At 68.2% G+C, this 111067-nt stretch carries 109 protein-coding genes (2 of these 109 cut by a window edge); 59 read left to right on the plus strand and 50 right to left on the minus strand.

What is annotated here, in order from left to right; all coding sequences use genetic code 11:
* Window positions 1–241 carry the 3' end of a Crp/Fnr family transcriptional regulator gene (locus BM436_RS12735; protein ID WP_093555900.1) on the plus strand. It extends 506 nt beyond the left edge of the window, so 241 of the gene's 747 nt are visible here — the last part of the coding sequence; its start codon lies off the left edge, out of view; the stop codon is at window positions 239–241.
* A 63-nt stretch (window positions 242–304) separates the two neighbouring features.
* On the opposite strand, the gene BM436_RS12740 is transcribed toward BM436_RS12735, so the two are convergent.
* The 3 genes from BM436_RS12740 to BM436_RS12750 form a co-directional block, all read right to left on the minus strand.
* Window positions 305–517, minus strand: a complete 213-nt coding sequence (locus BM436_RS12740; RefSeq protein ID WP_093555901.1) for a YMGG-like glycine zipper-containing protein — start codon at window positions 515–517, stop codon at window positions 305–307.
* Window positions 518–538: 21 nt separating this feature from the next.
* Window positions 539–850: a BON domain-containing protein gene (locus tag BM436_RS12745; protein ID WP_093555902.1), complete on the minus strand. Its 312-nt coding sequence runs from the start codon at window positions 848–850 to the stop codon at window positions 539–541.
* A gap of 106 nt (window positions 851–956) precedes the next feature.
* A complete protein-coding gene (locus tag BM436_RS12750; RefSeq protein WP_093555903.1) occupies window positions 957–3008 on the minus strand; it encodes an AsmA family protein in 2052 nt (683 codons plus the stop codon).
* A gap of 190 nt (window positions 3009–3198) precedes the next feature.
* Between BM436_RS12750 and BM436_RS12755 the strand changes: the two genes are divergently transcribed.
* From BM436_RS12755 to BM436_RS12780, 6 genes are read left to right on the plus strand one after another with little or no spacing between them, the layout of a single operon-like run.
* The gene (locus BM436_RS12755) at window positions 3199–3573 is read left to right on the plus strand and encodes a DUF4398 domain-containing protein (protein ID WP_093555904.1); all 375 of its coding nucleotides are present in this window, start codon (window positions 3199–3201) and stop codon (window positions 3571–3573) included.
* A 12-nt stretch (window positions 3574–3585) separates the two neighbouring features.
* Window positions 3586–4497, plus strand: a complete 912-nt coding sequence (locus BM436_RS12760) for an OmpA family protein (protein ID WP_093555905.1) — start codon at window positions 3586–3588, stop codon at window positions 4495–4497.
* Window positions 4498–4519: 22 nt separating this feature from the next.
* Window positions 4520–5056 (plus strand): ferritin-like domain-containing protein, encoded by a 537-nt coding sequence (locus BM436_RS12765; protein WP_093555906.1) that lies wholly within the window; start codon window positions 4520–4522, stop codon window positions 5054–5056.
* 56 nt (window positions 5057–5112) lie between these two features.
* Window positions 5113–5415 carry an ElaB/YgaM/YqjD family protein gene (locus BM436_RS12770; protein ID WP_093555907.1) on the plus strand — a complete coding sequence of 101 codons (303 nt, stop codon included), beginning with the start codon at window positions 5113–5115 and terminating at the stop codon, window positions 5413–5415.
* A 21-nt stretch (window positions 5416–5436) separates the two neighbouring features.
* Window positions 5437–5817: a phage holin family protein gene (locus tag BM436_RS12775; protein ID WP_093555908.1), complete on the plus strand. Its 381-nt coding sequence runs from the start codon at window positions 5437–5439 to the stop codon at window positions 5815–5817.
* A 12-nt stretch (window positions 5818–5829) separates the two neighbouring features.
* Window positions 5830–6219 carry a hypothetical protein gene (locus BM436_RS12780; protein WP_093555909.1) on the plus strand — a complete coding sequence of 130 codons (390 nt, stop codon included), beginning with the start codon at window positions 5830–5832 and terminating at the stop codon, window positions 6217–6219.
* A gap of 124 nt (window positions 6220–6343) precedes the next feature.
* Here the strand turns inward: BM436_RS12780 and BM436_RS12785 are convergent, their stop codons facing one another.
* The 3 genes from BM436_RS12785 to BM436_RS12795 are packed head-to-tail and all read right to left on the minus strand — an operon-like array spanning window position 6344 to window position 7345.
* The gene (locus BM436_RS12785; protein ID WP_093555910.1) at window positions 6344–6688 is read right to left on the minus strand and encodes a hypothetical protein; all 345 of its coding nucleotides are present in this window, start codon (window positions 6686–6688) and stop codon (window positions 6344–6346) included.
* 12 nt (window positions 6689–6700) lie between these two features.
* Window positions 6701–6853: a DUF3309 family protein gene (locus tag BM436_RS12790; RefSeq protein ID WP_093555911.1), complete on the minus strand. Its 153-nt coding sequence runs from the start codon at window positions 6851–6853 to the stop codon at window positions 6701–6703.
* A gap of 48 nt (window positions 6854–6901) precedes the next feature.
* Window positions 6902–7345 (minus strand): outer membrane lipoprotein, encoded by a 444-nt coding sequence (locus tag BM436_RS12795; protein WP_093555912.1) that lies wholly within the window; start codon window positions 7343–7345, stop codon window positions 6902–6904.
* A 269-nt stretch (window positions 7346–7614) separates the two neighbouring features.
* Here BM436_RS12795 and BM436_RS12800 point away from each other — a divergent pair, with 269 nt between their 5' ends.
* Window positions 7615–7929 carry a BON domain-containing protein gene (locus tag BM436_RS12800; RefSeq protein ID WP_093555913.1) on the plus strand — a complete coding sequence of 105 codons (315 nt, stop codon included), beginning with the start codon at window positions 7615–7617 and terminating at the stop codon, window positions 7927–7929.
* A gap of 62 nt (window positions 7930–7991) precedes the next feature.
* Complete coding sequence (locus tag BM436_RS12805; protein WP_093555914.1) at window positions 7992–9230, plus strand: AI-2E family transporter; 1239 nt, start codon at window positions 7992–7994, stop codon at window positions 9228–9230.
* 76 nt (window positions 9231–9306) lie between these two features.
* Here the strand turns inward: BM436_RS12805 and BM436_RS12810 are convergent, their stop codons facing one another.
* The 3 genes from BM436_RS12810 to BM436_RS12820 form a co-directional block, all read right to left on the minus strand.
* The gene (locus BM436_RS12810) at window positions 9307–10194 is read right to left on the minus strand and encodes a YihY/virulence factor BrkB family protein (protein ID WP_093555915.1); all 888 of its coding nucleotides are present in this window, start codon (window positions 10192–10194) and stop codon (window positions 9307–9309) included.
* Window positions 10195–10263: 69 nt separating this feature from the next.
* Entirely contained in the window at window positions 10264–11304 is a 1041-nt protein-coding gene (locus BM436_RS12815) for an OmpA family protein (RefSeq protein WP_093555916.1), read from the minus strand.
* Window positions 11305–11569: 265 nt separating this feature from the next.
* Complete coding sequence (locus BM436_RS12820; RefSeq protein WP_093555917.1) at window positions 11570–11815, minus strand: hypothetical protein; 246 nt, start codon at window positions 11813–11815, stop codon at window positions 11570–11572.
* A 333-nt stretch (window positions 11816–12148) separates the two neighbouring features.
* Between BM436_RS12820 and BM436_RS12825 the strand changes: the two genes are divergently transcribed.
* The 3 genes from BM436_RS12825 to BM436_RS12835 all read left to right on the plus strand — a co-directional run bounded on the left by BM436_RS12825 (window position 12149) and on the right by BM436_RS12835 (window position 15073).
* Window positions 12149–12664 (plus strand): winged helix-turn-helix domain-containing protein, encoded by a 516-nt coding sequence (locus BM436_RS12825; protein WP_093555918.1) that lies wholly within the window; start codon window positions 12149–12151, stop codon window positions 12662–12664.
* Between the two features lie 143 nt (window positions 12665–12807).
* Window positions 12808–13704, plus strand: a complete 897-nt coding sequence (locus BM436_RS12830; protein WP_093556037.1) for a M90 family metallopeptidase — start codon at window positions 12808–12810, stop codon at window positions 13702–13704.
* 55 nt (window positions 13705–13759) lie between these two features.
* A complete protein-coding gene (locus tag BM436_RS12835; RefSeq protein WP_093555919.1) occupies window positions 13760–15073 on the plus strand; it encodes an ATP-binding protein in 1314 nt (437 codons plus the stop codon).
* On the opposite strand, the gene BM436_RS12840 is transcribed toward BM436_RS12835, so the two are convergent.
* Genes BM436_RS12840 through BM436_RS12865 form a run of 6 tightly spaced genes read right to left on the minus strand, consistent with a single transcriptional unit; the run spans window position 15063 to window position 22180 of the window.
* Window positions 15063–15572, minus strand: coding sequence for a response regulator (locus BM436_RS12840; protein ID WP_093555920.1), 510 nt, complete (start codon window positions 15570–15572; stop codon window positions 15063–15065). The two genes, BM436_RS12835 and BM436_RS12840, sit on opposite strands and share 11 nt — an antisense overlap.
* Before the next feature lie 19 nt (window positions 15573–15591).
* The gene (nosR, locus tag BM436_RS12845; RefSeq protein WP_229490203.1) at window positions 15592–16944 is read right to left on the minus strand and encodes a response regulator c-di-GMP phosphodiesterase, NosR family; all 1353 of its coding nucleotides are present in this window, start codon (window positions 16942–16944) and stop codon (window positions 15592–15594) included.
* A gap of 8 nt (window positions 16945–16952) precedes the next feature.
* A complete protein-coding gene (locus BM436_RS12850; RefSeq protein ID WP_093555921.1) occupies window positions 16953–18407 on the minus strand; it encodes a PAS domain-containing sensor histidine kinase in 1455 nt (484 codons plus the stop codon).
* Window positions 18408–18417: 10 nt separating this feature from the next.
* Window positions 18418–19260 (minus strand): HDOD domain-containing protein, encoded by an 843-nt coding sequence (locus BM436_RS12855; RefSeq protein WP_093555922.1) that lies wholly within the window; start codon window positions 19258–19260, stop codon window positions 18418–18420.
* Window positions 19239–19562, minus strand: a complete 324-nt coding sequence (locus BM436_RS12860) for a hypothetical protein (protein ID WP_093555923.1) — start codon at window positions 19560–19562, stop codon at window positions 19239–19241. The genes BM436_RS12855 and BM436_RS12860 overlap by 22 nt, the downstream gene beginning before the upstream one ends.
* The gene (locus BM436_RS12865; RefSeq protein ID WP_093555924.1) at window positions 19559–22180 is read right to left on the minus strand and encodes an EAL domain-containing protein; all 2622 of its coding nucleotides are present in this window, start codon (window positions 22178–22180) and stop codon (window positions 19559–19561) included. The genes BM436_RS12860 and BM436_RS12865 overlap by 4 nt, the downstream gene beginning before the upstream one ends.
* 145 nt (window positions 22181–22325) lie before the next feature.
* Here BM436_RS12865 and BM436_RS12870 point away from each other — a divergent pair, with 145 nt between their 5' ends.
* Both BM436_RS12870 and BM436_RS12875 read left to right on the plus strand, forming a co-directional pair.
* Window positions 22326–22880: a glycine zipper domain-containing protein gene (locus tag BM436_RS12870; protein ID WP_093555925.1), complete on the plus strand. Its 555-nt coding sequence runs from the start codon at window positions 22326–22328 to the stop codon at window positions 22878–22880.
* A gap of 177 nt (window positions 22881–23057) precedes the next feature.
* Window positions 23058–23420 carry a hypothetical protein gene (locus BM436_RS12875; protein ID WP_093555926.1) on the plus strand — a complete coding sequence of 121 codons (363 nt, stop codon included), beginning with the start codon at window positions 23058–23060 and terminating at the stop codon, window positions 23418–23420.
* A 14-nt stretch (window positions 23421–23434) separates the two neighbouring features.
* On the opposite strand, the gene BM436_RS12880 is transcribed toward BM436_RS12875, so the two are convergent.
* The 7 genes from BM436_RS12880 to BM436_RS12910 all read right to left on the minus strand — a co-directional run bounded on the left by BM436_RS12880 (window position 23435) and on the right by BM436_RS12910 (window position 29696).
* Window positions 23435–24316, minus strand: coding sequence for a universal stress protein (locus BM436_RS12880; RefSeq protein ID WP_093555927.1), 882 nt, complete (start codon window positions 24314–24316; stop codon window positions 23435–23437).
* Between the two features lie 92 nt (window positions 24317–24408).
* Window positions 24409–24774, minus strand: a complete 366-nt coding sequence (locus tag BM436_RS12885; protein ID WP_093555928.1) for a TraR/DksA family transcriptional regulator — start codon at window positions 24772–24774, stop codon at window positions 24409–24411.
* Window positions 24775–24829: 55 nt separating this feature from the next.
* Window positions 24830–25273, minus strand: a complete 444-nt coding sequence (locus BM436_RS12890) for a hypothetical protein (RefSeq protein WP_093555929.1) — start codon at window positions 25271–25273, stop codon at window positions 24830–24832.
* Window positions 25270–26133: a hypothetical protein gene (locus BM436_RS12895; RefSeq protein ID WP_143133103.1), complete on the minus strand. Its 864-nt coding sequence runs from the start codon at window positions 26131–26133 to the stop codon at window positions 25270–25272. Before BM436_RS12895 ends, BM436_RS12890 begins: the two co-directional genes overlap by 4 nt.
* A gap of 71 nt (window positions 26134–26204) precedes the next feature.
* Window positions 26205–26975, minus strand: a complete 771-nt coding sequence (otnI, locus tag BM436_RS12900) for a 2-oxo-tetronate isomerase (RefSeq protein WP_093555931.1) — start codon at window positions 26973–26975, stop codon at window positions 26205–26207.
* Between the two features lie 282 nt (window positions 26976–27257).
* A complete protein-coding gene (locus BM436_RS12905) occupies window positions 27258–28694 on the minus strand; it encodes a DEAD/DEAH box helicase (protein WP_093555932.1) in 1437 nt (478 codons plus the stop codon).
* A 219-nt stretch (window positions 28695–28913) separates the two neighbouring features.
* Window positions 28914–29696, minus strand: coding sequence for an inositol monophosphatase family protein (locus BM436_RS12910; RefSeq protein ID WP_093555933.1), 783 nt, complete (start codon window positions 29694–29696; stop codon window positions 28914–28916).
* 186 nt (window positions 29697–29882) lie between these two features.
* Between BM436_RS12910 and BM436_RS12915 the strand changes: the two genes are divergently transcribed.
* Complete coding sequence (locus tag BM436_RS12915) at window positions 29883–30635, plus strand: RNA methyltransferase (RefSeq protein ID WP_093555934.1); 753 nt, start codon at window positions 29883–29885, stop codon at window positions 30633–30635.
* Here the strand turns inward: BM436_RS12915 and BM436_RS12920 are convergent, their stop codons facing one another.
* A complete protein-coding gene (locus BM436_RS12920) occupies window positions 30636–31334 on the minus strand; it encodes a DUF8198 family protein (protein WP_093555935.1) in 699 nt (232 codons plus the stop codon).
* Window positions 31335–31471: 137 nt separating this feature from the next.
* Here BM436_RS12920 and BM436_RS12925 point away from each other — a divergent pair, with 137 nt between their 5' ends.
* The 5 genes from BM436_RS12925 (at window position 31472) to BM436_RS12945 (ending at window position 39882) form a co-directional block, all read left to right on the plus strand.
* Window positions 31472–31975 carry a hypothetical protein gene (locus BM436_RS12925; protein WP_307665338.1) on the plus strand — a complete coding sequence of 168 codons (504 nt, stop codon included), beginning with the start codon at window positions 31472–31474 and terminating at the stop codon, window positions 31973–31975.
* A complete protein-coding gene (locus BM436_RS12930; protein ID WP_093555937.1) occupies window positions 31972–33633 on the plus strand; it encodes a GMC family oxidoreductase in 1662 nt (553 codons plus the stop codon). Before BM436_RS12925 ends, BM436_RS12930 begins: the two co-directional genes overlap by 4 nt.
* Window positions 33634–33644: 11 nt before the next feature.
* Complete coding sequence (locus BM436_RS12935) at window positions 33645–34559, plus strand: alpha/beta hydrolase (RefSeq protein WP_093555938.1); 915 nt, start codon at window positions 33645–33647, stop codon at window positions 34557–34559.
* Between the two features lie 165 nt (window positions 34560–34724).
* Window positions 34725–36221 carry a PAS domain-containing sensor histidine kinase gene (locus BM436_RS12940; protein ID WP_307665340.1) on the plus strand — a complete coding sequence of 499 codons (1497 nt, stop codon included), beginning with the start codon at window positions 34725–34727 and terminating at the stop codon, window positions 36219–36221.
* Window positions 36222–36234: 13 nt separating this feature from the next.
* Complete coding sequence (locus tag BM436_RS12945; protein ID WP_093555939.1) at window positions 36235–39882, plus strand: EAL domain-containing protein; 3648 nt, start codon at window positions 36235–36237, stop codon at window positions 39880–39882.
* A 13-nt stretch (window positions 39883–39895) separates the two neighbouring features.
* Here the strand turns inward: BM436_RS12945 and BM436_RS12950 are convergent, their stop codons facing one another.
* Complete coding sequence (locus BM436_RS12950; RefSeq protein ID WP_093555940.1) at window positions 39896–41794, minus strand: SagB/ThcOx family dehydrogenase; 1899 nt, start codon at window positions 41792–41794, stop codon at window positions 39896–39898.
* 144 nt (window positions 41795–41938) lie between these two features.
* Between BM436_RS12950 and BM436_RS12955 the strand changes: the two genes are divergently transcribed.
* Window positions 41939–42685 (plus strand): substrate-binding periplasmic protein, encoded by a 747-nt coding sequence (locus tag BM436_RS12955; RefSeq protein WP_093555941.1) that lies wholly within the window; start codon window positions 41939–41941, stop codon window positions 42683–42685.
* 105 nt (window positions 42686–42790) lie between these two features.
* Here BM436_RS12955 and BM436_RS12960 read toward each other — a convergent pair whose 3' ends face one another.
* Window positions 42791–44779, minus strand: a complete 1989-nt coding sequence (locus tag BM436_RS12960; RefSeq protein WP_093555942.1) for an SDR family oxidoreductase — start codon at window positions 44777–44779, stop codon at window positions 42791–42793.
* Window positions 44780–44977: 198 nt separating this feature from the next.
* Here BM436_RS12960 and BM436_RS12965 point away from each other — a divergent pair, with 198 nt between their 5' ends.
* From BM436_RS12965 to BM436_RS12985, 5 genes are all read left to right on the plus strand, one after another.
* Complete coding sequence (locus BM436_RS12965) at window positions 44978–45655, plus strand: phasin family protein (RefSeq protein WP_093555943.1); 678 nt, start codon at window positions 44978–44980, stop codon at window positions 45653–45655.
* 126 nt (window positions 45656–45781) lie between these two features.
* A complete protein-coding gene (locus BM436_RS12970) occupies window positions 45782–46996 on the plus strand; it encodes a patatin-like phospholipase family protein (RefSeq protein WP_218164848.1) in 1215 nt (404 codons plus the stop codon).
* Window positions 46997–47066: 70 nt separating this feature from the next.
* Window positions 47067–47732: a TetR/AcrR family transcriptional regulator gene (locus tag BM436_RS12975; RefSeq protein ID WP_093555945.1), complete on the plus strand. Its 666-nt coding sequence runs from the start codon at window positions 47067–47069 to the stop codon at window positions 47730–47732.
* Between the two features lie 12 nt (window positions 47733–47744).
* Complete coding sequence (locus BM436_RS12980) at window positions 47745–48518, plus strand: tetratricopeptide repeat protein (RefSeq protein WP_093555946.1); 774 nt, start codon at window positions 47745–47747, stop codon at window positions 48516–48518.
* Between the two features lie 6 nt (window positions 48519–48524).
* Window positions 48525–49064 carry an LOG family protein gene (locus BM436_RS12985; RefSeq protein WP_093555947.1) on the plus strand — a complete coding sequence of 180 codons (540 nt, stop codon included), beginning with the start codon at window positions 48525–48527 and terminating at the stop codon, window positions 49062–49064.
* 72 nt (window positions 49065–49136) lie between these two features.
* On the opposite strand, the gene BM436_RS12990 is transcribed toward BM436_RS12985, so the two are convergent.
* Window positions 49137–49643: a YgjP-like metallopeptidase domain-containing protein gene (locus tag BM436_RS12990; protein WP_093555948.1), complete on the minus strand. Its 507-nt coding sequence runs from the start codon at window positions 49641–49643 to the stop codon at window positions 49137–49139.
* Window positions 49644–49738: 95 nt separating this feature from the next.
* On the opposite strand from BM436_RS12990, the gene BM436_RS12995 reads away from it, so the two are divergent.
* The 5 genes from BM436_RS12995 (at window position 49739) to BM436_RS13015 (ending at window position 53587) form a co-directional block, all read left to right on the plus strand.
* On the plus strand, window positions 49739–50605 hold the full coding sequence (locus tag BM436_RS12995) for a GIY-YIG nuclease family protein (protein ID WP_093555949.1): 867 nt from the start codon (window positions 49739–49741) through the stop codon (window positions 50603–50605).
* 79 nt (window positions 50606–50684) lie between these two features.
* On the plus strand, window positions 50685–51431 hold the full coding sequence (gene modA, locus BM436_RS13000; protein WP_093555950.1) for a molybdate ABC transporter substrate-binding protein: 747 nt from the start codon (window positions 50685–50687) through the stop codon (window positions 51429–51431).
* Complete coding sequence (gene modB / locus BM436_RS13005) at window positions 51431–52105, plus strand: molybdate ABC transporter permease subunit (RefSeq protein ID WP_093555951.1); 675 nt, start codon at window positions 51431–51433, stop codon at window positions 52103–52105. Before modA ends, modB begins: the two co-directional genes overlap by 1 nt.
* Window positions 52102–52785: an ABC transporter ATP-binding protein gene (locus tag BM436_RS13010; RefSeq protein ID WP_093555952.1), complete on the plus strand. Its 684-nt coding sequence runs from the start codon at window positions 52102–52104 to the stop codon at window positions 52783–52785. Before modB ends, BM436_RS13010 begins: the two co-directional genes overlap by 4 nt.
* A complete protein-coding gene (locus BM436_RS13015; protein ID WP_093555953.1) occupies window positions 52775–53587 on the plus strand; it encodes a TOBE domain-containing protein in 813 nt (270 codons plus the stop codon). The genes BM436_RS13010 and BM436_RS13015 overlap by 11 nt, the downstream gene beginning before the upstream one ends.
* 172 nt (window positions 53588–53759) lie before the next feature.
* On the opposite strand, the gene BM436_RS13020 is transcribed toward BM436_RS13015, so the two are convergent.
* Both BM436_RS13020 and BM436_RS13025 read right to left on the minus strand, forming a co-directional pair.
* Window positions 53760–54041 carry a KGG domain-containing protein gene (locus BM436_RS13020; protein ID WP_093555954.1) on the minus strand — a complete coding sequence of 94 codons (282 nt, stop codon included), beginning with the start codon at window positions 54039–54041 and terminating at the stop codon, window positions 53760–53762.
* 97 nt (window positions 54042–54138) lie between these two features.
* A complete protein-coding gene (locus BM436_RS13025; RefSeq protein ID WP_093555955.1) occupies window positions 54139–55164 on the minus strand; it encodes an NADP-dependent oxidoreductase in 1026 nt (341 codons plus the stop codon).
* 132 nt (window positions 55165–55296) lie between these two features.
* On the opposite strand from BM436_RS13025, the gene purU reads away from it, so the two are divergent.
* From purU to BM436_RS13060, 7 genes are all read left to right on the plus strand, one after another.
* Window positions 55297–56166, plus strand: a complete 870-nt coding sequence (gene purU / locus BM436_RS13030; protein WP_093555956.1) for a formyltetrahydrofolate deformylase — start codon at window positions 55297–55299, stop codon at window positions 56164–56166.
* Window positions 56166–56702: a YaeQ family protein gene (locus tag BM436_RS13035; protein WP_093555957.1), complete on the plus strand. Its 537-nt coding sequence runs from the start codon at window positions 56166–56168 to the stop codon at window positions 56700–56702. The genes purU and BM436_RS13035 overlap by 1 nt, the downstream gene beginning before the upstream one ends.
* Before the next feature lie 15 nt (window positions 56703–56717).
* Window positions 56718–57440 carry a M48 family metalloprotease gene (locus BM436_RS13040; protein ID WP_093555958.1) on the plus strand — a complete coding sequence of 241 codons (723 nt, stop codon included), beginning with the start codon at window positions 56718–56720 and terminating at the stop codon, window positions 57438–57440.
* A gap of 22 nt (window positions 57441–57462) precedes the next feature.
* Window positions 57463–57852 carry a DUF2946 domain-containing protein gene (locus BM436_RS13045; protein WP_259741431.1) on the plus strand — a complete coding sequence of 130 codons (390 nt, stop codon included), beginning with the start codon at window positions 57463–57465 and terminating at the stop codon, window positions 57850–57852.
* A 70-nt stretch (window positions 57853–57922) separates the two neighbouring features.
* On the plus strand, window positions 57923–58381 hold the full coding sequence (locus BM436_RS13050; RefSeq protein ID WP_093555960.1) for a copper chaperone PCu(A)C: 459 nt from the start codon (window positions 57923–57925) through the stop codon (window positions 58379–58381).
* A 16-nt stretch (window positions 58382–58397) separates the two neighbouring features.
* The gene (locus BM436_RS13055) at window positions 58398–58910 is read left to right on the plus strand and encodes a YcnI family copper-binding membrane protein (RefSeq protein ID WP_093555961.1); all 513 of its coding nucleotides are present in this window, start codon (window positions 58398–58400) and stop codon (window positions 58908–58910) included.
* 8 nt (window positions 58911–58918) lie between these two features.
* Window positions 58919–61186 carry a TonB-dependent receptor gene (locus BM436_RS13060; protein ID WP_229490213.1) on the plus strand — a complete coding sequence of 756 codons (2268 nt, stop codon included), beginning with the start codon at window positions 58919–58921 and terminating at the stop codon, window positions 61184–61186.
* Between the two features lie 91 nt (window positions 61187–61277).
* Here BM436_RS13060 and BM436_RS13065 read toward each other — a convergent pair whose 3' ends face one another.
* Window positions 61278–62063 carry a head GIN domain-containing protein gene (locus BM436_RS13065; RefSeq protein WP_093555963.1) on the minus strand — a complete coding sequence of 262 codons (786 nt, stop codon included), beginning with the start codon at window positions 62061–62063 and terminating at the stop codon, window positions 61278–61280.
* Window positions 62064–62243: 180 nt separating this feature from the next.
* Between BM436_RS13065 and BM436_RS13070 the strand changes: the two genes are divergently transcribed.
* Together BM436_RS13070 and BM436_RS13075 are read left to right on the plus strand one after the other, a co-directional pair.
* Window positions 62244–62891, plus strand: a complete 648-nt coding sequence (locus BM436_RS13070; RefSeq protein ID WP_093555964.1) for a class I SAM-dependent rRNA methyltransferase — start codon at window positions 62244–62246, stop codon at window positions 62889–62891.
* Window positions 62892–62929: 38 nt separating this feature from the next.
* Window positions 62930–64051: a type IV pilus twitching motility protein PilT gene (locus tag BM436_RS13075; RefSeq protein WP_093555965.1), complete on the plus strand. Its 1122-nt coding sequence runs from the start codon at window positions 62930–62932 to the stop codon at window positions 64049–64051.
* Window positions 64052–64154: 103 nt separating this feature from the next.
* Here the strand turns inward: BM436_RS13075 and BM436_RS13080 are convergent, their stop codons facing one another.
* Together BM436_RS13080 and BM436_RS13085 are read right to left on the minus strand one after the other, a co-directional pair.
* The gene (locus BM436_RS13080) at window positions 64155–65438 is read right to left on the minus strand and encodes a c-type cytochrome (protein WP_093555966.1); all 1284 of its coding nucleotides are present in this window, start codon (window positions 65436–65438) and stop codon (window positions 64155–64157) included.
* On the minus strand, window positions 65435–66160 hold the full coding sequence (locus BM436_RS13085) for a c-type cytochrome (protein ID WP_229490224.1): 726 nt from the start codon (window positions 66158–66160) through the stop codon (window positions 65435–65437). Before BM436_RS13085 ends, BM436_RS13080 begins: the two co-directional genes overlap by 4 nt.
* Window positions 66161–66252: 92 nt before the next feature.
* Between BM436_RS13085 and BM436_RS13090 the strand changes: the two genes are divergently transcribed.
* Complete coding sequence (locus BM436_RS13090) at window positions 66253–67695, plus strand: aminotransferase-like domain-containing protein (RefSeq protein ID WP_093555967.1); 1443 nt, start codon at window positions 66253–66255, stop codon at window positions 67693–67695.
* A 152-nt stretch (window positions 67696–67847) separates the two neighbouring features.
* On the opposite strand, the gene BM436_RS13095 is transcribed toward BM436_RS13090, so the two are convergent.
* Both BM436_RS13095 and BM436_RS13100 read right to left on the minus strand, forming a co-directional pair.
* A complete protein-coding gene (locus BM436_RS13095) occupies window positions 67848–68510 on the minus strand; it encodes a 3'-5' exonuclease (protein ID WP_093555968.1) in 663 nt (220 codons plus the stop codon).
* Complete coding sequence (locus tag BM436_RS13100; RefSeq protein ID WP_093556041.1) at window positions 68510–68965, minus strand: ProQ/FINO family protein; 456 nt, start codon at window positions 68963–68965, stop codon at window positions 68510–68512. Before BM436_RS13100 ends, BM436_RS13095 begins: the two co-directional genes overlap by 1 nt.
* A 341-nt stretch (window positions 68966–69306) precedes the next feature.
* Here BM436_RS13100 and rpoD point away from each other — a divergent pair, with 341 nt between their 5' ends.
* Window positions 69307–71841 carry an RNA polymerase sigma factor RpoD gene (gene rpoD, locus BM436_RS13105; RefSeq protein ID WP_093555969.1) on the plus strand — a complete coding sequence of 845 codons (2535 nt, stop codon included), beginning with the start codon at window positions 69307–69309 and terminating at the stop codon, window positions 71839–71841.
* Window positions 71842–71845: 4 nt separating this feature from the next.
* Here the strand turns inward: rpoD and BM436_RS13110 are convergent, their stop codons facing one another.
* Window positions 71846–73093: a PAS domain-containing sensor histidine kinase gene (locus tag BM436_RS13110; RefSeq protein ID WP_177307162.1), complete on the minus strand. Its 1248-nt coding sequence runs from the start codon at window positions 73091–73093 to the stop codon at window positions 71846–71848.
* Window positions 73094–73354: 261 nt separating this feature from the next.
* Here BM436_RS13110 and BM436_RS13115 point away from each other — a divergent pair, with 261 nt between their 5' ends.
* The 4 genes from BM436_RS13115 to BM436_RS13135 all read left to right on the plus strand — a co-directional run bounded on the left by BM436_RS13115 (window position 73355) and on the right by BM436_RS13135 (window position 78585).
* Window positions 73355–76180, plus strand: coding sequence for a xanthine dehydrogenase family protein molybdopterin-binding subunit (locus tag BM436_RS13115; protein WP_093555971.1), 2826 nt, complete (start codon window positions 73355–73357; stop codon window positions 76178–76180).
* Entirely contained in the window at window positions 76177–76728 is a 552-nt protein-coding gene (locus BM436_RS13120) for a (2Fe-2S)-binding protein (protein ID WP_093555972.1), read from the plus strand. The genes BM436_RS13115 and BM436_RS13120 overlap by 4 nt, the downstream gene beginning before the upstream one ends.
* Window positions 76728–77990 carry a cytochrome c gene (locus BM436_RS13125; RefSeq protein ID WP_093556042.1) on the plus strand — a complete coding sequence of 421 codons (1263 nt, stop codon included), beginning with the start codon at window positions 76728–76730 and terminating at the stop codon, window positions 77988–77990. The genes BM436_RS13120 and BM436_RS13125 overlap by 1 nt, the downstream gene beginning before the upstream one ends.
* A 304-nt stretch (window positions 77991–78294) precedes the next feature.
* A complete protein-coding gene (locus BM436_RS13135) occupies window positions 78295–78585 on the plus strand; it encodes a nucleotidyltransferase family protein (protein ID WP_093555974.1) in 291 nt (96 codons plus the stop codon).
* An 82-nt stretch (window positions 78586–78667) separates the two neighbouring features.
* On the opposite strand, the gene ppc is transcribed toward BM436_RS13135, so the two are convergent.
* Window positions 78668–81493, minus strand: a complete 2826-nt coding sequence (ppc, locus tag BM436_RS13140) for a phosphoenolpyruvate carboxylase (protein WP_093555975.1) — start codon at window positions 81491–81493, stop codon at window positions 78668–78670.
* Between the two features lie 144 nt (window positions 81494–81637).
* Between ppc and hemC the strand changes: the two genes are divergently transcribed.
* From hemC to BM436_RS13160, 4 genes are read left to right on the plus strand one after another with little or no spacing between them, the layout of a single operon-like run.
* Entirely contained in the window at window positions 81638–82696 is a 1059-nt protein-coding gene (gene hemC, locus BM436_RS13145; RefSeq protein ID WP_371859637.1) for a hydroxymethylbilane synthase, read from the plus strand.
* A gap of 29 nt (window positions 82697–82725) precedes the next feature.
* Window positions 82726–83493 (plus strand): uroporphyrinogen-III synthase, encoded by a 768-nt coding sequence (locus BM436_RS13150; protein WP_093555977.1) that lies wholly within the window; start codon window positions 82726–82728, stop codon window positions 83491–83493.
* On the plus strand, window positions 83490–84662 hold the full coding sequence (locus BM436_RS13155) for a uroporphyrinogen-III C-methyltransferase (protein ID WP_093555978.1): 1173 nt from the start codon (window positions 83490–83492) through the stop codon (window positions 84660–84662). Before BM436_RS13150 ends, BM436_RS13155 begins: the two co-directional genes overlap by 4 nt.
* A 4-nt stretch (window positions 84663–84666) precedes the next feature.
* Complete coding sequence (locus BM436_RS13160; protein ID WP_093555979.1) at window positions 84667–85863, plus strand: heme biosynthesis protein HemY; 1197 nt, start codon at window positions 84667–84669, stop codon at window positions 85861–85863.
* A gap of 69 nt (window positions 85864–85932) precedes the next feature.
* Here BM436_RS13160 and BM436_RS13165 read toward each other — a convergent pair whose 3' ends face one another.
* Window positions 85933–87864, minus strand: coding sequence for a TOL_0244 family TonB-dependent receptor (locus tag BM436_RS13165; RefSeq protein ID WP_093555980.1), 1932 nt, complete (start codon window positions 87862–87864; stop codon window positions 85933–85935).
* 242 nt (window positions 87865–88106) lie between these two features.
* Here BM436_RS13165 and ppa point away from each other — a divergent pair, with 242 nt between their 5' ends.
* Window positions 88107–88649, plus strand: coding sequence for an inorganic diphosphatase (gene ppa, locus BM436_RS13170; protein WP_093555981.1), 543 nt, complete (start codon window positions 88107–88109; stop codon window positions 88647–88649).
* A gap of 88 nt (window positions 88650–88737) precedes the next feature.
* On the opposite strand, the gene pcaD is transcribed toward ppa, so the two are convergent.
* From pcaD to BM436_RS13215, 9 genes are all read right to left on the minus strand, one after another.
* Complete coding sequence (gene pcaD / locus BM436_RS13175) at window positions 88738–89514, minus strand: 3-oxoadipate enol-lactonase (RefSeq protein WP_093555982.1); 777 nt, start codon at window positions 89512–89514, stop codon at window positions 88738–88740.
* A gap of 2 nt (window positions 89515–89516) precedes the next feature.
* Entirely contained in the window at window positions 89517–90755 is a 1239-nt protein-coding gene (locus tag BM436_RS13180) for a benzoate/H(+) symporter BenE family transporter (RefSeq protein ID WP_371859638.1), read from the minus strand.
* Between the two features lie 52 nt (window positions 90756–90807).
* Complete coding sequence (locus BM436_RS13185; protein WP_093555984.1) at window positions 90808–91590, minus strand: 1,6-dihydroxycyclohexa-2,4-diene-1-carboxylate dehydrogenase; 783 nt, start codon at window positions 91588–91590, stop codon at window positions 90808–90810.
* A 2-nt stretch (window positions 91591–91592) separates the two neighbouring features.
* Window positions 91593–92612, minus strand: a complete 1020-nt coding sequence (gene benC / locus BM436_RS13190; protein WP_093555985.1) for a benzoate 1,2-dioxygenase electron transfer component BenC — start codon at window positions 92610–92612, stop codon at window positions 91593–91595.
* 16 nt (window positions 92613–92628) lie between these two features.
* Window positions 92629–93126, minus strand: a complete 498-nt coding sequence (gene benB, locus BM436_RS13195; protein WP_093555986.1) for a benzoate 1,2-dioxygenase small subunit — start codon at window positions 93124–93126, stop codon at window positions 92629–92631.
* Window positions 93123–94514: a benzoate 1,2-dioxygenase large subunit gene (gene benA / locus BM436_RS13200; RefSeq protein WP_093555987.1), complete on the minus strand. Its 1392-nt coding sequence runs from the start codon at window positions 94512–94514 to the stop codon at window positions 93123–93125. Before benA ends, benB begins: the two co-directional genes overlap by 4 nt.
* A gap of 26 nt (window positions 94515–94540) precedes the next feature.
* Window positions 94541–95461: a catechol 1,2-dioxygenase gene (catA, locus tag BM436_RS13205; protein ID WP_093555988.1), complete on the minus strand. Its 921-nt coding sequence runs from the start codon at window positions 95459–95461 to the stop codon at window positions 94541–94543.
* A gap of 27 nt (window positions 95462–95488) precedes the next feature.
* A complete protein-coding gene (gene catC / locus BM436_RS13210) occupies window positions 95489–95779 on the minus strand; it encodes a muconolactone Delta-isomerase (protein WP_093555989.1) in 291 nt (96 codons plus the stop codon).
* Window positions 95780–95869: 90 nt separating this feature from the next.
* Window positions 95870–96979: a muconate/chloromuconate family cycloisomerase gene (locus BM436_RS13215; protein ID WP_093555990.1), complete on the minus strand. Its 1110-nt coding sequence runs from the start codon at window positions 96977–96979 to the stop codon at window positions 95870–95872.
* A 111-nt stretch (window positions 96980–97090) separates the two neighbouring features.
* On the opposite strand from BM436_RS13215, the gene BM436_RS13220 reads away from it, so the two are divergent.
* A complete protein-coding gene (locus BM436_RS13220; RefSeq protein ID WP_093556043.1) occupies window positions 97091–98005 on the plus strand; it encodes a LysR family transcriptional regulator in 915 nt (304 codons plus the stop codon).
* A gap of 76 nt (window positions 98006–98081) precedes the next feature.
* Complete coding sequence (locus tag BM436_RS13225; RefSeq protein WP_229490226.1) at window positions 98082–98693, plus strand: HdeD family acid-resistance protein; 612 nt, start codon at window positions 98082–98084, stop codon at window positions 98691–98693.
* Here BM436_RS13225 and BM436_RS13230 read toward each other — a convergent pair whose 3' ends face one another.
* Window positions 98694–99827: a GNAT family N-acetyltransferase gene (locus BM436_RS13230; RefSeq protein WP_093555992.1), complete on the minus strand. Its 1134-nt coding sequence runs from the start codon at window positions 99825–99827 to the stop codon at window positions 98694–98696.
* 104 nt (window positions 99828–99931) lie between these two features.
* Between BM436_RS13230 and BM436_RS13235 the strand changes: the two genes are divergently transcribed.
* On the plus strand, window positions 99932–101986 hold the full coding sequence (locus BM436_RS13235; RefSeq protein ID WP_093555993.1) for an NAD(+) synthase: 2055 nt from the start codon (window positions 99932–99934) through the stop codon (window positions 101984–101986).
* 59 nt (window positions 101987–102045) lie between these two features.
* Window positions 102046–102384, plus strand: a complete 339-nt coding sequence (locus BM436_RS13240; RefSeq protein WP_019922031.1) for a P-II family nitrogen regulator — start codon at window positions 102046–102048, stop codon at window positions 102382–102384.
* An 18-nt stretch (window positions 102385–102402) separates the two neighbouring features.
* Here BM436_RS13240 and BM436_RS13245 read toward each other — a convergent pair whose 3' ends face one another.
* Window positions 102403–103029: a trimeric intracellular cation channel family protein gene (locus BM436_RS13245; RefSeq protein WP_093556044.1), complete on the minus strand. Its 627-nt coding sequence runs from the start codon at window positions 103027–103029 to the stop codon at window positions 102403–102405.
* A gap of 181 nt (window positions 103030–103210) precedes the next feature.
* On the opposite strand from BM436_RS13245, the gene BM436_RS13250 reads away from it, so the two are divergent.
* Complete coding sequence (locus tag BM436_RS13250) at window positions 103211–104884, plus strand: methyl-accepting chemotaxis protein (protein ID WP_093555994.1); 1674 nt, start codon at window positions 103211–103213, stop codon at window positions 104882–104884.
* Between the two features lie 213 nt (window positions 104885–105097).
* On the opposite strand, the gene BM436_RS13255 is transcribed toward BM436_RS13250, so the two are convergent.
* From BM436_RS13255 to trxB, 3 genes are all read right to left on the minus strand, one after another.
* The gene (locus BM436_RS13255) at window positions 105098–105682 is read right to left on the minus strand and encodes a hypothetical protein (RefSeq protein ID WP_093555995.1); all 585 of its coding nucleotides are present in this window, start codon (window positions 105680–105682) and stop codon (window positions 105098–105100) included.
* A gap of 93 nt (window positions 105683–105775) precedes the next feature.
* Window positions 105776–106474, minus strand: coding sequence for a Smr/MutS family protein (locus tag BM436_RS13260; RefSeq protein WP_093556045.1), 699 nt, complete (start codon window positions 106472–106474; stop codon window positions 105776–105778).
* 21 nt (window positions 106475–106495) lie between these two features.
* On the minus strand, window positions 106496–107446 hold the full coding sequence (trxB, locus tag BM436_RS13265; protein WP_093555996.1) for a thioredoxin-disulfide reductase: 951 nt from the start codon (window positions 107444–107446) through the stop codon (window positions 106496–106498).
* Between the two features lie 199 nt (window positions 107447–107645).
* Between trxB and BM436_RS13270 the strand changes: the two genes are divergently transcribed.
* The 3 genes from BM436_RS13270 to BM436_RS13280 all read left to right on the plus strand — a co-directional run.
* Window positions 107646–110132, plus strand: a complete 2487-nt coding sequence (locus BM436_RS13270) for a DNA translocase FtsK (RefSeq protein ID WP_093555997.1) — start codon at window positions 107646–107648, stop codon at window positions 110130–110132.
* 10 nt (window positions 110133–110142) lie between these two features.
* Entirely contained in the window at window positions 110143–110775 is a 633-nt protein-coding gene (lolA, locus tag BM436_RS13275; protein ID WP_093555998.1) for an outer membrane lipoprotein chaperone LolA, read from the plus strand.
* An 85-nt stretch (window positions 110776–110860) separates the two neighbouring features.
* Window positions 110861–111067: the start of a replication-associated recombination protein A gene (locus BM436_RS13280; RefSeq protein WP_093556046.1), read on the plus strand. 1101 nt of this gene lie beyond the right edge of the window; only the first 207 of its 1308 coding nucleotides appear in the window; it begins with the start codon at window positions 110861–110863; its stop codon lies beyond the right edge, outside the window.

Here is a 111067-nt window from a genome sequence, read left to right on the forward strand (position 1 = left end):
GCGCGACCGCCTGCAGTCCGAGAAGTTCCACCTCACCCACGAGTTCCTGGCGCACGCGCTGGGCGTGCGGCGCGTGGGCGTGACCAAGGCCGCCAGCGCGCTGCAGAACCAGAAGCTGATCACCTACAGCCGCGGCAACATCGAGATCCTCGATTCGGCCGGGCTGGAGGCCGTGTCCTGCCGCTGCTACGAGATGGTGAAGGACACCGGCAGCATCGGCATGGCCAACGTGTTCCTGTGAAAAAAAAGGAAGGCCCAAAAGACAACGGACCCGCGGGTCCGTTGTCTTTTGGGACGGGGACGATCAACGCGGCGGCTTGTTGACCTGGTTGCCGATCACGCCGCCGACGGCCGCGCCGCCCACTGCGCCGGCGGTGCTGCCGCCGGTCAGCACGGAGCCGGCCACGCCGCCCACGGCGGCGCCGATGGCGGTGTTCTTGTCTTGCTGCGACATGCTGGAGCAGGCGCCCAGCGACAGGATGGCGGCGATGGCCGCGAGGTGTTTAATGGTTTGCATGGTGGTTCTCCTTGGGGTTGATTACTTCAGACGCATGTCGTTGGTCACGCTCTTGACGCCGTTGATGCTGCGCGCCGCGGCCACCGCCTTGTCGATGTCCTCCTGCGAGGACACGAAGCCGCTCAACTGCACGGCGCCCTTGTAGGTCTCGACATTGATCTCCGAGGCCTTCAATTCGGGCTGCAGCACCATCGCGGCCTTGACGTTGGCGGTGACGACGCTGTCGTCGATGTATTCGCCGGTGCTCTCGGTCGTCGGGGTCGACGCGCAGGCCGCGAGGGCGCTGAGCGTCAGGGCGGACAGCAGGGCGGGAAGGGATTTCACAATCTTCATGGCATGCTCCTGTTCTCGGAAAACGCGCCCGCGGGGAGCGCGGTACTGACAGGATCAGCTTACGTGCGCGGCGGCAAATGATCTGTTCGCCAGCGCACGGTGCGCCTTATTTGCGTTTGGCCGCCTGGCCGGGCGGCGGCGCCACCGGCTTGACGCGCGCCTGCCTGAGCAGCGCGGCGCATTCGCTGTTCTCGCCGGGGCCGGTGTTGATCAGGGGCAGCAGCGCCGCCGCCGGCGCCGCCACCACCGCCAGCGCCACCGCGCCGCCCGCCTTGAGCGCCAGCACGCCCTTGTCGACGCTGATGTCCGGGTCCTTGAACGTGCCCTTCACGTAGATCGGCGCGCGCAGCGAGATGATGCGCAGGCCCTTGCTGTCGGGCTTGAGCGTGAGGTCCAGCCGCTCGCTGGCGAGGTTGACGGCGCCGTCGACGTGGATGGTGGCGTCGTCGGTGTCGACCACGAACTGGCGCGTGCGCGCCAGGCCCTTGTCGACGGCGAAGTCGGCCGCCATGCAGTTGAGCTTGACCTGCTTGTCGCCGATCAGCTTGGTCAACACCACGCTGCCCAGGTTCAGGCCCATCTGCTCCAGCAGCAGCTTGCTGATGCTGCCCTGGTTGATCAGCGCCTTCAGTTCGCCGTTCGACGCGGCCAGCAGGGTCGCCACCGAATTGCCGGTCGCGCTGAGCGAGGTGTCGGCGTTGATCTCGCCGACGCTGGCCTTCAGGCCGTCGAGCGAGGGGAACAGTTCCTTCAGTTTCAGGTGGCGCGCGCTGGCCTTGAGCTCGGCCCGGATCGCGTTCTTGCTGACATTGCCGCTGCCGTCCAGCTTGACGTTGGAGGCGAGCTTGCCGCCGGCCCAGTCGAAGTTCAGCGGCGTCAGCGCCAGCACGCCGTTCTTCAGGTGGAACTCGGTGTACAGGTTGGCGATCGGCAGCTGCTTTTCGCGCACGATGCGGTCGGCCTTGTAGCTGACGTCGGCGTCGATGCTGGTCCAGCGCTCGGTCTTGAAGGTCTCCACCGGCAGCAGCTTGTCGCCCGGCTGCACCGCCGGCAGGCCGCGCGCCCGCTTGCTGGCGTTGGAGTCGGCGCCCACCAGCGGCGCCAGGTCGGCGAACTGCAGCAGGCGCGAGCGCATCGCGCCGCCCAGGTGGTTGCGCGGTTGCTGTTGCTTGTATTCGAGCTTGCCGCCGATGTCGCTGGAACCGACCTTGCCGGTGAAACGGTCGTACACGTAGTGGCCGCCGTCCTTGCCCAGCGTGGCCGTCAGGTGGCCCTCGGTGCTGAACGGCGGCGTTTCCGGCAGCACGATGCCGGTCAGGCCGTACAAGCGCGCCATGCTGGGCGCGGACACCTTGAGTTTCATGTCCAGCGCGGCCAGCGCGGTGGGCTTGGTCAGCGTGCCCTCGACCGCGATGCGGGTGCCGCCCACGTTGACGTCGGCGGCGATGGGGAAGGGCGTGGTCTGCTGCCGCAGCGACAGCACGGCGCCGGCCTTGCCGCCGCCGGTGACGGGCGCGCCGTGCCAGTCGCCCTTGAGTTTCCAGGACACGCCGTAGGTCGGGTCGGCGTTGATGGTCTCGAGCTCGGCGGTGATGTCGGCCCTGCTCACCGCGTCGATGTATTGCACCGTGCCCTGGGTGAACACCACGCGCTGCAGGTCCAGCGTCCACGGCGAGCGCTTGTCCTTCTTCTCGAAGGTCCAGTTGTTGGCGCCGTCGGCGGTGCGCTGCAGCAGCACGCTGGGCGACTCGAAGCGCAGCACCGGGATCGAGATCTCCTTGCCCAGCAGGGCGAAGGGGTTCAGCGAGAACGAGAACTCGTCGACGCTGGCCATCTCGGGCGCCACCGGCGGCTCGGCCTTGGCGGCCAGCACGCTGTCCGGATTGCCGACGTGGACGTCGCGCGCCACCAGGTGCGGCCAGGGCAGGCGGTCGCGCCAGCCGCGCTGGGCCTCCGGCACGATCTGCTTTTCCCAGGTCAGCGACAGGTCGCCGCGGATGGCGAACGGGCGGCCGATGGCCTCGCTGGTCTTGGCGTTGAGCCAGGGCCGGGCACGGTTCCAGTCGTAATTGAGCAGCACGATCAGCGCGACGGCGGGGATGGCGAGCAGGGCGGCGCCCGCCCCGAGGGCGATGCGGGTTTTGCGTGACAAGGTCATGGCTTGGCCTTTCGGTATCTTCTTACTTGCAGTTTAGATGACAGCCTACACCAGCGCGTGGCGCCGCTATGTGCGCCCGCGCACCATGCCGGCGGACGATCGCCCGCCTATGTGCGGCACCGTACTGAACCTCCGGCCCTTCGCGCCTATAACGTCACTACACCTTCCAAACCGTATGAGGAGAAGAACAATGAACTCACGTATCTATGCACTTGGGCTGGTGGCCGCGTTGGCTGCCGGCTGCGCCAGCCAGAAGGCGCCCGCCACCGCCGACGTCGCGGTGTCGCGCGCGGCGGTCGACAGCGCCACCTCGGCGGGCGGCGCCGAACTGGCGCCGGCCGAGATGACGGCGGCCCGCGAGAAGATGCTGCGCGCCAACCAGGCGCTGGCGGCCAAGGATTATCCGCTGGCGCGCGACCTGGCGTCGCAGGCCCAGGCCGACGCCAAGCTGGCGCAGAGCAAGGCCGGCTCGGCCAAGGCCAGCGCCGCGGCCGACGCGCTGCAGGACAACATCCGCGTGCTGCGCGAAGAGCTGGACCGCGCCAACACCACCATCGTCAAATAAGGAGCCCGCATCATGAAGAACCTGTTCAAACCCGCCGCGCTGGCGCTGGCCATCGCGCTGTCCGCCTGCAGCTCGGCGCCCACCACCACCAGCCTGCTGGACCAGGCGCGCGGCGACTACATGGCCGCCCAGAGCAACCCGTCGGTGGCGCAGTACGCGCCGGTCGAACTGCGCCAGGCCACCGCCGCGCTGGACCGCGCCAACGAGGCGGCCTCGCGCCAGGATAGCGCGGCCGAGGTGGACAAGCTGGCCTACCTGGCCAAGCAGCGCATCGGCGTGGCGCAGGAAGTGGCCAAGCAGAAGGCGGCCGAGGCCGCCGTGGCCGACTCGGCCCGCCAGCGCGACCAGATCCGCCTGGAGGCGCGCACCGTCGAGGCCGACCAGGCCAAGCGCAGCGCCGAGCAGGCCAAGGCCGACGCCGACGCGGCGCGCGGCCAGGCCGACGCGGCCCGCATGGCGGCCGAGAGCCAGCTGGCCGCCACGCGCGACGCGCAGGCCAAGGCCGACGCGCTGGCCGCCCAACTGGCCGACCTGCAGGCCAAGCAGACCGAGCGCGGCATCGTCATGACCATGGGCGACGTGCTGTTCAACGTCGACCAGGCCGTGCTGACCGAGGGCGGCCAGCACACGCTGCGCAAGCTGGCCGACGTGATGCGCCAGAACCCGGACCGCAGCGTGATGGTCGAGGGCTTCACCGACAGCACCGGCAGCGCCGACCACAACCTGAGCCTGTCGCAACGCCGCGCCGAGGCCGTGCGTGGCGCGCTGATGGGCATGGGCATCGAGGGCACGCGCATCGCCACCCGCGGCTACGGCGAGGCCTATCCGGTGGCCGGCAACGACACCGCCGGCAACCGCCAGCTGAACCGCCGCGTGGAGATCGTGCTGTCCGACGCGGGCCGCCAGATCAACGCGCGCCGCTGATTTACTTTGAAAAGGAAGCATCATGGCTGAATCCACACTGTCACCACCCGCCGGCATCGATACGGCAGCCATCCGCGCGGCCGCGCAAAACCTCGCCGACGGTCCCGTCACGGTCGGCTACAAGGGCGACCGCGAGGCGGTCATCAAGCTGCTCAACGGCGCCCTGGCCACCGAACTGGTCTGCATCCTGCGCTACAAGCGCCACTATTACACGGTGACCGGCGCCCAGAACGCCGGCGTCAAGGCCGAATTCCTCGAGCATGCACTGGAGGAACAGGAACACGCGGATTGGCTGGCTGAGCGTATCATTCAGTTGAATGGCGAACCCGATTTTAATCCGGCAACATTGCTCGAGCGTAGCCATGCCGAGTATGATGAGTCAGGGGAGGTGCAATCGATGATACGCGCCAACCTGATCGCGGAAAGGGTGGCCATCGAGTCCTACCGCCAGATGATCGAGCAGATCGGCGACACCGATCCGACGACCCGCCAGTTGTTGATCAAAATCATGGCGGTGGAAGAGGAACACGCCGACGATATGCGCGACCTGCTGGCTTAGTTTTTCCCCGCGGTAACGGTTTCACCCACAACTCATCACAACGACAGGAGTCAATCATGCTGGAAAATAATATCAGTACCGTGAACAATGACGTGAAAACTCTGGTCAAGGACGCGCAGGCCCTGTTCACCGCGGCCACCGCGCTGACGGGCGAAAAGGCCGAGGAGCTGCGCGGCCGCGGCATGCGCGCGCTGGACACGGCACTGGCCAAGGCCCACGAGGCGCAGCAAAGCGCGGTCGCCGCCGGCAAACAGGTGGCGCAATCGACCGACGCCTACGTCAAGGAAAACCCGTGGCGTTCGATCGCGCTGGCGGCCGGCGTCGGCCTGCTGGTGGGCGTGATTGTGGGCCGCAAGTAATCCGGCGTGGCAGGAGCTGACATGGAACAATCCGCGCCACCCCACCCCGGTCTGATCGGCTCCCTGGCCGGGGTCGCCCGCAACACCGCGCGGCTGGTCTTGTCGCGCATCGAACTGGCCGCGCTGGAATTGTCCGAGGCGCGCGGGCACTTGGGCGAGCTGGCCCTGGTGTGCGCGCTGGCGCTGCTGGCCGGCTGGTTCGCCATCGCCTTCACCACCGCCACCATCATTTTCCTCGCCTGGGAAGCCATGGGCTGGAAGATCCTGCTGGTGCTGGCGGGCGTGTTCATCGCCATCACGATCGCGCTGGTGATGTCCGCGCGCGGCATGCTCAAGCAGGGCAAGCTGGCGTTGCCGGTCACGATGTCGGAGCTCAAGGCCGACCGCGACATGTTGCTCTAACCGGGAGAGTCCATGAGCAAGGAAAACGACGGCGCGGCCTTGTCCGCCGCCAAGGAAAAGCTGGTGCGCGAAGGCGAGCTGTACCGCGTCAGCGTGCTGCACGCCCGGCACCAGGTGGCGCACGCGCTGCGCCCGGACCAGCTGGTGCACGGCGCGCTGGACCACGCGATCGGCGTGGTCCAGCACCGGCTGGCCGGTTTGCTGGGCAAGGGCGACGGCGCCCCCGCCGTCGGTGGCTTGGCGGGCATCGCCGGGCTGGCCGGTGGGCTGAGCCTGCCGAAGGTGCTGCCCTACGCGATCCGCATCGGCTCGTTCATCGTGCGGCGCCGGCTGATCAAGCCGGCGCTGGCGGTGGCCGCGGTGGCCGCGATCGGCGGCGCCTGGCTGATGCGGCGCAAATAGCGGCGCCCGCGCGCGAGACTAGCCCTCCAGGCATGGCCTGGAGGGCTTTTTTCCTTTGGGGAAGGAAGGAAAAAGGGGTCAGGTTCGGTATTTTTAAATACCGAACCTGACCCCTTTTTTTTGCTCAGCGGCCGCTGGTTTCGTAGCGTTGCATGTTGTTGGCGTCGGCGTGCAGCTGGCGCATATTGCCCATGTCGGCCTGGTAGGTGGCCTGGGCCTCGTGCATGCAGTCGCGGCGCTCGTCGGCCGGCATCTGCCGGCAGGCGGTGCGGGCCTCGGCCAGCGCGGCGCCGATCTCCTTGCGCAGCGTGCGCAGCTGCGCCGCCGTGGTGCGGTCCGCCTTGTGCCAGCGGGCGGGATCGCCGCGCTGGAGTTCCTGGCGTTGGTGGGCCGCCACTTCGGGCGGCGTGACTTGCGCCTGCGCGGCGCAGCAGGCGGCCAGCAGGGCCGCGGCGAGGATTTTGTTCATGATGGAACTCCCTTAAAGTCGGCCGGTCAGCAGCATGACCAGCAGGATCAGCACGATGACGCCCGCGATGCCACTGGGCGCATAGCCCCAGTTGCGGCTGTGTGGCCAGGCCGGCAGCGCGCCGATCAATAGCAGAACCAGAACGATGAGGATGATGGTGCCCATGGCGTTGCTCCTTCAGTGTGGTGGCGGATGTCTTGCCGGTATGGGGTGTTAGTAACGGTAGACGCGGCCGTCGACCATGCGCACGCGGTTGCCCACGCGCAGGTCGTAGACGCTGTCCTGGTTCACGGTGCGGTAGTCGCCGTTGTCCATGCGCACGCTGATCTGGTAGGCGTCGTATGGCTGGTTGCGGTTGCGCTCCACGCTGTTGCCGACCACCGCGCCACCTATGGCGCCGGCGGCGGTGGCGGCCGTGCGGCCGCTGCCGGAACCGATCTGATTACCGGCCAGTGCGCCGATCAGGCCGCCGGCGACCGCGCCGACGCCACTGGTGGCGGGATCGATCCGGACCACCTGGATCGAGTCGATCACCCCGTAGGTGGCGGCGTTGCCCATCGACGAGTAGTTGGTGTCGTACACCGGCTGGGAGGAGCAGCCTGCGAGCAGGGCCGAGGCGGCGATCATCAGGGCCGAAAGCGTGTGTGTAGTCTTCATGTTGTTCTCCTGAAAAGTGTGTAGCCAGCATAGTCAGCCGCCGCACGACGGTCTGTGCGATGCCGCACCTAGTGCCCGGTGACTTTCCGGGCGCTTTGTGGCGTCCTTATCGAAAAAACATTTCTATGTTCGATACCGTACAGATAGCGCAAGCCAACTCGGTGACACTGCATTCAAGGCCCGCGCTTCGCGGGCTGCAATGTCCCCAGTCCGGCTCAGGCCTGCTGGCTTACTGCTCTCGTGAGCACTGCTAACCAAGGAGAAACACCATGAAAATCACTCAAAAAATCGCCAGCGCCGTGTTTACCGCCGCCACCGTGTTCGCCGTCGTCGGCTGCGCCTCCACGCCCACCAAGGAAGGCACCGGCGAATATGTCGACGACACCGTGCTGACCACCAAGGTGAAGGCCAGCATCTTCAACGAGCCGACCCTGAAAGCCACCGAGATCAACGTGGAAACCTTCAAGGGCACCGTGCAGCTGAGCGGTTTCGTGGCCCAGCCCGGCGACATCACCAAGGCCGGCGAGATCGCCCGCGGCGTCAAAGGCGTGAAGGAAGTGAAGAACGACATCCGCGTCAAGTAAGCGGCGCGGCAAGCGGCCGGCGCGCCACCCCACCGCGCCGGCGGCTCAACAGGACCTACCCCATGACGCCCGCAGAATCCGCCCCTCCCAGCAACGACGACACGACCCCGCCGCATTCCGGCCCCGTAGCCGACCCCTTGGCCGACCCCTTACCCGGCCCCTTACCCGGCCCCTTGGCCGATCCCGCCGACCTTCCCGTCCCCGACACCGAACGCCTGCCGCTGCATGTGCACGCGCGCGGCCTGGCGCTGGGCGTCATCGCCACCGTCGCCTTCCTGTACGCGCTGCAGTGGTCCAAGAATTTCCTGGTGCCGCTGCTGCTGGGCATCTTCATCGCCTACACGCTCAATCCCCTGGTGTGCTGGCTGGAGCGCGCGCGCGTGCCGCGGCCGGTCGGCGCCACCCTGGTGACGGCGGCCATCCTGTTCGGCTCGGCCGTCACGGCCGAGAAACTGCACGGCGAATTCCAGAACATCATCGAGGAACTGCCCACCGTCACGCACAAGCTGTCGCGCCTGATGCAGAACAAGCTGGGCAGCGGCCCCAGCACGCTGGAGCGCATCCAGGCCGTGGCCAACGAGCTGGAGCAGGCGGCCGCGGGCGCCACCGGCAAGCGCCCGGCGCGCAAGGCCGCGCCAGCCGAGCACGGCGGCATCAAGGTGATCGACTGGGTGTGGGCCGGCTCGATGGGCCTGGCCGGCTTCGTCAGCCAGGCCACCATGGTGATCTTCCTGGTGTTCTTCCTGCTGCTGGCCGGCGACACCTTCAAGCGCAAGCTGGTCAAGCTGACCGGGCCGTCGCTGAGCAAGAAGAAGGTCACCGTCCACATCCTGGAGGACATCAACAACAGCATCCAGAGCTATATGTTCATGCTGCTGGTGACCAATTTGCTGCTGGCGCTGCTGATGTGGGTGGCGTTGCGCGCCATCGGCCTGGAGAACGCGGGCGCCTGGGCCATCGTGGCCGGGCTGCTGCACGTGATGCCGTACTTCGGCCCGCTGCTGATCACCAGCGCGACCGGCGTGGTGGCCTTCCTGCAATTCGAATCGCTGCAGATGGTGCTGTTGGTGACGGGCGCCTCGCTGGCCATCGCGACCCTGGTGGGCACCTTCGTGACGACCTGGATGACGGGCCGCATCGCGCGCATGAATCCGGCCGCCGTGTTCGTCAGCCTGCTGTTCTGGGGCTGGCTGTGGGGCGTGTGGGGCCTGCTGCTGGGCGTGCCGGTGATCGTGATCGTGAAGGTGGTCGCCGAGCGCGTCGAGGGGATGGAGATCGTGGCCGAACTGCTCGGCGAATAGCGGCCAGGCCGCCTCAAGGCGGGCAGGGCGGCGTTGCGGCTCCTTGCCGTGCCCGCTTTGCAGCGGCCTCCCGAAATCAGCGCTTCAGGTTGCCCTGCTCGTCGCGCGGATGGTCCTTCAGGCTGCCCAGCTGCAGCGCGTACTGGCGGGCGAACTCGGCGCCCATGAAGAAGATCTGCGCCGAGTAGTACACCCACAGCAACAGGGCGATCAGCGAGCCGGCCGCGCCGTAGCTGTCGGCCACGCCGCTGTTGCCGATGTAGGCGCCGATCGCGTGCTTGCCCAGCGTGAACAGGGCGGCCGTGGCCAGCGCGCCGATCACCACGTCGCGCCAGGACAGCTTGATGCGCGGCAGCATCTTGTAGATCACGCCGAACATGGCGGCGATCACGCAAAATCCGATCAGCCAATTGATTCCCGTCAGCAGCATCGTGGTGCCGCTGCTGTGCCCCTGCCAGTAGCGCTCCAGCACGGCCAGCGCGGCGCTGAACACCAGCGACACCATCAGCAGGAAACCCAGCACCAGCACCATGCCGAAGGACAGCAGGCGGGTGCGGATGGTGTCCCATAGCGTGCCCGTGGTCAGCGGCGGCAGTTGCCAGATCGCGTCCAGGCTGGATTTCAGCTCGGCGAACACGGTGGTGGCGCCGAACAGCAGCAGGGCGCCGGCGATCAGCGTGGCCAGCTTGCCCTCGTCGTGGTTGCTGGCGCCGGCCAGGATCAGCTGCAGCGCCTCGGCGCCCTTGGGGCCGACCAGGCCGCGCAGCTGCCCGAACAGCTCGCCCTGCGCCGCCTGCTGGCCGTAGAACAGGCCGGCGATGGCGATCACCAGCACCAGGATGGGCGCGATGGAAAACAGCGTGTAGAAGGCCAGCGCCGCGCCCTTGCTGCTGTCGCCGTGCTCGAACCATTCGGTGACGGTGCAGACGGCCACGCTCTTCAAGGTCTTGATCTTCGGTTTCATGCGCATCTCCAAAAAAGAAAAAGGGGCGCGCGGCCCCTTTCCCTACACTTCAGATGACGGAAGCGCCGATTAGTTCACGCGGCGCTCGATGGTCACCTGGTCGACTTCGACGCGGCGGTTCGGTTCCAGGCACTTGATCAGGTCGGCGCGCTTCTTGTCGTTGCACTGGACCACGGGCTGCGATTCGCCCTTGCCGGTGGCGTTCAGGCGCTCGGCCGACACGCCCTTGCCCACCAGGTATTGCTTGACGGAGTTGGCGCGCTGTTCGGACAGTTTCTGGTTGTACTTGTCCGAACCCAGGCGGTCGGTGTGGCCGGTGATGGTCACATTGCCGACCGACGGGTTGTTGTTCAGCAGGGTCGCCAATTCATCCAGCTTGGGCTGGTTCGGGTTCAGCTTGGCGCTGTCGAAGGCGAACAGCTCGGTGGCCGACATCGTCACCTTCTCGAAGCGCGGCGCCGGCGGCGGTGGAGGCGGCGGGGCGACCGGCGCGGGGGCCGGGGCCGGCGGCACGTAGGCCGGGGCAGGGGCGGGCGCCGGCGGCAGCGGCTTGGCGCCCAGCGCGTAGTTCAGGCCCACGGTCAGGTAGTAGTTGTTGCTCTTGTCGGCGGCCGGGAAGGCGTTGCCGCGCAGGAAGCCGTGCACATTGCGCAGGTCGGCCTGCAGCGCCCAGCGTTCGTTCAGGTCGGCCTGGAAGCCCAGGCCGGCGCTGATGTAGGGCGAGCTTTTTTCCACTTGCGGGTTGATGCGCAGGTTGGCGCGGTCGCGCTCGACGCCGGCGCCGACCAGGATGAAGGGACGGAAGGATTTACGGGAGAACAGGTACAGCCCGTCCAGGCCCAGGGTTTCCTGCTGGTAGCGCTGTCCGCCTTCCTTGGAACGGCCGTAGGTGTAGCCCATCTGGATGTCCCAGTTGGGCGCGACCGCCTTGCCGAACTTCAGGCCGGCGCCGTAGCCGGTCTTGTCCACGCCGAAGTCCGAATCGGGCTTCATGGCGTTGACGCTGGGCTGGATGTACCAGTTTGGATTGATGTCGGCGTCCTGGGCCGTGGCGGCGGAGGCCGCGCACAGCATGGCGGCGGCGATGGCGATGTTCTTAATTTTATTCATGGATGCTCCCGAATTGATAAAGGCTTGCCGATGCGGCGAAGTTTCCAGCGTGTTGCTTGCTGTTGGACTGAACTCTATGGACGTTTGTGCAATAGCTCGGTGCGCTACCGCACAAAGCATTAAGGCAAATCAAAAGTGTTGTCGATTTGTGACAGTCCAGTCTGTGAACTGCGGCAATTCCGCGCAGTCAAAATAAAAACCGCGCCGCCGCCGGGAAGGCGGGGACGCGGTGAATATTGTAACAGAGTAACTATTGCTTGTTGTGTCAGCGTGGTGGATCTGCTGGTTTGTTTGCGTCCGGCACAACAATGACGGTGTCGCCGGGTTTGCCGGCTTCGCCCGGGGCGCCTGGCGCACCCGGAGGCCCGGCGGGGCCCGGCACGGGGACGGGCACCGGCACCACGGCCGGGGCCGGCGCCGGGTCGACCACCGGCGGGTTGTTGACGGTGGTTTTTTCGCAGGCGGTGAGGGCCAGGGCGGCCACGGCGGCTAACAGGATAGGCAGTTTCATGGTGAGTCCTCTCTATGGAAAAGGTGCAGCCAGATTAACCGCGCCGCGCGGCCGCATCTGTACGCCAACGCACCCAGTTGGCTTATTGCTCACTTATGTTCGTTGCCGCACAGACTGGATTTGACGGCGACGGCATCCTAGAGCCCAGATGTAGACGAAAGCGCGAGCCCAGGCAGTCGGACCCGGCGCCCACGCGATCCTGGCTATTCGATATAAGGAGTGTACAAAATGCATGCAATCAGAGAAACCCAAGATTCCGGCTTCGCAACGCAGCAGGATGCAAAGGCGGGCGACAAGCCGCGCCTGGCGCTGGTTGAGCGGCCAGGGCCGCCCATGCCCGAGCGCAAAGCCCTGTCGCTGGCGCCGATCGAAAGGGTGCGCTCGACCTCGGCGACGCTGCGCCGCATCGAGAATATGCAAAAACTCATTGCTGAGTTGCAACAACACGAGATGCTGGCCGATGAAATCGCCTGGTTCCTGAAGTTCTCGCCGTCCGGCGCCCGCAAATACATCCGCGACCTGCGCGACGCCGGCGTGATCGAACTGGCGCGCTACATCGAGGGCACCGCCACCTACCTGGGCAAGGCCGTGTACCAGCTGACGCCCGACCCGGAACGCGTGAAAACCTTCCTGGCCGCCATCGTCCAGCCCAAGCGCGAAGGCGCGCCGCCGCGCAAGGAACGCCCCAGCCTGCGTGAACAGGCCATGGCCGGCGCCGGCCGCCACTTCCATATCCTGGCCGACGACACGCATTACGCGATCCGCGTGAACCGCGGCCCCGTCACCCGCGATCCGCTGGTGGCCGCCCTGTTCGGCGCCGCGCCGTCGATGCAGAAGGCGCAGTCTTAATCGCGCCCCGGCGCGCGGCGCGCCACCCGCGGCCGGGCCAGTGGTGCTACAGTGGAAACAGCCGGACCGGGTCCGGCTGTTTGCATTGAATTGTCGAGAAGGAACCCCATCTGTTTTGGACGAGTTCCCTTATGGACGGCATTATGGACGCATGGTTGTGGATATCCCTGGCGGCGCTGGCTTGCGCCGCGCCGCTGCTGTACCCCCGCTGGACGCTGCGGCGCGCGCTCGCGCGGCCGCTGCCGCCCGAGGCGCTGGCCATCCTGGAGCGCAACGTCGGCCCCTACCGGAGCATGGAGCCGGCGCTGCGCGAGCAATTGCGGCAGCTGGTCAAGCGCTTCCTGCACCGCAAGAAATTCGTCGGTTGCGAGGGGCTGGAGATCGACGACGAGATGCGCTACACCATCGCCGGCCAGGCCTGCCTGCTGCTGCTGAACCGGCCCAGCAAGGTCTACCGCGCGCTGCACACCATCCTGGTCTACCCGGGCGCCTTCCTGGTGCCGCGCCAGGAGGTGGGGCCGGGCGGCGTGGTCACCGCCGGCAAGCACACGCTGCTGGGCGAATCGTGGGACGACGGCCGCGTCGTGCTGTCCTGGGACGACGCGCTGCGCGGCGCGCGCGACTGGCGCGAGGGCCAGAACGTGGTGCTGCACGAGTTCGCGCACCAGCTCGACAGCGAATCGGGCCACGGCAACGGCGCGCCCTACCTGGGCAGCCACGAGAACTACCGCAACTGGTCGGCCGTGCTGTCGCGCGACTTCGCCAACCTGCGCCACGACGCCTATTACGGCCGCCAGGACGGGGTGATCGACCATTACGGCGCGACCAGCCCGGCCGAGTTCTTCGCCGTGGCCACAGAAACCTTTTTCGGCAAGCCGTGGCAGATGGCGGAGCGCCACGCCGCGCTGTACGACGAGCTGCGCAAGTATTACCGGGTCGATCCGCGCGAATGGCAGGCGGCGCCGCCCGCCGAGGCGGTGGAGGCGCCCGTGTTCATGGCGCCGTCTGGACAGCGCAGCTTCGCCGTGGCAAGCTGGTAGCGTCGGCGCGGGCCGCGCCGCGATGGGCCCGGGGCGGGCGAGCGAAAGGAAAACCATGCAATTCGAAGAGTTCGAGTTCTTTTCGTCCGGCACGCCCACCACGGCGCCGGCGGCCGCCACGCCGCAGCTGCGGCTGCAATACCTGCTGGACAACACGCCGGCCATCATCTACTGCACCGTGCCCAGCGGTGACTTCAAGATGACCTTCGTCAGCAACAACGCGCTGCACGTGCTGGGCTACCGCCCCGAGGACATGGTGGCCGACCCCAACTTCTGGTTCGACCACATCCACCCGGACGACGCGCCCAGCATCTTCTCCAGCCTGGCCACCGTGTTCACCGAGGGCCAGCGCGCCTATGAATACCGCTTCCGCCGCGCCGACGGCGCCTACCTGTGGATGCACGACAGCCTGCGCCTGGTGCGCGACGAGCACGGCGCGCCGCTGGAGGTGATCGGCGCGCTGACCGACATCACCGACCGCAAGCTGATGGAGCAGGCGCAGCAGGAACTGATCGGCCGCCTGCGCGAGGCGCACGAGCAACTGCTGCAGTCGGAGAAGATGGCCTCCATCGGCCAGCTGGCGGCCGGCATCGCGCACGAGATCAACAACCCGGTCGGCTTCGTCAATTCCAACATGGGCACCTTGAACAGCTACGTGGGCACGCTGTTCAGCGTGATCGCGTCCTACGAGCAGGCGCTGGGCTCCCATCCGGCGCTCAAGCCCATCCAGCAGAAGATGGCGGCCGTGCGCGACGAGGCCGACCTGGAGTTCGTGCAGGAGGACGCCTCGGCGCTGGTGCGCGAATCGATGGACGGGCTCAAGCGCGTGAAGGACATCGTGCAGGCGCTCAAGGACTTCTCCCACGTGGGCGAGGTGGAGTGGCAGGTGGCGGACCTGCACCAGGGCCTGGACAGCACCCTGAACATCGTGGCCAACGAGATCCGCTACAAGGCCACCGTGGAGAAGCACTACGGCGTGCTGCCGCAGGTGCATTGCCTGGCCTCGCAGCTGAACCAGGTGTTCATGAACCTGCTGGTCAACGCGGGACAGGCGATCCGCACGCAGGGCGTGATCACGATACGCACCGGGCACGACAAGGGCTGGGTGTGGGTCGAGATCGGCGACACCGGCGCCGGCATCGCGCCGGAACACCTGAACCGTATTTTCGAGCCCTTCTTCACCACCAAGCCGGTGGGCAGCGGCACCGGGCTGGGCCTGTCGCTGTCCTACGGCATCGTCAACAAGCACGGCGGCAAGATCGAGGTCGCCTCCGAGCTCGGCAAGGGCACCCGCTTCACGGTCCGGCTGCCGGTGACGCCGCCGGCCATGGACGCCCCCGCCACGGCGGGCGAGCCCCCTAAAGGATGATGGAGCCGTCCGGGCCCCAGTTCACCTTCAGGATGCCGGGCTCCTCCTCCTCCAGCCGCTGCGCCTCCAGCTCCTGCGGCGTGGGCGGCGGCGGCTGGATGCCGTGCTCGGCCATCAGGCGGTCGCGCTCCTCCAGCGCGGCCGCGATGGTCTGCTGCAGGTCCTCCAGGTTCCACGGCTTGGGGATGTAGCGGAACACCTGCGCCTCGTTGATGGCGCTGACCGCCGTGCTGAGCTCGGTGGACGCGGTCAGCATCACGCGCACCGTGTGCGGCGCGATGTCCTTGATCGCCTGCAGGAAGGCCACGCCGCTCAGCGTGGGCATGTGGTAGTCGGAGATCACCAGGTCGAACCCGCAGGCGCAGACCCGCTTGATGGCCTCGTAGGGATCGCTGAACAGCTCCACCCGCAACTCCGGGATCTTCACGTGCGCGCGCATCGAGCGCTGCAGCGCGAGCAGCACGTTGACATCGTCGTCCAGCAGCAATATGCGTCTCATGGCGTTCCCTATGCTGTGCCTATGGCGTACTCTTGAACGGCTTGACCCAGATCGCCAGGCGGTTGCCGCTCTTCGCTTCGAAATCCTGCACCTGCTGGATCATGCGCGGGTCCAGCACGTGGTCGGCCGCCAGCAGCATCAGACCCTCCCGGCTGACCAGGTCGCGCGCCAGCGCCATGCCCGGCACCAGCTCGCCGGACAGCACCTCGACCCCGCCCGGCGCCTCCTCGCCCGCGCCGCCGTCCACCAGCTGGCGGAAGGCCTGCACCACGTTGGGGTCGTAGCGCTTGCCGCTGGCGTCCAGGATCAGCGACTTGGCCTCGTCGGGGCGCAGGTGGCGCTGCACCATGGCGCCCTGCTGCAGGTTGTAATAGTCGACCGCCAACGCCAGGATGCGCGCGCCGATCGGGATTTGCAAGCCCACCAGCCCGTCCGGGAAGCCGTTGCCGTCGAAGCGCTCGAGCTGGGCGCGCAGGATGGCGGCGGTGCCGCGCAGGTCCTGCAGCGGCATCAGCAGCTGCTCGGCGCGCGCCGGGTGCTTGCGGAACAGGCCTAGCGCGTCGCCGTGCAGCATGGTCAGCGGCGTGGCCAGCATGTCGTCGCTGAAGCCGATCTTGCCCAGGTCGTGCAGCAGGCCGGCGATGAAGATGTCCTGCACCTCCTTGCCGTCGAGCTTCAAGTGGCCGGCGACGCGGCGCGCCAGGTCGGCCACCTGGCGCGCGTGGCCGGACAGGTTGCCCCCGCGCATCTCCAGCATGCTGGAGATGACCTTGATGGTGGTGACGAAGTTCTGCTTGAGCTTGTCGTTGGCCGCCACCGCCGCCTCGTGCATGGTCTTCAACTGGCGGGTGCGCTCCTCGACCCGCGCCTCCAGGCCCTGGTTGAGCGCCTTGAGCTGTTCGTTCTGGCGCTGCGTCAGCGCCTCCAGGCGCAGCTTCTCCTGCTCCAGCGCACGCCGCTCCAGCGCGTGGCGCACCACCAGCAGCAGGTCGTTGTCGTCCCAGGGCTTGGTGATGTAGCGGTAGATCTCGCCGCAGTTGATGGCGTCCAGGATGGACTGGATGTCGGCGTAGCCGGTCAGCAGCAGGCGGATGGTGCGCGGCCAGCGCTGGCACACCAGGGCCAGGAAGCGGGCGCCGTCCATTTCCGGCATGCGCATGTCGGAAATGACCAGGTCCACCGGCTGTTGCTCCAGGATCGCCAGGCCGGCCGCGCCGCTCTCGGCCACCAGCACCTTGTAGCCGGCCGGGCGCAGCAGGCGGCGCAGCGAGGACAGGATGTTGGGCTCGTCGTCCACGCACAGCACGGTCGGCACGGCGTCGACCGGGGGCAGGGCCATGGCGGCCTCCTGCGCGGCGGCGCTGGCGCTCATGCCGGGGCTCACGGCTGCGCTCCCGTCGCGCCCTCGGCCGGCGCTTCCGTGTGGCGGATCGGCAGCGTCACGCGGAAGGTGGTGCCGGCGCCCGGCTCGGACCGCACCTCGATGGCGCCGTGGTGTTTCTGCACGATGCCGTAGGCCAGCGACAGGCCCAGGCCGGTGCCCTTGCCGACCGCCTTGGTGGTGAAGAAGGGGTCGAAGATGCGCTTCAGGTTGTCCGGCGCGATGCCGCAGCCGTCGTCCTGCACCTCGATCCACACCTGCTCGCCCTCGGCGCGGCCGGTGCGCACCGTGATGCGGCCGCGCGCCTCGCCGATGGCGTGGGCGGCGTTGACCACCAGGTTCATGACGATCTGGTTGACCTGCAGCGGCAGGCAGTAGATGTCGGGGATGTCGCCGTATTCCTTGACCACGTCGGCCTTGTATTTGACCTCGTTGCTGACGATGTTGAGCGTGGAATCGATGCCGCGGTGCAGGTCGGCCCAGACCCATTCCTGGTTGGCGTCGACCCGGGAAAAGTCCTTCAAGTCCTGCACGATGTGGCGCACGCGCACGATGCCCTCCTTCGATTCGCTCATCAGCGAGGGGATGTCCTCGCGCAGGAAGTCCAGGTCGATCTCCTCGCGCATGGCCTGCAGCCGCGCCAGCACCTCCGGCGCGGCGATCGCCGCCTCGGCCTCGCGGTAGGCGGCCAGCATGTCGAACAGGTCGCCCAGGTAGGTCTGCAGCATGCCGAAGTTGGAGAAGATGTAGCCGATCGGGTTGTTGATCTCGTGCGCCACGCCGGCCGCCAGCTGGCCGATCGAGGCCAGCTTCTCGGACTGCACCAGCTGCTGCTGCGCCATGCTGAGCTGGGCGTTCAGCTCGGTCAGCTCGACGTTGCGGCGGCGCAGCTCGGCGTCGGCCAGGCGGCGCTGGCGGATGTCGTCCTCCAGCCGCTCGTTGACCTCGGCCAGCTGGGCGGTGCGCTTCTCGACGATGTGCTCGAGGTTGTCGTGCGCCTTGCGCAGCGCGTTTTCCGCCACCCGCCGCTCGGTCACGTCGCGCAGCGTCTGGATCGCCCCCACCACGCGGCCCTCGCCGTCGCGCAGCGGCGCGGCGGTGAAGTGCAGCCAGTGGCCGCGCGCGCCGATGTTGGGGAAGTAGTCCTCGGCCTCGTAGGCGCCGGGGATCAGCGCCGAGCGGCTGTGCTTGTCCCGGAAGTATTCCGAGTCGCGCGGGTCCAGGCCGGACAGGATCAGGTCCGCCAGCAGCGGGCGCTGCCTCGGATAGAAGGCCTGCCAGTGGTTGCGCGTGCCCACCATCTCGGCCATGGTCCAGCCGAGCAGGTGCTCGCACGCCTTGTTCCAGTGCGTGATCACATGGTCCGGGTCGAGCACGAAGGTGGCGACCGGGTGCCCGTCGAGGAAGGCGGCCAGTTCGATGGCGCTGGCGTAATGGCTGCTGTGGCCGGGCATCGTCTCTCCTTCAGTGAACCAGAATCCGGCACAGGTCGCCGAACAGGCGTTCGGTCTCGCCCAGCACCTGCAGGCAGGCCGCGTCGTCCAGGCCGGCGGCGCGCCAGGCCGCCGGCGACAGCGGCGGCGCCAACTCGTCGTCCTCGCCGCCCAGGTCGAGCGCGTGGGCGAAGGCGTTGGCCAGGTGGATCGCCAGGGCCAGCGTGCGCGCCGGCGGCGCCGCGCCGGGCCAGGCGTGGTGGGCGGCCACCGCCTCCTGTATCTGCGGCGGGAACTTCCAGCGCGCCGCCAGCGCGCTGCCGACGGCGGCGTGGTCGAAGCCGAACACGGCCGCCTCGGCCTCGGCCACTTGGCAGTCCCGCGCGCGCCGGTGGCGCACCGCCTCCCGGTACACGTCCGGGTAGCCGGTGGCCAGCACCAGCGTGCCCAGGTCGTGCAGCAGGCCGGCCGTGAACGCGGTGTCCGGCTGCTGGTCCAGGTGGCGCGCCAGCGCGCGGGCGCAGGCGGCGGTGGCCACCGAGTGGCGCCAGAACGCGGCCAGGTCCAGCTTCGCGGCGGGATCGGGCGCGAAGCCGCCGGTGATGGCGCAGGCCGTCACCAGGGTGCGCGTGCTGTGCAGGCCCAGCACGGCCACCGCCTGCTGGATGGTGGTGACCTTGGCCGGCATGCCGTAGAACGAGGAGTTGGCCAGGCGCAGCACCTTGGCCGCCAGCGCCTGGTCCAGCGCGATCTTGCCGGCCAGCGCGTTCAGGTCGACGTCGTCCTGGTCCATGGCCGACATCAGCTCGCTGACCACCGCCGGCAGCGAGGGCAGGTTCTGGACGCGCACGATCACTTCGTCGATGGTGGGCATGGCGGCTCCTGGCTACGGTACAAGGTGAGCAGGCGTTGCAGCTCGCCGCCGCCGTGGCGGAACAGGTGGCGCAGCCGTTCGGCGCGCCGCGCCAGCTCCTCCGGCGACGGCGGCGCCGGCGCCTCGTCCGCGCCGGCCACCACGCAGGACGGCACGCCGCGCCGGCGCAGCGCGGCCAGCGTGCCCTCGGCCAGCACGGCGCCCTCGGGCAGCAGCACCGCGCCGTGGCCGTCGCACAGCGGCGCGGCCAGCACCATGCCGGCCTCGGCCAGCTCCAGCGGGATCTCGCGTCCGCCGCTCATGGCGCCGCCTCGCACCGGCTGAGCGCGATCAGGCTGCCGCGGGAAGCCGAATGCTCGCCCATCGGGTAGGCCATCACCGCGTAGCGCACGCCGTCGAACTCGGCCTCGTGGACGGCGGCCGGCGGCGCGCCGTCGGCCGGGAACAGTTGCGGCAGCACCGCGCCGGCCTCGTTGCCCAGCAGCGCGCCGCCGCGCCGCAGCAGCCGGTCGGCGGCCGCGTTGACGAAGGCGATCATGCCGCCGTCGTCCATGCCGATCACCGGCAGCGGCAGGTGCTGCAGCAGCTCGCGCGCCACGTGCAGGCTGACCTCGCCATGGCTGAGCTGCTGCTGCTGTTGCCGCAACACGTCCTCCATGCGCCGGTTGGCGGCGGCCAGGCCGTGGTTGGCGGTGCGCAGCTCCAGGTTCAGGCGCTCGTTGTCGTCGGCGATCTCCTTGAGCCGGAAGGCGTCGGCGATGTGGCCGCGCAGCAGTTCGTCCTCCCACGGCTTGGTCAGGAACTTGTAGATCGCGCCCTCGTTGACCGCGTCCGTGACCGACTGCAGCTCGGTGTAGCCGGACAGCATGATGCGTATCGTGTCCGGATACAGCTCCTTGGCCTTGCGCAGGAAGTCCGCGCCCAGCATGCCGGGCATGCGCTGGTCGGACACGATCACGTCGACCGGGTGCTGGGCCAGCACCTCCAGGCCCTCCTGGCCGCTGTTGGCGGTGTACAGCGTGTAGCCGTCGCGGCGCAGCAGGCGCTTGAGGGCGGAGATGATGTTCTGCTCGTCGTCCACCAGCAGCAGGGCGCGGCGCTGCTGCTGGATGCGCAGCAGCTGGGGCGGCAGGCTGCGCCGCTCGCGCAGCAGTTCGCGCACCGCGTCGGCCGCCAGCGGCGGCGCGAAGAAATAGCCCTGGATCAGGTCGCACATGTGGCGCCGCAGGAAGTCGCACTGGGCCTCGGTCTCCACGCCCTCGGCCGCGACCTGGATGCCGAGGTGGTGCGCCATCGCGATGATGGTCTTGGACAGCGCGGCGTCGCCGCTGTCGGTGACGATGTCGCGGATGAAGGCGCCGTCGATCTTGACCGCGTCGAAGGGGAAGCGCTTGATGCAGCTGAGCGAGGAGTAGCCGGTGCCGAAATCGTCCAGCACCAGCGCCACGCCCAGCGCCTTCAGCTCGGCCAGCGTGCCGCCGGTGGCGTCCGGGTCGTGCAGCAGCACGCCCTCGGTGATCTCCAGCGCCAGGGCCGACGGCGGCAGGCCGAACTCGGCCAGCGTGGCGGCGGTGGCGGCGGCGAAACCGCGGTCCAGAAACTGCTTGGGCGAAACATTGACGGCCACCCGCACCGGCGCCAGGCCGGCGTCGCGCCACTGGCACAGGTCCTGGCAGACGCGGCGCAGCACCCAGGCCCCGATCGCGTGGATCAGCCCGGTCTCCTCGGCCACCGGCACGAAGCGCTGCGCCGGGATCAGCCCCAGCGCCGGATGTTGCCAGCGCACCAGCGCCTCCAGGCTGGCCACCTCGCCCGTCTGCAGGTCGGCCAGCGCCTGGTATTGCAGCTGCAGCTCGTCGCGCAGCACGGCCAGCCGCAGCGCCGACTCGATGCCGATGCGCTCCAGCGTGCGGTGGTTCATCTCGGACGAGAAGTACTGGTACTTGCCGCCGCCCTGTTCGCGCGCGCGGGCCAGCGCCATGTCGGCGTAGCGCAGCAGCGAGGCGCCGTCCTTGCCGTCCTGCGGGCACAAGGTGACGCCGATGCTGGCGCTGGCGTGCACCGCCGGGGCGCCGGGCTGGCCATCGGCCTGGCCCGCCGCCTGGCCGTCCAGCTGGAACGGCGGGGCCAGCGCGGCGAACACGTTCTCGCACACCGGCGCCACGTCGGCGGCCGAGCGCACGTCCTCCAGGATCACCACGAACTCGTCGCCGCCCAGCAACGCCACCGTGTCGTGCGGGCGCACGGCGGCGCGCAGCCGCTGGGCCACGCCGGCCAGCAACTGGTCGCCGGCCGCGTGGCCCAGGCTCTCGTTGACCAGGTGGTAGTTGTCGACGCCCACGCACAGCAGGCCCAGCATGTCGTTGTGGCGCAGCGCGTGCTGCATGGCCTGCTGCAGGCGGTCGATGGCCAGGTCGCGGTTGGGCAGGCCGGTCAGCTTGTCGTGGGTGCGGTGGAAGGCCAGGCTGGCCTCCTGCTCCTTGAGCGCGGTGACGTCGGTGGCGATGCCCACGTAGTGGGTGACGACGCCAAGGGCGTCGGGCACGGGGGAGATGAACAGGTCGTTCCAGAACGGCGTGCCGTCCTTGCGGTAGTTGCGCACCACCACGTGCGCGTCCTGGCGGGCGGCGATGGCCTGGCGCAGCGCGGCCAGCGCCGGCTGGTCCTGGTCGTCGCCCTGCAGGAAGCGGCAGTTGCGGCCCAGCAGCTCGCCGAGCGGGTAGCCGGTCATGGCGCAAAAGGCCGGGTTGGCGTACATGATGGGCATGTCCGGCGCCGCGGCGTCGGCGATCATCACGCCGTTGCTGCAGGCCGACAACGCGCGGTTGGACAAGGCGTCGGGCAGCGCCTGGCGTGGGTCGTCGGCGCCGGCGCCTTGCGGCGCGCGGTCCCGGGCGGCGGGCGTGTCATCCATATCCATCAGGCATTCCTGTCGACTAGGTAGCGGACTGGCTCGGTGTTGCTGCGTTTTATTATACGGCGAGCCGAAGCCAGCGTGCGCCACCGAACGGAAAGGCGGCGCGGGCCGGCGCAAGCTGGAGCGTCATATCTCTCAGGAGCGCATCATGAGCAAGATCATTGCAGGCCATTTCCAATTGCAGGATGAAATCGACCAGGCGCGCGACGCGCTGATCGCCGAGGGCTTCCCCGAGCGGGACATCAGCGCCTTCTTCGTCAATCCGCCGGGCCAGCACGACACCTTCGAGCTGGGCGGCGACCGCGACAAGTCGCCCGGCGCCAAGGAGAGCGACGTCGGCCTGGCCAAGGGCGTGGCCACCGGCAGCGCGGTGGGGGCGGTGGTGGGCGCCGTGACGGCGCCGGTGACGGGGCCGCTGGGCGCGGTGGTGGGGGCGCTGGTGGGCGGCCACGTCGGTTCGCTGTACAGTTTTTCGCACATGAAGGAGGCGGGCGAACCGGAGCAGGGCAGCATCGCCAACCAGGTCCAGCAGCGGCCGGCCGGCATGATGATAGGCGTCGCCGTGGCGCCGGGGGACGAGCAGCGCGCGGCCGCCATCCTGCGCAGCGTGGGCGCCCACCACGTGGAGCAGGCCGAGGGCACCATCACCGAGGGCGACTGGAAGGACTTCAATCCCCTGTCGCTGCCGGTGCCGGCGGGCTGAGGCCCGGCCGCCCGCCGCCGCCCGCCGCCGCGCGCGGCCGCGATCCGGGCCGCGCGCGGCGGCGAGTCGCGCAGCCCGCCTCAAAGTTGCTACAATAAAAATACCAATACTGCGGCGGCCAGGCACCGGTGGCTTATTCCCCGGCACAAGGCGGACGCGTTGACTAGGGGAGCGGCTATGACACAGGCATGGGTAGTGCTCACGCGCCCGGACGGCCGCGACGTCCCGGCGCCGACCGAGGCGCAGCTCGCGGCGGCGCTGGCCGAGGTCTACAGCGGCGCGGCGCGCTCGCCGGACGGCGGTCCCGGCAGCACGGTGTTGCGCTTTGGCTACGACGACGGCCTGATGTACGAGGTGGAGGTGGCCAGCGGCGGCGACATCTGTTTCGCCGAGTGGTCGGACCGCGATTGCGAGATCGCGCTGGCCGGCCCGCGCAGGATGGCCGGCGCACCGCAGGCCGAGGCGCTGCAGCTATGGAAATGGCTGGCGCAGCGCCAGGTCGCCAAGATCCGCAACCAGGCCTGGCAGTCCGGGGGCTAGCCGGCCGCGCGCCGCTAATGCGCCATGAACACCGGCACCGTCATGCTCTCCAGCACGGTGCGGGTGGCGCCGCCCAGCAGCGTTTCGCGGAAGCGCGAATGCCCGTAGGCCCCCAGCACCATCAGGTCGCACTCCTGCTCGGCCGCCAGCGACAGCAGCGCCTCGCCGGTGCCCGACGGCCGTTTCAGCACGCCGCTGCGCTGCGTCTGCCGCACCAGGATGACGGCGTCGACGCCGTGGCGCGCCAGGTATTGCAGCAGGTCCGCGCCGGGCGACTCGCCGTGCAGCGCCTTTTCCGTGTCCGGGTCGAACACCGCGATCCACACCGCGTCGGCCCGCTTCAACAGCGGCAGCGCGTCGCTGACGGCGCGCGCGGCCTCCTTGCTGGCGTTCCAGGCCACCAGCACGCGCCGCGCCGGCGCGTGCTGGCCGCCGGCCGGCCGCGGCGGGCCCGCGTAGGGCACCACCAGCACCGGCCGCCCCGAGTTGGTCAGCACCTGGGCCGGGAATTCGCTGCCGGCCGAGGTCGACATATGCTCCGGGTCGGCCTGGCCGATCACCACCAGGTCGGCGTGGCGCGCGAGCAGGCTCAGGCCGGCGCCGGGATCGTCGTCCACCACGCGTTGTTCCAGCGATTGCAGGCCCAGCCGCTGCACCAGCGGCGCGAACTGCTCCAGCGAGCGGTTGGCGCGCTCGCGCAGGAAGTTCAGGTGCAGCGCCAGGTTGGGGTCCTGCTCGTCGAGGATGGCGTTCTGGTACAGCGCGCGGGAAATGCCCGTCATCGCCACGCCCAGCAGGTGGCCGTCGTCCAGCAGGGCGAGTTCGACGGCATAGCGGATGCGCTCGGCGACGCGCGGGGCGTCGTCGACGTGCACCAGGATGGATCGGTAGGACATGCTGCGCTCCCGGCGAGTGGGCCTGGCTTGATTATAGGCCCGCGCGGCGCCCGGCGGGCACACGGTAGCGGAAGGCGGGACGGGCGGCGGCGTCAGCGGGGAGGGCGGCCGGCGCGTTCCAGCCGTGTCTGGCAGGCGATGCAGAGCACCGCGTCCGGACGCGCCTGCAGGCGCGAGTAGCCGATGTCGCCGCCGCAGCTCTCGCACTCGCCATAGCCGCCGTCGTCGAACTTGGCCAGCGCGTGCTTGAGCGCGCGCAACTGGGCCAGCTGGTGGCCGGCCGTTTCCTGCTGCAGCTGGTTCATGGTGCGGTTGCTGGCGCTGTCGGCCGGCGAGGTCTCCACCTCCTCGACCGCCGGCCCGACGCCGGCGGCGGCCAGCTGTGCCTGCAGCTCTTGCGCGCGCTGTTCCAGCGCGGCGCGCAGGGCCGCCAGTTCCGATGTGTTCAATCCGTTCATCGCCATGCTCCTCTTCCCGTCATGGTAGAGGAGAGTGCGGCGCGCACGATTGAAATTATGCGCGGTCCTCCTTGACGCGGGCGAAATGGTCGCGCAAGTCGCGCACCGCGGCGGGCAGCTTCTCCGGCTTGCCGGCCGCGATCGCGGCGGCCAGCCCCAGCACGCCGGCGGCGACGCCTGCCAGGTCCTGCGCCAGCGCGGCGTGGCGGATGCGGCGCCGCGCCACGGCGGCCAGGTCCAGCAAGTCCTGGCGCGCCGTGCCCAGCCCGGCGGCGGCCAGCCGCGCGGCCTGCACATACAGGCCGTTGGCGTGCTGGCGCAGTTCCACCTCCTGGTCGAACAGGGCCTGGGCGGCGTCGTGGCCGAGGCCCGGCCCCGGCGCGCCGCCGGGCGGATGCTCGCGGATGGCCTTCATGATGCGCGCGTGCAGCTCGTCGGCGCAGGCGGAAATGCTGTCGGCCAGGGTGGCGATGTCGCCGGCGCTCAAGACCTCTGTCATGGCAGTTCTCCAGTCGCAATGGATGGTTCCAGCGCCAGGGCGGCGCCCCGCAGGTGGCGGTGGGCGCCGGCCACGGCGACGCGCGCGCCGGCATCGGCGGGCCGGTCCAGGTGCGCCAGCAGGGTCCGGTGGGCGTCCGCCACGGCGGCCACGTGCTTGGCCGCCAGCGTGTGGCGCAGGCCGATCAGCCGGTATTCGCTGGCCTTGGCCTGGCGGTGGGACTTGGCCAGCGCCGCCAGCAGGCGCTCGCGCGGCGTGTCGGCGTAGGGGATTTCCACGTCCAGCATGCCCAGCACCATGTCGCGCTCGTTGTCGCTGCTGCCGTCGTAATAGCGCAGCAACAGCTGCATCGCCTCCAGCAGCGCCGCCACCTGCTCGCCGCCGTCGCGCACCATGGCCCGCGCGGCGCGCTCCTGGTAGGGCTCGGTGAAGGCGCGCGCCAGCAGCCGCGTCAGGCCGACATGGGCGTTGACGTGGCGGTCGGTGAGCCCGGTGCCGGGCAGGGCCTTGACGCCCGCGCCCAGTTCCTGCAGCGGCCGGTCCAGGCTGAAGCGCTCGCCGTCGGCCAGCGCGGCCAGCGTCCGCAGGTAGAGCGCCAGGGTGTCGTGGATGGCCATGAAATCGGCGTGGGCGGCGCGCCGCTGCGCGTCGGCGGCGCGCTCGCGCTGGTCGGCGCCGGGCGACAGGTAGGGGCGCAGGCGCGGATAGGTTTCGCGGAAGCGCTGGGTCAGGTCCGCGTAGCCGCCCAGCCTGGACGACTCGGCGGCGAACTCGCGCACCTCGCGCAGGCGGGGATTGCTGGCGCAGCCGCACAGGACGGCGGCCAGCAGCGCGGCCGCCAGTGGTCTCGGCAATCTCATGGTCCTCTCCTCGACGGGTGAGGACTTATCTTGCTCCACGTAAATCCGGCTGATCTTGCGCCGGCGCAAGATCAGCGCGGCAGCCAGCCCAGTCCGGCGGCGGTGCCGGCGAGCGGCTGATATTCGCAGCCGACGTGGCCGTCGTAGCCCAGCTCGTCGAGCAGCTTGAACAGGAAGGGATAGTTGATCTCGCCGGTGCCGGGCTCGTGGCGGCCGGGCGTGTCGGCCAGTTGCAGGTGGCCGATCAGCGGCAGGTTGGCGCGGATGGTGTTGGCCAGCTCGCCCTCGGCGCGCTGCATGTGGTAGATGTCGTACTGCAGGAGGATGTTGGGGCGGGCGCAATCCGCGATGACAGCTAGCGCCTGGCGGCTGCCGTTCAGGAAATAGCCCGGCATGTCGTAGGCGTTGATCGGTTCGATCATGACGGCGATGCCGTGTTCGTGGCAGCGGTCGGCGGCGTATTGGAGGTTGGCGACATAGGTCTCGCGGGCGCGTTCCGGCGCCAGGCCGCCGGGCATGAAGCCGGCCATGCAATGCAGGCGCGGCGCGCCCAGGTCCGTCGCGTACTCGATGGCCAGCCGCACGCCGTCCTGGAACTCGTCCGCGCGGCGGGGATCGCAGGCCATGCCGCGGTCGCCGGCCGCCCAGTCGCCGGGCGGCATATTGTGCAACACCAGGCGCAGCTGGTGGCGGCGCAGGCGCTCGGCGATCCGCTCCGACTCGTAAGCGTAGGGAAACAGGAATTCGACGGCCTCGAACCCCGCCTCCCTGGCGGCGGCGAAGCGGTCCAGGAACGGCAGTTCGGTGAACAGCATCGACAGATTGGCGGCGAATTTAGGCATGGCTCCCCCGGCGGGCTAACAAGACAGGCCGACATGCTAATCCAAAACGCCCTCAAACGCAGCCCGCCGCCAAATTACCCCAGGGGTAAATCCCAAAGCGCCCAGGGCTATTTTTCCCGCGGAGCAAAAATGGCCCTGGGCGGTTTTCGTGGTTTTTCAACGCGGGGGCGGGGGACGCGGGGGCGTCGCGGGTAGGAACGGGGGCGGGACGTGAAAATGGCCCTGGGCCGATATTTCCGCTCGGGAAAATCAGCCCAGGGCCATTTTTAGGGGGGGGCCGGGTTAGCGGCCGCGACCGCCGGAGCGGTGGGGTGGGGCCGAACGGGGGGCGTTGCGGTTGCCGCCCGGCGCCGCCGGGGCGCGGCCCGCGCCGCCGCCACCGCCGCCGCCAGCGCCGCCGCCACCGCCGGTCGCGCTGCGGGGCTTGGCGGCCGCCGTCGCGCCACCGCCGCCGGCGGGCTTGCCGCGGCCATTGCCACCACCGCCGCCTCCGCCGCCACCCTGGCGCGGGTTGCGGTGCTGGCCGCCGCCGCTGCGCAGCTGGATCGGCTGGGCGCGCGCGTTCGGGTCCGGCTCGAAGCCGGGGATGACTTCACGCGGCAAGCTCTGCTTGATCAGCTTTTCGATGTCCTTCAGCATGGTGTGCTCGTCCACGCACACCAGCGACACCGCCTCGCCCGTGGCGCCGGCGCGGCCGGTGCGGCCGATGCGGTGCACATAGTCTTCCGGCACGTTCGGCAGGTCGTAGTTGACCACGTGCGGCAGCTGGTCGATGTCGATGCCGCGGGCGGCGATGTCGGTGGCCACCAGCACCTGCAGCGTGCCGTCCTTGAACTCGGCCAGCGCGCGGGTGCGCGCGGTCTGGCTCTTGTTGCCGTGGATGGCCATGGCGCCGATGCCGTCCGCGCCCAGTTGCTCGACCAGCTTGTTGGCGCCGTGCTTGGTGCGCGTGAACACCAGCACCTGCGTCCATTTGTGCGTGCGGATCAGGTGCGACAGCATCGGGTGCTTCTTGTCGCGGTCGACCGGGTGGATCTTCTGGGCGATGATCTCCACCGCCGAGTTGCGGCGCGCCACCTCGATCATGGCCGGGTTGTTCAGCAGGCCGTCGGCCAGCGCCTTGATCTCGTCCGAGAAGGTGGCCGAGAACAGCAGGTTCTGGCGCTTGGGCGGCAGCGCCGCCAGCACCTTCTTGATGTCGCGGATGAAGCCCATGTCCAGCATGCGGTCGGCCTCGTCCAGGATCAGGATCTCGACCTTGCTCAGGTCGACGGTCTTTTGCATCATGTGGTCGAGCAGGCGGCCCGGCGTGGCGACCAGGATGTCGACGCCGTGGCGCAGCAGCTTGATCTGCGGGTTGATGCCGACCCCGCCGAAAATCACGGCCGAGTTCAGCTTCGTGTATTTGCCGTACACGCGCACGCTTTCCTCGACCTGGGCCGCCAGCTCGCGCGTCGGCGTCAGGATCAGGGCACGGATCGGCCGCGCCGAGGTCGTGTTGCCCAGCTTGGCGCCGTTGGCGTCGGTGGACAGGCGGTGCAGGATGGGCAGCGTGAAGCCGGCCGTCTTGCCCGTGCCGGTTTGTGCGCCGGCGAGCAGATCACCACCGTTCAGCACGGCGGGAATCGCTTGCGTCTGGATCGGAGTGGGCGTGGTGTAACCGGTTTCGGCAACCGCGCGGACAATCGCGTCAGACAGACCAAGTGTGGAAAATGACATATTAACTTTTGGTTAAGATCAAGCCAGGGCCGGATGGGCTGACGGGCTTATCGGTTTGCTAAGGGGAGCGGCGATAGACTGTTGATGGTGCCGCTAATCGGGGAGTATAGCAGCCATTTCGCGAATCTATTGCGACGTGGAAACTAAAAAGGGGCGGTCGCCCCTTTTATTTTGTAACAAAGTTACCGATACTCGGGTAATCTTTGCAACTTGATATCGTTACGCGAACTCGGCCAGCAGGCCGATCATCTGGCCGAACACCTTCGGGCTGCCGGCGATGACGTTGCCTTTGTGCAGGTAGTTCGATTCGCCGTTGAACTCGGCGATGATGCCGCCGGCCTCCGACACCAGCAGCGCGCCGGCCGCGATGTCCCACGGCTGCAGGCCCTTCTCGTAGAAGCCGTCCAGGCGGCCGCAAGCCACGTAGGCCAGGTCCAACGCGGCGGAGCCGGCGCGGCGCACGCCCTGGCTGCGCTCGGCCATGATGCCGTACATCTTCAGGTATTCGTTCAGCGCGGACGGGCTGCCGGTCTTGTAGCCGGTGCCCAGCAGGGCCTTGCCGACGCGGTCCAGGTTGCCCACGCGGATGCGCTTCTCGTTCAGGTAGGCGCCGGCGCCCTTGGTGGCGGTGAACAGGTCGTTGCGCACCGGGTCGTAGACCAGGGCCTGGGTGATGACGCCGCGCTGCTGCAGCGCGATCGAGATCGCGTACTGGGGGAAGCCGTGCATGAAGTTGGTGGTGCCGTCCAGCGGATCGATGATCCACAGGTTCTCGATCTCGTCGTTCACATTGGCGGAAGCGCCCGATTCCTCGGCCAGGAAGCCATGGTCGGGATAGGCCTTGCTCAGCACCTCGATGATCGCCTGCTCGGCGGCCTGGTCGACGTCGGTGACGAAGTCGTTGTGCTGCTTTTCATTGACGATCACGCGATCGAGGTCGAACGAGGCGCGGTTGATGACGGCGGCGCCGCGGCGGGCGGCTTTGATCGCCGTGTTGAGCATTGGGTGCATGAGAGCTTCCGTAAAAAGACGCCCGTGCCGCCGGGGCGCGTGGCTGCCCGGAGGGTTGGCGTGTGAACAAGTATGAGAAAGAGCGAGCGGGCGCCGGAAAATCGTTAGAATGCGGGGTTGGAAGCGGAGCTCCACCCACCCACACCATTTTCGCGCGCGCGAATTGCGCTATTTTAAATGAACCTGCCCCAAAATACAGCGTCTATCTTTCATCGGCTACGAATTATCCTGGTTGAAACTAGCCGGCCAGGCAATATTGGCTCGGTGGCAAGGGCGATGAAAACCATGGGATTCGGCGAACTGGTGCTGGTCAATCCGCGCTTCGAGGGGGCCGTCGGGCACGAGGAGGCGGTGGCCTTCGCCAGCGGCGCGCAGGACATCCTGGCCGGCGCGCGCGTCGTCTCCAGCATGGCCGAGGCGCTGGAGGGCGTCAATTTCGCGGCGGCGGTGTCGGCCCGGCTGCGCGAATACTCGCCGCCGGTGCACACGCCGCGCGAGGTGGCCGAACTGGTGGCGGCCGACGGCGACCTGAGCGCCGCGCTGATCTTCGGCAACGAGCGCTTCGGCCTGCCCAACGAGATCGTGGAGCAATGCAACGCCTTGATCAACATCCCGGCCAACCCGGACTACTCGTCCTTGAACCTGGCGCAGGCGGCCCAGGTGCTGGTCTACGAATGCAGGATGGCGGCGCTGTCGGGCCAGCGCGCGGCCAGCGCGGTCGGCTTCCAGGGCGAGGCGGCCAGCCTGGCGCAGATCGAGGGCATGTACCAGCACCTGGAGCGGGCGCTGGTCGAGATCGGCTTCCTGGACGCGTCCAACCCGCGCAAGCTGATGCCGCGCCTGAAGCGCCTGTTTTCCCGCGCCAAGCTGGAAACGGAGGAGGTCAACATCCTGCGCGGCATCGCGCGCCACATCATGGAGCGGAAGTAGTCAGTCCAACTCGAACGGCGCCGGGTGGCGCGCGTACAGCCGCTCCAGGATGGCGCGCTCGCGCCGCACGATGGTGTCCACGAACTCCCGCGGCTTGCGCATGCGCTTGAAGGCGCTGAAGCCCCGCTCCAGGAATTGCTGCAGATTGCCCAGCCCGGCCAGCCGCGCGGGACGCCGCATCAGCACCAGCGTGCCGTGCAGCATGGGCACGCGCACCAGTTCGCTCAACGAGTCGCCCAGGGCCTGCACCAGGTCCAGCTGCCGCTCGCGGTCGGCGCGCTCCATCGCCTCGCGGTAGGCTTCTATATAGTCGGCCTCGCCGAAGGCCGGTCCCAGCAGGCGCGCCATGGCCGTGTCCAGCCGCTCGGCCAGCGCGTCCAGCCGCATGGCCTCGGTGATGGTTTGCAGCGCGTCGGCCGGCAGCACCTTTTGCATGGTGGGCGCGATGCGCTCCAGGTCGGTGTCGCGCTGGCTCAGGTCGTGCGTGCCGTACAGTTCATCGAGGAAGAACATGACGGCCGCGTGGCTGTCGCGGTCGTCCAGCAGGTCGGCGTGGGTGGCGGCGAGGCGCCGGGACTGGAAGGTCTTCAGCGCCAGCCGGGCCGCGCGCAGCGCCGGATCGCCGCCGTCGGCCTGGCGTTCCAGCCTGGCCTCGCGCAAGCGCTGTTCAAGCGGACTCGGGTTGCTCTTTTTCTTCATAACCGGCTTTTTACCAGAACTCGCTAGACGGGGCGCTCTATTTTTATCGTCCGGACGTGCTATTCCATTGACGTACACTGAACGACTACGATAAAAACGATGGGGGCTCCGCGGACATGGGCACACGCAGGTCATTCTTGAAATACGGCGTCGCCGGCGCGGCGCTGCTGGCCGCCGGCGGCGCGCTGTACCGCACGGCGGCGGGACCGTCCGCGCCCGGCCGCTACCTGCTGGACGGCGAGGCGCGCGCGGTGCTGGCCGCGATCGCGCCGGCCATCGTCGGTCCCATGCTGCCGTCCGGCGCGGCCGACCGCGCGGCGGCCGTGGCCCGCACGGTCGATGGCGTGCAACAGGCGATCGCCAGCCTGCCGCTGGCCACCCAGCGGGAGGTGCGCGACCTGTTCGGCCTGCTGGCGCTGGCGCCCGCGCGGCGCTTCCTGGCCGGCGTGCCGGCCGCCTGGGGCGAGGCGTCGGTGGCGCAGGTGTCGGCCTTCCTCCAGGACTGGCGCACCCACCGCCTGGCCATGCTGCAAACGGCCTACCACGCGCTGCACGACCTGGTGCTGGGCGCCTGGTACGCCGATTCCTCCAGCTGGGCCGGCATCGGCTACGCCGGTCCGATCAAGGAGCTGAGCCAATGAGCGGCGACAACGACAAACCCGTGATTCCCGACCCCATCCGCGCCGGCTTGGCCGCCGGCTGGCGGGTCACCGACTGCGCCACGCTGGAGCGCGACCGCGCGCTGGAGGCCGACGTGGCGATCGTCGGCAGCGGCGCCGGTGGCGGCGTGACGGCCGAGATCCTGACCCGGGCCGGCCTGAGCGTGATCATCGTGGAGGAGGGCGCGTTGAAGTCCTCCAGCGACTTCAAGATGCGCGAGGCGGACGCCTATCCCGCGCTGTACCAGGAGGCCGGCGCGCGCAAGACGCGCGACAAGGGCATCAACATCCTGCAGGGCAGGACGGTGGGCGGCTCCACCACCGTCAACTGGACCTCCAGCTTCCGCACCCCGCCCGCCACGCTGGCGCACTGGCGCAAGCACCACGGCCTGGCCGACTATTCCGAGCAGGCGCTGGCGCCGTGGTTCGCGCAGATGGAGCGGCGGCTGCACATCGGCCCCTGGGACGTGCCGCCCAACGAGAACAACGACCTGCTCAAGCGCGGTGCCGCCAAGCTCGGCATTCCCACCGCCGGCATCCGCCGCAACGTGCAAGGCTGCTGGAACCTGGGCTATTGCGGCATGGGCTGCCCGACCAACGCCAAGCAGTCCATGCTGGTGACCACCATCCCCGCCGCGCTGGGCGACGGCGCCGCGCTGCTGACCCACGCGCGCGCCGAGCGCCTGGTGCTGAAGGGCGGCCGGGTCGACCACCTGGTGGTGGCCGCGCTGACGGCGGACGGCCTGGAACCCACCGGCAAGCTGGTCACCCTGCGCGCCAAACACTACGTGGTGGCGGGCGGGGCGATCAACTCGCCGGCGCTGCTGCTGCGCTCGGGCGCGCCGGATCCCCACGGCCTGCTGGGCGGACGCACCTTCCTGCATCCGACCGTCATCTCGGCCGGCCTGTTCGAGCAGCGCGTGGACGGCCACGCGGGCGCGCCGCAATCGATCTATTCCGACCATTTCCTGGACTCCGTGCCGGTGGGCGGGCCCATCGGCTACAAGCTGGAGGCCCCGCCGCTGCACCCGCTGCTGCTGTCGACCACGATGGCCGGCTTCGGCCAGGCGCACGCGGACCAGATGCGCCAGTTCCCGCACATCCACGGCCTGCTGGCGCTGCTGCGCGACGGCTTCCACCCGGAGGCGGCGGGCGGACGCGTCGAGCTGTCCGGTCACGGCGCGCCGGTGCTGGACTACCCGATCACGCCCTTCATCTGGGACGGCGTGCGGCGCGCGCTGCTGACCATGGCCGAGATCCAGTTCGCCGCCGGCGCCCGCAGCGTCACGCCGGTGCACGAGATGGCCGGCAGCTACACCAGCTGGGCGCAGGCGCGCCAGGCCATCGCCGCGCTGCCGTACCGGACGCTGCTGACGCGCGTGGTGTCGGCCCACGTGATGGGCGGCTGCGGCATGGCGGCCGACGCGCGCGGCGGCGTCACCGATCCGCGCGGCCGCTACCGCGGCGTGGCCAACCTGTCGGTGCACGACGGCTCGCTGTTCCCCACCTCCATCGGCGCCAATCCGCAGTTGTCGATCTACGGCGTGACGGCGCGGCTGGCCACGCAGCTGGCCGCCGACCTGGGCGGAAAAGCGGCGCCCCCCGCGGCCACCGCGTCCATCCCCATCCGGGCCGCCTGAGGAGAACCGCCATGTCGCGCCGCCTGTTGATGATCGTGATGCTGGCGCAGCTGGCCTTCGCGCTGGCCGTCGCCTGGCTGGTGCGGCGCTGGTGGCCGCAGGGCGGCTGGATGGCCGGCCTGGCGGCGGGGCTGGCCGCCGTGGTGCTGGTGCGGCTGGGAATCTCCGTCAACAACTTCTGGATGGCCTGGCGCGCGCGCAGCGACACGCCGGCCCACCACGCGCTGGGCCCTGGCGCCAGCCTGCGCCTGTTCGCGGACGAGTTCAGCGCCTCCATGCTGACCAGCTCCTGGCACATGCTGTTCCCGGGCCGCGACCTGTATCTGGCCAAGTCCCCGGCCGACGCGCCGCCGGTGCTGCTGCTGCACGGCTACGGCTGCAACCAGGGCTACTGGGCGCAGTTGGCCGCGCTGCTGCGCGGGCGCGGCGTCAGCCACCTGGCGCTGGACCTGGAACCCATCGCCGGCAGCATCGACGACTACGCGCCCGCCATCGAGGCGGCGTTGCGGCGCCTGTGCGAGGCCACCGGCCAGGCGCGCGCCGTGATCGTCGCCCACAGCATGGGCGGCCTGGCGGCGCGCGCCCACCTGCGCCGCTACGGCGCGGACCGGGTGGCGCGCGTGATCACGCTGGGCACGCCGCACCACGGCACCGCGCTGGCCGACCTGGGCCCCGGCCTGAACGCGCGCCAGATGCGCCGCGGCTCGCCCTGGCTGGCGGAACTGGCGGCGTCCGAAAGCGCTGTCATCCGCGCACTGTTTGTTTCATTCTGGTCACACCACGACAACATCGTCGCGCCCCAGGACTCGTCCTTCCTGCCCGGCGCGCGCAACGTGGAGTTCGGCGGCATAGGCCACGTCGCCCTGGGGCGCCACCCCCGCATTTTGCAAGCCGTGCTGGATGACCTGGCGCAAATCGGACGCTGATTCCGATTGCGCGACACACGATAGACATGCTGAAAATCGTTAGGTAGACTGTATTGAGAACGAGCAATACATAGGGCTCGTCAAAATGTCCGAACCGGTGACTATTGGTGAGAATTCGCGCACCTTGTTGCTGTATGGTTATTGTATGCGCCTCAAGCACAGGGCATGACGATGGCAACCGACTTCGCTAAGCTGATCCTGGACGAAACGCCCGACGCCGTCATCGTCACGGCGACGGACGGCCAAGTGCTCTGCTGGACGCGCGGCGCGCAGGCGGTGTTCGGCTACGGCGAGGCGGAGGCGCTGGGCCGCGCGCTGTCGGAACTGACGGCGCCGCCCGACCTGGCCGGCGGCGACGCCGCCATCGCGCGCGAGGCCCTGGATCGCGGCTGCGCCTATTTCGAATCGCTGCGCCGCGGCCGCGACGGCGCGCTGGTGTACATCGACGGATCGGCCAAGGCCGTCGTCGACGCGGCCGGCCGCGCCACCCACCTGCTGTGGAACCTGAAGGACGTGACGCAGCTGAAGGTGCTGCGCGACGCCAAGCTGCTGGACGCGCGCTTCGGCCACGTGCTCGAATCGACGCCGGACGCCATCATCATGGCCAACGCCGGCGGCCGCGTGGTGCTGGCCACGCGCCAGGCGCACGAGATGTTCGGCTACCGGCAGGGCGAGCTGCGCGGCAAGCCGCTGGAGCTGCTGATGCCCGAGCGCTTCCGCGGGCCCCACGCGGCGCACCGCGACCAGTATTTCGCCGGCCCGCAATTGCGGCCCATGGGCGCCGGACGCGAGCTGTACGGCCTGCGCAAGGACGGCGGGGAGTTCCCGGTCGAGATCAGCCTGAGCCCGATCCGCACCGAGGAGGGCACCTTGATCATGAGCGCCATCCGCGACATCACCGAGCGCAAGCGCATCGAACAGGCGCTGCAGGAGAAAAACGTCGAGCTGGGCAACGCCAACCAGGCCAAGGACCGCTTCCTGGCCAGCATGTCGCACGAACTGCGCACGCCGCTGAACGCCATCATCGGCTTCACCGGCACCATGCTGATGAAGCTGCCCGGCCCCATCAATGTGGAACAGGAGCGTCAGTTGCGCACCATCCAGGGCAGCGCGCGCCACCTGCTGTCGCTGATTAACGATTTGCTTGACCTGACCAAGATCGCTTCGGGTAAAGTGGAGTTGAACGCGGAAACCCTGGGGTGCCACGAACTGATCGCCGAATTGCTGGGCGTGTACCGCCCGCAGGCGCAGCACAAGGGGCTGACGCTGGACTACGCGGCGCCGGAGCGGCCGGTGCGGGTGTGCTGCGACCGCCGCGCGCTGGCGCAGATCGTGGGCAACCTGCTCAACAACGCCATCAAGTTCACCGACGCCGGCCACGTGCGCGTGGCGCTGGGCCGCGCCGAGGTGGACGGCCGGCGCTGCGCCACGGTCAGCATCAGCGACACCGGCGTGGGCATCGCCCAGCAGGAGCAGGACATGCTGTTCCAGGCGTTCAGCCAGATCGACAACGGCTCGACGCGCCAGTTCGAGGGCACCGGACTGGGGCTGCACCTGAGCCAGAAACTGGCCCAGCTGCTGGACGGCCGGATCATGTTTGAAAGCCGCTACGGCGAAGGCAGCGTGTTCACGCTGGCCGTGCCGCTGCAAGAGATGAATTAACCGGGAGTGGAACGTGGCAGCGCGCATCCTTATCATAGAAGACAACCCGACCAACATGGAGTTGATGGTGTATCTGCTGAACGCCTTCGGCTACACACCGCTGATGGCGCACGACGGCGAGGAGGGGGTGGAGACGGCGCGCCGCGAGCGCCCGGACCTGATCATCTGCGACGTGCACCTGCCCAAGCTGGACGGCTACGGCGTGGTGGCGCAACTGAAGAGCGACCCGGCGCTGCGCCCGATCCCGGCGCTGGCGGTGACGGCGCTGGCCATGGTGGGCGACCGCGAGCGCCTGCTGGCGGCCGGCTTCGACGGCTACATCGGCAAGCCGATCGAACCGGACACCTTCGTCACCCAGATCGAGTCTTTTTTGCCGGGGGAGACGTCGCCCCCGGCTAAAAACGACGTCTCCACCATCCTCATCGTCGACGACCACGTGCTCAACCGCGAATTCCTGATGACCCTGCTCGGCTACGGCGGCCACCGCCTGCTGGAGGCGGCCAACGGCGCCGAGGGGCTGAAGATCGTCAACGCCGAGCGGCCCGACCTGGTGATCTCGGACATCCTGATGCCCAACATGGACGGCTACGAGTTCGTCACGCGCATGCACAGCAATCCCGACTCCGCGCACGTGCCGGTGATCTTCTACACCGCCACCTACCGCGAGCGCGAGGCGATGGCGGTGGCCGAGGCCTGCGGCGTGCGCTGGGTGCTGCCCAAGCCGTCGGACCCGGACGTGATCCTGCGCACCGTGCACGAGGCGCTGGGCGTGGCGCCCGAGGAGACCGAGCTGGTGCCGGTGTTCGCGCCCGAGCCGCCCAGCGCGGGCCGCTTCATGGACATCGACCACAAGATGGCCGAGTACCTGGGCGAGCTCGAGTCGAGCAGCCAGCTGATCAGCCGCATGGCCAGCAACGGCAACGGCCACGACGGCGACCCGTCCGACGCGCAGGGCGAGCACCTGAACCAGATGACGGAGCGGCTGTCGCGTTCCCTGTCCAGCCTGCAGGCGGTGAGCCTGCGCCTGACCGCGCTGATCGAGCTGGGCATCGAGCTGGGCGCCGAGCGCGACCCGCAGGCGCTGATCGAGATCGGCTGCCGGGTGGCGCAGAACATCTGCGTCTCGCGCTACGCCTGCATCGGCGTGCTGGAGCCGGGCGCGCAGGAGCTGAGCTACTTCGCCGCCTGCGGCGTGGGCCAGCAGGCGCGCCTGATCGCGGCCACGCCGCGCGCCGGCGTGCTGGCCGGGCTGCTGGACCAGCGCATGCCGGTGCGCATCGACGCGCTGCCGGGCGCGCCGGAGGCCATCGGCCTGCCGGCCGCGCATCCGCCGGTGCACTCCTTCCTGGGCGTGCCGATCGCCTCCAGCGAGCGCACCCACGGCTGGCTGTACCTGGTCGACAAGCTGGGCGCCGACAGCTTCAACGAGGTCGACGAGCGGGTCGCCGTGACGGTGGCCGCGCAGGTCGCGGTGGCCTACGAGAACCTGCAGCTGTACGAGCAGATCAAGCACCACCACCAGCAGCTGCAGCTGGACATGAACGCCCGCATCCGGCTCGACGAGGACCTGCGCCGCTTCCGCCTGGCGATGGACGCCACCGCCGACGCCATTTTCCTGGTCGACCGCGCCGGCATGTGCTTCGTCGACGTCAACGCCACCGCCTGCCGCATGCTGGGCTATCTGCGCGAGGACTTCCTGAAGGTGGGGCCGCACAAGTCCGGCCAGGCCGAGCTGTCCAAGCTGGAGGACCTGTACGACAAGCTGCTGGCCGGCGACCAGAGCGGCGCCATGGCCGAGCTGTTGCTGCAGCGCAAGGATGGTTCGCCCTTGTCGGTGGAGGTGCAGCGCCGCACGCTGCGCTCCGGCCAGAGCTGGATCCTGGTGGCGGTGGCGCGCGACATCACCGAGCGCAAGGAGGCCGAGCAGCGCCTGCTCAAGCTGGCCCACTTCGACACGCTGACCGGCCTGCCCAACCGCAGCCAGTTCTACGATTCGCTCAGCCATTCGCTGCAGCAGGCGGCCGAGCACCGCTGGGCGCTGGCGGTGCTGTTCCTGGACATGGACCGCTTCAAGAACATCAACGACACGCTGGGCCACACCATCGGCGACGAGCTGCTGCGCCAGTTCTCCAGCCGGTTGGTGGACTGCCTGCGCGTGCGCGACACCATCGGCCGCTTTGGCGGCGACGAGTTCGCCGCCATCCTGATGCTGCCCGAGGGCGCGCAGAACGCCATCGCCGTGGTCGACAAGATCCGCGACGCGATGCGCCGCCCGTTCGACCTGAAGGGCCACGAGGTGACCGTCACGGCCAGCATCGGCATCTCGGTGTTCCCGGACGACGGCCAGGACGCGGACACCCTGATCCAGTACGCCGACACCGCCATGTACCGCGCCAAGGAGGCCGGGCGCGACGCCTTCCGCTTCTTCACCGCCGAGATGAACGCGCAGTCGCTGGCGCGGCTGGACATGGAGAACGCGCTGCGGCGCGCCATCGACAACGGCGAGTTCATCCTGTACTTCCAGCCCAAGGTCGACATCGCCACCGGCCGCATCAGCGGCGCCGAGGCGCTGATCCGGTGGAAGCGGCCCGGCCACGGCATGGTGTCGCCGGCGCTGTTCGTGCCGCTCTTGGAGGAGACCGGGCTGATCGTGCGGGTCGGCACCTGGGTCATCCACGAGGCCTGCCGCAAGATCGCCGAGTGGGGCAAGACGCGCGTGGGCGCGGTGCACCTGTCGGTCAACGTGTCCGGCATCCAGTTCTTCGTCGGCGGGCTGGAGGAGGAGGTCATGCGCGCCATCAAGGAGCACGACATCGCGCCCGAGCTGCTCGAGCTGGAGCTGACGGAAAGCTCGCTGATGTCGAACGCCGAGGAGACCATCACCGTGCTGCAGAACCTGAAGGCGCTCGGCATCCAGATCTCGATCGACGACTTCGGCACCGGCTACTCCTCGCTGGCCTACCTGAAGCGCTTCCCGATCGACAAGCTGAAGATCGACATCGCCTTCGTGCGCGAGGTGACCAGCAACCCGGACGACGCGGCCATCGTGCTGGCCATCATCAACATGGCGCACAGCATGAAGCTGCACGTGATCGCCGAGGGTGTGGAGAAGGACGCGCAGCTGTCCTACCTGCGCCGGCACGGTTGCGACGAGATGCAGGGCTACTACTTCAGCCGCCCGCTGCCGGAGGACGAGTTCGAGGCCATGTTGAGGGAGGGCAGGTTCCTGCAGGCGCCGGCCGAGGAGACCCAGGTCGAGCAGCAGACATTGCTGATCGTGGACGACGACCACTTCATGCTCGACGTGCTGAGCGACTTCCTGGCGCAGGACGGCTACCGCATCCTCACCGCGCAGACGGCGGCCGAGGGCTTCGACGTGCTGGCGCGGCACCGGGTGCAGGTGATCCTGTGCGACCAGTGCATGCCCCTGATGAGCGGCACCGAGTTCATGGAGCGCGTGAAGAACCTGGCGCCGGACACCTTCCGCATCATGCTGTCGGCCTACGCGGACCTGACGCCCATCATGGCCGCCATCAACCACGGCGCGATCGACCGCTTCTACACCAAGCCGTGGAAGGGCGCGGTGCTGCGCGAAAACATCCGCGAGGGCTTCCGGCTGCACGCGCAGCTGCACGGCCAGCCGCCCAAGGCGGCGGCCTGACGCCCGTGGCGGCTCATGGCCGCCCCAGCGCCGCGAAATGCAGCACCCAATGCCCCCGCGCGCCCACCAGCCTGGCCGCGTCGTCGTCATAGAACGCGCCGACCGGACACGCCGCCAGCCCCTGCGCCACCGCGCCCAGCAACCAGCGCTCGCCGACCAATCCCGCCTCCAGGAAAGCGTGGCGATAGCCGCGCGCGCCCCGGGCCAGCAGGCGGGCCGTGTCGGCCGACAGGATCAGCACCACCGCCGCGTCGCCGATCACGTCCTGCTCCAGCGCCGCCCGCCGCGCGCGCGCCGCGAAGTCGCCCGTCGCCAGCGGCAGCAGCGCGTGTCCCGGCAGGTAGCGGTAGACGCCGGGTTCCAGTCCCTCGACGCGGTTCACCACCAGTTCGACGCGTATCGCGTCCGACAACTGCGGCGGCTGCGCCATGCCGGCCAGGATGGCCGACAGCGACGCCAGTGGCACCGGACCCGCGGAATAGCGCCGCACGCTGCGGCGCTGGGTGATGACCTTGTGCGTGTCCGCCGCCGACGCGGCGGCCGCCGGCAAGCGCACGGCGGTCGGCGGCAACGCGGTCTCGGTCTCCAGACGCAGCGACGTCGCCTGCTGGATCACGCCGGTCGCGCCTAGCGCGGTGTCGCGCGGCGCCGGTGCCGGAGCGTAGACCTGCGCGGGAGGTGCGGCCTTCGCCTGCGCCGTCGAGACCATGCTGTCGCCGGCCCGCGCTGGCCGCCGCAGCGCCATCATCGCCAGCACGCCTTCCTCCACGCCGTCGATGGCCAGCGCGCGCGCCGCCAGCGCCTCGTCGAAGCGCGGCAGCAGCGTGGCCAGCATGCCGGCCTGATGGCTGGCCAGGCGCAGGTTCTCCAGCAAGTGACCCGCGTCGGCGGTCGCGTAGCGGTAGGCGCGGTTGTGGTACTTGTAGCCGGTGCGGCGGAAAATGGCGCTCAGCACCAGCAGCGCGTCCGCGTCGTCCGCTTCCGGCGCGCCAAGCATGGCGGGCGAGGGATCGAGCAGCGCCAGGCGGTGGCGCTCCGGATCGTAGTGATAAAGCCCGGGCGCGAGCCCGTCGACCGCCCGCGCCGCCACATACAGCTCGCTGGGAAACAGCGCCCCCGAGGAGGGCGCCGCGCGCAAGGCCCGTCCACCGCGATGCGCCGTCACGCCCGCCGTCAGGTACAGGATCTGCGCCAATTCATCGAGCCGCGGACGCCCCCGTGGCCCAGCGGCCGGACCGCGCAGCGACGCCGCCAGCGGCTGCGTATTGGCCGGAGCGGCGGGCCGCGCCGTTGGCAGGATCACGTGCCGCGCCTGCGGATACTGCTTGAACGCGGGCGGCGCGTCGCCCCAGGCTATGCCGGGCGCGCGCATGAATACGCTGCCGCGCGACTCGGAGGAGAGCTCGTGATAGCGGAGGACGGCGGCCGCGCCGGCCCCGCCAGCTGTGGCGGCCGTCGCACCGTCATTCGGCGTGGCCTTGCCGTCCCATGGCGAGGACGAGCCCCCGGCGCCCTGCCGCATGCCGAGAAAGAACGCCAAGACCAGCCCGGCCACGATGGCCAGCGGCACGCCCAGCGCCGGGGCGCCGCCTGCGGCGGCCTCCACTGGACGCGCGGGCGCGCGCCGCCGCAGCCAGTTCAGCACCAGCGGCAGATTGAATGTGAGGTGAATGAACACCAGCAGCAGCGTCGCGTAGCCGAACAGGTAATGCCAGTCGAAGACGGGCAACTGCTGGTTGGCGACCCAGAAAATGCCGAGACCGGCGGTGCTCAGCAGATAGCACAGCAGCAGCACGCTGGTGTGCACATTGAGCGCCATCCGGGCAGGCGCGCGCCCGCGCCAGCGCGCCACGACCAGCCACGCGGCATACAGCAACAGCGGCAGTGCCACCCAAAGGATTTTCGGCGCCATCGGGACATTCTAGCGCCGTTTGACCGCGTGTCCGGGAGTACAATACCAGCCAAACTCCGCCCGAGAGGAACAGCCATGGTAGCCCGCCCGCATGTGTCGCCAGCGGCGTTGTTCGCAGCATCGCTTGCCGTGTTGGCGACGGCAATGGCGCTGTGCGGGGCCCCGAAGGCCGCCGCCGCGCCACCGGCCGCGTTGAAGATCTACGGCATGGAGAGCCGCCCCATCAGCTTCCGCGACGGCGGCCGTCCGGACGGCATGGTGGTGGAGCTGGCGCAGCAATTGCTGCGGCGCCTGGGGCGCGGCGACGAGATCGAGATCATCCCCTGGGCCCGCGCCAACACCGTGGCGCAGTACGAGCCAAATGTGCTGCTGTTGTCCATCGTCCGAACGCCGGAACGGGAAAAGCGCATGGTGTTCGTGGGGCCCGTGTTTCTGGCCTACATCTCCGCGTTCGCGGTGAAGGGGCGCGCCGAGGAATTGCGCGCGCTGGGCGACGGCATCCATCGCCTGCGCGGCGGCGCGCGGCGCGGCAGCATCTTCGTCGAGCGGGCCCGCGGCCTGGGCTACAACCTGACGGACGAAACCACCGACTCCGAGACTGCCGCGCGCATGCTGATGATGCGGCGCTTCGATCTGTGGTTCGACGGCGAGGAGATGGTCGGGCCGGCGCTGGCCAGTGCCGGCTACGCGCGCGGCGACGTGGAACTGGTCAAGCGGCTCAGCACCGAGGAGGTCTATTTCGCGTTTTCACAGGGCACCCCGCGCTCCCTGATCGATGAATGGGACGCGGCGTTTCGCGCCATGAAGCGCGACGGCAGTTACCAAAAGATCCACCGGAAGTGGCTGCCACGCTACCCATTCCCGCCGGGTGTCACTACTGTTGGACCTTGAGGTGCGCATCGCGCTCCCGTGAGCTCTATCAAGGACTCCGCGGCGCCATAAAAAAACGCCGGGGCGGCAAGCCCCGGCGTTCGTGTGAAACGGCCAGTGGGCCGCTTAGAAGTGGACCCCTCGCAGCAATTGCTGCATCGCGATCTGTTCCGACGACATCTGCGGCGCCTTCTTGCCGTCCGGGCCCTTGGCCGCGTCCGAATCGGGGAACATGCGGAACGTGGTGTTCAGCACGATCTGCGCCACGCGCGGCATCAGCGCGTGCAGCACCTGGCCGAAGATGCCGACGCGGGTGGCGATGCGCACCGGCTTGTACACGATGGCGTTGGCGATCAGGTCGCCCGCTTCCTCCGGCGACAGGGTCGGCACGTTCTGGTAGATCTTGGTCGGCGCGATCATCGGCGTGCGCACCAGCGGCATGTTGATGGTGGTGAACTTGATGCCCAGGTCTTGCAGTTCGGACGAGGCGCAGCGGGTCCACGCGTCCAGCGCGGCTTTCGAGGCCACGTAGGCCGAGAAGCGCGGCGCGTTGGTCAGCACGCCGATCGACGAGATGTTGATCACGTGGCCGCGCTTTTTCGCCGTCATCGACGGCAGCAGCGCCATGGTCAAGCGCAGCGCGCCGAAGTAGTTCAGCTGCATGGTGCGCTCGAAGTCGTGGAAGCGGTCGTAGCTGGACTCGATGGCGCGGCGGATCGAACGGCCGGCGTTGTTGACCAGCACGTCCACGCCGCCGTGGTTGGCGATCAGCAGTTGCGCGAAGCGGTCGCAATCGGCCATGTCGGCGATGTCCGCCGAGTAGGTGATCAGCTCGAAGCCGCGCGCCTCCACTTCCTTCTTGGCCTCGGCCAGCTTGTCCTCGTCGCGGCCGCAGATGATGGTGATGGCGCCGGCCTCGGCCAGCTTGTGCGCCGCCGCCAAGCCGATGCCGGACGAGCCGCCCGTCACCAGCACCACCTTGCCGGCCACCTGGCCGCGCAGGGTATGGTCGATGAACAGGGCGGGGTCCAGGTTGCGTTCCCAGTAGTCCCAGATCGGCGCGGCGTATTTCTCCAGCGGCGGGCAGGAGATGCCGGTGCCCTTCAGCGCGTGCGCGGTGTCGCGGTTGTCGAAGCGGGTGGGGTAGTTCACGAAGGTCATCAGGTCGGGCGGCAGGCCCAGGTCCTTCATCACGGCGTCGCGCACGCGGCGCACCGGCGACAGCGCGAACACGCCTTTCTTGATCGACTTCGGTATGAAGCCGAACAGCGCGGCGTTGATGCGGATGCTCATGGTCGGCGCGTGCGCGGCGCGGCAGAAGGTGTTGAGCACTTCGCCCACGCGCATCGGCTCCGGATCGGTCAGGTGGAAGGCGCGGCCGTCCAGCTTGGGCAGGTGCGAGATGTGGTCCATCGCGTTGACCACGTAGTCCACCGGCACGATGTTGATGCGGCCGCCCTCGATGCCGATGGTGGGCATCCACGGCGGCAGCAGCTGGCGGATGCGCTGGATCAGCTTGAAGAAGTAATAGGGGCCGTCGATCTTGTCCATTTCGCCGGTCTTGGAGTCGCCCACCACCAGGCCGGGGCGGTACACGCGCCACGCGCCCTTGGTTTCCTGGCGGACGATCTTTTCCGATTCGTGCTTGGTGGCGAAATACGGGTGGTCCAGGTTTTCGGCCTCGTCGAACATGTCCTCGCGGAAGATGCCCTCGAACATGCCGGCGGCGGCGATCGAGCTGACGTGGTGCAGGACGCCGGCCTGGATCGCGTTGGCGAATTCCACGGTGTTGCGGGTGCCTTCCACGTTGACGGCCAGTTGCTCGTCGGCGTCGGCCAGCATGTCGTAGATCGCGGCCAGGTGGTAGAAGTGGTCGATGTTCTTGCCGAGTTTCTTGATGTCGTCCTTGGAGACGCCCAGCTTGGCGCTGCGCAGGTCGCCGAACACCGGAATCGCGCGCGACTTGCCCACGCCCCAATATTCATACAGCGCCGCCAACTTATCGCTGCTGCTCTCGCGCATCAGGAAATAGACCACGCTGCCTTTGCGTTCCAGCAGTTTCCTGACCAGGCGTTTGCCAATAAAACCAGTCGCTCCAGTAACAAAATATTGCATTAAGTCTCTCCTTTTTTTCTTTAAGTATCGACAACTCAACAATCATCACAGGACAGGCAACAATTAGCAAGCGCTGTTGTAATCTTGATTAGAACGCTTACTCTATCCCATTAGAAGCCCGTCTCTAGAAGACATGCCTAGAATGTTTTCATCGACTGGAATGATCCGATTAAACGAACGACCTCACTGGAGCTCACTATGGTTAAGAAATTGAAATCCCTGGCTAAAGACGATGACAAGCAACTGGCCAGCGCAGTACGCAACTCCGCACAACAAATCTGGCAAGCGGGCCTGGGCGCCTTCGCCAAGGCGCAAGAAGAAGGCGGCCGCGTGTTCGCCAAGCTGGTCAAGGAAGGCACCGCGCTGCAACAGCGCACCCGCGACCTGGCCGAAGACAAAGTATCGGAAGTGCGCGAGACGGTCAACGGCGTCGGCAAGCAGGCCGCCGGTTCGTGGGACAAGCTGGAGCAGGTGTTCGAGGAGCGCGTGTCGCGCGCCCTGGGCTCGATCGGCGTGCCGACCCAGAAGGACGTGCAGGAACTGAACAAGCGCGTTGAATTGCTGACCAAGGCCGTGGAAGAACTGACCGGCAAGAAGATCGTGGTGGCGGCCGCCAAGCCGGCCGACAAGGCCGCGGCCAAGCCCGCCGCCAAAAAGCCCGCCGCGAAGAAGGTAGCCGCCAAGGCCGACGCGCTGGCAGCCGAAGCCAAGGCCGCGCCGAAGAAGGCCGCCGCCAAGCCGGCCGCCAAGGCCGCAGCCAAGACCACCAAGGCGCCCAAAGCGGCCAAGACCGCCGCCCCCAAGGCCGCCGCGATCAACTTCCCCACCGCCGCCTCCGTCAGCGCCGCCGCGAAGAAGGTCGACGCCGCCGCTTAAGCAGGCGCTGCAACAGTTCCCTCGGTCCTCCTCCCCCGGCCCGTTCGCGGGCCGGGTCCGAGGGAAACCCGGACTCCAGGCCTGCGCGTTGCGCGGGCCTTTTCGCATTGAGCGTATCGGAATTAAATGCCTAAAAACATGCAGGACAGCAAGGCGGACAACCGTTCGGCCGGCAAGATCGGGCTGGCGCTGGCCGGCGGCGGGCCGCTGGCGGTCGTCTACGAGATCGGCGCGCTGGCCGCCATCGCCGAGGCCATCGACGGCCTGGACCTGAACGAGGCCGACATCTACGTCGGCGTCAGCGCCGGCGCCATCATCACCTCCGCGCTGGCCAACGGCATCACGCCGCACCAGATGTGCCGCCTGTTCGTCGAGAGCGACGTGGACGCGGTCAAGGGCGCCATGCTGTTCAAGCCGGAGACCCTGCTGCGTCCGGCGTTGCGCGAGTTCGCCAAGCGCGCCCGCAGCGTGCCGCGGCTGTTCACGGCCAGCGTGCTGCACTACGCGCGCGACCGCAAGAGCCTGGCCGCGTCCTTCGAGCGCATGACCGAGGCGCTGCCGGCCGGCTTCCTGTCGGCCGACGCCATCGGCGACTTCCTGAAGGCCGCCTACGACAAGGAAGGCTACAGCAACGACTTCCGCAAGCTGGCGCGCAAGCTGGTCATCGTCGCCACCGACCTGGACACCGGCAAGGCCGTGCGCTTCGGCGAGGAGGGCTGGGACGGCACGCCGATCTCGGTGGCCGTGCAGGCCAGCTCCGCCGTGCCCGGCCTGTTCCCGCCGGTGGAGATCAACGGCCACCATTTCGTCGACGGCGCGCTGCGCAAGACCATGCACGCCTCGATCGCGCTGGAGGACGGCGTCGACGTGCTGCTGCTGGTGAACCCCATCGTGCCCTACAACGCGCGCTTCAAGCGCGGCGCGGGCAAGCTGGTGAACGGCGGCCTGATCGACGTGCTGTCGCAGACGGTGCGCTCCATCCTGCACTCGCGCCTGGAGACCGGGCTGGCCAGCTACCAGGTCAGCCATCCGCACGTGGACATCCTGCTGTTCCAGCCCAGCGAAACGGACGCCGAACTGTTCTTCACCAACATGTTCAGCTACAACAACCGGCGCCGCACCTGCGAGCAGGCCTACCAGAACACCCGGCTGGCTTTGTGGCAACAACGCCACACGTTGGCGCCCAAGCTGGCCCGCCACGGCATGCGGCTGAACCTGCCGGTGCTGCGCGACACCAGCATGACGCTGGTGGACGCGCAGCCGCAACGCAAGTCGCTGGCGCGGCTGGACGCGGCGCTGGTGGACCTGGAGCGCTACCTGAAGGTGGCCCACGGAGTTTAGGGCGCACGCCCGTTCTAAAAGCGCATCAACGGTGTTATCCTTGCATCGAGAAAAACAATCACAAGCCGCCATGCAACAGAAAGCACCACGCCGCACCCGCGAGCGCATCCTGGAATTATCTCTCCGCTTATTTAATGAATTCGGCGAGCCCAACATCACCACCACGGTGATCGCGGAGGAAATGAATATTTCACCGGGCAACCTGTATTATCATTTCCGCAATAAGGATGATATTGTCAATTCGATATTCTCCCAATTCGAGGGCGAAATCGAGCGGATACTGCAAGTGCCCGACGGGCGGCGCTCCAATATCGAGGACGTCTGGCTGTATTTGCACCTGATGTTCGAATTGATCTGGCGCTACCGCTTCTTTTACCGCGACCTGAACGACCTGCTGTCGCGCAACCGCAAGCTCGAACTGCACTTCAAGCAGATCCTGGCGCACAAGATCAAGGTGGCCAAGCAACTGTGCGAGGATTTGCGCACCGAGCAGTCGCTGGAGGCGTCGGACCCGGTGATCGACGCGCTGGCGACCAATATGGTGGTGGTGGCGACTTATTGGCTGTCCTACGAATACGTGCGCAATCCGCGCAAATACACCGAGCAGCAATCGATGGCCGACGCGCTGGCGCGCGGCTGCTACCAGGTGCTGTCGCAGATCGGCCCTTATCTGCGCGGCGAGACGCGGCTGCTGTTCCAGAAACTGTCGGAAGAATACTTAAAAAAAATCACATAAGGAGACATAGCAATGGCATGGAACACCTTCCCGCACGCGGACGACGCATATGTCTACACCCCGGCCACCCTGAAGAAGGCCTGGGCGCGCCTGCACGCTTGCGACGCCGAACCGTACCCGGCCACGCCGGAACTGGTGCAGGCCTGGATCGCCTACCACGCGGGCGAATTCGAGAAAGCCGCCGAACTGGGCCTGGCGCAGGGCGCGGAGGGCTACGCGGTGGCGCACCGCGCCACCTGCGTATACGCGACCTACCTGGAAACCAACGAGAAGAAAAAGCTGGCGCTGTTCCTGGAAGTGGCCGAGCGCTGCGAGGAACAGCAGGAGGAGCAGCCCAAGAACGCCGCCGCCTACTACTGGCACGCCTACGCGCTGGGCCGCTACGCGCAGGGCATCTCGGTGGTGAAGGCGCTGGCGCAGGGCATAGGCGCCAAGGTCAAGAACAGCCTGGACGCGGCCATCAAGCTGGCGCCCAAGCACGCCGACGCCCACATCGCGCTGGGCAGCTACCACGCCGAGATCGTCGACAAGGTGGGCGCCATGATCGGCGGCCTGACCTATGGCGCCAAGAAGGAGGAGGGCTACAAGCTGTTCAAGAAGGCGCTGGAGCTCAATCCCGAAACCGCTATAGGCCGGATCGAATACGCCAATGCGCTGGCGATGCTAGACGGCAAGAAGAAAATGGACGAAGCTATCGCCCTGTACGAAGCGGCGGCCGCGCACGAGGCGCGCGACGCCACCGAGCGGCTGGACGTGGAGCTGGCCAAGGCCGAACTGGAGGATTAGGACCGAATGAAATCGTTGTGTGTGTATTGCGGCGCCAACGCCGGCGTCTCGCCGCGTTACGCCGAGGCCGCCCGCGCGCTGGCGCGCGGCATGGTGGAGGCCAACCTGGCGCTGGTGTACGGCGGCGGCAACGTGGGGCTGATGGGCATCATCGCCGACGAGGTGCTGCGCCTGGGCGGCGAGGCGACGGGCGTGATCCCGACCGCGCTGATCGAGCGCGAGGTGGGCCACACCGGCTTGACGCGCCAGTTCATCGTCAAGGACATGCATGAGCGCAAAGCCATGATGGCCCAGCTGTCGGACGGCTTCGTCGCCATGCCCGGCGGCATGGGCACGATGGAGGAGCTGTTCGAGATGCTGACATGGTCGCAGCTGGGCATCCACGCCAAGCCGGTGGGCGTGCTCAACGTGGACGGCTTCTACGACAGCCTGGTCGGCTTCATCCACCACGCCACCGAGCAAGGCTTCATCCGTCCCCAGCACGCGCAAATGATGAAGGTCGAATCCGACCCCGCGTCGCTGCTGCACCGTCTCCTCGCCAAATAACCCCGAAAAGCGCCCAGGGCTATTTATACGGTTCGTATATGTTTCGTATAAATAGCCCTGGGCTATTTTCCGTTACCAGAGGCGCTGGCCGGAGAGGTCGAGCTGGGTGAGGTAGAGGCGCACGTCGAATTCGTACTGGTGGTAGTTGGGCTCCATGTACGCGCACAGCTTGTAGAACGCCTTGTCGTGCTGCTTTTCCTTCACGTGCGCGAGCTCGTGCACGGCGATCATGCGCAGGAATTCCAGCGGCGTTTCCTTGAACATGGTGGCGACCCGGATCTCGTGCTTGGCCTTCAGCTTGCCTCCCTGCACCCGCGAGATCGACGTGTGCAGCCCCAGCGCGTGGTTGATCACGTGGATCTTGCTGTCGAACGCCACCTTGTCGATCGGCGCGGCGTTGCGCAGGTATTCCGTCTTCAAATCCTGGACGTACTGGTACAGCGCCTTGTCGGTGCGGATGCCGTGCGCGGCCGGGTAGCGCTGGCGCAGCACGTCGGCCAGCCGGTCCTGCGCGATCAGTTGCTGGACTTGCTGCCGGGTTTGCTCGGAATAGGCGCTGAGGTACTTCAGGGGTTGCATGGCTGGCAATGGACGAGGTCGGGCGGAGGCGAGAATGTACCACAAGCGGCGCCGCGACCCCACCATACCCTCCGGCAATGCCTTATCATCGCCCCATGCGTACCCATGTCAATTCGGTGGGGCTGGTGGTCCGTGGCGATCCGGCCTTGTCCTTCACCTATCCCTCCCACATCGCCCGCGCCAGCATCGATGCGCTGCCGCAATCGCCGGGGATTTACATCTTCCGCGCCGCCGACGGCGCCGCGCTCTATGTCGGCAAGAGCGTCAACCTCCGCCACCGCGTGCTCAGCCATCTGCGCACGCCGGAAGAGCAGCAGATGCTGCGGCGGACCAGCCACATCGACTTCGAGCGCAGCGGCGGCGAAATCGGCGCGCTGTTGCGCGAGGCGCAACTGATACGGCAACTGCAGCCGCCCTACAATCAGAAACTGCGCCGCACGCGCGAGATGTGCTCGTTTTACCTGGAAGGGGAGGCGCCGCCCCGGTTGGTGTTCGCCGGCGAACGCGATTTCGCCGCCGCCGACGGCCTGTACGGCCTGTACACCAGCCGCGCGGCGGCGCTGGAATCGCTGCGCGACATCGTGCGGGACGGCGGCCTGTGTCCGGCCGTGACCGGCCTGGAAAAACTGGCCCGCGGGCGGCCTTGCTTCGCGCACCAGATCGCGCGCTGCCGCGGCGCCTGCGTGGGCAAGGAGGGCGCCGCCGAGCACGCCGGACGCGTGCTGGCGGCCTTGGCGCCGTATCGCGTGCACCGCTGGCCGTATCCCGGCATGGTCGGCATCGTCGAGGAGTCGGACGGCCTGCGCCAGGTGCAATTGGTGGACCGCTGGTGTTACCTCGGCGTCCAGCCCAAGGGCAAGCGGCGCGGCAAGCCACCCGCCGCCAGCTTCGACATGGAGGTCTACAAGATCCTCGCCCGGCAACTGCTGGCGGGTGGTCTGCAAGTCGAGGTTTTCGCATAGTCGGTCTTGCCGCGACGATATACGTACCGTTATATAATTCGGTATATTGCGGTTCCCGATCGACTCACGGAGTATCCCGATGCCGAAAAAAATCTGTCTCGCCGCCGCGCTCGCGTCGGCGATGGGCGCTGCCTGCGCCGCCGATGTGACCGTCTCCGCAGCCGCCAGCCTGACCAACGCCTTCAAGGAGTTGTCGCAAGCCTATGAGGCCGCCCATCCCGGCGACAAGGTGCTGCTGAACTTCGCCGCGTCCGACGCGCTGGCGCAGCAGATCGCCAAGGGCGCGCCGGTGGACGTGTTCGCCTCGGCCGACCAGGACGCGATGGACAAGGCCGAATCCCGGCAGTTGCTGGCGCCGGGCACGCGCAAGAACTTCGTCAGCAACGGCGTGGTGCTGATCGTGCCGGCCAACAGCGCGCTGCCGATCAAGTCGCTGGCCGACCTGAAACTGCCGGCCGTGCGGAAGATCACGATGGGCAATCCGGCCGGCGTGCCGATCGGCCGTTATGCGAAGCAGGCGCTGGAGAAGGCCGGCCTGTGGGCGGCCGTGGAGCCCAAGCTGGTCTTCGGCGCATCCGTGCGCCAGAGCCTGGACTACGTGGCGCGCGGCGAGGTCGACGCCGGCTTCGTCTACGTGACCGACGTGGCGGCGCAAAAGGACAAGGTGAAGGTAGCGCTGCCGATCGCCAGCGACACGCCGGTGACGTACCCGATCGCCGCCGTGCGCACCGCGCCCAACACGGCCGGCGCCGGGCGCTTCCTGGCCTTCGTGGCCGCGCCCGCCGGACAGGCCATCCTCGGCAAGCACGGATTCGGCCGTCCCTGATGCACGAGGTGTGGCAACCGGCCTGGATCGCGCTGGCCTTGTCCCTGAAGGTGGCCCTGTGGGCCACCCTGCTGGACGTCGTGTTCGGCGTGGCGCTGGGCTACCTGCTCGCGCGCGCCCGCTTCCCCGGCCGCGACACGCTGGACGCGCTGCTCACCCTGCCCATGGTGATGCCGCCCACCGTGCTGGGCTACTACCTGCTGGTGATCATCGGCCGCAACGGCCCGGTCGGCTCGTGGCTGCAGCACAATTTCGGCATCAACCTCATCTTCACCTGGCAGGCCGCCGTGATCGCCGCCGCCGTGGTCGCCTTCCCGCTGGTGCTGAAGGCGTCCCGCTCCGCGTTTGAAACGGTGGACACGCAACTGGAGGACGCCGCCCGCGTGCTGGGCGTGTCGGCCTTCGGCGTGTTCCTGCGCGTGACCCTGCCGCTGGCCTGGCGCGGCGTGCTGGCCGGCACCCTGCTGGCCTTCGCGCGCTCGATGGGCGAATTCGGCGCCACCTTGATGGTGGCCGGCAGCATACCCGGCAAGACGCAGACCCTGTCCATCGCCGTCTACGAGGCCGTGCAGGCGGGACAGGACGACACCGCCAACCTGCTGGTCATCATCACGTCGGTGACGTGCGTGCTGGTGCTGGTGCTGGCCAACAAGCTGACGCCGGGGCGCCCATGAACATCCGGCTCGACATCGCCAAGACGCTGCGCGCCGGCAAGCGCGAATTCACGCTCAAGGCGCGCTTCCAGTCCGACCACCAGCGCGTCGTGATTTACGGCGCCTCGGGGGCCGGCAAGAGCATGCTGCTGAAGGCCATCGCGGGACTGGTCACACCGGATTCCGGCCACATCGAACTGGGCGGACGCCGCCTGTTCGACAGCGCGGCGCGGGTGGACGTGCCGGCGCGGCGGCGCGGCGTCGGCTACCTGTTCCAGGACTACGCGCTGTTCCCGCACCTGAACGTGCGGCAGAATATCGCCTTCGGCCTGCGCCGCGGCTGGTTCAATCCGCCGGCCAGGGCGCATGGCGACAAGCTCGACTACTGGCTGGAGGCCTTTCAGCTGGGGTCGGTGGCACACCAGTACCCGTCGCAGCTGTCCGGCGGTCAGCGGCAGCGGGTGGCGCTGGCGCGCGCGCTGATCGCCGATCCGCAAGCGCTGCTGCTGGACGAGCCCTTCGCCGCGCTCGATCCCGCGCTGCGGGTGCGCATGCGCGAGGAGCTGGGCGCGCTGCAGCTGCGCCTGCGGATACCGATGCTGATGATCACCCACGACCCGGAGGACGCGCGCGTCTTCGGCGGTCACGTTTTGACGATGGCCGATGGCGCCATCGTCGAGGAGGGCCGCCATGGCGGATGAGGACAAGGAGCTGGCGCTGGCCGGCAAGGTGTGGATGACCGTGGGCGGCCGGCAGCTGGGCGGCTCGGACCGCGTGGCGCTGCTGGCCGCCGTGGCCGAGCACGGCTCCATCACCAAGGCCGCCAAGGCGGTCAAGCTAAGCTACAAGGGCGCGTGGGACGCGGTCGAGGCCATGAACAACCTGGCCGGCGAACCGCTGGTCGAGCGCCTGGCGGGCGGCAAGGGCGGCGGCGGCACGCGGCTCACGGCGCGCGGCGCGCAACTGGTGGAGAACTTCCGCCTGGTCGAGCGCGAGCACCGCATGTTCATCGAACACCTGAGCCGCCAGTCGCACGCGCTGGCCGACGACTTCCTGCTGATCCAGACCATGAAAATGAAAACCAGCGCACGCAACCAGTTCTCCGGCGTCGTCTCGGCCTTGAAGCGCGGCGCCGTCAACGACGAGATCACGCTGGACATCGTCGGCGGCCAGCGCCTGGTCGCCATCATCACCCGCGACAGCACGGACAGCCTGGGCCTGCGGGTGGGAGCGGACGCGTTCGCGCTGGTGAAGGCCTCGTCCATCATCGTGGCCACCGCGCTCGACGGGGGCAGGGTCTCCGCGCGCAACCAGCTCAAGGGCACGATCTCGCGCCTGGTGCCGGGCGCCGTCAGCGCCGACGTCAGCATCGCGCTGCCGGGCGGCGGCACCCTGGGCGCCAGTGTGAGCCTGGAGGGCGGCGAGGCGCTGGGCCTGGCGGAGGGCATGGAGGTCACGGCTTTGTTCAAAGCCTCCAGCGTGATTGTCGGCGTGCCGGGTTGACGGCGCCATAGCGGAGACAGAGCCGGAGACAGAGCCAGCCGGGCGGGCAGGCAGGCGGGCAGGTGGGCGGCCGGGCGAGGGCGCCGCCGTGGCGCGGGCCGGGCCTCGCGTGCGCGGCGGCCGCCACGCCCGAAGCCCAGGCGTCGCTGCCGGCCGCGTACGCGGCCCGCCGCTATTTATTCCCTTCCTGTTTGGCGCTCTGCTTGTTGCCGCGGTTGGCCGACTGCCGGCTTTCGCCGCCCTTGCGGCCGATGGCCGCCATGTGCTCGCGGTCGCGGCTGACGGCCTCGCCGCCTTTCTGGCCGGCGCGGCGCGCCTCCTCGGAATTGAATTCGTGCGCCGTGCCTTTTTGATGGGCGGCCTGGCCGCCCTTGCTGGCGATTTCACGCTGCTGCGCCTCGTCCATCGCGGCGAATCCGCGCTTGGATTTCTGCGGGGTTTGATTGCTTGCCATGTCACTTCTCCTTAACCGTTAAGTTGACGGGCAGCCTATCGGGCTGCTCCGTCTTTTAGAGAAGTGGCGTGGCGCGAAGTTCCCCTCGGCGCCGCCGTCAGGCGACTTTCAACACCAGCTTGCCGAAGTTTTTACCGTCGAAGAGCATGTTCAATGCCTGCGGGAAGTTTTCGATCCCGTCGACCACGTCTTCCTTGCTCTTGATCTTGCCTTCCTTCAGCCAGCCCGCCAGCGCGGCCACGCCCAGGTGGTAGCGGTCGGCGTAATCGAACACGACGATGCCTTCCATGCGCGCGCGGTTGACCAGCAGCGACAGGTAGTTGGCCGGCCCCTTCACGGCCGTGGTGTTGTTGTATTGAGAAATCGCACCGCAGATGACGATGCGCGCCTTCATGTTGATGCGGGTCAGCACCGTGTCCAGAATCTCGCCGCCGACGTTGTCGAAGTAGACGTCCACGCCTTTCGGGCAGTGTTCCTTCAGGCCGTCGCGCACCGAGCCTTCCTTGTAGTCGATGCAGGCGTCGAAGCCCAGCTCGTTGACGACGAAATCGCACTTGGCCTTGCCGCCGGCGATGCCGACCACGCGGCAGCCCAGCTGCTTGGCGACCTGGCCCACGGTCTGGCCCACGGCGCCGGCCGCGCCGGACACCACTACGGTCTCGCCCGCCTTCGGCTGGCCCGATTCGAGCAGGCCGAAGTAGGCCGTCATGCCGGGCATGCCCAGCGTGTTCAGCCAGGTGGTGGCGGGCGCCAGCCGGGTGTCGACCTTGTACAGGGCGGCGGACTTGTCGTCGGCCGCGCCGGTCCAGTGGGTTTGCACGCCCAGGCCGCCGGACACGATGTCGCCCACGGCGAACTTGGGCGATTTGGACGCCACCACCTCGCCGATGCCGCCGGCGCGCATCACCTCGCCGATCGCCACCGGGCGGATGTAGGACTTGGCGTCGTTCATCCAGCCGCGCATGGCCGGGTCCAGCGACAGGTATTGGGTCTTGATTTGCACTTCGCCCTCGGCCAGTTCGCGCAGCGGCTCCGACACTTTTTGCCAATCGCTGTCCTTGACCATGCCCACCGGGCGGGCGGCGAGGCGGAATTGCAGGTTCTCCAGGTTCGTCGTTGTCATTTTTTCACTCCTCCAAGAAAGGTATCGCCTACTATAACTTAAAATGCACGACCGTGCTATTTTTCAAAATAACTGTGGTTTACCCAAGACATGCGACAATAGCAGGTTCATATCGTCCAACCTCGTTTTCCAATGACGCACCCAGAATACATCCTCACCCTGTCTTGCCTGGACCAGCGCGGCATCGTGCATCGCGTCTCGGGCTTCCTGGCCGAACACGGCTGCAACATCATCGATTCGGCGCAGTTCGGCGACGCCGAATCGCGGCTGTTCTTCATGCGCGTGCACTTCTCGCTGGACGAGCCGGGCGTCACGGACGAGCGCCTGCGCGCCGAGTTCGCGCTGCTGGCCGACACCATGCAGCTGGACTGGGAGCTGCGCGACGCGCACGCCAAGCCGCGCGTGCTGCTGATGGTGTCCAAGATCGGCCACTGCCTGAACGACCTGCTGTTCCGCTACAAGAGCGGCCTGCTGCCGATGGAGATCCCGGCCATCGTGTCGAACCACATGGACTTCTACCAGCTGGCGGCCAGCTACAACATCCCCTTCCACCACCTGCCGCTGGCGGCCGGCGCGCCGGAGGAGGCCAAGCTGGCGCAGGAGTCGCGCATCATCGAGCTGGTGCAGACGCACGATATCGACCTGGTGGTGCTGGCGCGCTACATGCAGATCCTGTCGCCGCGGCTGTGCGCCGCCCTGAAGGGCAAGGCCATCAACATCCACCACTCCTTCCTGCCCAGCTTCAAGGGCGCCAAGCCCTACGCCCAGGCCCATCACCGCGGCGTGAAGCTGATCGGCGCGACCGCGCACTTCGTCACCAGCGACCTGGATGAAGGCCCCATCATCGAGCAGGACGTGGAACGTGTGGACCACTCGATGGACGCCGAGACCCTGTCCGCCATCGGCCGCGACGTCGAGTGCGTGGTGCTGGCGCGCGCCGTGAAGTGGTTTGTCGAACATCGTATTTTGCAGAACGGCGCTAAGACCGTCGTATTCAAGTAATGGCACTCAAATCCATCATCTACAAGGCGGAACTGTCGATTGCCGACATGGACCGCAACTATTACGGCACGCACCTGCTGACGCTGGCGCGCCATCCCTCCGAGACCGACGAGCGCCTGATGATCCGCGTGCTGGCCTTCGCCATCCACGCCGACGAGGCGCTGGTCAACGCCAAGGGCCTGTCCGACACCGAGGAGCCGGACCTGTGGCAGAAGGACCTGACCGGCGCGATCGACCTGTGGATCGAGATCGGCCAGCCGGACGACAAGCGCCTGCTGAAGGCGGCCGGCCGCTCGGAGAAGGTGATGGTGTACTCGTACGCCGCCACCAGCCACGTGTGGTGGAAGCAGTTGGCCAACAAGGTCGAGCGCGCGAAAAACGTCAGCGTGGTCAACATCCCGGCCGAGGCCAGCGAGGCGCTGACCAAGATGGCCAACCGCAGCATGCAGCTGACGTGCACCATCCAGGACGGCCAGATCTGGCTGACCGATGGCGCCGACACCGTGCTGGTGGAACGCGAAACCTTCAAGGCCTGAGGCCTTCCCTCCGCCATGCGCCGCATGCTGGCCGCGCCGCTGCTGGCCCTTTCGCTGGTCCTGCATCCCGGGCCGGCCGCCGCGCTGAGCCAGGAGGAGGTGATGGCGGGCGCCGCGCGCCTGTACCGCGAACGCATGGAGGAATTGCGGGTCTCGCGGCGCCTGGACGCGGACCGCGCTTTCCATGAGCGCGTGCTGCGCATCGCCGGGCCGCTGATCGCGCGGGCGGCGCGCGACTGGCCGGAAACCGCCCGCTGGGATTGGGAAATCCACACCACGCCGGACGGCGACGACCACGCCTACGCCATGGCCGGCGGCAAGCTGCTGGTCAGCCGCGCCCACGCGCGCGAGCTTGAGCTGTCGGACGCGGAACTGGCCATGGTGCTGGCCCACGAGATCGCGCACGCCGCGCTGCGCCACAACCTGCTTGAATACGAGGAGGCGGTGCGGCTGGAGCCCGCGTGGGCGGCGCGTCCGTTCGCGGAACTGGAGCACGCGGTCGACCACGACACGGGCCTGATGCGCAAGCTGGCGCCGCTGGGCATACTCCAGGAACAGGAAGCTGACCGGGAAGGGATGCTGTTGGCCTGGCGCGCTGGCTGGCCGGCGCTGGCCCTGGCGCGCTACTTCCAGAAGGCGGCGCGGGCCAGTTCCTCGCCGAACTTCGAACAGTTCGCCCATCCGTCGCCGTCGAGCCGCTGGCAGGCGGCGCGGGAGCTCGCGGCCACGCTGCCGTAGGGTATAATCCTCGCCCATGAAAATGAAATCGACGCATCGAACGCTGTGGCTCTGGATCGCGTGTTTCGCGGTCCTGATGAACGCGCTCGCGCCGTCGATTTCGCACGCGGTGGCCTACAGCAAGGGCACGCCGCCCACCTGGGAAATCTGCCGCGCCGACGGCACCCGCGCCACCTTCACCGGCGGCGTCGCCGACGTCGCGGCCAAGAAGCCGCTGGTGGTCATGGCCATGGGCGAGGACTGCGCGTATTGCGCGGCCCACGCCGGCTCCTTCGGCCTGCCGCCCGCCACCGTTTCCGGCTTGCCCGCCGCGGCGCAGACCCGGCTCCACCCGTTCCTGTTCTATCGCGCACCGCAGCCGCTCGCGGCCTGGTCGGCGTCCCGTCCGCGCGGGCCGCCCGCGCAAGTCTGAAGCAGCTTTACCGCACGCAGCGCGCGCCTTGCCGCGCGCCGTATCCAGTAATCGTTTCAGAGGTAGACATATGAAAACCAAATTCTTCGCCGGCGCCTTGCCGCTGCTGCTGGCCACCACCTTCGCCGCCACCTGCGCCCTGGCCCAGGTCACCGTCAAGGACCCATGGGTGCGCGCGACCGTGCCCGCCGCCAAGGCCACCGGCGCCTTCATGCAGGTGCAGTCCGCGCAGGACGCGCGCCTGGTCGGCGTGCGCACCAGCGTGGCCGGCATCGCCGAGCTGCACCAGATGGCGATGGAAGACAATATGATGAAGATGCAGGCCGTGGAAGGCATCGATCTGCCCGCCGGCAAACCGGTGATGCTGGCCTCCGGCGGCTACCACGTGATGCTGATGCAGCTGAAGCGCCAGTTGAAGGAAGGCGAGACCGTGCCGCTGACGCTGGTGGTCGAGAAGAAGGACAAGCAGCGCGAGAACATCGAAGTGAACGTGCCGGTCAAGGCACTGAGCTATTCTCCAGCCAAGTGAGCAAGCGAGGCCCGCCATGAAAAAGACATTGATCGCCGCCGCCATCCTGCTGGCGCAGTCCGCGCACGCCCACGTCACGCTGGACCAGCCCACCGGCCCGGCCGGCACCTATCAAAAGCTGACCTTCCGCGTCGGCCACGGCTGCGACGGCAGCCCCACCAAGGCCATCACCGTGACCTTGCCGGAGAACGTCACCGGCGCCAAGCCGATGGCCAAGCCGGGCTGGAAGATCAGCCTGGTGCACGGCAAGCTGTCGGTGCCGGTGGAGTCGCACGGCCGCGCCATCACCACCGCCGTGCGCGAGGTCACCTGGACCGGCGGCCCGCTGCCGGACGAGTACATCGACGAGTTCACCGTCCAGGCCAAGCTGCCGGCGGAACCGGGCAAGGTGTATTTCAGGGTGGTGCAGCAGTGCGCCAAGGGTAGCGTGGCCTGGGACGAGATCCCGGGCAACACCGGTGTCAAGCTGCTGGCGCCCGCGCCCGTCCTGGATGTCGTTCCGGCCGACGGCGCCGCGCACCAGCACTAGGGACCTCCATGCACAATTTGAAATGCAAGCCGCTGGCAGCGATGCTGGCGGCGATGGGCGTTGCCGCGTCCATGATTTCCCCTGCCTGGGCCGATCACGTGGTGACCATCAACGGCGGACGTCCCACCTCGCTGCCGACGCAGATACCGACGACCATGGAGGGCATCACCGGCGCGCAGGTGGAGGACCGCATCAACGCCAGCGACAGCGAGGACGCGCTGAAGTACCTGCCCAGCCTGAACGTGCGCAAGCGCTACATCGGCGACTACGACCACGCGGTGCTGGCCAGCCGCGCCTCCGGCACCGGCAACAGCGCGCGCTCGATGGTGTACGCGGACGGCATCCTGCTCTCCAACCTGCTCGGCAACGGCGCCACCTACACGCCGCGCTGGGGCCTGGTCACGCCCGAGGAGATCGAGCGCGTGGACGTGCTGTACGGCCCGTTCTCGGCGGCCTACCCCGGCAACTCGGTCGGCGCGGTGGTGGACTTCCAGACCCGCATGCCGGCCAGGTTCGAGGCGCACGTGAAGCTGTCCGGCTACGGCCAGGGCTTCAGGCTGTACGGCACGGACTCGCGCCACTACGGCAAGCAGGGCAGCGCCTCGGTGGGCGACCGCGATGGCGCGTGGTCGTGGTGGCTGGACGTGTCGCGCCTGGACAGCAACGGCCAGCCGGTGGCCTTCGCCAACAAGCTCGTGTCGCAAGGCGTGGCGGGCGGCGGCGGCGTGCCGGTGACGGGCGCCATCGCGGACCGCAATCCCAGTAATCGCGACTGGCTGATACTGGGCGCGACCAACCAGGTGCACACGGTGCAGGACCACGCGAAGGCCAAGCTGGCCTACGATTTCTCGCCCGTGCTGCGCGCCAGCTACACGCTGGGCTGGTGGCGCAACGACGCGGTGCGCACGTCCACCTCCTACCTGCGCGACGCGGCCGGCAAGCCGGTGCACGGCGGCGACATCAATGTGGCGGGCCGCCGCTACACGCTGCTGCCCTCCGACTTCGCGCCCAGCCGGGGCGACCTGGAACACCTGATGCACGGGCTGTCGCTGAAACAGAACGGCAAGGGCGTGTTCGACTGGGAGATCGCGGCCAGCCTGTACGACTACGCGCGCGACCTGGTGCGCACGCCCACCGTGGCGGTGCCCGACCCCTACACCAAGGCGCAGGGCAACGTGAACGACATGGGCGGCAGCGGCTGGAACACGCTGGCGCTGAAGGGCATCTGGCGTCCGCAGGGCATGGCCGGCGCGCACATCGTCGATTTCGGCGTGCAGCGCGACAGCGCGAAGCTGCGCACGCACGTGTTCCGCGGCGAGGACTGGATCGGTTCCGCGCAGGGCGCGCACGTCTCCACATTCAACGGCGCGACACGGCTGGAAAGCGTGTACGCGCAGGACAGCTGGCGCTTCGGCGAGGCGTGGAAAGCCACGCTGGGCCTGCGCCACGAGCGCTGGCGGGCCTTCGACGGCGTGATTTCAAACGCGGCCGGCAAGCCGCTGCCGTTCGCCGCGCGCAGCGAGGACGGCTGGTCGCCGAAGGCGGCGCTGGCCTACCGCGCCACCGACAGCTGGACCCTGAAGGCGTCCACCGGCCGCGCGCTGCGCAACCCGACGGCGGCCGAACTGTTCCAGGGCTCCATCGTGGACGGCCGGATCGTCAACAACGATCCGACGCTGCGCGCGGAAAGGTCGCAGACCAGCGAGCTGACGGCCGAGCAAACGCTGGAGCGCGGCGGCCTGCGCGTGACCGCCTTCCACGAGCACACCCGCGACGCGCTGTATTCGCAGGCGTTGACGCCGACCGTGAACACGATCCAGAACGTCGGCAAGATACGCACCGGCGGGCTGGAACTGTCCTACCAGGCGGACGAGGTGCTGGTGCATGGCTTGGCGCTGACGGGCAGCGTGACGTACGCGGATTCGAAAATCGTCGCCAATCCGGCCGTGCCGGCCAGCGAGGGCAAACGCCAGCCGCGGGTGCCGGACTGGCGCGCCACGCTGCTCGCGTCCTACCACGTCGGCGACAGGTGGACCTCCAGCCTCGGCCTGCGCTACAGCGGCCGCCAGTACGGCACGCTGGACAACAGCGATCCGAACGGCGCCACCTACATGGGGGTGGCGGACTATCTGGTGGCGGACGCGCGGGTGCGCTACCGCTTCGACCGCCACTGGACCGGCGCGCTCGGCATCGACAACCTGAACAACCGCAAGTACTGGGCCTTCCACCCGTACACCCAGCGCACGCTGATCGCCGAGCTGAAGTTCGACATGTAGCCTGTTGACGCCACTTTCCCCGGTGCGGCTGACGCCGCTTCGGGGTCAGACCCCAAAGCGGCGTCAGCAATGCGTGCGGGGCGCCTCCGGCTTATTGCGGCGCCGCGCCCAGGCGCTTCACGCTGCCGGAACCCATGATGGATTTGCTCAGCTGCGGGTCGCCGTAGTAGCCGATGTCGCCGGAGCCGGCCACGCTCAGGTTCAGCGATTGCTTGGCCCACACCGTCGCGCGGCCCGAGCCGCCTATGCTGACCGACACGTCGCGCGCCTCCAGCTTGTCGGTCTGCACCTTGCCGGAACCGCCGATCGACACCTGCAGGCGCCCGGTGTTGCCGCTGGCCTTCAGGCTGCCGCTGCCGCCCAGCGACACCGCCACCGCCTCGCTTTCCATGCCGCGCACATTGATGGAGCCGGAGCCGCCGACGTCGAACTGCAGCTTGGCGGCCTTCAGGTTTTCCGCGTCCACCGAGCCGGAGCCGCCGACCGAGATGCGGTCCACATTGCGCGCCTGCACCACCACCTTCATGTTGCGCGTGTCCAGTCGCAGGTCGCGCCGCACCGGGCGGATGCGCAGCGTGCCGTTCTCGATCGCGGTTTCCACCAGCGCCTGCAGGTTGTCGTCGGTTTCGATGGTGACGCTTTCGTTCGCGCCCAGGCGCACCTCCACCTCGCCCGGCACGGCCAGCGCCAGGCCGGTGAAGTGGCCCATTTCGCGCGTCTGCTTGGTGACCTTGCCGCTGCCTTGCACGTGCTCGCCGCCGCGCAGCCAGTTCAGCGGGCCGGCCTGCGCCGTCACGGCCGGGACGACCACGGCCAGCGCGCTGGCGGCCAGCAGGGCGTTGCGCACGGCGGATGCGACTTTGTTGGAAACTGCCATGTTTGTTCTCCTCGATTGCTGATGTCGTTGTTGGTGGGGAGGATAGTAGGCCGGCGCGGCGCGCGCCGCGCCGGCCTTGCGACAGACCGCGGCGGCGGCGGAACAGAATGCGTTTCGCCGGGATTGGCGGGGCATGGGCGCCTTTGCGTTATCATTCGCCCTTGTACCTTTGGAATCATCATGCTGATCATCACCATCAAACAGGGCAAGGAAAAGAGCATCCTTGCCGGCGACCCCTGGATTTACCCGACCGCGATCGAGCGCGTCGACGGCCGTCCGCAGGAAAAGAACAAGCCCGGCGCCACCGCCATCGTGCAATCGTCGTCGCGCCAGTTCCTGGCCCGCGCCGCCTTCAACGCCCACGCCACCCAGATCCGCGCGCGCGTGTGGACCCTGCGCGAGGACGAGCCGGTCGACCACGCCATGATCAAGCGCCGCGTCCAGGCGGCCCTGGCCAGGCGGGCGGACGCCATCGCCAAACTGGGCGCCGAAGAGCTGGTCGAATTGATCAAGGGCGAGCCGGACGGCCTGCCCGGCCTGGTGGTCGACTACTACGGCGGCAAGGACGGCTATCTGCTGTGCGGCTTCCAGTCCGGCGCGGCCGAGGCGTGGAAAGTGCCCATCGTGCAGGCGCTGATCGCCGAAACCGGCTGCCCCAATGTGTTCCAGCGCGCCGACGAGGAGTTGCGCAAGGGCGAGGGGCTGCCGGTGTTCACCCGCGAACTGGCCGGCGCGGCGCCGCCGGCGAAATCGGTGGTCAAAAAGCGTGGCGTGCGTGTCTACATGGACCTCAAAACCGGCTTTGAATTCCCCAAGGGTCCCGTATAATCTTTCCAGAAGAAAATTCAACTGGAGAGTAGCGCACGATGGAAAACCACCTGTCATCGCAGATACGCACCCTGAGCTACGAGGAGAACGAAGACCATCCCGTGTTCGGCACGCTGGTCGAACAGATCCTCCACCTGCTCAATTCCAGGCTGATTTTCAGCGACATCCTGATCCACCAGAACAGTCCCCTGTTGCTGCGCCAGCCCAAGGGCCTGGTGGCGGTGACGGATTCGCCCATCACGCGCGAGGAGCTGGAGGAGTTCTTCGAGGTGGTGGAGCCGAACTGGCAGGAACGCATCCAGGACCGCGCCTTCGACCGGTCCATCGACCTGCACACGGCGCGCATCCGCGCCAACTGCTTCACCTTCCAGGGCAAGAAGCGGCTGGGCTGCGTGATCCGGCGCTTCCCGAAGGAGCCGCATCCGATGGCGCAACTGGGCCTGCGCGCCCACGAGCAGAAGTTCGCGGAGCTCACCAGCGGGCTGGTGCTGATCATCGGCGACACCTGCCAGGGCAAATCCACCACCATCGCGTCCATGCTGGACGAGATCAACAAGACCCGCTCGGGCCACATCATCACCATCGAGGACCCGGTCGAGACCCTGATCCCGCAGCGCAAATGCGTGATCACGCAGCGCGAGGTCGGCTTCGACGGCGACGTGGAAAGCTTCTACCTGGGCGCCCTGGACGCGCTGCGCGAGCGGCCGGACGTGATCGTGATCGGCGAGATCCGCGACGCGCAGACGGCGCAGGAGGCGCTGGCGCTGGCCGAATCGGGCCCGCTGGTGCTGGCCACCTTGCACGCGCGCTCCACGGAGCTGGGCCTGCAGAAGATGATACGGCTGCTGGGGAATTCCGAGCCGCAGCAGCAGGCGCTGGCGCACGCCCTGCGCGGCGTGCTGTGCCAGGCCTTGCTGCCGTCGGTGGAGGGCAACCGCTACCACCTGGCCACCGAGTGCCTGACCGTGCATCCGGAGGTGGCGCGCATGATCGAGGCGGCCAACGTGAACGCCATCCGCGCGTGGATGGAGGCGCAGCAGCGCGAAGGCTGCCACACCATGAACGCCGCGCTGCGGGTGCTGCTGGCGGAGAAGAAGATCGCCATCGAGGACGCGCGCCACGCCAGCACCGACCGCGTGGGGCTTAACGTACGGGTGTAAACCAACGGCAAATTCCGGGGGCAGACCTTACGCGCCACACGCCGTGGCAAAGGTCGATGTCAGTGGTCGCGGGTCCGACCCCGGTTTGGCGTCGGTGGCGCTGTCAATCCAGCGGCACGTTGCGGTAGCGGTTCACGTCGTTGCTGTTGATCGGCGGGGCGTTGTTGCCCCAGTCGCTGCGCAGGTAGGACACCACGGCCGCCACCTCCATGTCGTTCAGCAGGTGCCCGAACGGCGGCATGCTGTACGGGCGCGGGTTGCCCTCGGTGCCGGGCGCGAAGCCGCCATTGAGCACGATGCGGATCGGGTTGACCGCCTCGTCCATCAGCAGCGCGCGGTTGCCGTTCAGCGGCGGGTAGGCCGGCGGCTTGCCGCGTCCCGTCACAAGGTGGCATTCGGCGCAGTGCTTCACGTACAGGCGGTTGCCCGCCTCCAGGAAGGCCATCGCCTCCGGCGTCGCGCTGCGCTCGTAGGGCTTCCGCTTGGCGCCGTTGTGCGGCAGCGATTTCAGGTACACGGCCATGGCTTGCACGTCGGCCTCCGTCATGTGCTGCAGGCTTGCGCGCACCACCTCGGCCATCGGCCCGAACACCGTGGCGCGCGGCGACACGCCGGTCTTCAACAGCTGCACGATGTGCGGCGTTTCCCAATCCCCCAGGCCGGCCTCGCCGTCGGACGTCAGCGACGGCGCGTACCAGCCCAGCATCGGTATCAGGCCGCCGGACAGGCCGTCGCCGCTGGCGCCGAGCGCGTTGCGGGTGCTGTGGCACGCGCTGCAGTGGCCCAGGCCCTGCACCAGGTAGGCGCCGCGGTTCCATTCCACGCTCTGGCCGGTCTGCTCCTTGAACACGGCCGGACGGAAGTACAGCGCGCGCCAGAACGCAAGGCCGATCTGCTGGTTGTACGGGAAGCGCAGCTGGTGCGGCTGGTTGGCCTGCTTGTGGGCGGGCACGCCCTGCAGGTAGGCGTACAGCGCGTCGGCGTCGTCGCGCGTGACGGCGGTGTAGTTCGTGTACGGGAAGGCCGGGTACAGCATGCGGCCGTCGCGCGACTTGCCGTTGTGGAGAGCGCGCCAGAAGTCGTCCGCGCTCCAGGCGCCGATGCCGGTCTCCTTGTCGGAGGTGATGTTGGGCGCGACCACGGCGCCGAACGGGGTTTGCAGCGCGCGGCCGCCGGCGTAGGGCACGCCGCCGCGGGTGGTGTGGCAGGCCATGCAGTCGCCGGCCTTGGCCAGGTAGGCGCCGCGCGCCACGCGCTCGGCGGGCGACAGCGCGGCGGTGGCCTTGCCGGGCGGCGGCAGCGGATCGTCGGCCGGGTACAGCATGAAGTAGGCGGCGGCGCCCAGCGCGAGCAGGGCGGCGGTGGCGGCGATGGCGGAGCGTCTCATGGCTTGCCCCCTTCGTCCGGCGCGCTGCCGCAGGCGATCGGCAGCGGCCGGGCGATGGCGGCGGCGGGCGGGATGGCCGCGTCGGCCGTCTGCGCGGCCAGCCAGCCGGAGACGGCGGCCACGTCGGCGTCGGATAGGCGCGCCGTGATCTCGGCCATGCAGTCCGGCGCGTGCGCGCGCCGCGCCTTGTTGCGCCAGGCGCCGAACTGCGCGTTGATGTAGTCGCGCGGCAGGCCGACCAGGCCGGGAATGGCGGGCGCCACGCCGGTCAGCCTCTCGCCGTGGCAGGCGACGCAGGCCGGGACGTTCCTGGCCGGGTCGCCCTGCAGCGCGAGCACGCGGCCGCGCTCCACCATGGCCGGCGTGGCGCTCCCCGGCCGGGGAGCGGGGTAGGGCGGATGCTGCTCGGAGAAGTACTGCGCGATCTCTTGCAGGTAGGCGTCCGGCAGGTGTTCCGTCATGTACGTCATCATGGGATACTTGCGCCGGCCCTCGCGGAAGTTGCGCAGCTGGTTGTACAGGTAGCCTGCCGGCTTGCCGGCGATGCGGGGGAAGTAGGCGTCGCCGCGTTCCTTGGCCTGGTGGCAGGCGGTGCAGGCGGCGAGGCGCTGTTCCAGCGTGTCCTGCAATGGCTTGGGCGCGGCGGCGGCCAGCGGGGCGGCGCAGGCCAGCAGCAGGGCCGCGCCGAGCAGGCGCGCCGGCATGGGGATGGGCAGGGTCATTTTCTTTGGGCGCATCGTAGGCAATAAGGCAAGGATACGCCTGAGGGGGGAATAATGACAGGCTCAGATTCGCAACAAAACGGGGGATCAGTTTGAAGCTCAGGTCGACGCTGTACGAGGAACTGGCGCTGGAAATCGAGGACATGGTGGCGCGGCGCGTGTTGCTGCCGGGCGAGCGCCTGCCGTCGGTGCGGCAGCAGCGCGCGCGGCGGGGCGTGAGCCCGTCCACGGTGTTCCAGGCCTACTACCTGCTCGAGGCGCGCGGCGTGATCGAGTCGCGGCCGCGCTCGGGCTATTACGTGGCCCTGCGCGCGCCATCCGCCGCCGCGGCCGCGCCCGAGCCCGAGGCCTCGCGGCCGGACGGCGCGCCCACCAGCGTCGACGTCAGCGGCCTGGTGTTCGACGTGCTGGACGCGGCCCGTTCGCGCGCCATCGTGCCCTTCGGCTCGGCCTTCCCCAGTCCGCTGCTGTTCCCGCTGGAGCGGCTGGCGCGCGGGATGGCGTCCGGCATGCGCAGGCTGGACCCGTGGAGCACGGTGGCCGACCTCTCTCCCGGCAACGCCGAGCTGCGGCGCCAGATCGCGCTGCGCTACCAGCTCGACGGCGTGCAGGTGGCGGCCGAGGACATCGTCATCACCAACGGCGCGCTGGAGGCGTTGAACCTGTGCCTGCAGGCGGTGGCGCGGCCGGGCGACACGGTGCTGGTGGAGTCCCCCGCGTTCTACGCGGCGCTGCAGGCGCTGGAGCGGATGGAGTTGAAGGCGGTGGAGGTCGCCACCCATCCGCGCGACGGCGTCGACCTGGACGCGCTGGCGGCGGCGCTGGAGCGGCACCGGCCCAAGGCCTGCTGGCTGATGACCAGTTTCCAGAATCCGCTGGGCAGCCTGATGCCGCCGGAGAAGAAGCGGTCGCTGGTGGCGCTGCTGGCCGCGCACGGCGTGCCGCTGATCGAGGACGACGTGTACGGCGAGCTGTACTTCGGCCACCGCCGTCCCACGCTGGCCAAGCGCTACGACGGCGAGGGGCTGGTGATGCATTGCAGCTCGTTCTCGAAATGCCTGGCGCCGGGCTACCGGGTGGGCTGGGCCGCGCCGGGGCGCCACGCGCGGGCGGTCGAGCGGCTCAAGCTGACCACCAGCCTGGCGGCGGCGATGCCGTCGCAGCTGGCCCTGGCCGAGTACCTGGGACAGGGCGGCTACGACCGCCATCTGCGCCAGCTGCGCGCCGCGCTGGCGGGGCAGCAGGAACGGATGCTGGCGGCGCTGGCCGCGCACTTCCCGGCCGGCACGCGCGTCACGCGGCCGGAGGGCGGCTACTTCCTGTGGGTGGAACTGCCGGACGGCGTGGACGCGCTGGCGCTGCACCAGGCCGCGCTGCGGGAGGGCATAGGCATCGCGCCGGGGCCGATGTTCTCGGCCAAGCGCGCGTTCCGCAACTGCATACGGTTGAACTACGGCCATCCGTGGGAGGACAGCCACGCCGCCGCCATCGCCACGCTGGGCGGCCTGGCGCGCGCCGCCGTACAAGCGGCCTGAGCCCCATTTGGGGCCAGGCCCCAAATGGGGCTCAGCTCGCCAGGGACGGCGCAAGCGGCGTCAGCAGGGCGGTGGGGTCTGACCCCCAAACGGCGTGAGCCGTAACGCGGCAGCGGCGTCGGTGGCGCGCGGGGACGGGATGGTCCGTGGGCTCAGGATTCGGTGGCGGGAACGGGGGCGGCGGGGCGGGGGCGGCGCGCCTTGGCGGGACGCTGCGGCGGCAGCACGTTGCCGGCCGCGATCCAGTGGCGGTACACCTTCAGCGCCACGTGGGCGTCGTCGGCCGCGTACAGGATCTGGCGCTCGCTCAGGCGCGAACTGGCCCAGTTGGTGGTGGAGATCTTTTTCGATTTCTGCAGCCGCTGGCCGAAGAACTTGGCCACCGCGCTTTTCGCGCCCAGGTCGTTGCGCTGCCCGCCGCGCAGCGCGACCGACAGGTCGACCACCCGTTGCGGCTCGATGCCCAGCTTGGCGCGCAGGCGCCGCACGTCGTCGGACAGCCCGAAGCCGACCTTCATCGTCAGCTCCGATTCGAGCACGGCCTTCAACGCCGGCAGCGCCGGCGAGGGCGCCGCGCCGATCTGGAACAGGTAGGCCAGCCGGTCGGTGGCCAGCTGGATCAGGTGCGGACCGTCCGAACTCTGCCCCTTGAGGAAGGTGGGCTTGGACTCGGTGTCGAAACCGATCACGTCGGCCGCCAGCAGCGCGGCCTGGGCCTCCTCCACGTCGGCGGCGGTGCGCACCAGGCGGACGTCGGCCAGCGCGATGCCCAGGTAGGGCGGCAGTTGTGGCGCGTCGTCCGCGGCGGCTTCCATCAGCCTTTTTTGGAGAACTTGGCGGTCAGCTGGTTCAGCTTGTCCTGGCGCACGCGGGCGGCCTCCTCGGCGGCGGCGGCCTCGCGTTCGGCCTTCTTGCGGTCGGCCTCCTTCTTCAGGCGCTCCTTGAGCACCTCCTTGGCGTGCTTGCGGTGCACGTCGGTGACCTCGGCGCCGGCCGTGCCGTCCAGGTCGTAGCGCACGGTGGCCTTTTCCATCACGCGCAGGTAGCGCTGCGAGCCGGTGTGGATGCCGAGCGCGGTGCGCATCAGCTTCTTGTCGATGCCGGGGATCTGCGCCATGATCTGCTTGTCGATGCCGATCGACAGCGGCAGGCAATCACGGAATGGGGGGAACTGTTGCTGCAACTGCTTCAACAGGGTGCGGGCGGTCAGCGCCGGCTCGGCCGGGGCGGCCTCGGCTGCCGGAGGCAGGGGGGTAAGGCTAGTGTTCATCGACATCACAGGTTAAGCAAACAGCCGCCAGCATATCATGGTGGCAGCGCGCCTGCATTGCTAAATCGGCCATCATGGCAGGCCGGCCATCAATTCAAGGCGTGCGTTCGCGCCCGAAAACGGATATAATTATCGACTCGCCAAAAGCAGCACGGCGGTCATCAGTCAACACAGGAAGTCTCCCGCCCTCCGATTTGCACTGATAAATATTGTCAGCCCGTCAATGCGGGCTTTTTTCATTCCGACGAGTTGTACCGCCGCTGTCATGGCCCGCCGCCGGCCTGGTGGCATTGTTTACTTCGCGCCGCGACCTTCGGGTCCGTATTGAGAGATATTAAGTAATGACGAAAACGCCGAAAACCCTCACGCTGTCCGCCAAAGCCCCACGCACCACCACGGCTCAACTGGCTGTACCTAAGACCACTTTATCTTATGTCATCGACAATGCGCAAGAGGCAGCCGGCAAAGTTACCGTTGTGAAGAAGACACGCTCGCGCCTGGCCGCCGCCGCGGCCGCCGATTCGCTGAGCGACAACGCGCAAGCCGAGGTGCTGGACCACGACGGGGCCGAGCTCGCCGTGCACATGGCCGAGGCCGCCAACGACGTGGCCGCCGAGGACGCGCCGGCCGCGAAGGCGCGCAAGACCGGCGCCGGCGCCGTCTCGCTGGCCGCGCCGGCCGGCCCGAAACCGGTGGTGAGCAAGGTGCGCGTGCCGCGCGCCAAGGCCGAGCCGGCGCCGGTGGTGGTGGTCCCGGGCGCCGCGCCCGCCGTCAGCCAGGTGACCGACGCCGCCACCTTGGCCAACATCGACACCTCCGGCTACCTGCTGCCGGGCGTGAAGGTGCCGGGCCGCCGCGGCCGCAAGCCGAGCGAATTCACGCCTGAAAACGACGAGGTGGCGGCGCTCAACGCCGTCGAGCGCGCCGAGCTGAAGGCCGTGTCCAAGGCCCGCGAACGCAAGGCCAAGGGCCTGGACGTGCTGGGCCTGGACAACAAGTCCTCCGCCGAGGAACTGGAAAAGCGCCGCCTGCAGATCAAGAACCTGATCAACATGGGCAAGGACCGCGGCTTCCTGACCTACGCCGAGATCAACGACCAGCTGCCCGAGAACATCATCGATCCGGAGGCGATCGAGGGCATCATCGCCACCTTCAACGACATGGGCATCGCCGTCTACGAGCGCGCGCCGGACGCGGAAAGCCTGCTGCTGACCGACAACGTGGCCGCCGTGACCAGCGACGACGAGGTCGAGGCGGCCGCCGCCACCGCGCTGTCGACGGTCGACTCCGACTTCGGCCGCACCACCGACCCGGTCCGCATGTACATGCGCGAGATGGGCGCCGTGGCGCTGCTGACGCGCGAGGGCGAGATCGAGATCGCCAAGCGCATCGAGGGCGGCCTGAAGGACATGATCCAGGCCATCTCCGCCTGCCCGACCACGATCGCCGAGATCCTGGCCCTGGCCAAGAAGATCGAGAACGACGAGCTGAAGGTCGACGAGGTCGTCGACGGTTTCGTCGACCTCAACGAGAGCAACGCCCCGGCCCCGGCCGCCGCGCCGGCCGCCGCCGCGTCGGACGACGAGGAAGAGGAAGAGGAGGAGGTCGAGGAGGAGGAGGACGGCGACGCCAACGGCGGCGCGGCCGGCTTCTCCAGCGAGCAACTGGTGCAGCTGAAAAAGGGCGCGCTGGAGAAGTTCGAGGTGATCGAGGTGCAGTTCGAGAAGATGCGCAAGGCCGCCGCCGGCTACGGCTCGCCGGCCTACGTCAAGGCGCAGGAAGCCATCTCCGCCGAGCTGCTGGGCATCCGCTTCACCGCCAAGGTGGTGGAAAAGCTGTGCGACACGCTGCGCGGCCAGATGGAGCAGGTGCGTTCCATCGAGCGCGCCGTGCTGGAACTGTGCGTGAACAAGTGCGGCATGCCGCGCGCCCACTTCATCAAGGTCTTCCCCGGCAACGAGTGCGACCTGGACTGGGTGGACATGGAGGTCGATTGCGCCTACCCGTACAGCGCGGTGCTGTCGCGTAACGTGCCGGCCGTGAAGGAACTGCAGTCGAAGATGATCGACCTGCAGGCGCGCGTGGCGCTGCCGCTGGCCGACCTGCGCAAGATCAACAAGCAGATGGCGGCCGGCGAGAAGCGCGCCCGCACCGCCAAGCGTGAAATGACGGTGGCCAACCTGCGCCTGGTGATCTCGATCGCGAAGAAGTACATCAACCGCGGCCTGCAGTTCCTGGACCTGATCCAGGAGGGCAACATCGGCTTGCTGAAGGCGGTCGACAAGTTCGAATACCGCCGCGGCTACAAGTTCTCGACCTACGCCACGTGGTGGATCCGCCAGGCCATCACCCGTTCGATCGCCGACATGGCGCGCACCATCCGCGTGCCGGTGCACATGATCGAGACGATCAACAAGATGAACCGCATCTCGCGCCAGATCATGCAGGAAACCGGCAGCGAGCCGGACCTGGCGACCCTGGCGCTGAAGATGGAAATGCCGGAGAACAAGGTGCGCGAGATCATGAAGATCGCCAAGGAGCCGATTTCGATGGAAACGCCGATGGGCGAGGACGGCGATTCGCAGCTGGGCGACTTCATCGAGGACAACACCACCTTGGCGCCGCTGGACGCCGCGCTGCACGCCTCGATGCGCAATGTGATCAAGGAAGTGCTGGATTCGCTGACCCCGCGCGAGGCCAAGGTGCTGCGCATGCGCTACGGCGTGGAGATGTCGAACGACCACACGCTGGAGGAGGTGGGCAAGCAGTTCGACGTGACGCGCGAGCGCATCCGCCAGATCGAGGCCAAGGCCATGAGCAAGCTGCGCCAGCCGTCGCGCTCGGACAAGCTGAAGACCTTCCTGACGCAGCACTAGGGAATTATTCGGTGACCATGGAACGGGAGGCTTCGGCCTCCCGTTTCGCTATGCCGGGCAGGGTCACGGTGATGGTGTTGCTGGGGCCGGTGGCGCAGTTGCAGCTGACCCGCCCGCCCAGCGCCGCCACCCGTTCGCGCAAGGTCAGCACGCCGAACGCCACCAGGCGGTTGCCGTCCGGCTTCAGGTTGGCGCCGTTGTGGCTGAGGGTGACGCGCAGGCCCTCGTCGCCGTGCTCGAGCGTGAGGTCGACCCGGCCGGCGTCGGCGTAGGCGGCGATGTGCGACATGCCCTCCTGGATCAGCCGGAAGATGGCCCAGGTCTCGCGCGGCGTCAGGTGCTCGTGCGCGTCCCCGTCCGGCAGGTGCAGCTGGCAGACGATGCCGCTGCGGCGCTCCAGTTGTTTCAGCAGCCATTCCACCGCCGCCGGCAGGCCCAGTTCCAAGGTGAGTGGATGCAGATCGTTGATCAGGCCGCGGACGGCGGCGATCGAGTCGTCCAGCGTGGCCAGGTTGCGCCCGGCGTGCGCGTGCAGGCGCGGGTGGCGCGCGGCCGAGTGCGCGTGCAGCATGGCCGCGTCCAGCTTGAGCGCCATCAGGTTCTGCCCCAGCGTGTCGTGGGCGTGCTGCGCCAGGCGGCGGCGCTCGTCCTCGCGCACGGTCTCCTGGTGGTCGCTCAGCTCGCGCAACTGGCGCAGCAGCGATTGCAGCGCCTCGTCGGCGCGCATGCGGTCGGTGACGTCGATGCACATGCCGATCAGCAGCGCGGGCTTGCCGTCGCGGTCGTACATGGGCCGCTTGTAGGTCTGCAGGCGGCGGTTCTCCCGCAGGCCCGCGTGCCACAGCCATTCCTCCTCCATCCACGTCTCGCGCGAGGCGAAACAGGCGCGGTCCGCCGCCAGGAAGGCCTCCATCTGTTCGGGCGGGTAGTGCGCGCTGCCGCGCGTGCCCGACAGCTTGGCGAAGGCCACGCCGAAGATCTCCTCGCAGGCCTCGTTCATCATGACGATGCGCGAATCCGGGTCCTTCAGGAACAGCGCCACCGGCAGCATGGAAACGATGGCCTGCAGCTGGTCTTCACTGCCGGCCAGCCTGGCGTTGTCGGCGCGCGCCTCGGCCAGCGCCTGGCGCAGCGCCTCGCACTCGGCTTGCGACGCCTCCAGCCGCGCCGCCCCGTCACGCCGCGCGCGCGCGGCCGTCCGCCAGGCGCACACCGCGCCGGCCGACCCCGCGCCAAAGAGAATAATAAGCATTATCATCATGAGGTCGGATTGTAACTGTAGTTTTACTATTCAGGCATCTTATTCTATAGCACATATCCAAGTGAAAGTGACATATGGAAAGGCGTACCGACCAGCCCGGCCAGGGGCTGTTGCCGACGCGGCGGCGATGAGACAGTAGCGTCCGGACTTTCTTGACAACAGGCAACGGCGGCGGGACCACGAAAAACGGCCCCGCCTTTCGTGCGTCCCCGTTGTCCGGAATCGCGTCATCCATATATGGGAGTGTTAACAATGAAGGTCGAACTTTCACGCCGATCGTTCCTCAAGGCGGGAATGGTCGCGGGCGTGGCCGTGTACGTCGCCCCGCTGGGCGGCAAGGCGTTTGCCGCCCTGTTTGAAGAGAAAATCCTGACGCCGGTGGCGTGGGATCCGAAAAACGGCCAGGCCAGGGTGCGCATCGACGGCCTGTCCAAGGTCACCGGCGCCAAGGTGTTCGCGCGCGACATCCGCGCCAAGGACATGCCGCACTGGCCCCGGCAGCAGGCGCACGCCTTCATCCTGCGCGCCACCCGCGCCGACCTGGCCTACGCCGGCCTGGACCTGTCGCCGCTGGGCGAGGAGCTGAAGCCGGACCGCCTGGTCACCGCCGCCGACCTGGAGCGCGACGGCGTCGCCTTCCCCGGCTTCTACGGCGCCGACATGCTGCTGCCCGAGGGCAAGGGCGCGGCCTACCTGGGCCACGCGGTGGCCATCCTGGTCTACCACGACTTCGCGCGCTACCGTTTCGCCAAGGACAAGCTGCAGTTCCGGGACGGCGTGGTGCGCTACGGCGCGCCCGTGGCGCCGCTGGAGCGCGACCCGTGGGGCAGCTTCCGTTTCGTGCGCGTGGGCGGCGCCACCCCGGCCGACGACGACAAGTTCTCCAGCCTGACCAACGCGCCGGTGTTCCCCAGCATGATGCGCAAGCAGCGGCCGGTGTGGCCGGACGGCGTCGAGCACGGCAAGCTGGGCGAGCAGGGCATGTTCCACGCCAACCGGATCAAGGCCGAGCTGGACAACCCGCCGGCCGACTGGCTGGTGCTGGAGCGCAACTACAAGACGCAATCGTCCGACACCGCCGCGCTGGAGCCGGACAACGCCAACTGCTGGTACGACGCCGACAAGCAGGCGCTGCACATGGTGATCGCCACCCAGGGCCCGCAGGAGGTCATCGACAGCGCCATCGAGATGATGAGGAAGGCCAAATTCCCGGTCAAGCAGCTGTTCGTGCACCCGTGCTACACGGTGGGCTACGGCTCCAAGGACCACTACAACTTCCCGTTCTATGGCCTGGCGGCGGCGCTGTACGGCGATGGCCTGCCGGTGCGGCTGGCCAACGACCGCTACGAGCAATTCCAGACCGCCATCAAGCGCCACGCCTTCGACATGAGGTACCGCATCGCTGTGGACCGCAAGACCGGCATGATGCAGTCCTTCGCCGGCCACTTCGAGGGCAACGGCGGCGGGCGCAGCAACTTTTCGCCGTCGGTGGTGATGGTGGCGGCCACGGCCGCGCAATCGATCTACTACTTCCCGAAGAACGACTTCGCGGCGGTGGCGGTCGCCTCGCGCGCGGTGGACGCCGGCTCGGCGCGCGGCTACGGCACACTGCAGAGCATGGCCGCCACCGAGATGATGGTGGACGAGTTCGCCGAACAGCTGAAGCTGGACCCGATCGAATTCCGCCTGCGCAACGCGCTGCGTTCGGGCATGAAGAACAGCCAGGGCGCCATTCCCGCCGGCGCCATCCGCGTCGACGAGGTGCTGCGCAAGGCCCAGGCGCATCCGCTGTGGAGCGGCCGGGCCGACAGGAAGGCCGCCTTCGAGGGCGCCCACCCCGGCAAGCGCTACGGCGTGGGCTTCGCCTGCACGCAGAAGGACTTCGGCACCGGCGCGGAAAGCTCGCTGGCGCGCATCGAGATCGACGCCGCCGGCAAGATCCGCGTCTGGCACAGCGGCACCGAGATCGGCACCGGCATGTCCACCTCGCAGGCCATCGCCTGCGCCAAGTGGCTGCACCGCCCGGCCGACGAGATCCTCACCGCCGTCACCGAGTGGGACGACCTGCCCGTGGTGGCCACGGGCGACCCCTACATCATGAGCCAGGCCGAGCAGGACAAGCTGTCGGCCAACCCGCGCTGGTCGCCGACCTATTGCTCGCCCGCCAGCGCCACCAACTCGGCCTATTACTACACGCACAGCACGCGCGAGGCGGCCCGCGTGATCTTCATGCACGGCCTGTGGCCGGCCGCGACGGCGATCTGGAGCCAGGGCGTGGCCGGCGGCCAGGCGGCGTCGCTGGTGGTCCGCGTGGAGGACGCGCGCTGGGTGGACGGCAAGCTGTCCGCCGGCGGCCTGGAGGCGCTGCCCTACGAGACCATCGTCGAGAAGGCGCACGAGCTGGGCCTGGTGACGGGCGCGGCGGTGCACGTGTTCAACCGCTGGGCCTGGAGCGAGGCGGACTGGGAAATCGGCGGCGCCAATGTGCGCCTGCCGGTCGACGGCCTGTCGCTGCGCTACGGCGACGGCGCGGGCGCGGCCAGGAAGGCGCAAGCGAAGACGCCGGGCGGCTACCACGTGCTGGACCGCAAGAAGGCCTACATGCCCGCCACCCAGCGCAACGGCGCCATGGTGACCTACTACAGCTGCGTCGGCACGCTGGTGGAGCTGGCCGTGCACGAGGGCAGCGGCAAGGTGGAGCTGTTGTCGCACCATTCCATCATGGAGTGCGGCAACATGCTGTCGCCGCAACTGGTGTCCAGCCAGTTGCAGGGCGGGCTGGCCATGGGCATCGGCCACGCGCTGATGGAACAGCTGCCGCTGTACGAGGATGGGCCAGGCAACGGCACCTGGAACTTCAACCGCTACCACCTGCCGCGCGCGGCGGACGTGGCGGTGTGGCGGCAGACCGCCGAGGTCCTGCCGCCCGTCACCGAGACCGATCCCCCGAAAGGCATCGCCGAGGTGGTGATGATTCCCGTCGTCGGCGCCATCGTCAACGGCATCGCCCACGCCATCGGCCATCGATTCACCGAACTGCCGGTGACCCCGCAACGTATCCAGGAGGTGCTGGCATGAGCATCGTCACCAAACCCATCACTTTACATTTGAACGGCAAGACCGTCGGCCCGGTCCCCGCCCCCGAGGGCATCATGATGGTCGATTTCCTGCATGAATACCTGGACCTGACCGGCTCGCGGCTGGGCTGCGGCCAGGGCGTGTGCCACGCCTGTGTGGTCATCCTGGACAAGCCGGACGGCACCAGCGAGGAGGTGCGTTCCTGCATCACCGGCGCGCACTACTTCGAAGGCAGGAAGGTGCGCACGGTGGAGGGCCACGCGCAGCGCAACGAGAAGGGCGAAGTGACCGCGCTGGCGCCCATCCAGCAAAAATTCCTCGAGCATTTCAGCTTCCAGTGCGGCTACTGCACGCCGGGCTTCGTCAACGCCGCCATCGTGCTGCTGGAACGCCTGAAGCGCCAGCCCGTCGCCAGGGAGCAGGTGGAGGAGACCATCACGGCCGCGCTGAACAGCCACATCTGCCGCTGCACCGGCTACGTGCGCTACTACGAGGCCGTGAAGGAAGTGGTGCTCACCACGCCGGGCCTGGTGAAGGAGGGCAAATGATGAAGCGCACCTACCTGGCCGGCGGCGCCGTTTTGGGATTGAGCGCGGCGGCGGCCATGCTGCTGGCCGGTTGCGGCGGTGGCGGCGGCAGCGGCGCCACGGCGCCCGCGGCCGGCAACAAGGAAATGGTCGAGCGCGGCCGCTACCTGGCCAGGGCGGCCGACTGCGCCGCCTGCCACACCACGCCCTCCGGCGCAACCTACGCGGGCGGCGTGGAACTGGCTTCGCCCTATGGCAAGTTCTACGGCACCAACATCACGCCGCACAAGGAGCACGGCATCGGCAAGTGGAGCGCGGACGAGTTCCACAAGGCGCTGCGCGACGGCGTCACGCCGGACAAGCACCTGTACCCGGCCATGCCGTACACCTCCTACCGCTCGCTGACACGCGCCGACAGCGACGCGCTGTACGCCTACTTCATGCAGCTGAAGCCGGCCGCCGTGAAGAACCGCGAGCCGGACTTGAAGTTCCCGTACAACATGCGCTTCGGCATGATGTTCTGGAACGGGATCTTCCTCGAGGATGAACTGACGGACGCGTCGCGCGGCTCGTCGGCCGAGTGGAAGCGCGGCCGCTACCTGGTCAACACGCTGGGACACTGCGCGGAATGCCACACGCCGCGCGGCGCGCTGGGCCAGATGGACCTGTCGCGCACGCTGACGGGCAACCGCATGGCGCGCATCGGCGCCACCGACATCACGCCGGCCGGCCTGGCCGCCGCGGGATGGACCGCCGACGACCTCGGCGCCTTCCTGCGGACCGGCGTGGCGCCGCAGGGTTCGGCGACGGGCGAGATGTTCGAGGTGGTGCATCTGAGCTCGCAGCACCTGGCGCGGGCCGACGTGAAGGCCATGACCACTTACCTGATGGGCGACAAGCCGCTGCCGCCGGCCGCGCTCAAGCCCGTGGCGCTGGCGGGAGCCGACATCGACGCCGGCCGCCGCACCTACATCGCCGTGTGCGCCGGCTGCCACGGCGCGGAGGGGCAGGGCAAGCCGCACGTGGCGGTGCCGCTGAAGGGCAACTCCAGCGTCCGCAACGCGGACCCGCACAACCTGGTCGCCGTGACGCTCGACGGCATCAAGGCGCAGCACTTCGGCGAGAAGGAAAGCATGCAGGAGATGCCCGGCTTCGCGAAGCTGAGCGACAAGGAAGTGGCGGACCTGTCGAACTACATGCGTGGCGGCTGGGGCGGTGTTTCGGCCAAGGTCACCGAGGCGCAGGTGCAAGCCATACGCGCCGAGGGCGGGTCGCATCATTGACGGGGGCTTCGGGCGGGGCGCGGCAGGGGGACGGCCCGCGCTCCGGCGCGACCGGCCGCGACCCATCGCAGCCCGTCGCAGCCGTCGCAGCCGTCGTAGCCCGGCTTGCCGCGCTGGTAGTTGAGGATACGCTGGTTGCCAACGCCGGTCACGTGCTGGTCGGTGCCGCTGTGGATCATCGCGAGGGCGCGCGCGCGTTTGCGCCCGGTCAGGTGGAACGAATGTATGGCCGGCTAGCTGGCCTGCTCCACGCGCAATGGTAAAATCAGATGGCGCCCTGTCATCCGGATGGATAGTTCCAGATATGAAGCCCTCTGCCGCTCTTCAAACCCATCGAGATGCGATCCGCCGGATCGTCGAAGGGCACCGTGCGCGTAATCCCCGCGTGTTCGGCTCAGTCGTTCAAGGCCGCGATACGGAAGAGAGCGACCTGGATATCCTGGTTGACCCAACACCAGAGACCACGCTGTTCGATATTGGCGCCATCCGGCACGAGTTGCTGCAGTTGCTTGGTGTTCCGGTCGATGTGCTGACCCCCAAGGCCTTGCCTGAAAAATTCCGTGCGGCGGTGCTGGCTGAAGCAGTCGCGGTATGAGCAAAGACTAGCAGCCCCTTGCCGACTACCTGGCGCACATGCTGCAGGCAGGGGCGGCCCCTTGCAGGGCCGCCAATCCGACTTAACCGGTGTTGCGCAATCCCGCCGCCACGCCGTTGATCGACAGGTGGATGCCCCGGTGCACGCGCTCGTCCACCTTGCCCGGCTCGTGCGCCACCGAGCGGTGGCGCTTGATCAGTTCCACCTGCAAGTGGTTCAGCGGGTCCAGGTAGGCGAAGCGGTTTTGGATCGAGCGCGCCAGCAGCGGGTTGCCCGCCAGCCGCTCGGTGGCGCCGGTGATGCTCTCCAGGCAAGCCAGCGTATTCGCGTGCTCCTCCGTGATGCGCTTGAAGATGCGCCCGCGCAGCTCGGCGTCCTGCACCAGCAGCGAGTAGCGCGAGGCGATCGCCAGGTCGGTCTTGGCCAGCACCATGTCCATATTGGACAGCAGCGTGGCGAAGAACGGCCAGTGCGCATGCATGTCGCGCAGCTGCGCCAGCCGCTCCTCGCGCTCGCCGTCGGCGATCCACGAGCCGATCGCGCTGCCGAAGCCGTACCAGCCCGGCAGCAGCAGGCGGCACTGGCCCCACGAGAAGCCCCAAGGGATGGCCCGCAGGTCCTCGATGCGGCGCGTCGATTTGCGCGAGGCGGGGCGCGAGCCGAGGTTCAGTTCCGCGATCTCGGCGATCGGCGTGGCCGAGAAGAAGTAGTCGGTGAAGCCGGGCGTCTCGTAGACCAGGGCGCGGTAGGCCTTGTAGGCGCGGTCCGAGATCTCGGCCATCACGGCCTCGAAGCCGGCCAGCTGCGCGCGCTTGGCGCTCTCGGTGGACGCCGGCATCAGGCTGGCCTCCAGCGTGGCGGCCACCAGCAGCTCCAGGTTGCGGCGCCCGATCTCGGCGTTGGAGAACTTGGAGGCGATGATCTCGCCCTGTTCGGTCAGGCGGATCTGGCCGTTGACGGTGCCCTTGGGTTGCGCCAGGATCGCGTCGTACGACGGGCCGCCGCCGCGGCCGACGGTGCCGCCGCGGCCGTGGAACAGGCGCAGCTTGACGCCCGCCTTCGCGAACACCTCCACCAGCCCCAGCTCGGCCTTGTACAGTTCCCAGGTGGAGGTGAGGAAGCCGCCGTCCTTGTTGGAGTCCGAATAGCCGAGCATGACCTCCTGCTCCTCGCCTTGCCCGGTGATCAGTTGGCGCACCAGCGGCAGCGCCATCATGGCCTCCATGATGCCGGCCGCGCGCTGCAGGTCGGGGATGGTCTCGAACAGCGGGATCACCATCAGGTCCAGCGCGCTCGAGCCGTCGGCGTTGCGGCGCAGCAGCCCGGTCTCCTGCTGCAGCACCAGCACCTCCAGCAGGTCGGACACGGTCTCGGTGTGCGAGATGATGTAGTTGCGGATGGCGCGCGCGCCGTAGCGCTGGCGGATCTCGCGCGCCGCGCGCAGGATGGTCAGCTCGGACCCGGTCTCGTCCGAGTACTCGATGTAGGGCGAATACAGCAGCCGCGGCTGGGCCAGCTCGGCCAGCAGCAGCCCGGCCTTGGCGTCCTCGTCGAGCGCGGCGTAGTCGGCCTCCACGCCGGCCTTGGCGAACAGTTCGGCCAGCACGCGCTCGTGGATGTCCGAGGTCTGGCGCATGTCCAGCGACGCCAGGTGGAAGCCGAAAATGTCGGCCGCGCGCTTCAAGGTGGCCAGCCGCGGCTTGACCAGCATGGCGCCATGGTGCGCGTTGAGCGAGTCGATCAGCGTCTGCAGGTCGGCCGCGAAGGCGGCGGCGTCCGGGTAGGGCTCGGCGTGGCCCACCTCCTTGCGCAGGATGTTGGTGGCGCCCAGCGCGCGGGCCGAGGCGGCCAGGCGCGCGTAGATGCCGATCAGCGCGCGGCGGTAGGGCTCGTCGCTGCGGTGGTCGGAGGTGTCGGTGGAGGCGTCGGCCAGCGCCTGCAGCGCCGGGCTGCACTTGACCATCAGCGTCGACACCGACAGCTCGGCGCCCAGCGTGTGGGTCTCGTCGAGGTAGAAGTCGAGGATGGTGGTGGCCTGGCGCTCCAGCGCGTGGCGCATGGTGGCGGCGTTGACGTTGGGGTTGCCGTCGCGGTCGCCGCCGATCCAGCTGCCCATCTGCACGTAGGGCGCGGCGATGCGTTTCGGTTCCGCCTCGGGTTCGCCGTAGTGGGCGGCGATGTCGGCCTCGATGTCGTCGTACAGCCCGGGCAGCTCGCGCAGGAAGGTGATGCGGTAGTAGGACAGGGCGTTCTCGATCTCGTCGGCCACCGTCAGCTTGGAGTAGCGCAACATGCGGGTCTGCCACAGCGTGGCCACGCGCGAGCGCAGCAGGTGCAGGTTGGCGGCGCGCTCCTTCGGCGTCAGCGGCAGGTCGCGCTCGGCCAGCAGGCGGGCGATGTCGTGCTCGGCGTCGAGGATGGACTTGCGCTGCACCTCGGTCGGGTGGGCGGTCAGCACGGGCGAGATCAGCGCGTCCCGGAAGAAGGCCGCCACGGTCTCCTCGCCGACGCCGGCCTGGCGCAGTTTGCCCAGCGCGAAGTTGACGCTGCCCTGCTGCGGCTTGGAGCCGGCCAGCAGGTGGGCGCGGCGGCGGCGGATGTGGTGCTGGTCCTCGGCGATGTTGGCCAGGTGCGAGAAGTAGGAGAAGGCGCGCACCACCGAGATGGTCTGCTCGCGCGTGAGGATCTTCAGCATGCCGTCCAGTTCCTTGGCCGCGTCCGAATCGGCGTCGCGCCGGAAGCGCACGGCGGTCTGGCGGATGGTCTCGACCACCGCGTACACGTCCTCGCCCTCCTGGGCGCGCAGCACGTCGCCCAGCAGGCGGCCGAGCAGGCGGATGTCCTCCTTCAGGGGCGCGTCCTTGTCCGCGCCGGCGGGGTCTTCGATAGCACTAACTGGTGTAACCATGATGTATAAGCCGCAAAGTATGGTGGATAACGAGGATAGTCGCCGGTTTGTGGCCGCCGGCCCGGTTCCGCGCGACGGCGCGCATGATAAAATTTGTGACCTTGCACACGCACTAATTTACGACAAACAGCGAAAGAACAGGTTTTGAATACTACCGAATTGGCCCCAGGGGTTCCATCCAGACTGGTGATCGCGTCGCGCGAAAGCCGGCTCGCCATGTGGCAGGCCGAGCACGTGCGCGCGCGCTTGTCCGCATTATATCCACAGTGCAGCGTCGAAATCATCGGTATGACTACGCGGGGCGACCAGATCCTGGACCGCACCCTGTCCAAGGTCGGCGGCAAGGGCCTGTTCGTCAAGGAGCTGGAGGTGGCGATGGCCGAGGGCCGCGCCGACCTGGCCGTGCACTCGCTCAAGGACGTGCCGATGGAGTTGCCCGAGGGCTTCGCGCTGGCCGCCGTGCTCGAACGCGAGGACCCGCGCGACGCCTTCGTCTCCAACGACTACGCCTCGCTGGACGCGCTGCCGGCCGGCGCCGTGGTCGGCACCAGCAGCCTGCGCCGCCAGTCGCTGATCGCGGCGCGCCACCCGCACCTGGTGATCAAGCCGCTGCGCGGCAACCTGGACACCCGGCTGGGCAAGCTCGACCGCGGCGACTACGCCGCCATCATCCTGGCCGCCGCCGGCCTCAAGCGCCTGGGCTTGCCGCAACGCATCCGCGCGCTGCTCGAGCCCGAGACCAGCCTGCCGGCCGCCGGCCAAGGCGCGATGGCGATCGAGATCGCCGAGCGCGGCGACGGCGTGGACCTGATGCGCCTGCTGGCGCCGCTGAACCACCTGCCGACTTTCCTGGCCGTGACGGCCGAGCGCAAGGTGTCCAAGGTGTTCGGCGGCAGCTGCCAGGTGCCACTGGCCGCCCACGCCACCGTCGACGGCGAGGACATGTTCCTGCGCGCCATGGTCGCCACGCCGGACGGCAAGCGCGTGGCCAGCGCCGAGGTGCGCGGCCCGGCCGCCGACGCCGAGCGGCTGGGCGCCGACGTGGCCGAGCTGCTGCGCGGCCAGGACGCGGTCGAAATCCTGGCCGCCTGCCTGGCCGAGGCCGACGCGGCCGGCGCGGCCGCCGGTGGCCAGCCGGCCGCCACTGCGGCTGCGCCGGCCGCTCCCGGCGACGACGCGGGCGGCGGCCGGCCCGGCGCCTGAGCCGCGCGCCCCCGTCCAGCGCTCCCCGGATGCCCGCCCCCGTCGTCATCACCCGCCCGCTCGCGCAGGCGCGGCCGCTGGCCGCGCGCGTGGCGGCGCTCGGCCGTCCGGTCGAGGTGCTGCCGCTGCTGGAGATCTCCCCGCTGCCGGACACGGCCAAGCTGCGCGCCGCGCTGGCCGGCCTGGCCTCGTATGACATGGTGGCCTTCGTCTCGCCCAACGCCATCGACGCCGCCTTCGCCCACATCGACGCCTGGCCGGACGGCGTGACGGCGGCCGTGGTGGGCGAGGGCAGCCGCGCGTCGCTGGCCGCCCGCGGCGTGCCGGCGGCGCGTATCGTCAGCCCCGCCGACAGCGCCCACAGCGACACCGAACACCTGCTGCGCTCGCTGGACCTGGCGGCGCTGCGCGGCGCGCGCGTGCTGATCGTGCGCGGCGAGAGCGGCCGCGAGCTGATGGGCGACGCCTTCCGCGCCGCCGGCGCCGAGGTGGCCGTGGTGGCCGCCTACCGGCGCGCCGCGCCGCCGTTCACCGAGGCGCTGGCGGCGCGCCTGCTGGCGCTGCTGGCCGCCCCGGCCGACTGGATCATCACCAGCTCGGAGGCGCTGCGCGGCCTGCTGGCGCTGGTGCGGCAGTTGCCGGACGGCGAGCGCGCTGTGGCTAATTTGCAACAGCAACACTTGATCGTGCCCCACGCCCGCATTGCCGAAACGGCAAGCATGCTGGGCTTTCAACGCATCACGCGGACAGGATCAGGCGACGAACGCCTGCTCGCCGCGTTACAATCACGCCCATGAACGATTTGCCTACCATACCCGACTCCTCGGCGGCGCCCGGCGCGCCGTCGGACCAGCCGGTGGCCGCGCCCGCCGCCCCGGCGCCGGCCGCCGCCACCCCCGCCCCCGGCCCCGGTCCCTTCGAGGCGCGCCAGCGCCCGCTGGTGATCGCCATCGCCGTGCTCGGCATCCTGCTGGCGGCGCAGAGCTGGTCGTCGCACAACCAGATGCGCAAGCTGCGCGAGGAAATGGCGCGCCGCCTGCAGACGGCCGACACGGTCAACGTGGAGACCGGCAAGGTGACGCGCTCGGTGCAGGAGCTCAGCAAGGAGTTGCAGATCAAGGTCGGCATGCTGGAGAACCGCCAGAGCGAGGCCCAGAGCCAGCAGCTGGCGCTCGAGCAGCTGTACCAGGACCTGTCCAAGAACCGCGACGAGTGGGCGCTGGCCGAGATCGAACAGGTGCTGTCGACCGCCAGCCAGCAGCTGCAGCTGGCCGGCAACGTGCCCGGCGCGCTGATCGCGCTGCAGAACGCTGACCGCAGCCTGTCGCGCTCGGACAAGCCGCAGTTCATCACCATCCGCCGCGCCATCGCCAAGGACATCGACAAGCTCAAGGCCCTGCCCAGCGTGGACGCGGTGGGCCTGGCGCTGCGCCTGGACAACGTGACGGCGCAGATCGACACGCTGCCGATGCTGGCCGACGAGAAACCGGCGCTGCCGGCCCAGGCCGAGCGCCGCGCGCGCGCGGCCAAGCCGGCCAAGCCCGGCGCCAAGGGCGCGCCGGCCGAACCGGTCGACGACAGCCCGTGGCTGCACCAGGCGCAGGACGTGTGGCAGAGCTGGAGCGGCGAGATGTGGAACGACGTGCGCCAGTTGATCCGCGTGCGCAGCGTGGAGACGCCGGACGCGCTGATGCTGTCGCCGTCGCAGGCCTATTTCCTGCGCGAGAACCTCAAGCTGCGCCTGCTCAACGCGCGCATGGCCCTGCTGTCGCGCAACGAGGCCGCCTTCCGCGGCGACCTGATCGCCGCCCAGGAGGCGCTCGCCAAGTACTTCGACACCCGCGCCAAGGCCACGCAAAGCGTGCAGGCGCTGCTGCGCCAGGTGCAGGGCAGCAACCTCGCGATCGACATGCCGACGCTGTCCGACAGCCTGAACGCCGTGCGCAACTACAAAGCGAAATCGTAACGCCATGCGTCTATTCCTCTGGTTACTCGCCCTGATGGCCGCCGCCATCGGCATCGCCGTGACGGCGCGCTTCAATCCGGGCAACGTGGTGCTGTTCTACCCGCCGCACCGCATCGACCTGTCGCTGAACCTGTTCGTGCTGCTGATGGCGGCGCTGTTCGGCTTCCTGTACCTGATCGTCGGCGCCGTGCGCAGCACGCTGCAGATGCCGGCCCGCGTGGCCGCCTACCGCCAGCGCAAGCGCGAGCGCGACGGCAACAAGGGCCTGCGCGACGCCTTGAAGGCGCTGTTCGAGGGCCGCTTCGGCCACGCCGAGAAGGCCGCGCTGCGCGCCTCCGAGCTGCCCGAGAACGCCGGCGTGGCCGCGCTGATCGGCGCCCGCGCCGCGCACCGCATGCGCCAGAACCAGCGCCGCGACAACTGGCTGGCCAAGATCGCCGACGACGGCGCCATGAAGACCGCGCGCCTGATGACGATGACGGAGCTGCTGGTGGACGACCACCAGCCCGAGGCGGCGCTGGAGGCCGTGCGCGAATTGAGCGCCAGCGGCACGCGCCACATCCACGCGCTGCAATGGTCGCTCAAGGCGCAGCAGCAGGCCAAGAACTGGCCCGAGGTGCTGCGCCTGGTGCGTTCGCTGGACAAGCACAAGGCGCTGCACCCGGCGCTGTCGGCGCGGCTGCGCGAGCTGGCCTACAACGACCTGCTGTCGGACCGCGCGCACGACGCCGAGTCGCTGCGCCGGGTGTGGTCCACCATCCCGACCGCCGACCGCGTCAAGCCCTACGTGGCCTGCCGCGCCGCCGCCGCCATGAACGAGCGCGGCCTGCACGACGAGGCGCGCGTGGTGGCCGAGGAGGCGCTGGGGGCCAACTGGGACGAGCGCGTGGTGCGCGCCTACCGCGACGCGGCCGCGCCGGCCGGTTCGGCCGCGCTGCTGGCGCAGATCGAGCATTGCGAGCGCTGGGTGCACGAGCGCCCGGCCGACGCCGAGCTGGCGCTGACCCTGGGTTCGCTGTGCCTGAAGCAGAAGCTGTGGGGCAAGGCGCAGCGCCACCTGGAGCAGGCGCTGTCCGAGGCGGGCGACCCGCGCATGGTGCGCGAGGCCCATTTGAAGCTGGCGCAGCTGCACGAGGCGCTGCAGCAGCCCGAGGAGGCCGCCAGCCACTACCGCCAGTGCGCGCTGGCCACCATCCTGTGAGTTAAACCACGGGCCTGCCCCAGGGGGCGGACCCGGCGGGTCCGACCCCGGCCTTCGCCGTCGGGGTGCCTAGAACCGCGCGGTCAGCATCACATTCACGCTGCGCCCGAACACCACCGGGTTGACCGGCTGCCGCGCCGCGTTGCCCGAGGCGAACTCGCGGTGGCGCCGGTTGAACAGGTTGGCGGCGTTGACCGCCACGTCCATCGTCGGCGACAGGCGCAGCGCCCAGTGCAGGTCCAGCACCGTGTAGGACGGCACCGCCGGCGACGGCAGCCTGCCGACGTGGCGCAGCGTCACATCCCATTCCTGCCGCGCGTCCAGGTTCCACTTCGAACGCAGGGTCAGCTGCGCGCGCGGGTCGTTGCCCTGCGGCGACTGCGGCGTCACGCCGCCGCTGAAGCTCTGGTGCTGCAGCATGCCGCCGGCGTCGATCGACCAGGCCGGCGTCACCTGGTGGGCGACGGTCGCCTCCAGGCCCTGCACCTGGCCGTGGACCTGGTTGTCCAGCACCAGCGTCCGGTCCGGCAGCGCGCCGATGCTGCGCAGGCGGCGGTATTGCGTGTGGTAGGCCACCAGCGAATACGTCAGCGCGTTGCCATGACTGGCGCGCCGGCCCAGTTCCAGCGTGTCGGCCAGTTCGGCGCGGAAGTCCGGGCCGCCGGCCAGCTGGTACGGCGCCCTGCCGGGGATGTAAAACTCGGTGTCGATGCGGGACGGGGCCCGCACCGCGCGCGCCAGTCCGGCCCACCAGATGCCCTCGGCCGTGGGCTTCCACGCCAGCTTCATGCTGGGCAGCCACTCCACGCCCGTGTAGATGTTGGATTCCAGCCGCAGGCCCAGCGTCAGCCGCATATTGTTCGGCAGGTCCTGCTCCTGCTGGGCGAACAGGTTGGCCCAGCGCAGCTGGCGCCGCGCCGGCAGGAAGGCCAGCGCGGCGCTGTTGGTGACGCGGTCGTTGGCCAGCCGGTAGCCGCCGCCGAAGGTGCGCTGGCGGCCGTTCAGCTCGGGCTGGCTGTACTGCAGGTCCAGGTCCAGCGTGTTGAGCTGCTGGGCGAAGGTGCCGGGGATCTCGCGTTCCGTGCGGTCGAGGTAGCCCTGGACGTGCCAGCTGCCGCCGTCCGCCGTGGCGCGCTCCCAGCGCGCCACCAGGTTGGCGCCGCTGAGCCGCACGCGGCCCGGCGCGGGCTGCTGCGCCGTGGGCTGCTGCTGCGCGCCGTCGCGGTACAGGTCGCCCAGCAGGCTCATGCCGTCGCCGCCGTCGCGCCAGTCGGCCCGGAAGCCGGCCTGTGCGCGCACCTGCTCGTCGCGGGCCCGCGGCCCGGCCAGCGTGGCGCTGCGGCGTTCGCGGTCGGCCTTGGCGTAGACCCGGTAGGCGCCGCCACCGCCCAGCGCGCCGCTGTGGCGGTAGGCCGTCCCGAGGCCGGCCTGGCCGCCCCCCAGCTGGGCCAGGTCGCCGTCGGCCGCCTGCGCGCGGCGCGTGATGATGTTGATCACGCCGTTGACGGCGTTGGTGCCCCACAGCGTGCCGCCGGGCCCGCTGACCACCTCGATGCGGTCGATGTCGGCCAGCAGCACGTCCTGCGCGTCCCAGAACACGCCGGAATACAAGGGCGTGTAGACGGTGCGGCCATCGATCATGACCAGCAGCTTGTTGGCGGTGGTGGTGTTGGAGCCGCGCGCGCTGATCGCGTACGAACTGGCGTTGATGCGCGCCACCTGCAGGTTCGAGGCCAGCCGCAGCGCCTCGGGCAGGGTGCGGGCGCCGGCGCGGCGGATCGCGTCGGCGGTGAGCACCTGGATGGACGCGGCGGCGTCGGCCAGCCGCTCCTCCTTGCGGGACACCGAGGTGATGCGGAAATCGCTGAGCTCCTCCAGCGACAGGTCGACGAAATTGACCGGGGTCTGGGCGTTGGCCAGGCAATGGCCGGCGCCCAGCGTGGCGCTCGCCGCCAGCAGTGCGCGCAGGCACAGGCGCGGGTGCAGGGCCGGGAAATCCATAGGCGTTCCTCTAGTGTGGGCGGCGAGCCGGGGCGCGTATTCTGCCCAGGACAAAGCAAGAAAGGTTCCCGCCGCCTCGATGTGCTGAAGATTCTATCACCGACAACTTTTCCGCTCATGCAATTCCGGTGCGCGAACGGTGGTTTGTTGCGTGCCGACACAGCCGGCGGGAGGCGCGACGGCCCGTACTTCGCTATAATTGCGCGGTTAAACTTTCAACATGCATTAAAACCGAGGAAAACATGAGCCTGAATAAAGTATCGTCCGGCCGCGACGTGCCCAACGACTTCAACGTGATCATCGAAATCCCGATGAACGCGGATCCGATCAAGTACGAAGTGGACAAGGAATCGGGCGCGATCTTCGTCGACCGCTTCATGGGCACCGCGATGCACTACCCGTGCAACTACGGCTACGTGCCGAACACGCTGTCCGACGACGGCGACCCGGTCGACGTGCTGGTCATCACCCCGTTCCCGCTGATCCCGGGCGTGGTGGTGCGCTGCCGTCCCATCGGCGTGCTGAAGATGACCGACGAATCCGGCGAGGACGCGAAAGTGCTGGCCGTGCCGGTCGACAAGGTGCTGCCGATCTACAGCCACTGGCAAAAGCCGGAAGACCTGAACGAACTGCGCCTGCGCCAGATCCAGCACTTCTTCGAGCACTACAAGGACCTGGAAAAAGGCAAATGGGTCAAGATCGACGGCTGGTACGGCCCCGAGGAAGCCAAGAAGGAAATCGTCAACGGCGTCGCCTCCTACAACAAGGAAAACAGCGCCGCTTAATCGCCGCAACGCCGTTTCGACCGGAACCAGACGCGAGGGCTGGGGTCGGACCCGCCGGGTCCGACCCCGGTTTCCGCCTCTGGTTTTTTCACGCCAGGAAGTCGAGCAGCGCCCGGGTGAACCGCGCGGGCGACTCCACGTTCGAGATGTGCGAGGCGGGCAGCGTCGCCACCCTGGAGTCGCCGATCTCCGCGCGCATTGCCTCCGCGTCCGCCACCGTCGTCACCGGATCGAGCGATCCGGCGATGATCAGCGTGGGCGCCGGCACCGCGTGCAGCGCGCCGCGCATGTCGGCCGCCGCCAGCGCCTCGCAGCAGGCGGCATAGCCGGCCGGGTCCTGCGCGCGCAGCGCGTCCGTCATGCGCGCCACCGTCGGCGCCTCGCGCTCCGCGAAACCGGCGCCGAACCAGCGCGAGGCCGCGCCGTCGGCGATCCCGCCCAGGCCGTGCGCGCGCACGGCGGCCGCGCGGCTTTGCCACCCCTCGGCCGTGCCCACCCTGGCCGCCGTGTTGGCCAGCACCAGTTTGATCAGCCGCCGCGGCGCGTGCACGCCCAGCCATTGCCCCGTCACGCCGCCCATCGACAGGCCGCAGAAGTGCGCGCGTTCAATGTCCAGGTGATCCAGCAGCGCGAGCACGTCGCCTCCCAGTTGCTCCAGCGTGTAAGGTCCCGGCGGGCTGGCCGAGCGGCCGTGGCCGCGCGTGTCGTAGCGCAGCACGTGGAAGCGGGACACCAGCGCCGCGGCCTGCGCGTCCCACATGCCCAGGTCCGTGCCCAGCGAATTGGAAAAGACCAGGCAGGGCAGGTGGCGCTCGCCATCGGTGCGGTAGTGGATGCTGGTGTGGTTGATGTCTGCTACGGGCATGCTCAGGCTTTCGTATCGGATGGTTTGCGGCGCAGCGCCAGGTAGGCGAACATGCCGATCGCGGCGCCCCAGAAGGCCGAGCCCAGGCCGAGGAAGCTCATGCCGGACGCGGTGGCCAGGAAGGTGATGACGGACGCCTCGCGGTGTTCCTCGTCGGCGATGGCCCCCATCAGGTTGCTGGTGATGGCGCCCAGCAGGGCCAGGCCCGCCAGCACCGCCACCAGTTCCCGCGGCAGGCTGGCGAACAGCGCGACGATGGTGCCCGCCAGCGTGCCGCCGATGATGTAGAACACGCCATTGGCCATGCCGGCGACGTAGCGGCGCCGGGGATCCTCGTGCGCGTCCCTGCCGGTGCACAGCGCCGCCGTGATCGAGGCGATGACGATGGTGATGCCGCCGAAGCAGGCCACGGCCAGCGACGCCAGGCCGGTCGCGCCCATGACGGGCCGGGCGCTGGTCTCGTAGCCGGACAGCCTGAGGATGGCCATGCCCGGCAGGAACTGGCCGCTCAGGCTGACCAGCACCAGCGGGATGGCGAAGCTGAAGGTCGCGCCCCAGCTCCAGTCCGGCCGTATCCACCGCGGCTGGGCGAAGGAGACGCGCACGGCGCCCAGGTCGGCCTGTCCCGCGAGCCAGGCGATGGCGGCGCCGGTCAGCATGACGACGATCACCGCGTAGCGCGGCGCCAGCCGCTTGCACAACACATAGGCCGCCACCATGCCCAGGGCCAGCGCGGGCATGGTCGACACCGAGCGGAAGGTGTTGACGCCGAACTGGAACAGGATGCCCGCCATCATGCCGGCCGCGATGCCCTTGGGGATGTGGCGTATCAGCCGGTCGAAGCAGCCCGACAGGCCGATCAGCAGCAACAGCGCCGCCGCCACGATGTAGGCGCCGACGGCCTCGTTGATCGACATGGCCGGAAACAGCGTGACGAGCAGGGCGGTGCCGGGCGCCGACCAGGCCGTGATGACGGGTGTCTTGAGGCGCCAGCTGAGCCACAGGCCCGACAGCCCGGCGCCGATCGAGATGGCCCAGATCCACGACGACATCATCTCCCGCGACACCTGGGCCGCGTTGGCCGCCTGGAAAAAGATCACCAGCGGCCCCGAGTACGAAATCACCACCGCCAGGAACCCCGCCAGCAGCGCCGTCCACGAAAAAGACCCCAGGGTTAATTTCCGCCCGCCGGCCGGTAAATACCCCAGGGGTGATTTTCCCGATAAATACCCCTGGGGTATTTTCGGCGGCGCGAGGGGGTGCGGGGGGACGGGGGGACGGGACATGGCGCGCTCAGCCCTGGTCGCCGCCACCGACCGGCAGCACGGTGCCGGTGATGTAGCTGGCCTCGTCGGAGGCGAGGAACAGGATGGCGCGCACCTGCTCGTCTATCGTGCCGTAGCGGTGCATCAGGCTGCTGGCGATGGTCTGGTCGACGATGCCCTGGTACCAGGTCTGCTCCCGCTCGCTGAGCGGCTTGGGGTTGCGCGGCACTTTGCGCGGGGGCGCCTCGGTGCCGCCGGTGGCCACGGCGTTGACGCGGATGCCGTCCTGCGCGTGCTCCAGCGCCAGGCTGGCCGTCAGCGCGTTCACGCCGCCCTTGGACGCCGAATACGGTATGCGGTAGATGCCGCGCGTGGCGATGGAGGAGATGTTGACGATCACGCCGGCCTGCTGCTCTATCATCGCCGGCAGCACCGCGCGGCAGCACCACAGCGTGGGGAACAGCGAGCGCCGGATCTCGGCCTCGATCTCGTCCTCCTCGTATTCCTGGAAGGGCTTGGCCCAGATGGTGCCACCGACGTTGTTGACCAGCACGTCGACGCGGCCGTGGGCCTCCAGCGCCGCCGCCACCAACTGGCGCGCGCCGGCGTAGGTTTCCAGGTCCACGTTGACGGCCACGGCAGCCGCTTGCAGGGCCAGCACCTCGGCCAGCACCTCGTGCACCAGCGGCGAACGGTCCGCCAGCACCAGTCGCGCGCCTTCGCGCGCGGCGGCCAGCGCCACGCCGCGTCCTATCCCTTGCGCGGCGCCGGTGACGATCACCACCTTGCCTTTGAATCGAAGGTTTTCCATATTCATGCTCCGCTGCTGGCCGAGAACTTCTCGAAGTAGAAATTGGCTGGCTGCACGCCCACGTCGCCCAGCCAGGTGCGCACCGCGTCCACCATCGGCACCGGGCCGCACAGGTAGACATCGACGTCGCCGCCGTTCAGCCAGGACGGCTCCACGTGCTGCGTCGCGTAGCCCTTGCGTGGATGGGCGCTTTCCGGCGCGGCCACGCAGGTGCAGTAGCTGAACTGCGGATGCGCGGCGGCGATGCGGTCCAGCTGCGCCAGCGCCACCAGGTCGCAGTCGCGCGTGACGGCGAACACCAGGCGCACCGGTTGCGGGAAGCCTTGCTGCGCCAGCACTTCCAGCATCGACAGGAAGGGCGCGATGCCGGTGCCGCCGGCCAGCATCAGCACCGGGCGCTGCACGGCGCGCAGGTAGAAGCTGCCGTATGGCCCGGCGAAGGAGATGTGCTGGCCCGGCTGCGCCTCGCCCGCGAGGAAGCGGCTCATGCGGCCGTCCGGCACGTTGCGCACGACGAAGGAGGCCCGCTTCGCGCCGGGCGTGGAGCTGAACGAATAGGAACGCGTCAGCTCCGTGCCGGGGATGTTGACGTTGACGTACTGGCCCGGCAGGAAGTCCAGTGCCTCCGCTTGCTGCAGGTCGATGGAAAAGGTGATGGTCGATTCGGACACCTGTTCCACCGACGCCACCGTGCCGGGGTGGCTGGACGCCGCCGTCTTGCAGGCCGCCGACGTGGCGGGGATCTTCACCACGCAGTCGGAGGTGGGGCGCATCTGGCAGGCCAGCACGTAGCCCTTGGCGGCGTCCTCCGGCTCCAGGGCGTCGTCGATGTAGCTGGAGGCGGGCATGTCGTAGCTGCCCGATTCGCAGTGGCCACGGCAGGTGCCGCAGGCGCCGTCGCGGCAGTCCAGTGGAACGTTGACCTTCTGGCGGTAGGCCGCGTCGGCCAGCTTTTCATTGGGGTTGCAGCTGATGAAGCGGGTCACCCCGTCTTCGAACTGCAGTGCGATGGTATGGCTCATGGCCGCTCTCCGGTGTTCAAATGTGGTAAATATCGATGACCTGGTGGATGTAGTCGTTTTTCAGCACGACGTACTTGTCCAGGATCTTCGGAGTGGCGCCGGAAAAGTCGATCACGTAGCGCGACATGCCGAAATAGCTGTAGTCCCGCTTGTAGCGATGGCTCAGCGTGTGCCAGTTGAAGCGCACCGTGCACACGGCGCCTTCCCGCTTTTCCAGCTCCACGTTGGCGATGTTGTGGCTGGTGCGCGTGTCCGGCATGGTGGCGCTGGAGCGCTCGGTCTTGATGCGGAACACGCGGTCCTCCAGGCCCTGGCGCGTGGGGTAGTAGATCAGCGAGATCTCGCGTTCCGGATCGGTGACCAGCGTGTCGTCGTCGTCCCAGGCCGGCATCCAGTACTGCGCGTCCGGGTGGTAGCACTCCAGCCACTCGTCCCACTGCTCGTCGTCCAGCAGCCTGGCCTCGCGGTACAGGAAGCCGGCGATGGTGTTGATATTGATATCGTTCGCGCTCATGCCTGTTCCCCCGTTTTTTCCCGCGAGGCCAGCGCCTGCTTCATCACGTCCAGCCAGTAGCGGTGCTGCACCGTGTACAGGCCCTCGTCCTCGGTGCGCACGCCGCTCATCAGCGGCTGCAGGCCGATTTCCTTCGCCGCGTCGTCGGCGCCCTCGATCCAGTGCTCGGATCCCCGGCACATGTCGTTCCATTCCATCGCGCCGCCGGCGTAGCCCTGCTGGCAGGCGCGGAATTCCTCCAGGTCGTCCGGCGTGGCCATGCCGCTGACGTTGAAGAAGTCCTCGTACTGGCGGATGCGGCGCGCGCGCGCCTCCTGCGGCTCGCCCTTGGGCGCGATGCAGTAGATCGTCACCTCCGTCTTGTCGACGGAGATCGGGCGCAGCAGGCGGATCTGCGATCCGAACTGGTCCATCAGGTACACGTTCGGGTACAGGCACAGGTTGCGCGAGCGCTCCACCATCCAGTTCGCCGTCGGCGTGCCGAACTTGTCGGCGTACTCGGCGAGGCGCGGATAGTTGGGCCGGTCCTGCGGGTTGGCCCATTTGGTCCACAGCAGGATGTGGCCCTGCTTGAAGGCGTAGAAGCCGCCGCCCTGTTTCCCCCATTTGCCGGCGTCCATCGCGCGGATCTTGTCCTCGCGCTTGTTGTTCGCGTCCGCCTCGGCTTCCTTGCGGCGGTTGGTGGTGGCCGCGTAGTTCCAGTGCACGGCCGAGACGTGGTAGCCGTCCGCGCCGTTCTCCGCCTGCAGCTTCCAGTTGCCCTCGAAGGTGTAGGTGGACGAGCCGCGCAGCACCTCCAGGCCGTCGGTGGACTGGTCGACGATCATGTCGATGATCTTGCCGGCCTCGCCGAGGAACTCGGCCAGCGGCGCGACGTTCTCGTTCAGGCTGCCGAACAGGAAACCGCGGTAGCTTTCGAAGCGCGCCAGCTTTTTCAGGTCGTGCGAGCCTTCCTTGTTGAAGCACTCGGGATAGCCCGCGTCCTCCGGGTCCTTCACCTTCAGCAGCTTGCCGCTGTTGTTGAAGGTCCAGCCGTGGAAGGGGCAAGTGTAGGTGGCCTTGTTGCCGCGCTTGTGGCGGCACAGTTGCGCGCCGCGGTGGCTGCACGCGTTGATGAAGGCGTTCAGCTCGCCCTGGCGGTTGCGCGCGATGAAGATGGGCTGGCGGCCGATGTGCGTGGTGTAGTAGTCGTTGTTGTTCGGGATCTGGCTGTCGTGCGCCAGGTAGATCCAGTTGCCCTCGAAGATGTGCTTCATCTCCAGTTCGAACAGGGCCTCGTCGGTGAAGGCGCTGCGGTGCAGGCGGTAGTCGCCTTTTTCCTTGTCCTCGACGAGGTAGTCGTCCAGCGACTTCGGCTTCGATGGCTTGGCCGGAATGATGGGGATCATGACGTTTTCCATGATGGTTCGGCCTCTCAGGCGGCGACGCGGACGCGGTCCACTTCGGCGGCGGGCGCCGCTTCACTCTCGCCGTACAGGCGGAAGTCGAAGTCGATGCTCGAATACGGCTGGCGCAGGTCCTTGTTCGCGATGGCCGCGGCGTCGGTGACCTTGCTCAGCGCCGGCACCAGGCCCTCGCGGCTGGCGAAGGCGAAGTCGTCCCACAAGTATTCGTCGCCGTCGATGTTGATCTGCGTGGTCAGCTTGCGGTGGCCGTCGGCGCTGACGAAGAAGTGGATGTGCGCGGGGCGCTGGCCGTGGCGGCCCAGCTGGTCCAGCAGGCGCTGCGTGCTGCCGTCGGGCGGGCAGCCGTAACCCTTGGGCATGATGCTGCGGAACTGGTAGCGGCCTTCCGCGTCGGTGACGATGGTGCGGCGCAGGTTGAAGTGCGATTGCGTCTGGTCGAAGAAGGAGTAATTGCCCATCAGGTTGGCGTGCCACACCTCCACCTTGGCGCCGGGCAGGGGCTTGCCCTGGCGGTCGTACACGGTGCCCTGCATGAACAGCACCTCGGCTTCGGCGCTTTCAGTGCCGTCGTCCAGGCGCGCAAAGCCATTGCTTTCCGGCGCGCCGGCCACGTACAGCGGTCCCTCGATGGTGCGCGGCGTGCCGCCGGCCAGGCCGGCGCGGGCCTCCGCCTCGTCGGCGCGGATGTCCAGGAAGCGCTCCAGGCCCAGGCCCGGCGCCAGCAGGCCCAGTTCATTGGCCGCGCCGGCGGCGGACAGGTATTCCAGGCCCTTCCAGAATTCGCTGGGCTGGATGTCCAGGTCCTCGATGGCCTTGCACAGGTCGCCCACCAGGCGCACCACCACCTGCCGCACGCGCGGGTTGGCTGGGCGGGTGGCGCTGTCGACGATCCAGCTCTGGACCAGTTGGTCGATGTCTTTGTGGTTCATTTCAGTCTCCTGTCTTGGTGGGTGTGATTACTGGTCGGTGCTGCGGATGGAGGAAGGGTGGCGGCACAGCGGCGTCACCTGGATTTGCATGAAGGGGAACAGCGGCAGCCCGGTCAGCAGCGTGTGCAACTCCTCCACGCTGTCGACGTCGAACACGCTGACGTTCGCGTACTGGCCGGCGATGCGCCAGATGTGGCGCCACTTGCCGCTTTCCTGCAATTGATGCGAATAGGCCTTTTCTTTGAGCTTGATGGCGTCCGCCTCGGCGGCCGGCATGGCGGCGGGCAGGTTCACATCCATACGTACCTGGAACAACATGATTCACTCCTTGTTTTCAAAACCAGATGCGGAATCCGGGGACAGACCCTGCGGGTCTGTCCCCAGCAGTTGCCGTTGGTTCTAAATGCGTTATTTGCGGCGCAGGTGGCCGAGTTTGTCGGTGTCGATGGCGACGCCCAGGCCATGGCCGGACGGCACTTGCAGCATGAAGTCCTTGTAGACCAGCGGCTCTTGCAGCACCTCCTCGGTCAGCAGCAATGGCCCGAACAGCTCGGTGCCGAAGGACAGGTCGGCGAAGGTGGCAAACAGCTGGGCGGAGGCGGCGGTGCCGATGCCGCCCTCGAGCATGGTGCCGCCGTACAGGCCGACGCCGGCCAGCTGCGCCACCGTGCCCACCTGCGCGGCCAGCATCAGGCCGCCGGACTGGGTGATCTTCACGGCGAACACGTCCGCCGCCGCCGCGGTGGCGTAGCTGTAGGCGTCCAGCGGGCCTTGCAGCGCCTCGTCCGCCATGACGGGGACCGCGAAGCGCTGCGCCAGGCGGGCCATGCCGGCCTTGTTGTGGGCGCGGATCGGTTGTTCGATCAGGTCGACGCCGCCGTCCTGCAGCGCGGCGATGCCTTCCATGGCCTGCAGCTCGCTCCAGGCCTGGTTCACGTCGACACGCACGCTGACGTCGGCGCCCAGCGCCTTCTTGATGGCCAGCACGTGGGCCACGTCGTCGGCCACGGCGCGCGCGCCGATCTTCAGCTTGAAGATGCGGTGGCGGCGCAGTTCCAGCATCTTCTCGGCCTCGGCGATGTCCTTGCCGGTGTCGCCGCTGGCCAGGGTCCAGGCCACCGGCAGCGCCTCGCGCACGCGGCCGCCCAGCAGCTCGCTCAGCGGCACGCCGAGGCGGCGCGCCTGCGCGTCCAGCAGCGCGGTTTCGATCGCGCACTTGGCGAAGCGGTTGCCCTGGATCGCCTTGCGCACCACCGCCATCGCGGCCGCCACCCGGGTCGCGTCCAGGCCGATCAGCAGTGGCGCGATGTGGGTGTCGATATTGGTCTTGATGCTCTCGGGGCTCTCCTCGCCGTAGTTCAGGCCGCCGATCGTGGTGGCCTCGCCCCAGCCCTCCACACCGTCGTCGCAGCGCACGCGCACCAGCACCAGCGTCTGCGTGTTCATGGTGGTCACCGACAGCTTGTGCGGGCGGATGGTGGGGACGTCCGCGAGGATGGTTTCTATGCTTTTGATCATATCTTATCCGTATAGTCGGTATAATTCGAAGGGATGACAGCACGATATACCGTCGAAAAATAGCCGTCCAACACTGAATTGGTATGGCGTTGATACTTTAAAGGTATGAACATGGAGATCAGGCACCTGCGTTACTTCATCGCCGTGGCGGAAGAGCGCAACTTCACCCGCGCCGCGCAGCGGCTGTTCATCGCCCAGCCGCCGTTGAGCCGCCAGATCCAGCAGCTGGAGGAGGAGTTGGGCGTGGCCTTGTTCGAAAAGGGCTCCAGGCCGCTGCGCCTGACCGAGGCGGGCGAGTTCTTCCAGGCGCACGCGCAGTCGGTGCTGGACAAAATGGCCGACCTGAAAACCATGACCCAGCGCGTCGGCAAGATCGACCGCACGCTGTCGATCGGCTTCGTCGCCTCCACGCTGTACGGCCTGCTGCCGGAAATCGTGCGCCGCTTCCGCAGCCAGTACGACGCGGTGGACGTCACCTTCCACGAGCTGACCACGATGGAGCAGATGCGCGCGCTGAAGGAGGGCCGCATCGACGTCGGCTTCGGGCGCGTGAAGGCGGAAGACCCGTCGATCCGCCGCATCCTGCTGCGCGAGGAGCGGCTGATCGTGGCCTTGCCGCTGGGACATCCGCTGGCGATGCTGGAGCGGCCGCTGAAGCTGAAGGAATTGATCGCGGAGAATCTGATCGTCTATCCGAAGTCGCCCCGGCCCAGCTTCGCGGACCAGGTGCTGGCCGCGTTCAGCGACCGCGCGCTGCACCCGGAAAAGGTGATGGAGGTGCGCGAACTGCAGATCGCCATCGGCATGGTGGCGGCGGGGCAGGGCGTGTCGGTGGTGCCGGACAGCCTGCAGGGCATGAAGCGCACCGACGTGCAATACCGCACCATCGACGACCAGCACGCGGTGTCGCCCATCCTGTTCAGCATCCGCCTGATGGACCGCTCGGAGGAGCTGCGCAACATGCTCCAGGTGATCTACGACGTCTACGAGGCGCGCGGTATTCCGCACGTAAAGGAGGAATTGTAGGTCCCGCGAACTCCGGGCGGCGCCGGCGGTCTTAGTCAGATATCACCCAAGGGAGGCTGAGATGGAACAGTTGCCTATGCTAATGAAATCCTGGTGGATACCGGGTCTGCGCGGACTGGTCGCGGTGGCGGTGGGCGTGGCCGCGCTGATGCTGCCAGAGATAACCCTGATGACGCTGGTCGCGCTGTTCGCCGCCTATGCCCTGCTGGCCGGGGGCGCGGCGATGGCGGGCGCGGTGAGCACCCGCGGCGAGCACAAGGACTGGTGGTTATTGCTGTTGCTGGGCGCCTGCGGCCTGGCCGCAGGCGTGCTGGCGCTGTGGCAGCCGGCGCTCTCGCTGCTGGCGCTGGTCATCGTGATCGGGGTGGCGGCCCTGGTCACGGGCGCGCTGGACCTGGCGCTGGCCTTGCGCATGCGCCACCCCTTGCGCGGCCCGGAATGGACGCTGGTGATCAGCGCCGTCGTCTCGCTGGGGTTCGGCTGCATCGTGCTGCTGGCGCCCGACGTGGGCCTGTTCACGATGGTTGGCTTGCTCGGCGTGTATTGCATCGTGGCCGGCGGCCTGTACCTGGCGACGGCCTACACGGCATTCATGCACCACCGGCACGCGGGCCGGTTTGGCCCCGGCGCCGGCCGCACCGAGCGGCGCAACCACGAACGGCGCATGACGGCCAGCCACGCGACCTGATCAGGCGCGGAAGGGATTGCGCTCGTTGAGCTCGTCGATATACGCGTCGATGCCGCCGCTCTCGCGCTCAAGGAAGCGCTCGACGGCATCGGCGAACGACGGGTGGGCCAGCCAGTGTGCCGACCAGGTCTTGGTCGGCAGGAAGCCGCGCGCCATCTTGTGTTCGCCCTGCGCGCCGCCCTCGAAGGTGGCGATGCCGTTGGCGATGCAAAACTCCAGCGGCTGGTAATAGGCCGTCTCGAAGTGCAGGCAGGGCACGTGCTCGACCGCGCCCCAGTAGCGGCCGTACAAGGTGTCTTTCGTGTGCAGCACCAGCGAGGAGGCGATCGGCTCGCCTTCGCGCTCGGCCACCACCAGCAGGATGTTATGCGGCATGGCCGCGCCTATGCGCAGGAAGAAATCCAGGTTCAGATACGGCGAGGAGCGGTGCTCGGCGTAGGTGTTGGAATAGCAGCGGTGGAAAAAGCGCCAGTCCGCCTCGGTGGCGTCGCCGCCGCGCACCTGCCGCATCGTCACCCCGGCTTCCCTCACCTTGCGCCGTTCGGCGCGGATGTTCTTGCGCTTCTTGTGCTCCAGCGTGGCGAGGAACTGGTCGAAGTCGGTGTAGCCCGGGTTCAGCCAGTGGAACTGCACGCCGCTGCGCAGCATGAAGCCGGCCTCGTGCAACCGCATGGCCTGCGCCTCGGGCGGGTACAGGATGTGGGTGGAGGACATGCCGGCGCCGTCCTGCTGCGCTTGCAATAACTCGATCAGCGCGGCGCGCGCGGCGTCGTCGCGCGCCAGCAGGCGCGAACCCGTCACCGGCGTGAACGGAATCGCCGACAGCAGCTTGGGGTAGTACTCGATGCCGTTGCGGTGGTAGGCCTCGGCCCAGGCCCAGTCGAACACGTATTCGCCGTAGGAGTGGGCCTTGACGTACAGCGGCATGGCGGCGGCCAGCTCGTCGCCGTCCCACAGGACCAGGTATTGCGGCTGCCAGCCGGTTTCCGCGCTGGCGCTGCCGGATTCGTGCAGCGCGTGCAGGAAGGCGTGGGACAGGAAGGGATTGTCCTCGCCCTGCGCGGCCAGCAGCGCGTCCCACGCGGGCGCGCCCACGTCGGACAGGGAGGAGATGACGCCGGTTCGATAGCTCATCACGGCATTTTACGCAAAATCGGCCAAGCGGGCTTCGCGGCGCGACTTTGCCCGTTTATCAAGGGGCGATGCTAAAATCCCTGAAACCTTAAGGGCCAGTCCGCATGCCGCATTCTTTCTTCAACCTGTATTCCCATGATTTCGCGCGGGTGAGCGTGGCGGTGCCGCGCTGCCGCGTGGCCGACCCGCGATTCAACGCCGCCGAAACCGTCAAGCTGGCGCGCCAGGCCGCCGCCAACGGCGCCGCGCTGGTGGCCTTCACGGAGCTGGGCATTTCCGCCTACACCTGCGACGACCTGTTCCACCAGCGCGCCCTGCTGGACGGCTGCCTGGCCGGCCTGCAAACGGTGTTGGACGCGTCCCAGTCCATCGGCGCGGCGCTGATCGTCGGCGTGCCGCTGCGCGTGGACCATCAACTGTTCAATTGCGCCGTGGTGCTGTCGGGCGGCCGCATCCTCGGCGTGGTGCCGAAGAGCTACCTGCCGAACTACGGCGAGTTCTACGAGGCGCGCCAGTTCAGCGCCGGCGACGAGGCGCTGTCGGCCGAGATCACGCTGCTGGGCCAGCGCGTTCCGTTCGGCGCGGCGCTGCTGTTCGAGGCCGAGAACGTCCCCCTGTTCAAATTCCACGTCGAGATCTGCGAGGACGTGTGGGTGCCGATTCCGCCGTCGTCCTTCGCGGCGCTGGCCGGCGCCACGGTGCTGGTCAACCTGTCGGCGTCGAACGTCGTCATCGGCAAGGCGGACTATCGCCACCAGCTGGTGAGCCAGCAGTCGGCCCGCTGCCTGTCGGCCTACCTGTATTCGTCGGCGGGGCGGGGCGAGTCCACCACCGACATGGCCTGGGACGGCCAGGCCCTCATCTACGAGAACGGCGAGCTGCTGCGCGAGGCGGAACGCTTCCAGGACGAGTCGCACTTGATTTACGCGGACGTGGATCTGGAGCGCCTGTCGCGCGAGCGCATGCGCCAGACCACGTTCGGCCAGTCCATGCGCCGCTTCGGCGACGAGCTGGCCAGGTTCCGCACCGTGCGCTTCGCGCTGGACTTGCCGCGCCGCCAGGCGCTGCCGCTGGACCGCCACGTGGCGCGCTTCCCCTACGTGCCGTCCAACACGGCGCAGCGCGACAAGCGCTGCAACGAGGTCTACAACATCCAGGTGCAGGCGCTGGTGCAGCGGCTGTCGTCCAGCGGCATCAAGAAGGTGGTCATCGGCATTTCGGGCGGGCTCGATTCCACGCACGCGCTGCTGGTGTGCGCCAAGGCCATGGACCGCTTGAACCTGCCGCGCACCAACATCGTCGGCGTCACCATGCCCGGCTTCGCCACCAGCGCGCGCACGCTGCTGCAGGCGCGCCAGTTGATGGAATTCGTCGGCTGCGCGGCCTCCGAGATCGACATCCGCCCCAGCTGCATCCAGATGATGAAGGACATCGGCCACCCGTATTCCGAGGGCGCCGAGCAGTACGACATCACCTTCGAGAACGTGCAGGCCGGCGAGCGCACCAACCACCTGTTCCGCTTGGCGAACTTCCACAACGGCATCGTGATCGGCACCGGCGACCTGAGCGAGCTGGCGCTGGGTTGGTGCACCTACGGCGTGGGCGACCACATGTCGCATTACAACGTCAACGCCAGCGTGCCGAAGACGCTGATTTCGCACCTGGTGCGCTGGGTGGCCGAGAGCCGCCAGTTCGGCGAGCGCGACTCGGCCGTGCTGCTGGCCGTGGTGAACACCGAGATCAGTCCCGAGCTGGTGCCGGGCAAGGCCGACGACGGCGCGCCCGCGCAGATAACGGAAAGTGTCATCGGACCATACGAATTGCAGGACTTCAACCTATACTACACGCTGCGTTTCGGCTTCGCGCCGTCGAAAGTGGCGTTCCTGGCGCACGCCGCGTGGAGCGACCGGAACACCGGCAGCTGGCCGAACGAGGCGCACGTGGCGCGCAACGAGTACGCGCTGAAGGATATCAAGGCCAACCTGGGCATCTTCCTGCGTCGGTTCTTCCAGACCAGCCAGTTCAAGCGCAGCTGCGTGCCGAACGGGCCGAAGGTCGGGTCGGGCGGATCGCTGTCGCCGCGGGGCGACTGGCGCGCGCCCAGCGACTCGGAGGCCGTGGTCTGGCTGGACGATTTGAAGAATGTGCCGGACGCATAGGCAGTAGCAAACGCTTAGTTTGAACTCGCAGTACGAAATACCCCATCAAGGAGACCGCTATGAAACAAATCACCGCAGTAATCAAGCCGTTCAAGCTGGACGAAGTGCGCGAAGCGCTGGCCGAAGTCAACGTCACCGGCCTGACCGTGACGGAAGTGAAGGGCTTCGGCCGCCAGAAGGGCCACACCGAGCTGTATCGCGGCGCCGAGTACGTGGTCGATTTCCTGCCCAAGGTCAAGGTCGAGGTCGTGGTCGACGACGGCGTGGCCGAGCAGGTGGTGGACGCCATCATCAAGGCGGCCCGCACCGGCAAGATCGGCGACGGCAAGATCTTCGTGCAGAACGTCGAGCAGGTGATCCGCATCCGCACCGGCGAGACCGGCCCGGACGCGGTGTAAGGCGCACGGCCGCCGCCCTCAGGGGCGGCCGAGACGCATATCGAATTTCCAGGTCAGCAAGCGCAGCACGGTGATCACCATTGCGCTTGACCACAGCGCGAAATCATCCGAGACGGATGTTTTTTGCAGCACGATGTACATCCAGCAGCCGATGAACGCGCAGATCGCGTACGGTTTGCCGTCCCGGAACACCATCGGCACCTCGTTGCAGACGATGTCGCGCAACACGCCGCCGAAGATCCCCGTGATCACCCCCATCATCGACGCGATAAACACCGGCATGTTGGCCTGCTGCGCCTGCGACACGCCGGCCACCGCGAACAGCCCGAGGCCGACCGCGTCGGCCACCACGATCACGCGTTCCGAGACGATCTGCCTGAGCGTGCGGATCAGCGGCGAGGCGATCAGGGCCAGCACGAAGATGAGGATGGCGTATTCCTGATGCTGGACCCAGAACAGGGGCCGCTTGTCGAGCAGGATGTCGCGCAGCGTGCCGCCGCCGAACGCCGTGATGAAAGCCACGGTGAACACCCCCACCAGATCCATCCGCTTGCGCCGCGCCTCGATGAACCCCGACAGCGCCCCGACCAGAATTGCCACAATCTCAATAATCGTGATCAGGGAAACGTGGGGGATGTGCTTCATGGGCGGCATGGACAAGGTTGTATATACCGACAGGTTAACATGCGGACGCGGCTGACGGATAGGACTTGATCCGGCGCGCCGCCGCGGAATGTTAATTTCGGTAAATACTGATTTGCTAGTCGCAATATCGTGATAGCTTGTCATCTTTTGAATTGATATTCGCCGTTCAGCGGAGGCGCACATGAGCATACGGAATTTGAAAATCGGCACCCGCCTGGCGGTCGGCTTCGGCGCGGTGTTGCTGTTGCTGGCGGCGGTCAGCGCGATCGGCGACTGGCGCTTGCAGACCATGGGGGACCTGGTCGACAGGATGTTGAAGGACGCGCTGGTCAAGGAGCGCCTGGTTTCCGAATGGTCCGGCCTGACCCATGTGAACGGCGCTCGCACCATCGCCCTGGCGGGCGGCGCGGAACACGCGGGACGCCAGCGCATGGAGCAGCGCATCGAGCGCACCAGCGAACGCATCACCCAGATCCAGAAGCGACTCGAATCCATGCTGGACGGCGAGGCCGAGAAGGCGCTGTATGCCGGCATCGGCGCGCGCCGTAAAGCCTACCGCGACGCGCGCGCAGCCGTGTTCGCCGCAAGGGACGCGGGCACCGCCGAGGCGGCGGCTAAATTGGCCGAGACCAGCCTGGAACCCGCGCTCGAGGCCTACCTGGCGTCCATAGACCAGCTGACCAAGCACCAGGCCGACGCCATCGCGGCGCTGGCCGTGGAGGCGGACAGTCAATACCGCACCGGGCAGTTGCTGCTGCGTGCGCTCAGCGGCGTGGCGCTGCTGGCGGGCGCAGGGCTGGCTTACTGGATAGGCCGCTCCATCACCCGGCCCATCCGGCGCGCGGTCAGGATCGCGCAGACCGTCGCCGCTGGCGACCTGGGCAGCGACATCGCCGTCCATTCCTCGGACGAGACCGGCCAGCTGCTGCTGGCGCTGAAGGACATGAACGACGGCTTGGCCAGCATCGTGCGGCAGGTGCGCGACGGCACCGGCACCATCGCGGCCGCCTCCGGCCAAATCGATTCCGGCAGCCTGGACCTGGCGGCGCGCACCGAGCAGCAGGCCGGCTCGCTGGAGGAGACCGCCACGTCGATGGGCGAGCTGGTCACCGCCGTCAAGCGCAACGCGGACAATTCGCGCGAGGCCAACCAGTTGGCAATGACGGCCGCCGGGATCGCCGGCACGGGCGGCGCGGTCATGTCGCAAGTGGTCGACATCATGGGCTCCATCAATGGCTCGTCGCGCAAGATCGTCGACATCATCGGCGTGATCGACGGCATCGCTTTCCAGACCAACATCCTGGCGCTGAACGCGGCGGTGGAGGCGGCGCGCGCGGGCGAGCAGGGCAGGGGCTTCGCCGTGGTGGCGTCCGAGGTGCGCAACCTGGCGCAGCGCAGCGCCGCGGCCGCGAAGGAAATCAAGACGCTGATCGGCGACTCGGTGCGGCAGGTGGAGGCCGGCAGCCTGCTGGTCGAGCAGGCCGGCGTCACGATGGAACAGATCGTCTCGGGCATCCATCGGGTCACGGATATCATGGGCGAGATCACGACGGCCAGCAGGGAGCAAAGCGCCGGCGTGGAGCAGGTCAACCGGACGATCGCGGAAATGGACCGGGTGACGCAGCAAAACGCGGCGCTGGTGGAGGAGTCCGCCGCGGCGGCCGCCTCGCTGCACGGCCAGGCCGATCATCTAGCGAGGGTGGTCGGTGTGTTCAAGCTGCGCGAGGGATGGAGCGTGGCGCCGGCGACGGTCTTGCGGCTTGTTCCCGGCGCGGCCCGGGTACCAGATGCGAACGCGGCCGATGTGGTCCCTACCCGTCGCGCTACAGGAATCCAGTGGGACGCGCAGCCTTGAAGGAGGCGTGATCGGGCATGGGAGCCAAAAACCAAAAGGGAACCACCAGGTTCCCTTTGCGTTGGCGCGAAGCTAAATCTTAGAAGATGCGGTACAGGAGCGTACAGAGTGCTACAACGGACAGGCCGGCGCCTATGCCCATCAAACGAATCACCACGGATACGGTCTTGGCGCGCGCTTGCGAATCGGTTTCCAATTTTGTGGCAATGCTTGTCATTTGATGGCCTCCAGGCACCGTGTGCCGTCTTTCCTGTTGTTGGCCAGACAATGGCCTAGCTTCCTCATTATATCGTCTTTTTCCTGTTTGGCCGTCTTGATCGCCTCATCCTTCATACTGGACTCTATTGTACCAAGCACAGCGTGGACGACGGTGTAGCTCATGGCTGTAAAGATCAACGTCCCGATAGAAGCTCGGAAAACCTTGCGATCCGGAATGTGCGGATTGCCAGTCGCGGGCGTTGAATTGTTTAAGGAGCCAACTCCCACCATGATGGCCGATCCAAGAATAATTCCCAGGTGGATACAAAAGACGAACCAAGCGATGCCATTGCCATTGGGATCCGTGACGACTTTTTGCAGCGCAAACAGTTCGTAACAAGTAGCCGCCGCCATGCCCATGGCGGCCCAGAAGAGTTCGCCCTTGCCTATTGATTTGATGATGCTGCCAGCCGCCAGCGTAGCGGTGACGCTTGGGATGCTGAACAACCACAGGACAAGGAGGGGGAGGAGAACAGGGACGAGGATGTTGATGCCGACCCATGCGGCCAGAGCCCACCAGTCAAGGTTTGGCGAAAACAAGGCTGACCTCCGTCTCGACTGAAAAGGGAGAATCAGACATCATGCAAGTGAATTGTCATTAAGTCAACGAGAGGGCTCGCAGATCGAAGGAAGCTATCGGCGCTCGGGCAGCAGCGCCGCCTTCAGCAGCACGATCAGCGCGCCTTCGCCGCCTTCCTCGGAGCGGGCCTGGCAGAACGCCACCACGCCTTTTTGCACCAGCCAACTGTGCACCATGGTTTTCAGCACCGGCTCCTGGCCGCGCGAACCGAAACCCTTGCCGTGGATGACGCACACGCAGCGGTGGTTGCGCTGCGTGGCGCGGGTCAGGAAGGCGCCCAGCGCGTCGCGCGCGGTGTCGCGGTTCATGCCGTGCAGGTCCAGCTCGTCCTGCACCGGCCAATGGCCCTTGCGCATCTTCTTCACCACATCGGGGCCGACGCCGGGCGCGGCGTAGTTCAGCGCCGGGTCCTCCTCCATGTAGTGGTCGACCTCGAACAGGTCCGACAGCGACTCGCGCAGCACGGCCGCGTCGTCGGCCTTTTGCTCGTCGGCGGTCAGCGGGCCGCGCTTCTTCGCCGCGGCGAGCGCGGCGGCGGACAGGGCGCGTTGCGCGCCGGGCTGCGGCACGTAGCGGTTCTGCTCCGGCAGGCGCTTGACCTCGCCCAGGCTGTTGCGGAAGATGTTGGCCTCGGCGGCCGCCACCTTCTCGCGCTTGACGCGCTCGGCCTCGGCGGCCGCGCGCGCCTCGCCCTGTTCCTTCAGCTGCTTGCCGAGCGATTTCAGGTCCGCGAAGTCTTTCAGTCCCGCCATGGTCCGCATCCCCCCTTTCGATTACTCCTGGCCTTCCAGGTAGCGCTGGGCGTCCAGCGCCGCCATGCAGCCGGTGCCGGCGCTGGTGATGGCCTGGCGGTAGATGTGGTCCTGCACGTCGCCGGCGGCGAACACGCCCGGCGCGGTGGTGGCGGTGGCCATGCCCTCGGTGCCGGTCTTGGTCTTGATGTAGCCGTTGTGCATTTCCAGCTGGCCCTCGAAGATGCCGGTGTTCGGCTTGTGGCCGATGGCGATGAACAGGCCGTGCACCTTCACCTGGGTCAGCGCGCCGTCGGCGGCGGCCAGCGTCACGCCGGTCACGCCGCCGTCGTCGCCGTTCACCTCGTGCAGCGTGTGGTTCAGTTTCAGCTCGATCTTGCCCTCGGCGACCTTGGCCATCAGGCGGTCGATCAGGATGGCCTCGGCGCGGAACTTGTCGCGGCGGTGCACCAGGGTGACCTTGTTGGCGATGTTCGACAGGTACAGCGCCTCCTCGACGGCGGTGTTGCCGCCGCCGATGACGGCCACTTCCTGGTTGCGGTAGAAGAAGCCGTCGCAGGTGGCGCAGGCCGACACGCCCTTGCCCATAAACGCCTGCTCGGACGGCAGCCCCAGGTACTGCGCGGAGGCGCCGGTGGCGATGATCAGCGTGTCACAGGTGTATTCATTGCTGTCGCCGATCAGGCGGATCGGTTTTTCGCTCAGCTTGGCCGTGTGGATGTGGTCGAACACGATTTCGGTCTTGAAACGCTCGGCGTGCTGCAGGAAGCGCTGCATCAGGTCCGGGCCTTGCACGCCCATCGGGTCGGCCGGCCAGTTTTCCACGTCGGTGGTGGTCATCAGCTGGCCGCCTTGCTCGACGCCGGTCACCAGCATGGGGTTCAGATTGGCGCGCGCGGCGTAAATGGCAGCGCTGTAGCCGGCAGGGCCGGAGCCGAGTATCAAAACGCGGGCGTGTTTGGTAGTGGTCATGAGCGGGCTTCTAAATAAGTTGGGATAGTCCCCAGATGGGGGCGCGCACGCCGGCGGCAAGGCGCCTTGCGTTCGCGCAAGCAAAGCGAGATTATAGTCCAAGCCGGCAATTCGAATGAATCGAGAGGCCTGGAGTTCCTTGAATGGCTTAGAATACCCACAAATGGGCATTCAGCCCCGCAATATTATAAAAGCGTCAATGTCTAAAACGAGCCCACAGCCGACCTCCAAGTACACCCGCACCGCCACCGAACGCCAGCCCCTGCCGAACCGCCTGGTGCGATTGCTCTCGGAAGCGCGCTGGTTTGCGCTGGCCGCGCTCGCCCTGTACGTGCTGATCATCATGATCAGTTTCAACAAGGCGGACCCGGGCTGGTCGCACGCGAACGTGGTGCCGCGGGTCTACAACCTGGGCGGCCGCGCCGGCGCCTGGCTGAGCGACCTGATGCTGTTCATTTTCGGCTTTTCCGCGTGGTGGTGGTGCGTGTGGCTGCTGCGCACCGTCTGGAGCGGCTACCGCCGCCTGACGCGCAAGTTCGTCACGCAGGAGGACGACGACCCGGAGCATAGCCACGAGGGCATCATCCGCATCATCGGCTTCGCCTTCCTGCTGGTGGGCAGCATGGGCCTGGAATTCCTGCGCATGTATTCGCTGCCGGTGCAGCTGCCGCGCGCGCCGGGCGGCGTGCTGGGCCAGCTGATCGGCCACGCCGCCCACGTGGGCCTGGGCTTCACGGGCGCCACCTTGCTGCTGTTGCTGCTGTTCGGGCTGGGCTTCAGCCTGTTCTTCCATGTCTCCTGGCTGGCGGTGGCCGAGCGCATCGGCGGCGCCATCGAGGAATGCTGCGACTGGGTGGTGCACCGCTACCAGGACCACGAGGACCGCCGCCAGGGTTCCGTGGCCGCCGTCAAGCGCGACGAGGTGGTCGTCAGCGAACGCGCCAAGCACGTCGAAAAACACGTGGAGAAGCCGTTGCGGGTGGAGCCGCAGATCGTTCCCAACCCGGTCGCCATGCCCGCCGCCGCCGCCGCGTCTCCCGGTGCATCTGCCCCGGCGCACGTGCCGGCCGCGCCCGCGCCGGTGGAGAAGTTCTCGGCCGCCGCGCCGGTGAAGATCGAGCAGCAGGTCACCTCGGTGGCGATGTCCGAGCGCGCCGTCAAGGAACGCCAGGGCGTCCTGTTCCAGGGCGTGCGCGACAACGACCTGCCGCCGCTGTCGCTGCTGGACGATCCTCCCGCCGCGCAGGAAACCGTGGCCATCGAGACGCTGGAATTCACCAGCCGCCTGATCGAGAAGAAGCTGTCCGACTTCGGCGTCGAGGCGCGCGTGGTGGCCGCCTATCCGGGCCCCGTGGTCACCCGCTACGAGATCGAGCCGGCCACGGGCGTGAAGGGCAGCCAGATCGTCAACCTGGCGCGCGACCTGGCGCGCTCGCTGTCGCTGACCTCGATCCGCGTGGTGGAAACCATCCCCGGCAAGAATTACATGGCGCTGGAGCTGCCCAATCCCAAGCGCCAGATCGTGCGCCTGTCCGAAATCGTCGGCTCCAAGGTCTACCACGACAACACCTCGGCGCTGACCGTGGCGCTGGGCAAGGACATCGCCGGCAAGCCGGTGGTGGCCGACCTGGCCAAGATGCCGCACTTGCTGGTGGCGGGCACCACCGGCTCCGGTAAATCGGTGGGCATCAACGCCACCATCCTGTCGCTGCTGTACAAGGCCGACCCGGCCGACGTGCGCATGATACTGATCGACCCGAAAATGCTGGAGATGTCGGTCTACGAGGGCATCCCGCACCTGCTGGCGCCGGTGGTGACCGACATGCGCCAGGCCGGCCACGCGCTGAACTGGGCGGTGAACGAGATGGAGCGCCGCTACAAGCTGATGTCCAAGCTGGGCGTGCGCAACCTGGCCGGCTACAACACCAAGATCGCCGAGGCGGCCAAGCGCGAGGAGCACATACCGAATCCGTTCAGCATCACGCCGGACTCGCCGGAGCCGCTGGAGAAGCTGCCAACCATCGTCATCATCATCGACGAGTTGGCCGACCTGATGATGGTCGTCGGCAAAAAGGTCGAGGAATTGATCGCCCGTATCGCGCAAAAAGCGCGCGCGGCCGGCCTGCACTTGATTCTGGCGACGCAGCGCCCATCTGTGGATGTGATCACCGGCTTAATCAAAGCCAATATCCCGACCCGTATCGCGTTCCAGGTGTCGTCCAAGATCGACTCGCGCACCATCCTGGACCAGATGGGCGCCGAAGCCCTGCTGGGCATGGGCGACATGCTGTACATGCCGCCCGGCACCGGTTTGCCGGTGCGCGTGCACGGCGCCTTCGTTTCCGACGACGAGGTGCACCGCGTGGTGGCCCACCTGAAGCTGCAGGGCGAGCCGAACTACATCGAGGGCATCCTCGAGGGCGGCACCCTGGAGGGCGACGGCGGCGGCGAAGCCGGCGCCGCGTCGGGCGAGGGCGGCGGCGAGGCCGACCCGATGTACGACCAGGCGGTGCAGGTGGTGCTGAAAAACCGCCGCGCCTCGATTTCGCTGGTGCAGCGCCACTTGCGCATCGGTTACAACCGCGCGGCGCGCCTGCTGGAGCAGATGGAACAGAGCGGCGTGGTGTCGCCCATGCAGTCGAACGGCAACCGGGACATCCTGGTGCCGGCCGCCAGCGCAGAATAAGGAGTTTTGTATGAAATGGATCACCGCGGCGATGGCCGCAACGACCGCCGCGATGGCCTTCGCGGGCGCGGCCCAGGCGGCGGCGCTGGACCAGTTCAAGACCTTCGTCGCCAGCACCAAGTCGGCGCGCGGCGAGTTCACGCAGCACCAGGTGAAGAACGTGGGCGGCGCGGCCAAGACCTCGTCGGCCGCCAGCGGCACCTTCGAGTTTTCCCGTCCGGGCAAGTTCATCTGGACCTACCTCAAGCCCTACGACCAGCTGCTGCAGGCCGACGGCGAGAAGCTGTACATCTACGACAAGGACTTGAACCAGGTCACCGTGAAGAAGCTGGGCGACGCGCTGGGCTCGTCCCCGGCCGCCATCCTGTTCGGCAGCAACGACCTGGAAAAGAACTTCACCCTGTCCGAGGGCGGCACGCGCGACGGGCTGGAATGGTTGACGGCGGTGCCGAAGGCCAAGGACACGACGTTCGAGCAGATCAGCATCGGCCTGCGCAACGGCACGCCGGAGGCGATGGAACTGAAGGACAACTTCGGTTCCATGTCCGTGCTGGCGTTCAAGAAGTTCGAGAAGAATCCCGCCGTCAGCGCCTCCCACTTCAAGTTCGCCATGCCCAAGGGCGTGGACATCTCCCAGCAATGACACCTTTGCGCCGGATCAAGCCGGCGCGGGGCGCCGCCGCTAAGGTAAATCAACTCACGTCTTTCCCGCCCCAAGCACCGCCATGATGGATGACCTGTTCAAAACCGAGCCCCGCCCCCCGCTGGCCGAAGCCCTGCGTCCCAAGACGCTGGACGAGGTCATAGGGCAGGGCCATCTGCTGGGCGAGGGCAAGCCGCTGCGCCTGGCCTTCCAGGCCGGCAAGCCGCACTCGATGATCCTGTGGGGCCCGCCCGGCGTGGGCAAGACCACGCTGGCGCGCCTGACCGCCAAC

This window comes from Pseudoduganella namucuonensis, assembly GCF_900116645.1.
Classification (GTDB): Bacteria; Pseudomonadota; Gammaproteobacteria; order Burkholderiales; family Burkholderiaceae_D; genus Rugamonas; species Rugamonas namucuonensis.

Excerpts from the sequence above, each read along its gene's own strand:
- BM436_RS12740 (WP_093555901.1), bottom strand. The coding sequence starts at position 517 with ATGCAAACCATTAAACACCTCGCGGCCATCGCCGCCATCCTGTCGCTG.
- BM436_RS12745 (WP_093555902.1), bottom strand. The coding sequence starts at position 850 with ATGAAGATTGTGAAATCCCTTCCCGCCCTGCTGTCCGCCCTGACGCTC.
- BM436_RS12750 (WP_093555903.1), bottom strand. The coding sequence starts at position 3,008 with ATGACCTTGTCACGCAAAACCCGCATCGCCCTCGGGGCGGGCGCCGCC.
- BM436_RS12755 (WP_093555904.1), top strand. The coding sequence starts at position 3,199 with ATGAACTCACGTATCTATGCACTTGGGCTGGTGGCCGCGTTGGCTGCC.
- BM436_RS12760 (WP_093555905.1), top strand. The coding sequence starts at position 3,586 with ATGAAGAACCTGTTCAAACCCGCCGCGCTGGCGCTGGCCATCGCGCTG.
- BM436_RS12765 (WP_093555906.1), top strand. The coding sequence starts at position 4,520 with ATGGCTGAATCCACACTGTCACCACCCGCCGGCATCGATACGGCAGCC.
- BM436_RS12770 (WP_093555907.1), top strand. The coding sequence starts at position 5,113 with ATGCTGGAAAATAATATCAGTACCGTGAACAATGACGTGAAAACTCTG.
- BM436_RS12775 (WP_093555908.1), top strand. The coding sequence starts at position 5,437 with ATGGAACAATCCGCGCCACCCCACCCCGGTCTGATCGGCTCCCTGGCC.
- BM436_RS12780 (WP_093555909.1), top strand. The coding sequence starts at position 5,830 with ATGAGCAAGGAAAACGACGGCGCGGCCTTGTCCGCCGCCAAGGAAAAG.
- BM436_RS12785 (WP_093555910.1), bottom strand. The coding sequence starts at position 6,688 with ATGAACAAAATCCTCGCCGCGGCCCTGCTGGCCGCCTGCTGCGCCGCG.
- BM436_RS12790 (WP_093555911.1), bottom strand. The coding sequence starts at position 6,853 with ATGGGCACCATCATCCTCATCGTTCTGGTTCTGCTATTGATCGGCGCG.
- BM436_RS12795 (WP_093555912.1), bottom strand. The coding sequence starts at position 7,345 with ATGAAGACTACACACACGCTTTCGGCCCTGATGATCGCCGCCTCGGCC.
- BM436_RS12800 (WP_093555913.1), top strand. The coding sequence starts at position 7,615 with ATGAAAATCACTCAAAAAATCGCCAGCGCCGTGTTTACCGCCGCCACC.
- BM436_RS12805 (WP_093555914.1), top strand. The coding sequence starts at position 7,992 with ATGACGCCCGCAGAATCCGCCCCTCCCAGCAACGACGACACGACCCCG.
- BM436_RS12810 (WP_093555915.1), bottom strand. The coding sequence starts at position 10,194 with ATGAAACCGAAGATCAAGACCTTGAAGAGCGTGGCCGTCTGCACCGTC.
- BM436_RS12815 (WP_093555916.1), bottom strand. The coding sequence starts at position 11,304 with ATGAATAAAATTAAGAACATCGCCATCGCCGCCGCCATGCTGTGCGCG.
- BM436_RS12820 (WP_093555917.1), bottom strand. The coding sequence starts at position 11,815 with ATGAAACTGCCTATCCTGTTAGCCGCCGTGGCCGCCCTGGCCCTCACC.
- BM436_RS12825 (WP_093555918.1), top strand. The coding sequence starts at position 12,149 with ATGCCCGAGCGCAAAGCCCTGTCGCTGGCGCCGATCGAAAGGGTGCGC.
- BM436_RS12830 (WP_093556037.1), top strand. The coding sequence starts at position 12,808 with ATGGACGCATGGTTGTGGATATCCCTGGCGGCGCTGGCTTGCGCCGCG.
- BM436_RS12835 (WP_093555919.1), top strand. The coding sequence starts at position 13,760 with ATGCAATTCGAAGAGTTCGAGTTCTTTTCGTCCGGCACGCCCACCACG.
- BM436_RS12840 (WP_093555920.1), bottom strand. The coding sequence starts at position 15,572 with ATGAGACGCATATTGCTGCTGGACGACGATGTCAACGTGCTGCTCGCG.
- nosR (WP_229490203.1), bottom strand. The coding sequence starts at position 16,944 with ATGAGCGCCAGCGCCGCCGCGCAGGAGGCCGCCATGGCCCTGCCCCCG.
- BM436_RS12850 (WP_093555921.1), bottom strand. The coding sequence starts at position 18,407 with ATGCCCGGCCACAGCAGCCATTACGCCAGCGCCATCGAACTGGCCGCC.
- BM436_RS12855 (WP_093555922.1), bottom strand. The coding sequence starts at position 19,260 with ATGCCCACCATCGACGAAGTGATCGTGCGCGTCCAGAACCTGCCCTCG.
- BM436_RS12860 (WP_093555923.1), bottom strand. The coding sequence starts at position 19,562 with ATGAGCGGCGGACGCGAGATCCCGCTGGAGCTGGCCGAGGCCGGCATG.
- BM436_RS12865 (WP_093555924.1), bottom strand. The coding sequence starts at position 22,180 with ATGGATATGGATGACACGCCCGCCGCCCGGGACCGCGCGCCGCAAGGC.
- BM436_RS12870 (WP_093555925.1), top strand. The coding sequence starts at position 22,326 with ATGAGCAAGATCATTGCAGGCCATTTCCAATTGCAGGATGAAATCGAC.
- BM436_RS12875 (WP_093555926.1), top strand. The coding sequence starts at position 23,058 with ATGACACAGGCATGGGTAGTGCTCACGCGCCCGGACGGCCGCGACGTC.
- BM436_RS12880 (WP_093555927.1), bottom strand. The coding sequence starts at position 24,316 with ATGTCCTACCGATCCATCCTGGTGCACGTCGACGACGCCCCGCGCGTC.
- BM436_RS12885 (WP_093555928.1), bottom strand. The coding sequence starts at position 24,774 with ATGAACGGATTGAACACATCGGAACTGGCGGCCCTGCGCGCCGCGCTG.
- BM436_RS12890 (WP_093555929.1), bottom strand. The coding sequence starts at position 25,273 with ATGACAGAGGTCTTGAGCGCCGGCGACATCGCCACCCTGGCCGACAGC.
- BM436_RS12895 (WP_143133103.1), bottom strand. The coding sequence starts at position 26,133 with ATGAGATTGCCGAGACCACTGGCGGCCGCGCTGCTGGCCGCCGTCCTG.
- otnI (WP_093555931.1), bottom strand. The coding sequence starts at position 26,975 with ATGCCTAAATTCGCCGCCAATCTGTCGATGCTGTTCACCGAACTGCCG.
- BM436_RS12905 (WP_093555932.1), bottom strand. The coding sequence starts at position 28,694 with ATGTCATTTTCCACACTTGGTCTGTCTGACGCGATTGTCCGCGCGGTT.
- BM436_RS12910 (WP_093555933.1), bottom strand. The coding sequence starts at position 29,696 with ATGCTCAACACGGCGATCAAAGCCGCCCGCCGCGGCGCCGCCGTCATC.
- BM436_RS12915 (WP_093555934.1), top strand. The coding sequence starts at position 29,883 with ATGAACCTGCCCCAAAATACAGCGTCTATCTTTCATCGGCTACGAATT.
- BM436_RS12920 (WP_093555935.1), bottom strand. The coding sequence starts at position 31,334 with ATGAAGAAAAAGAGCAACCCGAGTCCGCTTGAACAGCGCTTGCGCGAG.
- BM436_RS12930 (WP_093555937.1), top strand. The coding sequence starts at position 31,972 with ATGAGCGGCGACAACGACAAACCCGTGATTCCCGACCCCATCCGCGCC.
- BM436_RS12935 (WP_093555938.1), top strand. The coding sequence starts at position 33,645 with ATGTCGCGCCGCCTGTTGATGATCGTGATGCTGGCGCAGCTGGCCTTC.
- BM436_RS12940 (WP_307665340.1), top strand. The coding sequence starts at position 34,725 with ATGACGATGGCAACCGACTTCGCTAAGCTGATCCTGGACGAAACGCCC.
- BM436_RS12950 (WP_093555940.1), bottom strand. The coding sequence starts at position 41,794 with ATGGCGCCGAAAATCCTTTGGGTGGCACTGCCGCTGTTGCTGTATGCC.
- BM436_RS12955 (WP_093555941.1), top strand. The coding sequence starts at position 41,939 with ATGGCGCTGTGCGGGGCCCCGAAGGCCGCCGCCGCGCCACCGGCCGCG.
- BM436_RS12960 (WP_093555942.1), bottom strand. The coding sequence starts at position 44,779 with ATGCAATATTTTGTTACTGGAGCGACTGGTTTTATTGGCAAACGCCTG.
- BM436_RS12965 (WP_093555943.1), top strand. The coding sequence starts at position 44,978 with ATGGTTAAGAAATTGAAATCCCTGGCTAAAGACGATGACAAGCAACTG.
- BM436_RS12970 (WP_218164848.1), top strand. The coding sequence starts at position 45,782 with ATGCCTAAAAACATGCAGGACAGCAAGGCGGACAACCGTTCGGCCGGC.
- BM436_RS12975 (WP_093555945.1), top strand. The coding sequence starts at position 47,067 with ATGCAACAGAAAGCACCACGCCGCACCCGCGAGCGCATCCTGGAATTA.
- BM436_RS12980 (WP_093555946.1), top strand. The coding sequence starts at position 47,745 with ATGGCATGGAACACCTTCCCGCACGCGGACGACGCATATGTCTACACC.
- BM436_RS12985 (WP_093555947.1), top strand. The coding sequence starts at position 48,525 with ATGAAATCGTTGTGTGTGTATTGCGGCGCCAACGCCGGCGTCTCGCCG.
- BM436_RS12990 (WP_093555948.1), bottom strand. The coding sequence starts at position 49,643 with ATGCAACCCCTGAAGTACCTCAGCGCCTATTCCGAGCAAACCCGGCAG.
- BM436_RS12995 (WP_093555949.1), top strand. The coding sequence starts at position 49,739 with ATGCGTACCCATGTCAATTCGGTGGGGCTGGTGGTCCGTGGCGATCCG.
- modA (WP_093555950.1), top strand. The coding sequence starts at position 50,685 with ATGCCGAAAAAAATCTGTCTCGCCGCCGCGCTCGCGTCGGCGATGGGC.
- modB (WP_093555951.1), top strand. The coding sequence starts at position 51,431 with ATGCACGAGGTGTGGCAACCGGCCTGGATCGCGCTGGCCTTGTCCCTG.
- BM436_RS13010 (WP_093555952.1), top strand. The coding sequence starts at position 52,102 with ATGAACATCCGGCTCGACATCGCCAAGACGCTGCGCGCCGGCAAGCGC.
- BM436_RS13015 (WP_093555953.1), top strand. The coding sequence starts at position 52,775 with ATGGCGGATGAGGACAAGGAGCTGGCGCTGGCCGGCAAGGTGTGGATG.
- BM436_RS13020 (WP_093555954.1), bottom strand. The coding sequence starts at position 54,041 with ATGGCAAGCAATCAAACCCCGCAGAAATCCAAGCGCGGATTCGCCGCG.
- BM436_RS13025 (WP_093555955.1), bottom strand. The coding sequence starts at position 55,164 with ATGACAACGACGAACCTGGAGAACCTGCAATTCCGCCTCGCCGCCCGC.
- purU (WP_093555956.1), top strand. The coding sequence starts at position 55,297 with ATGACGCACCCAGAATACATCCTCACCCTGTCTTGCCTGGACCAGCGC.
- BM436_RS13035 (WP_093555957.1), top strand. The coding sequence starts at position 56,166 with ATGGCACTCAAATCCATCATCTACAAGGCGGAACTGTCGATTGCCGAC.
- BM436_RS13040 (WP_093555958.1), top strand. The coding sequence starts at position 56,718 with ATGCGCCGCATGCTGGCCGCGCCGCTGCTGGCCCTTTCGCTGGTCCTG.
- BM436_RS13045 (WP_259741431.1), top strand. The coding sequence starts at position 57,463 with ATGAAATCGACGCATCGAACGCTGTGGCTCTGGATCGCGTGTTTCGCG.
- BM436_RS13050 (WP_093555960.1), top strand. The coding sequence starts at position 57,923 with ATGAAAACCAAATTCTTCGCCGGCGCCTTGCCGCTGCTGCTGGCCACC.
- BM436_RS13055 (WP_093555961.1), top strand. The coding sequence starts at position 58,398 with ATGAAAAAGACATTGATCGCCGCCGCCATCCTGCTGGCGCAGTCCGCG.
- BM436_RS13060 (WP_229490213.1), top strand. The coding sequence starts at position 58,919 with ATGCACAATTTGAAATGCAAGCCGCTGGCAGCGATGCTGGCGGCGATG.
- BM436_RS13065 (WP_093555963.1), bottom strand. The coding sequence starts at position 62,063 with ATGGCAGTTTCCAACAAAGTCGCATCCGCCGTGCGCAACGCCCTGCTG.
- BM436_RS13070 (WP_093555964.1), top strand. The coding sequence starts at position 62,244 with ATGCTGATCATCACCATCAAACAGGGCAAGGAAAAGAGCATCCTTGCC.
- BM436_RS13075 (WP_093555965.1), top strand. The coding sequence starts at position 62,930 with ATGGAAAACCACCTGTCATCGCAGATACGCACCCTGAGCTACGAGGAG.
- BM436_RS13080 (WP_093555966.1), bottom strand. The coding sequence starts at position 65,438 with ATGAGACGCTCCGCCATCGCCGCCACCGCCGCCCTGCTCGCGCTGGGC.
- BM436_RS13085 (WP_229490224.1), bottom strand. The coding sequence starts at position 66,160 with ATGACCCTGCCCATCCCCATGCCGGCGCGCCTGCTCGGCGCGGCCCTG.
- BM436_RS13095 (WP_093555968.1), bottom strand. The coding sequence starts at position 68,510 with ATGGAAGCCGCCGCGGACGACGCGCCACAACTGCCGCCCTACCTGGGC.
- BM436_RS13100 (WP_093556041.1), bottom strand. The coding sequence starts at position 68,965 with ATGAACACTAGCCTTACCCCCCTGCCTCCGGCAGCCGAGGCCGCCCCG.
- rpoD (WP_093555969.1), top strand. The coding sequence starts at position 69,307 with ATGACGAAAACGCCGAAAACCCTCACGCTGTCCGCCAAAGCCCCACGC.
- BM436_RS13110 (WP_177307162.1), bottom strand. The coding sequence starts at position 73,093 with ATGCTTATTATTCTCTTTGGCGCGGGGTCGGCCGGCGCGGTGTGCGCC.
- BM436_RS13115 (WP_093555971.1), top strand. The coding sequence starts at position 73,355 with ATGAAGGTCGAACTTTCACGCCGATCGTTCCTCAAGGCGGGAATGGTC.
- BM436_RS13120 (WP_093555972.1), top strand. The coding sequence starts at position 76,177 with ATGAGCATCGTCACCAAACCCATCACTTTACATTTGAACGGCAAGACC.
- BM436_RS13125 (WP_093556042.1), top strand. The coding sequence starts at position 76,728 with ATGAAGCGCACCTACCTGGCCGGCGGCGCCGTTTTGGGATTGAGCGCG.
- BM436_RS13135 (WP_093555974.1), top strand. The coding sequence starts at position 78,295 with ATGAAGCCCTCTGCCGCTCTTCAAACCCATCGAGATGCGATCCGCCGG.
- ppc (WP_093555975.1), bottom strand. The coding sequence starts at position 81,493 with ATGGTTACACCAGTTAGTGCTATCGAAGACCCCGCCGGCGCGGACAAG.
- BM436_RS13150 (WP_093555977.1), top strand. The coding sequence starts at position 82,726 with ATGCCCGCCCCCGTCGTCATCACCCGCCCGCTCGCGCAGGCGCGGCCG.
- BM436_RS13155 (WP_093555978.1), top strand. The coding sequence starts at position 83,490 with ATGAACGATTTGCCTACCATACCCGACTCCTCGGCGGCGCCCGGCGCG.
- BM436_RS13160 (WP_093555979.1), top strand. The coding sequence starts at position 84,667 with ATGCGTCTATTCCTCTGGTTACTCGCCCTGATGGCCGCCGCCATCGGC.
- BM436_RS13165 (WP_093555980.1), bottom strand. The coding sequence starts at position 87,864 with ATGGATTTCCCGGCCCTGCACCCGCGCCTGTGCCTGCGCGCACTGCTG.
- ppa (WP_093555981.1), top strand. The coding sequence starts at position 88,107 with ATGAGCCTGAATAAAGTATCGTCCGGCCGCGACGTGCCCAACGACTTC.
- pcaD (WP_093555982.1), bottom strand. The coding sequence starts at position 89,514 with ATGCCCGTAGCAGACATCAACCACACCAGCATCCACTACCGCACCGAT.
- BM436_RS13185 (WP_093555984.1), bottom strand. The coding sequence starts at position 91,590 with ATGGAAAACCTTCGATTCAAAGGCAAGGTGGTGATCGTCACCGGCGCC.
- benC (WP_093555985.1), bottom strand. The coding sequence starts at position 92,612 with ATGAGCCATACCATCGCACTGCAGTTCGAAGACGGGGTGACCCGCTTC.
- benB (WP_093555986.1), bottom strand. The coding sequence starts at position 93,126 with ATGAGCGCGAACGATATCAATATCAACACCATCGCCGGCTTCCTGTAC.
- benA (WP_093555987.1), bottom strand. The coding sequence starts at position 94,514 with ATGATCCCCATCATTCCGGCCAAGCCATCGAAGCCGAAGTCGCTGGAC.
- catA (WP_093555988.1), bottom strand. The coding sequence starts at position 95,461 with ATGAACCACAAAGACATCGACCAACTGGTCCAGAGCTGGATCGTCGAC.
- catC (WP_093555989.1), bottom strand. The coding sequence starts at position 95,779 with ATGTTGTTCCAGGTACGTATGGATGTGAACCTGCCCGCCGCCATGCCG.
- BM436_RS13215 (WP_093555990.1), bottom strand. The coding sequence starts at position 96,979 with ATGATCAAAAGCATAGAAACCATCCTCGCGGACGTCCCCACCATCCGC.
- BM436_RS13220 (WP_093556043.1), top strand. The coding sequence starts at position 97,091 with ATGGAGATCAGGCACCTGCGTTACTTCATCGCCGTGGCGGAAGAGCGC.
- BM436_RS13225 (WP_229490226.1), top strand. The coding sequence starts at position 98,082 with ATGCTAATGAAATCCTGGTGGATACCGGGTCTGCGCGGACTGGTCGCG.
- BM436_RS13230 (WP_093555992.1), bottom strand. The coding sequence starts at position 99,827 with ATGAGCTATCGAACCGGCGTCATCTCCTCCCTGTCCGACGTGGGCGCG.
- BM436_RS13235 (WP_093555993.1), top strand. The coding sequence starts at position 99,932 with ATGCCGCATTCTTTCTTCAACCTGTATTCCCATGATTTCGCGCGGGTG.
- BM436_RS13240 (WP_019922031.1), top strand. The coding sequence starts at position 102,046 with ATGAAACAAATCACCGCAGTAATCAAGCCGTTCAAGCTGGACGAAGTG.
- BM436_RS13245 (WP_093556044.1), bottom strand. The coding sequence starts at position 103,029 with ATGAAGCACATCCCCCACGTTTCCCTGATCACGATTATTGAGATTGTG.
- BM436_RS13250 (WP_093555994.1), top strand. The coding sequence starts at position 103,211 with ATGAGCATACGGAATTTGAAAATCGGCACCCGCCTGGCGGTCGGCTTC.
- BM436_RS13260 (WP_093556045.1), bottom strand. The coding sequence starts at position 106,474 with ATGGCGGGACTGAAAGACTTCGCGGACCTGAAATCGCTCGGCAAGCAG.
- trxB (WP_093555996.1), bottom strand. The coding sequence starts at position 107,446 with ATGACCACTACCAAACACGCCCGCGTTTTGATACTCGGCTCCGGCCCT.
- BM436_RS13270 (WP_093555997.1), top strand. The coding sequence starts at position 107,646 with ATGTCTAAAACGAGCCCACAGCCGACCTCCAAGTACACCCGCACCGCC.
- lolA (WP_093555998.1), top strand. The coding sequence starts at position 110,143 with ATGAAATGGATCACCGCGGCGATGGCCGCAACGACCGCCGCGATGGCC.